General features: G+C 44.6%; 91 protein-coding genes and 2 riboswitches (1 of these 93 only partly in view). Of the genes, 31 read left to right on the forward strand and 60 right to left on the reverse strand.

What is annotated here, in order from left to right:
- Window positions 1-34: 34 nt before the first annotated feature.
- From ABDV94_RS13575 to ABDV94_RS13585, 3 genes are read right to left on the reverse strand one after another with little or no spacing between them, the layout of a single operon-like run.
- Entirely contained in the window at window positions 35-484 is a 450-nt protein-coding gene (locus ABDV94_RS13575; RefSeq protein WP_343747739.1) for a DUF2141 domain-containing protein, read from the reverse strand.
- A 56-nt stretch (window positions 485-540) separates the two neighbouring features.
- Window positions 541-1,299 carry a helical backbone metal receptor gene (locus tag ABDV94_RS13580; RefSeq protein ID WP_343747740.1) on the reverse strand — a complete coding sequence of 253 codons (759 nt, stop codon included), beginning with the start codon at window positions 1,297-1,299 and terminating at the stop codon, window positions 541-543.
- Window positions 1,300-1,325: 26 nt separating this feature from the next.
- Window positions 1,326-2,687: a pyridoxal-phosphate dependent enzyme gene (locus ABDV94_RS13585; RefSeq protein ID WP_343747741.1), complete on the reverse strand. Its 1,362-nt coding sequence runs from the start codon at window positions 2,685-2,687 to the stop codon at window positions 1,326-1,328.
- 125 nt (window positions 2,688-2,812) lie between these two features.
- Between ABDV94_RS13585 and ABDV94_RS13590 the strand changes: the two genes are divergently transcribed.
- The 6 genes from ABDV94_RS13590 (at window position 2,813) to ABDV94_RS13615 (ending at window position 7,737) form a co-directional block, all read left to right on the forward strand.
- A complete protein-coding gene (locus ABDV94_RS13590) occupies window positions 2,813-3,835 on the forward strand; it encodes a DUF6340 family protein (RefSeq protein WP_343747742.1) in 1,023 nt (340 codons plus the stop codon).
- A 144-nt stretch (window positions 3,836-3,979) separates the two neighbouring features.
- On the forward strand, window positions 3,980-5,095 hold the full coding sequence (gene dnaX, locus ABDV94_RS13595; protein WP_343747743.1) for a DNA polymerase III subunit gamma/tau: 1,116 nt from the start codon (window positions 3,980-3,982) through the stop codon (window positions 5,093-5,095).
- Between the two features lie 272 nt (window positions 5,096-5,367).
- Window positions 5,368-5,697, forward strand: coding sequence for a hypothetical protein (locus ABDV94_RS13600; protein WP_343747744.1), 330 nt, complete (start codon window positions 5,368-5,370; stop codon window positions 5,695-5,697).
- A gap of 5 nt (window positions 5,698-5,702) precedes the next feature.
- Entirely contained in the window at window positions 5,703-6,506 is an 804-nt protein-coding gene (locus tag ABDV94_RS13605) for a hypothetical protein (protein ID WP_343747745.1), read from the forward strand.
- Complete coding sequence (locus ABDV94_RS13610; protein ID WP_343747746.1) at window positions 6,503-7,129, forward strand: hypothetical protein; 627 nt, start codon at window positions 6,503-6,505, stop codon at window positions 7,127-7,129. Before ABDV94_RS13605 ends, ABDV94_RS13610 begins: the two co-directional genes overlap by 4 nt.
- Window positions 7,126-7,737, forward strand: coding sequence for a hypothetical protein (locus ABDV94_RS13615; protein WP_343747747.1), 612 nt, complete (start codon window positions 7,126-7,128; stop codon window positions 7,735-7,737). The genes ABDV94_RS13610 and ABDV94_RS13615 overlap by 4 nt, the downstream gene beginning before the upstream one ends.
- A gap of 115 nt (window positions 7,738-7,852) precedes the next feature.
- Here ABDV94_RS13615 and ABDV94_RS13620 read toward each other — a convergent pair whose 3' ends face one another.
- From ABDV94_RS13620 to lhgO, 14 genes are all read right to left on the reverse strand, one after another.
- Window positions 7,853-8,776: an FKBP-type peptidyl-prolyl cis-trans isomerase gene (locus ABDV94_RS13620; protein WP_343747748.1), complete on the reverse strand. Its 924-nt coding sequence runs from the start codon at window positions 8,774-8,776 to the stop codon at window positions 7,853-7,855.
- A gap of 1 nt (window position 8,777) precedes the next feature.
- Window positions 8,778-9,380 carry an FKBP-type peptidyl-prolyl cis-trans isomerase gene (locus ABDV94_RS13625; protein ID WP_343747749.1) on the reverse strand — a complete coding sequence of 201 codons (603 nt, stop codon included), beginning with the start codon at window positions 9,378-9,380 and terminating at the stop codon, window positions 8,778-8,780.
- A gap of 150 nt (window positions 9,381-9,530) precedes the next feature.
- Window positions 9,531-10,949, reverse strand: a complete 1,419-nt coding sequence (locus ABDV94_RS13630) for a serine hydrolase domain-containing protein (RefSeq protein WP_343747750.1) — start codon at window positions 10,947-10,949, stop codon at window positions 9,531-9,533.
- Window positions 10,950-11,056: 107 nt separating this feature from the next.
- Window positions 11,057-12,058 carry a DUF6624 domain-containing protein gene (locus tag ABDV94_RS13635; RefSeq protein WP_343747751.1) on the reverse strand — a complete coding sequence of 334 codons (1,002 nt, stop codon included), beginning with the start codon at window positions 12,056-12,058 and terminating at the stop codon, window positions 11,057-11,059.
- 72 nt (window positions 12,059-12,130) lie between these two features.
- Window positions 12,131-12,922 carry an AraC family transcriptional regulator gene (locus ABDV94_RS13640; protein ID WP_343747752.1) on the reverse strand — a complete coding sequence of 264 codons (792 nt, stop codon included), beginning with the start codon at window positions 12,920-12,922 and terminating at the stop codon, window positions 12,131-12,133.
- A gap of 207 nt (window positions 12,923-13,129) precedes the next feature.
- Window positions 13,130-14,302 carry an O-succinylhomoserine sulfhydrylase gene (locus ABDV94_RS13645; protein ID WP_343747753.1) on the reverse strand — a complete coding sequence of 391 codons (1,173 nt, stop codon included), beginning with the start codon at window positions 14,300-14,302 and terminating at the stop codon, window positions 13,130-13,132.
- On the reverse strand, window positions 14,299-14,712 hold the full coding sequence (locus ABDV94_RS13650) for an OsmC family protein (protein WP_343747754.1): 414 nt from the start codon (window positions 14,710-14,712) through the stop codon (window positions 14,299-14,301). Before ABDV94_RS13650 ends, ABDV94_RS13645 begins: the two co-directional genes overlap by 4 nt.
- Entirely contained in the window at window positions 14,709-15,959 is a 1,251-nt protein-coding gene (locus tag ABDV94_RS13655) for a homoserine dehydrogenase (RefSeq protein ID WP_343747755.1), read from the reverse strand. The genes ABDV94_RS13650 and ABDV94_RS13655 overlap by 4 nt, the downstream gene beginning before the upstream one ends.
- Window position 15,960: 1 nt before the next feature.
- Window positions 15,961-17,016 carry a homoserine O-acetyltransferase gene (gene metX / locus ABDV94_RS13660; protein ID WP_343747756.1) on the reverse strand — a complete coding sequence of 352 codons (1,056 nt, stop codon included), beginning with the start codon at window positions 17,014-17,016 and terminating at the stop codon, window positions 15,961-15,963.
- 145 nt (window positions 17,017-17,161) lie between these two features.
- Window positions 17,162-17,299: riboswitch (SAM riboswitch) on the reverse strand.
- A 256-nt stretch (window positions 17,300-17,555) separates the two neighbouring features.
- Complete coding sequence (locus ABDV94_RS13665; protein WP_343747757.1) at window positions 17,556-18,980, reverse strand: L-serine ammonia-lyase; 1,425 nt, start codon at window positions 18,978-18,980, stop codon at window positions 17,556-17,558.
- Window positions 18,981-19,124: 144 nt separating this feature from the next.
- The gene (yaaA, locus tag ABDV94_RS13670; RefSeq protein ID WP_343747758.1) at window positions 19,125-19,889 is read right to left on the reverse strand and encodes a peroxide stress protein YaaA; all 765 of its coding nucleotides are present in this window, start codon (window positions 19,887-19,889) and stop codon (window positions 19,125-19,127) included.
- Window positions 19,890-19,989: 100 nt separating this feature from the next.
- Window positions 19,990-23,346 (reverse strand): PKD domain-containing protein, encoded by a 3,357-nt coding sequence (locus ABDV94_RS13675; protein ID WP_343747759.1) that lies wholly within the window; start codon window positions 23,344-23,346, stop codon window positions 19,990-19,992.
- A 60-nt stretch (window positions 23,347-23,406) separates the two neighbouring features.
- On the reverse strand, window positions 23,407-23,823 hold the full coding sequence (locus ABDV94_RS13680; protein WP_343747760.1) for a hypothetical protein: 417 nt from the start codon (window positions 23,821-23,823) through the stop codon (window positions 23,407-23,409).
- Between the two features lie 594 nt (window positions 23,824-24,417).
- Complete coding sequence (gene lhgO / locus ABDV94_RS13685; RefSeq protein ID WP_343747761.1) at window positions 24,418-25,629, reverse strand: L-2-hydroxyglutarate oxidase; 1,212 nt, start codon at window positions 25,627-25,629, stop codon at window positions 24,418-24,420.
- A gap of 154 nt (window positions 25,630-25,783) precedes the next feature.
- On the opposite strand from lhgO, the gene ABDV94_RS13690 reads away from it, so the two are divergent.
- Together ABDV94_RS13690 and ABDV94_RS13695 are read left to right on the forward strand one after the other, a co-directional pair.
- Window positions 25,784-26,899: an acyltransferase gene (locus ABDV94_RS13690; protein ID WP_343747762.1), complete on the forward strand. Its 1,116-nt coding sequence runs from the start codon at window positions 25,784-25,786 to the stop codon at window positions 26,897-26,899.
- The gene (locus tag ABDV94_RS13695) at window positions 26,896-27,381 is read left to right on the forward strand and encodes a GNAT family N-acetyltransferase (protein WP_343747763.1); all 486 of its coding nucleotides are present in this window, start codon (window positions 26,896-26,898) and stop codon (window positions 27,379-27,381) included. The genes ABDV94_RS13690 and ABDV94_RS13695 overlap by 4 nt, the downstream gene beginning before the upstream one ends.
- Before the next feature lie 135 nt (window positions 27,382-27,516).
- Here the strand turns inward: ABDV94_RS13695 and ABDV94_RS13700 are convergent, their stop codons facing one another.
- Window positions 27,517-27,774 (reverse strand): hypothetical protein, encoded by a 258-nt coding sequence (locus tag ABDV94_RS13700; protein WP_343747764.1) that lies wholly within the window; start codon window positions 27,772-27,774, stop codon window positions 27,517-27,519.
- Between the two features lie 112 nt (window positions 27,775-27,886).
- On the opposite strand from ABDV94_RS13700, the gene ABDV94_RS13705 reads away from it, so the two are divergent.
- A complete protein-coding gene (locus ABDV94_RS13705; protein WP_343747765.1) occupies window positions 27,887-29,263 on the forward strand; it encodes an exonuclease domain-containing protein in 1,377 nt (458 codons plus the stop codon).
- 199 nt (window positions 29,264-29,462) lie between these two features.
- Here ABDV94_RS13705 and secD read toward each other — a convergent pair whose 3' ends face one another.
- The 5 genes from secD to ABDV94_RS13730 form a co-directional block, all read right to left on the reverse strand.
- Window positions 29,463-32,474, reverse strand: coding sequence for a protein translocase subunit SecD (gene secD / locus ABDV94_RS13710; protein WP_343747766.1), 3,012 nt, complete (start codon window positions 32,472-32,474; stop codon window positions 29,463-29,465).
- 576 nt (window positions 32,475-33,050) lie between these two features.
- Window positions 33,051-33,737 carry a hypothetical protein gene (locus ABDV94_RS13715; RefSeq protein WP_343747767.1) on the reverse strand — a complete coding sequence of 229 codons (687 nt, stop codon included), beginning with the start codon at window positions 33,735-33,737 and terminating at the stop codon, window positions 33,051-33,053.
- Window positions 33,738-33,807: 70 nt separating this feature from the next.
- Entirely contained in the window at window positions 33,808-34,566 is a 759-nt protein-coding gene (locus tag ABDV94_RS13720; RefSeq protein WP_343747768.1) for a toxin-antitoxin system YwqK family antitoxin, read from the reverse strand.
- Window positions 34,556-35,107 (reverse strand): HAD-IIIA family hydrolase, encoded by a 552-nt coding sequence (locus tag ABDV94_RS13725; RefSeq protein ID WP_343747769.1) that lies wholly within the window; start codon window positions 35,105-35,107, stop codon window positions 34,556-34,558. The genes ABDV94_RS13720 and ABDV94_RS13725 overlap by 11 nt, the downstream gene beginning before the upstream one ends.
- Before the next feature lie 8 nt (window positions 35,108-35,115).
- The gene (locus ABDV94_RS13730) at window positions 35,116-36,066 is read right to left on the reverse strand and encodes a glycosyltransferase family 2 protein (protein ID WP_343747770.1); all 951 of its coding nucleotides are present in this window, start codon (window positions 36,064-36,066) and stop codon (window positions 35,116-35,118) included.
- 360 nt (window positions 36,067-36,426) lie between these two features.
- On the opposite strand from ABDV94_RS13730, the gene clpB reads away from it, so the two are divergent.
- Together clpB and ABDV94_RS13740 are read left to right on the forward strand one after the other, a co-directional pair.
- A complete protein-coding gene (gene clpB, locus ABDV94_RS13735; RefSeq protein WP_343747771.1) occupies window positions 36,427-39,051 on the forward strand; it encodes an ATP-dependent chaperone ClpB in 2,625 nt (874 codons plus the stop codon).
- A 318-nt stretch (window positions 39,052-39,369) separates the two neighbouring features.
- Window positions 39,370-40,023, forward strand: a complete 654-nt coding sequence (locus ABDV94_RS13740; RefSeq protein WP_343747772.1) for an ElyC/SanA/YdcF family protein — start codon at window positions 39,370-39,372, stop codon at window positions 40,021-40,023.
- A gap of 184 nt (window positions 40,024-40,207) precedes the next feature.
- Here ABDV94_RS13740 and ABDV94_RS13745 read toward each other — a convergent pair whose 3' ends face one another.
- The 8 genes from ABDV94_RS13745 to ABDV94_RS13780 all read right to left on the reverse strand — a co-directional run bounded on the left by ABDV94_RS13745 (window position 40,208) and on the right by ABDV94_RS13780 (window position 49,772).
- Entirely contained in the window at window positions 40,208-41,611 is a 1,404-nt protein-coding gene (locus ABDV94_RS13745; RefSeq protein ID WP_343747773.1) for a radical SAM protein, read from the reverse strand.
- Window positions 41,601-42,365, reverse strand: coding sequence for a prolipoprotein diacylglyceryl transferase family protein (locus ABDV94_RS13750; RefSeq protein ID WP_343747774.1), 765 nt, complete (start codon window positions 42,363-42,365; stop codon window positions 41,601-41,603). Before ABDV94_RS13750 ends, ABDV94_RS13745 begins: the two co-directional genes overlap by 11 nt.
- Before the next feature lie 52 nt (window positions 42,366-42,417).
- The gene (locus ABDV94_RS13755; RefSeq protein ID WP_343747775.1) at window positions 42,418-42,918 is read right to left on the reverse strand and encodes a hypothetical protein; all 501 of its coding nucleotides are present in this window, start codon (window positions 42,916-42,918) and stop codon (window positions 42,418-42,420) included.
- A gap of 230 nt (window positions 42,919-43,148) precedes the next feature.
- A complete protein-coding gene (locus tag ABDV94_RS13760; protein ID WP_343747776.1) occupies window positions 43,149-44,225 on the reverse strand; it encodes a lipase family protein in 1,077 nt (358 codons plus the stop codon).
- Between the two features lie 4 nt (window positions 44,226-44,229).
- On the reverse strand, window positions 44,230-44,778 hold the full coding sequence (locus ABDV94_RS13765; RefSeq protein ID WP_343747777.1) for a lysozyme inhibitor LprI family protein: 549 nt from the start codon (window positions 44,776-44,778) through the stop codon (window positions 44,230-44,232).
- 77 nt (window positions 44,779-44,855) lie between these two features.
- A complete protein-coding gene (locus ABDV94_RS13770; RefSeq protein ID WP_343747778.1) occupies window positions 44,856-46,937 on the reverse strand; it encodes a TonB-dependent receptor in 2,082 nt (693 codons plus the stop codon).
- Window positions 46,938-47,314: 377 nt separating this feature from the next.
- On the reverse strand, window positions 47,315-49,186 hold the full coding sequence (locus ABDV94_RS13775; protein WP_343747779.1) for an ABC-F family ATP-binding cassette domain-containing protein: 1,872 nt from the start codon (window positions 49,184-49,186) through the stop codon (window positions 47,315-47,317).
- Window positions 49,187-49,307: 121 nt separating this feature from the next.
- A complete protein-coding gene (locus ABDV94_RS13780; RefSeq protein ID WP_343747780.1) occupies window positions 49,308-49,772 on the reverse strand; it encodes a DUF4293 domain-containing protein in 465 nt (154 codons plus the stop codon).
- 169 nt (window positions 49,773-49,941) lie between these two features.
- On the opposite strand from ABDV94_RS13780, the gene ABDV94_RS13785 reads away from it, so the two are divergent.
- Window positions 49,942-50,841 carry a T9SS type A sorting domain-containing protein gene (locus tag ABDV94_RS13785; RefSeq protein ID WP_343747781.1) on the forward strand — a complete coding sequence of 300 codons (900 nt, stop codon included), beginning with the start codon at window positions 49,942-49,944 and terminating at the stop codon, window positions 50,839-50,841.
- 255 nt (window positions 50,842-51,096) lie between these two features.
- On the opposite strand, the gene ABDV94_RS13790 is transcribed toward ABDV94_RS13785, so the two are convergent.
- The 6 genes from ABDV94_RS13790 to aroC form a co-directional block, all read right to left on the reverse strand.
- A complete protein-coding gene (locus tag ABDV94_RS13790; RefSeq protein WP_343747782.1) occupies window positions 51,097-52,233 on the reverse strand; it encodes a hypothetical protein in 1,137 nt (378 codons plus the stop codon).
- Between the two features lie 194 nt (window positions 52,234-52,427).
- Window positions 52,428-53,048, reverse strand: a complete 621-nt coding sequence (locus ABDV94_RS13795; protein ID WP_343747783.1) for a response regulator transcription factor — start codon at window positions 53,046-53,048, stop codon at window positions 52,428-52,430.
- 57 nt (window positions 53,049-53,105) lie between these two features.
- Window positions 53,106-56,123, reverse strand: coding sequence for a two-component regulator propeller domain-containing protein (locus ABDV94_RS13800; RefSeq protein WP_343747784.1), 3,018 nt, complete (start codon window positions 56,121-56,123; stop codon window positions 53,106-53,108).
- Window positions 56,124-56,322: 199 nt separating this feature from the next.
- Window positions 56,323-57,597, reverse strand: coding sequence for an NAD(P)/FAD-dependent oxidoreductase (locus ABDV94_RS13805; protein ID WP_343747785.1), 1,275 nt, complete (start codon window positions 57,595-57,597; stop codon window positions 56,323-56,325).
- A 95-nt stretch (window positions 57,598-57,692) separates the two neighbouring features.
- The gene (locus tag ABDV94_RS13810) at window positions 57,693-59,498 is read right to left on the reverse strand and encodes a hypothetical protein (RefSeq protein WP_343747786.1); all 1,806 of its coding nucleotides are present in this window, start codon (window positions 59,496-59,498) and stop codon (window positions 57,693-57,695) included.
- Window positions 59,495-60,565: a chorismate synthase gene (aroC, locus tag ABDV94_RS13815; protein WP_343747870.1), complete on the reverse strand. Its 1,071-nt coding sequence runs from the start codon at window positions 60,563-60,565 to the stop codon at window positions 59,495-59,497. The genes ABDV94_RS13810 and aroC overlap by 4 nt, the downstream gene beginning before the upstream one ends.
- 250 nt (window positions 60,566-60,815) lie before the next feature.
- Here aroC and ABDV94_RS13820 point away from each other — a divergent pair, with 250 nt between their 5' ends.
- Window positions 60,816-61,391 carry a hypothetical protein gene (locus ABDV94_RS13820; RefSeq protein ID WP_343747787.1) on the forward strand — a complete coding sequence of 192 codons (576 nt, stop codon included), beginning with the start codon at window positions 60,816-60,818 and terminating at the stop codon, window positions 61,389-61,391.
- Between the two features lie 129 nt (window positions 61,392-61,520).
- Here the strand turns inward: ABDV94_RS13820 and ABDV94_RS13825 are convergent, their stop codons facing one another.
- The 3 genes from ABDV94_RS13825 to ABDV94_RS13835 form a co-directional block, all read right to left on the reverse strand.
- Window positions 61,521-62,930, reverse strand: coding sequence for a phosphoglucomutase/phosphomannomutase family protein (locus tag ABDV94_RS13825; protein WP_343747788.1), 1,410 nt, complete (start codon window positions 62,928-62,930; stop codon window positions 61,521-61,523).
- 96 nt (window positions 62,931-63,026) lie between these two features.
- The gene (locus ABDV94_RS13830) at window positions 63,027-64,004 is read right to left on the reverse strand and encodes a DUF3137 domain-containing protein (protein ID WP_343747789.1); all 978 of its coding nucleotides are present in this window, start codon (window positions 64,002-64,004) and stop codon (window positions 63,027-63,029) included.
- A gap of 4 nt (window positions 64,005-64,008) precedes the next feature.
- Window positions 64,009-64,521, reverse strand: coding sequence for a LemA family protein (locus tag ABDV94_RS13835; RefSeq protein WP_343747790.1), 513 nt, complete (start codon window positions 64,519-64,521; stop codon window positions 64,009-64,011).
- Window positions 64,522-64,750: 229 nt separating this feature from the next.
- Here ABDV94_RS13835 and ABDV94_RS13840 point away from each other — a divergent pair, with 229 nt between their 5' ends.
- Complete coding sequence (locus ABDV94_RS13840; RefSeq protein ID WP_343747791.1) at window positions 64,751-65,701, forward strand: alpha/beta fold hydrolase; 951 nt, start codon at window positions 64,751-64,753, stop codon at window positions 65,699-65,701.
- 53 nt (window positions 65,702-65,754) lie between these two features.
- On the opposite strand, the gene ABDV94_RS13845 is transcribed toward ABDV94_RS13840, so the two are convergent.
- The 3 genes from ABDV94_RS13845 to rocD all read right to left on the reverse strand — a co-directional run bounded on the left by ABDV94_RS13845 (window position 65,755) and on the right by rocD (window position 69,930).
- On the reverse strand, window positions 65,755-68,001 hold the full coding sequence (locus ABDV94_RS13845) for a carbohydrate-binding domain-containing protein (RefSeq protein WP_343747792.1): 2,247 nt from the start codon (window positions 67,999-68,001) through the stop codon (window positions 65,755-65,757).
- Window positions 67,998-68,486 (reverse strand): T9SS type A sorting domain-containing protein, encoded by a 489-nt coding sequence (locus ABDV94_RS13850; RefSeq protein WP_343747793.1) that lies wholly within the window; start codon window positions 68,484-68,486, stop codon window positions 67,998-68,000. The genes ABDV94_RS13845 and ABDV94_RS13850 overlap by 4 nt, the downstream gene beginning before the upstream one ends.
- Before the next feature lie 202 nt (window positions 68,487-68,688).
- Window positions 68,689-69,930 (reverse strand): ornithine--oxo-acid transaminase, encoded by a 1,242-nt coding sequence (gene rocD, locus ABDV94_RS13855; RefSeq protein ID WP_343747794.1) that lies wholly within the window; start codon window positions 69,928-69,930, stop codon window positions 68,689-68,691.
- Between the two features lie 257 nt (window positions 69,931-70,187).
- Here rocD and ABDV94_RS13860 point away from each other — a divergent pair, with 257 nt between their 5' ends.
- Window positions 70,188-71,255, forward strand: coding sequence for an acyl-CoA desaturase (locus tag ABDV94_RS13860; protein WP_343747795.1), 1,068 nt, complete (start codon window positions 70,188-70,190; stop codon window positions 71,253-71,255).
- 79 nt (window positions 71,256-71,334) lie between these two features.
- On the opposite strand, the gene ABDV94_RS13865 is transcribed toward ABDV94_RS13860, so the two are convergent.
- The 3 genes from ABDV94_RS13865 to ABDV94_RS13875 form a co-directional block, all read right to left on the reverse strand.
- Window positions 71,335-72,513, reverse strand: coding sequence for an ATP-binding protein (locus tag ABDV94_RS13865; protein WP_343747796.1), 1,179 nt, complete (start codon window positions 72,511-72,513; stop codon window positions 71,335-71,337).
- Between the two features lie 397 nt (window positions 72,514-72,910).
- Window positions 72,911-75,649, reverse strand: a complete 2,739-nt coding sequence (locus tag ABDV94_RS13870; protein ID WP_343747797.1) for a DNA gyrase/topoisomerase IV subunit A — start codon at window positions 75,647-75,649, stop codon at window positions 72,911-72,913.
- Between the two features lie 261 nt (window positions 75,650-75,910).
- Window positions 75,911-77,803, reverse strand: a complete 1,893-nt coding sequence (locus tag ABDV94_RS13875) for a DNA topoisomerase IV subunit B (RefSeq protein ID WP_343747798.1) — start codon at window positions 77,801-77,803, stop codon at window positions 75,911-75,913.
- Between the two features lie 170 nt (window positions 77,804-77,973).
- Between ABDV94_RS13875 and ABDV94_RS13880 the strand changes: the two genes are divergently transcribed.
- The gene (locus ABDV94_RS13880) at window positions 77,974-78,294 is read left to right on the forward strand and encodes a DUF6686 family protein (RefSeq protein ID WP_343747799.1); all 321 of its coding nucleotides are present in this window, start codon (window positions 77,974-77,976) and stop codon (window positions 78,292-78,294) included.
- Here ABDV94_RS13880 and corA read toward each other — a convergent pair.
- Window positions 78,291-79,301, reverse strand: a complete 1,011-nt coding sequence (gene corA, locus ABDV94_RS13885) for a magnesium/cobalt transporter CorA (RefSeq protein WP_343747800.1) — start codon at window positions 79,299-79,301, stop codon at window positions 78,291-78,293. The genes ABDV94_RS13880 and corA overlap by 4 nt on opposite strands.
- Before the next feature lie 350 nt (window positions 79,302-79,651).
- Here corA and ABDV94_RS13890 point away from each other — a divergent pair, with 350 nt between their 5' ends.
- Window positions 79,652-80,242, forward strand: coding sequence for a hypothetical protein (locus ABDV94_RS13890; RefSeq protein ID WP_343747801.1), 591 nt, complete (start codon window positions 79,652-79,654; stop codon window positions 80,240-80,242).
- 42 nt (window positions 80,243-80,284) lie between these two features.
- On the opposite strand, the gene ABDV94_RS13895 is transcribed toward ABDV94_RS13890, so the two are convergent.
- Genes ABDV94_RS13895 through ABDV94_RS13905 form a run of 3 tightly spaced genes read right to left on the reverse strand, consistent with a single transcriptional unit; the run spans window position 80,285 to window position 83,949 of the window.
- On the reverse strand, window positions 80,285-82,540 hold the full coding sequence (locus ABDV94_RS13895) for a hypothetical protein (RefSeq protein ID WP_343747802.1): 2,256 nt from the start codon (window positions 82,538-82,540) through the stop codon (window positions 80,285-80,287).
- A 16-nt stretch (window positions 82,541-82,556) separates the two neighbouring features.
- A complete protein-coding gene (locus ABDV94_RS13900) occupies window positions 82,557-83,540 on the reverse strand; it encodes an arginase family protein (protein WP_343747803.1) in 984 nt (327 codons plus the stop codon).
- Window positions 83,533-83,949, reverse strand: a complete 417-nt coding sequence (locus ABDV94_RS13905) for a thioesterase family protein (RefSeq protein WP_343747804.1) — start codon at window positions 83,947-83,949, stop codon at window positions 83,533-83,535. Before ABDV94_RS13905 ends, ABDV94_RS13900 begins: the two co-directional genes overlap by 8 nt.
- Window positions 83,950-84,387: 438 nt before the next feature.
- Between ABDV94_RS13905 and dnaA the strand changes: the two genes are divergently transcribed.
- From dnaA to ABDV94_RS13920, 3 genes are all read left to right on the forward strand, one after another.
- Window positions 84,388-85,818 carry a chromosomal replication initiator protein DnaA gene (gene dnaA / locus ABDV94_RS13910; protein ID WP_343747805.1) on the forward strand — a complete coding sequence of 477 codons (1,431 nt, stop codon included), beginning with the start codon at window positions 84,388-84,390 and terminating at the stop codon, window positions 85,816-85,818.
- Window positions 85,819-86,031: 213 nt separating this feature from the next.
- A complete protein-coding gene (locus tag ABDV94_RS13915; RefSeq protein ID WP_343747806.1) occupies window positions 86,032-86,664 on the forward strand; it encodes a YigZ family protein in 633 nt (210 codons plus the stop codon).
- On the forward strand, window positions 86,648-87,586 hold the full coding sequence (locus tag ABDV94_RS13920; protein ID WP_343747807.1) for a M20/M25/M40 family metallo-hydrolase: 939 nt from the start codon (window positions 86,648-86,650) through the stop codon (window positions 87,584-87,586). The genes ABDV94_RS13915 and ABDV94_RS13920 overlap by 17 nt, the downstream gene beginning before the upstream one ends.
- On the opposite strand, the gene ABDV94_RS13925 is transcribed toward ABDV94_RS13920, so the two are convergent.
- The 3 genes from ABDV94_RS13925 to ABDV94_RS13935 all read right to left on the reverse strand — a co-directional run bounded on the left by ABDV94_RS13925 (window position 87,587) and on the right by ABDV94_RS13935 (window position 91,513).
- Complete coding sequence (locus ABDV94_RS13925; RefSeq protein ID WP_343747808.1) at window positions 87,587-87,973, reverse strand: hypothetical protein; 387 nt, start codon at window positions 87,971-87,973, stop codon at window positions 87,587-87,589.
- A 4-nt stretch (window positions 87,974-87,977) separates the two neighbouring features.
- Window positions 87,978-89,201: an NAD(P)/FAD-dependent oxidoreductase gene (locus ABDV94_RS13930; protein WP_343747809.1), complete on the reverse strand. Its 1,224-nt coding sequence runs from the start codon at window positions 89,199-89,201 to the stop codon at window positions 87,978-87,980.
- A 92-nt stretch (window positions 89,202-89,293) separates the two neighbouring features.
- Complete coding sequence (locus tag ABDV94_RS13935) at window positions 89,294-91,513, reverse strand: C25 family cysteine peptidase (RefSeq protein ID WP_343747810.1); 2,220 nt, start codon at window positions 91,511-91,513, stop codon at window positions 89,294-89,296.
- Window positions 91,514-91,909: 396 nt separating this feature from the next.
- On the opposite strand from ABDV94_RS13935, the gene ABDV94_RS13940 reads away from it, so the two are divergent.
- Entirely contained in the window at window positions 91,910-92,320 is a 411-nt protein-coding gene (locus tag ABDV94_RS13940; RefSeq protein WP_343747811.1) for a DUF983 domain-containing protein, read from the forward strand.
- A gap of 133 nt (window positions 92,321-92,453) precedes the next feature.
- On the opposite strand, the gene ABDV94_RS13945 is transcribed toward ABDV94_RS13940, so the two are convergent.
- From ABDV94_RS13945 to ABDV94_RS13965, 5 genes are all read right to left on the reverse strand, one after another.
- Window positions 92,454-94,130 carry a DUF4139 domain-containing protein gene (locus ABDV94_RS13945; protein WP_343747812.1) on the reverse strand — a complete coding sequence of 559 codons (1,677 nt, stop codon included), beginning with the start codon at window positions 94,128-94,130 and terminating at the stop codon, window positions 92,454-92,456.
- 363 nt (window positions 94,131-94,493) lie between these two features.
- Window positions 94,494-95,453: a hypothetical protein gene (locus ABDV94_RS13950; protein ID WP_343747813.1), complete on the reverse strand. Its 960-nt coding sequence runs from the start codon at window positions 95,451-95,453 to the stop codon at window positions 94,494-94,496.
- A 111-nt stretch (window positions 95,454-95,564) separates the two neighbouring features.
- Complete coding sequence (gene glmM, locus ABDV94_RS13955; protein WP_343747814.1) at window positions 95,565-96,950, reverse strand: phosphoglucosamine mutase; 1,386 nt, start codon at window positions 96,948-96,950, stop codon at window positions 95,565-95,567.
- A gap of 59 nt (window positions 96,951-97,009) precedes the next feature.
- Window positions 97,010-97,501, reverse strand: coding sequence for a 6,7-dimethyl-8-ribityllumazine synthase (gene ribH / locus ABDV94_RS13960; RefSeq protein WP_343747815.1), 492 nt, complete (start codon window positions 97,499-97,501; stop codon window positions 97,010-97,012).
- 10 nt (window positions 97,502-97,511) lie between these two features.
- On the reverse strand, window positions 97,512-98,144 hold the full coding sequence (locus ABDV94_RS13965) for a tetratricopeptide repeat protein (RefSeq protein WP_343747816.1): 633 nt from the start codon (window positions 98,142-98,144) through the stop codon (window positions 97,512-97,514).
- A gap of 386 nt (window positions 98,145-98,530) precedes the next feature.
- On the opposite strand from ABDV94_RS13965, the gene ABDV94_RS13970 reads away from it, so the two are divergent.
- The gene (locus tag ABDV94_RS13970; RefSeq protein WP_343747817.1) at window positions 98,531-101,500 is read left to right on the forward strand and encodes a two-component regulator propeller domain-containing protein; all 2,970 of its coding nucleotides are present in this window, start codon (window positions 98,531-98,533) and stop codon (window positions 101,498-101,500) included.
- A 12-nt stretch (window positions 101,501-101,512) separates the two neighbouring features.
- Complete coding sequence (locus ABDV94_RS13975) at window positions 101,513-102,151, forward strand: response regulator transcription factor (protein ID WP_343747818.1); 639 nt, start codon at window positions 101,513-101,515, stop codon at window positions 102,149-102,151.
- A 61-nt stretch (window positions 102,152-102,212) separates the two neighbouring features.
- On the opposite strand, the gene ABDV94_RS13980 is transcribed toward ABDV94_RS13975, so the two are convergent.
- Together ABDV94_RS13980 and ABDV94_RS13985 are read right to left on the reverse strand one after the other, a co-directional pair.
- Window positions 102,213-104,975 carry a T9SS type A sorting domain-containing protein gene (locus ABDV94_RS13980; protein WP_343747819.1) on the reverse strand — a complete coding sequence of 921 codons (2,763 nt, stop codon included), beginning with the start codon at window positions 104,973-104,975 and terminating at the stop codon, window positions 102,213-102,215.
- A gap of 266 nt (window positions 104,976-105,241) precedes the next feature.
- On the reverse strand, window positions 105,242-107,209 hold the full coding sequence (locus tag ABDV94_RS13985) for a T9SS type A sorting domain-containing protein (protein ID WP_343747820.1): 1,968 nt from the start codon (window positions 107,207-107,209) through the stop codon (window positions 105,242-105,244).
- A 216-nt stretch (window positions 107,210-107,425) separates the two neighbouring features.
- Here ABDV94_RS13985 and ABDV94_RS13990 point away from each other — a divergent pair, with 216 nt between their 5' ends.
- The 8 genes from ABDV94_RS13990 to ABDV94_RS14025 all read left to right on the forward strand — a co-directional run.
- Complete coding sequence (locus ABDV94_RS13990; protein WP_343747821.1) at window positions 107,426-107,989, forward strand: metallophosphoesterase family protein; 564 nt, start codon at window positions 107,426-107,428, stop codon at window positions 107,987-107,989.
- Window positions 107,990-108,180: 191 nt separating this feature from the next.
- A riboswitch (cobalamin riboswitch) is annotated at window positions 108,181-108,379 on the forward strand.
- 131 nt (window positions 108,380-108,510) lie between these two features.
- On the forward strand, window positions 108,511-109,470 hold the full coding sequence (locus ABDV94_RS13995) for a DUF4465 domain-containing protein (protein WP_343747822.1): 960 nt from the start codon (window positions 108,511-108,513) through the stop codon (window positions 109,468-109,470).
- Window positions 109,471-111,405, forward strand: a complete 1,935-nt coding sequence (locus tag ABDV94_RS14000; RefSeq protein WP_343747823.1) for a TonB-dependent receptor plug domain-containing protein — start codon at window positions 109,471-109,473, stop codon at window positions 111,403-111,405.
- Window positions 111,395-112,453 carry a YncE family protein gene (locus ABDV94_RS14005; protein WP_343747824.1) on the forward strand — a complete coding sequence of 353 codons (1,059 nt, stop codon included), beginning with the start codon at window positions 111,395-111,397 and terminating at the stop codon, window positions 112,451-112,453. Before ABDV94_RS14000 ends, ABDV94_RS14005 begins: the two co-directional genes overlap by 11 nt.
- Complete coding sequence (locus ABDV94_RS14010) at window positions 112,446-113,429, forward strand: T9SS type A sorting domain-containing protein (protein ID WP_343747825.1); 984 nt, start codon at window positions 112,446-112,448, stop codon at window positions 113,427-113,429. The genes ABDV94_RS14005 and ABDV94_RS14010 overlap by 8 nt, the downstream gene beginning before the upstream one ends.
- A gap of 236 nt (window positions 113,430-113,665) precedes the next feature.
- Window positions 113,666-114,163: a transcriptional regulator gene (locus ABDV94_RS14015; RefSeq protein WP_343747826.1), complete on the forward strand. Its 498-nt coding sequence runs from the start codon at window positions 113,666-113,668 to the stop codon at window positions 114,161-114,163.
- Window positions 114,164-114,232: 69 nt separating this feature from the next.
- Window positions 114,233-115,060 carry a hypothetical protein gene (locus ABDV94_RS14020; protein WP_343747827.1) on the forward strand — a complete coding sequence of 276 codons (828 nt, stop codon included), beginning with the start codon at window positions 114,233-114,235 and terminating at the stop codon, window positions 115,058-115,060.
- A gap of 9 nt (window positions 115,061-115,069) precedes the next feature.
- Window positions 115,070-115,343 carry the beginning of a TIGR01777 family oxidoreductase gene (locus ABDV94_RS14025; protein ID WP_343747828.1) on the forward strand. 647 nt of this gene lie beyond the right edge of the window, so the window shows 274 of its 921 coding nt (coding positions 1-274); it begins with the start codon at window positions 115,070-115,072; its stop codon lies off the right edge, out of view.

Genomic DNA, 115,343 nt, shown 5'->3' on the forward strand with positions numbered 1-115,343 from the left:
CACGACGAAGTCTGAGGGCTAAAATTGGCTTGGATTAAACGTAGCGTACTTTAATCGTAACGGTTTTGTCTTCTTTCAGCTGGAATTTGAAGCTCTCGAATTTCGGTTTGCTCCATGCCGTGTGGTAGTAGTCTGAGAAGCCGAAGCCTTCATCCGGAACAAACATGCTGTAGTCCATTTCCTTATTTGCGTTTTCGTCATCGAGCAGTGCGACACCGTATTCTCCGGGTTCAATTCCGGTAATGACACAAGTCATCGTGTTATTCTTCACCGCATCCTTTTCAAACAAACGTACTTTCCACGGAATCTCTTTCTTAAAGTTCTCCGCCGTACGGTAGATCTGCAATTGAAGTTTACCCGAGTTGTTGCGGATATTGGTTACTTTGACCGTAATGGAGTAGTAACTCGTTGAAGGTGATGTAAACGAAAGCGACACCAGGCAGACAAAAGCAAACAGGATAAAAGGAAAAACGAATCTTTTCATGGTAAGTACAAAATAGATATGCTCGCATAAAACTAACTGATTCCCTTCAAATTCTTTCAGTTGTGAAGCAGATTTAACAATTTCAAAAAGTAGGCCGGTGCACCGAGCAGACGCGAACCATACCATGAGAAATATTCTCCGTCCACCAGGATGATTTTACTCGCAGGAAACTGCTCCTGCAACGCTTCCAGGTGTTTTTCCTTAAACGGATAAGGTTCTGAACTCAGGAATATATAATCGGGAACGAGCGTTTCCAGTACCGCTTCCGGGTAACGTTCTTCCGATACCGCATTTTCAAATCCCAGTGTTTTCAGCATGGAATCAATAAAGGTGTTTTTCCCTGCGGCGATGTACGGATCTTTCCAAATCAGGTAGAGCACACTCTTACCGGTCGATTTCAAAGTTTTGAGTTGGTCGAAGTTTTGGATAATCGATTCCTTCAATTCAAGAGCCTTTGCTTCTGTTCCGGTCAGCTCCCCGATTCTCATCAGCATATCGAGGGCGTCTTCCAGGTTGAAAACATCACTCATCCACACCGGGAATTCTTTTTCCAGTGCTTCGATATCAGCCCGGTTATTTTCTTCCTTGTTTCCGATAATCAAATCCGGTTTCAGGGAACGAATCCGATCAATTTTGGCATTTTTGGTTCCTCCGATCTGCTGCACTTCCCGTCGCAGTTCCGTGGGATGAATACAGAATTTGGTCACTCCGACCAGTTTTTCTCTCAACCCCAGGTCAACAAGCAATTCTGTTTGGGAAGGAACCAATGACACTATACGCGAAACGGTGGAATTGACTTCCACCGTTCGCTGCATTTGATCTGTATATCGGATTTTTTTCACTATGCCAACGAAGCAATAATGTCCTGACGAGTTAAAATCTTCTTGTCTCCGTTTGCCCGTTCAACGATTACTGCAGGAGTTTGTTCGTTAATCAATTTCGCCACTTCTTCCATTTTCGCTGTTGAAGCAACAACCGGGAAAGGTTTCTGCATGATTTTTGAAATCGGAGTGTCTCTCAGTGCCGGATTGTCGATCAACAATTGGTATACCTGGGAATCATTCAGGGAACCTACCAGTTCACCGTCTCTCAAAACCGGAATCTGGGAAATATTGTATTTGCGCATTTTCATGATCGCGTGCGATACCAGCTCTTCGGAGTACAAGGTCACCAAAGGCAAATCTGCATGACGCGCGATGACATCTTCTGCTGTTTTAAATTCTTCTTCCAGGAATCCCCGTTCACGCATCCAGTCGTCGTTGAAGATTTTCCCAACGTAACGGCTTCCGTGATCGTGGAACAAGACCACTACGATATCGTCTTCCGTTAACTGATCCTGCAACTGGATTAATCCTCCGATCGCTGCTCCGGCAGAGTTTCCGACGAAAATTCCTTCTTCACGTGCCAAACGGCGTGTGTAGATTGCCGCATCTTTATCTGTTACTTTCTCAAACAAATCGATCACATCGAAATCCACATTTGCAGGAAGAATGTCCTCCCCGATTCCTTCTGTGATGTACGGATAGATCTCGTTTTCGTCAAAAATCCCTGTTTCTTTGTATTTCTTGAAAACAGAACCGTAGGTATCAATTCCCCAGATTTTCACATTCGGATTTTGCTCTTTCAGGTATTTTCCAACTCCTGAAATCGTTCCTCCTGTTCCTACTCCAACGACAAAGTGCGTTACTTTTCCATCTGTTTGTTCCCAGATTTCAGGACCGGTCTGCTCGTAATGTGCTTCGCGGTTCGATAAGTTATCGTATTGGTTTACATACCAGGAGTTCGGGATTTCCTGAGCCAAACGGCGGGAAACCGAATAATAGGAACGTGGATCGGAAGGCTCAACGGCAGTAGGACAAACCACTACTTCAGCTCCAACTGCACGCAGGATATCCATTTTTTCTTTCGACTGTTTGTCGTTCAGTACACAAATCAGTTTATATCCTTTCACAATCGCTCCCAAAGCAAGTCCCATTCCTGTATTTCCGGAAGTTCCTTCGATGATGGTTCCTCCCGGCTTAATCAATCCTGCCTTTTCAGCATCTTCGATCATTTTGACAGCCATTCGGTCTTTCACGGAATTTCCCGGGTTGGTTGTTTCAACCTTCGCCAAAACAGTTGCCTTACAGTTCTTGGTGAGCTTGTTTAATTTCACCAAAGGTGTGTTACCAATGGTCTCCAATATATTGTTATAAACTTTCATGTGCTGAATTTTACGCAAAGATAGAAGACTAATTTGGTTTATCCAGCCCTAAACTTAGAAATTATGAACTGGAATCAACCGAAATTCAAACAATCAAAATATCTTTGCTTTTAAGCGAAAAAACTATGAAAAAAATCCTTACGGTATGCCTCCTTAGCCTCCTGGTTTTCAGTTCTTGCAGAACCACGCAGGGCATGCGCATCCAGGTTCAGAAACCTGCAACGATCAACGTGAGCAGAGACATCCGTTCACTTGCCCTGTTAAATCATTCCATTCCCGGTAAAATGGGGCTCCTGGAAGGATCTTTGACACTCGAAACCCCGAAACAGGACAAAGAACTATCTTCTGAATGCATTCGCGGGATTGACGAATTGCTCCGCACCAGCCAGCGTTTTCAGATTAAACGATGTGACAGTACGATGCTTGCTTCCAAGAGTTCCAGTACGGATTTCGGGACAACTATGAGCTGGGAACAGATCGATAGTATCTGTAAGCGATACGAAACAAATGCTGTGCTTGTCCTGGAGTTTTTCGATACGGATTTCAGTATTATCAACCCGGCAGCAACAGCGGTGAACGCAGTTCAAAACGTATTAAACGGATCACCCCAGGTGGAAGTCACCGGGAAAGCAACAGCAAGAGCAGGTTTCCGGTTGTACGATCCTGCTACCCGGACGATCGTTTACGAGGACCGTTATGCACAAAGTCAGGCATGGATTCAGCGATCAACCAACCCAGTGGAAGCTATCGCCAGGTTAATCAAACGAAACGAAGCGTTGATTTCTGTTAGTTATTTCACCGGAGAATCCTTTGCTCACGATCTGGTTCCGTTGTATTTCTGGGAACAACGCATGATGTATGTCGGTAAAGGCGGTATGAAGATCGGTTCGAGACAAGCTTTGACAAGGGACTGGGAAGGCGCATTGAAAACCTGGCTGAACGAATACGAATCCAATACAAAGTCGAAAATAAGAGCGCGCGCAGCCTATAATGTGGCATTAGCTTATGAAGTTCTGAACGACCTGGACCATGCAAAAGCCTGGATTCAGAAATCCTATGTGGAAGGCGGCAAACGCGAAGCATTGGACTATTCCAATATCCTGGAGAAACGGATTCGTGAACAGGGACGCCTGGAAGGACAACTTTAATGGAGAAGTGAACACTGACCAGTTAAAAGTGGTCAGAACGGACCGCTCATTCTCACCGATTCCAACAGCATATTTTTCATTTTTACCTTTCGATAGTTATTAACAGCATTCAAACTTTGCAAAAGTTTAGCTAATTTTGTTCTCATGTCGGATTTCGTTGTTTCTGCCAGAAAATACAGACCCCAAACCTTTGATACGGTTGTCGGGCAAAAGGCAATTACCAACACACTCAAAAACGCAATTAAGAACCAGCATTTGGCTCAGGCTTTCTTATTCTGTGGTTCACGGGGAGTTGGTAAAACAACTACTGCGCGTATTTTAGCCAAAACAATCAACTGTTTTAACCGCACAGAAACGGTTGAAGCCTGCGATCAGTGTGAAAGTTGTCTTTCGTTCAATGAGGGCGCTTCCCTGAATGTGTATGAGCTGGATGCAGCTTCCAACAACTCAGTGGATGATATCCGCGGCCTGATTGACCAGGTACGCATTGCACCGCAGCTGGGAACACACAAGGTGTATATCATCGATGAGGTTCACATGTTGTCTACAGCGGCATTTAACGCGTTCCTGAAAACATTGGAAGAACCGCCGGCACATGCCATTTTCATTTTGGCGACCACTGAAAAACACAAGATTCTTCCTACGATTCTCTCGCGTTGTCAGATTTTTGACTTCCAGCGAATCAAAGTAAAAGATATTGCGGATCACCTGGCGCACGTTGCGACCCAGGAAGCTATTTCGGCGGATCCGGATGCACTGCATCTCATTGCTCAGAAAGCAGACGGTGCTTTGCGCGATGCGCTTTCCATTTTCGACCAGATCGTAAGCTTCTGCGGAACGACGATTACTCACAAAGCTGTCCTGGAAAACCTCAACGTACTGGATCACGACTACTATTTCAAGGTCGTGGAAAATGCATTAAACGAGGATATTCCTGCTTGTTTGCTGTTGTTTAACGATGTCATGGAAAAAGGGTTCGACGGACATCACTTCCTGGTTGGTCTGGCAGAACATTTCAGAAACCTGCTGATTTGCAAAGATCCGAGAACAGCAAACCTACTGGAGGTCGGTGAATCAACGGAAAAATTATTCGTTGAGCAGGCTAAAAAAGTAGATGCAGCCATGGCACTCCGCTGTCTGGGAGTTCTCAGTAAGGCGGATGTCGATTACAAATCAGCGAAAAATCAGCGCTTACTGGTCGAGTTAACGCTCATGCAGATTTGTTCGGTGAAATCTGAGCTGGAAAAAAAAAATCCTTAACTGATCCTGTTCCCATCATTCCCTTTGCCGGACAGAGCTTACGAAACGAGCCCAGCAAGCCGGTAAACAAGCCGTCAGTAGCTCCTGAACGCGTTGCATTTTCTACCAAACCGGAAGCAAAAGTACTGGCTGCCCCCACAGGAAATCTGAACTCCAACAACTTATCGATCAATCATCTGGTTGAACAGCAAAAAGCGAAAGCGCATGTTGTTCCGAGTGATCTGCCGAAAAAGGAATTCCATAAAGATGACGTGATCCGTTTGTGGAAAACCATGGCGCACACCCAAAAGCTGAACGGACAGGATCAGGTATACCACGTAATGATCAAACGCGAGCCGGTTCAACTGGACGAAACCACTTTCCAGTTCGAAGTAGACAACACCATCCAGCTGACCCGCCTGGAAAGTGCTATCGGTGACGTATTGGCTTACATCCGGAAAGAAATCCAGAATTATGACCTGGTTGTTCAGTTGGAAATGGTGAAAGATGCACCGGAAGAAGTCAAATATTTGAATGGTCCGGATCGATTTGAAAAATTAGCGAAGAAAAACAGCAACCTTTTTGATCTGAAGAATCGTTTTAACTTAGACATTGATTATTAAAACATATGAAATCATTCTCCACCGGGCTGTTTTGCCTGTTACTTATCACCTCTTCCTGCGGAGACGACACGTCTACCGAAATCACAGAAGCTTCTGCTGAAGCGAGCCAAAAGAACAATGAAAGCTTTGATGCCCGTGCAAAACGCGAAATTATGCGTTCACTAGGGATTCCGGTCAACGAAAAATTCAGCATCCGCATCTACAAAGAATTTTTGAATGCCGATACGATTCCGGATGCAATCATTACCGTGAACCGCATGGAATTTGCTATGAATGAAGCGATCAAGAAAGACCGGGAAGCAAAAGCAGCCGAATTAGGCTTTACCGGGAATTACAACTACCTGTTTTATTACGATGGGGCTTTAGACCGCATTTCCAACCCAATTTTTGCACCTTCCAGCCCGGGAAGAGAACTCGACATCGAATTCAAATCCATTATTTCCCCGACCAGAAAAGACGTTATTGTGGGTTACCGCATCCGGAATTCAGGCTGGAAAAGTTATTTCTCCGTGTTTAACGAGCATGATTTCATGATGATTTTCCAATGGAACTGTTTTGACCACGCCGGGGAAGGCCACCCAACTGCATTTCTCCAGGAATATGAAGAAAATCCAAACCAGGTTCCGAAGGATATTGCCATTTACGAAAGTGAACTTGACGGAAACAGTAAAAACATCGGTGATATTTACCAATACGTTCCGTCTATTACCAAAAAGAAGGCCTTGAAATTCAAATTCTTCTTTGATCCGACGGCAAAGAAATACCGCCTGTACCCTGAATTTGCTAAAAACTTACCTCCGCGCTCATGAATTCAATAGAAGCAGTATTGGAAGTTCCTTCTTCCCTGAGATACCGGCTGCTTGTTCCGGAAGGAACAGTGAAATCCATTGTTTACGTGCTACACGGTTACGGGCAACTCGTTGAGTATTTCCACCTCAAATTTAACGGTGTTCATTCTGATGATACCTTGTTTGTTTTCCCGGAAGGAAGACACCGTTTCTACCTGAAAGGAACTTCCGGAAGAGTGGGTGCATCCTGGATGACCCGTGAGTGGCGGGAAGAAGATATCCGTTTGAATGTATTGTCGCTGGATTTGCTCCACCGGGAGATCGTCCAAAAATACCCGGCAGAGAAAATCACTGTTCTCGGATTTTCGCAGGGAGGAGCAACGGCTGCCAGATGGGTGGCGTTTGGAAAAGTACCTTGTGATCACCTCATTTCCTGGGCAAGCGTTTATCCCCCGGATTTAACAACCGAAGCACATGCTACAGTCGCAAAAAAATGTACTTTCGTATTAGGCACGGAAGATGAGTACTTTCCCGTTTCCGAACAGGATGCGCTATTGGCAGCCTATCAGTCGATGGGAATTCACACCGTTCGGTTCGAAGGGAAACACGATATTCACGAAGAAACACTTAAAAGCATCTTATGAAACATTTATTCACTCTTTTATTCCTTATTTGCTGCATTCACAGCGGTTTCAGCCAGGAAGACACGGAACTTTACGTTCACGATGATACGGAAGAAACTTCTCCTTCCGACTTTAAGCCTTACAACGAAATCGGGGCAGACATCCATTTCTCTGCGGGTACCTTAGGCGGGGCCGGTGGTTTGGGATTGAAATTCGGAGTTGTACGCAATCCATATGTTTCCTTTGGGCCTTCCATCCGATACAATTATTCGAAATACAAACAATACGGTATTACCGGGTCTTATTCCGTATACGGAGGCGGGGCATTCATCCACGGCCGTTTCTTCAATTACCTGTTTGTTGGATTTGAATTTGAAATGCTTTCCACTCCCTACAACTATACCAACGGAATCATTTCGGCAAAAAGAACCTGGGCTCCAACCGGCTTACTCGGATTCGGATTTTCACACGCATTCGGAGAAGAACAGAATTTCCGTTTAAATACCGGAATCATGTACGACATCATCAACAGTCCGAATAGTCCGTTCAGACCAGGATATTTCATGAGAAGAGAAAACGGAACGTATATTCCATTGATTTACCGCATTGCGTTTTTCTTCAAGTTGTAATGTAGACTTCGACTCAGCTCAGTCTGCCGAAACGAATGAGTTAGCAAAAACAGATTAGCACCAAACAAAAAATCCTCCGTTTTCACAGAGGATTTTTTTACGATTTTATTTTTTCTTATTTCAATGTCCCCATCGGGCCGAAATCAACCAGGTCTACGTAGAAAACCAATGTTGCAAACGGCGGAATGGTATTCGGATCGGGAGATTGACGTCCGTATGCCATATTTTGTGGGACATACAGTTTATACTTCCCTCCTTTTTTCATTGCCGGAATACCGATTGTCCATCCCGGAATCACCGATCCCAGGTTGAATACCGGAATATTTGGATTGTTCAGGGAAGACTGCAGGGTATCTCCTTCTGTGTTCATCAAGACATAATGTGCTCTCACATCACTTGCTGCAGTTGGGCTAGCGCCTGTTCCTGCCTGAAGAGTTTCCAGGTAAATGCCGTTTTGCAATTCCTTGATTCCTTTGAATCCTTTCACTTTTGCAAAATACGCTTCTTCTCTTTTCGTAACTTCTGCCATGACGCGATTGTTGATTTTAGTCATAAAATCCTTCATCATCACATCTTTTACGTCTTTCTTGATTAGTGTATCTGCTTTGTTCAGTCCCAGTTCAAAACCGTAGATCAGGTATTTTTTGTCGAATTCATTGAACGATTTCGCCTGTTCCCAGCTTGTTTTGAACATTCCTCCCAGGAATTTCCCGATACACAACGAAGCTTCTTTCGCGTATTTCTCGTTAAATTCCTGCTGGCTTGGACCCAACAAATTTTGGATCGACTGCTGACAAGCCGCATCAAACGATTTTTCATCGTCCAATCCTGCTTTGAATCCTTTCAGGATTTCAGCTTTGTCGTATTTGGTAAAATTCGGATCCTGGAGAACCTGCCCGGCGTTATCTGCCCCCATCAGGTATGAAATCTGCTGTTTCGGGGAGTTCAACGGCAAGGCTTCCACTCCCGAATCACCGGAATCATTACTACATGCAAAGTTCAATGCAATCAGCAAAGATGCTGCAATCACTTTCTTCATCTTAGTTCTCAATTCCTAATAATTCAACATCAAAAATCAAAGCCATGAACGGTTTGATTGCTCCTCCCGGGTGTGGTTGTGCTCCGTATGCCAATTCCTGTGGAATGTACAAACGGTATTTCGATCCAACCGGCATCAATTGCAATGCTTCTGTCCATCCTTTAATCACCTGGTGTACTCCGAACGTTGCCGGAATTCCACGTGAAATAGAACTATCGAAAACGGTTCCGTCAATCAGCGTTCCGTGGTAATGTACATTCACTGTATCGGAACTGGAAGGCTTGCTCCCCGATCCCTCTGCGATCACTTCGTACTGCAAACCGGAAGCAGTTGTTGTAACTCCTTCTTTTTTCGCATTTTCAGCAAGAAATTCTTCTCCTTCTGTTTTGTATACTTCGAACTTGGAAGTCATTACTTCCTGAAGGTATTTCTGGATAATCTCATTTGCCTGATCCGGAGAGTATTTCATGGTTTTACCACTGAAAACATCTGAAATAGCTTCTGCCATCACAGCCGGATCAATTCCTCCCAAATCTTGTTGTAAAAGGCTATCAGCAACGCTTAAGCCGATGCAGTAACTAACTGCCTGAATATCTTGTGACATGCTTTTTATTTTGAAACAAAGATAGTCCTTAATTACGAATTACGTGTCAGCCTCTGCCGACCTGTCCGCAAAAAGAAGGAACCAGGATCCAAAATGCAAATCACCGTGTTTGTAAAACAGCCGCGATTTAGCACTTCCGGGAATACCTGATTAGTTTCGGACTCCTTTTCCGATCACGCGTCCATACATCAACATTTCCAGCTTCATCGTTCCGTCTTCCTGTGGCGAAAATTGAATCACTCCGTTTGTCCCACCCTGGCGAATTGCCTGGAAAACACCCTCCGATGAAGGAAAGAAACGCATATCCCAGTTTGCTTTATCGGTGTTATAAATCAAATGTCCGTCCAGGTAAGTAATCACGTGCTTTTCATCCGGATTTTCCGGATCTGCGTATTCACCTGTATATTGTTTGATCACTTCTTCTTTCTGATCAACTTTCTTTACAAACTCATTGGAGCATGGTTTATTATCCATGATTTCGCTAATCGTTTGATACGGAAGTACACCATTTTTGAAATTATTCAGGATGATAATTGTGCGGTCGTTTTGGGAACTGTAATGGATCAGTGTAATGTAGCCATCCCAGCTTCCGGTATGTCCGTAAGAGATCGTATTGTCTTTTTTACGTACCTCGAATCCAAAACCATAAAGCACATCTTCATTCGTCGAAGTTTTGGTAGTTTCCATGACTTCTTCAAATTCACGTTGTGTCAGAAGTTGATTATTCTTGATTGCATTGATCCATTTATACAGATCTTCCACCGTAGAATTTACTTTAGCAGTTCCATAAATCCCATCCATATAATAAACGGTCATGTACCCGATTTTCGGATCATCCTGAGTCACTTTTTCAAAGGAATTATCGACCCAATCGTATCCATAAGCATAATTCTTTATTTTTTGGGGTTCATATCTTCTATTGTAAACGAACGTTCGGTTCATTTTCAATGGTTTGAAGATGTTCTGGGCCAGGTAATCGCCCCATTTTTGACCGGAAACTTTTTCTACAATGCTTGCCAGAAGCACATAATTGGTATTGATGTATTCATACTTTGATCGGGGTACAAATTTCAATGTGTCGTTCGATTCTGCCAGGTAGTTGATCAAATCCTGATTGGTTGCAATCCGCTCATTCTTCCAGCGTTCACTAAAAGATCCTGCAAATAAATAATCGGGAATGCCACTTGTGTGATGCAACAGGTCGTAAATTTTCACTCCTTTGAAGTTGGAGAGTTCCGGAAAGTATTCCGTAATATCATCCGTGTAATCCAACTTCTTTGCACGGTGAAGCAATGCAATTGCAACGCCCGTAAACTGTTTGCTGCAGGACGCCAGTTCAAAAACAGTTTGTGTATTGTTCAACTCTTTTGAAAGCTCGTTGCTGTAACCTTTTCCGCCTTTGTAGAGGATTTTTCCTTTTTCTGCGATCAATACGCTCCCGTTAAATTGATTTTGTGCCGCAAGCGTTGTAAATAAAGAGTCCAGTCGTTTTTCCGTGTTGTTTTTTTGTCCGAAAGACCATGTGCCGACTAATAGCAGAGCTGACGTTAAAGCTGTTTGAATGTTCATATTGGTTCATGATTTTAGTATGTCTTACAAAGGTAAGAAACTTTTCGTACGAAACAATTATTAGAACATTTTTAACCACAGCGCTGATTTCTATCCCGCAACAATGGTTAGTCCCGGTGGAATTTCTTCTGTTGTTCTTCGTAACGGGGAAGGTTCAGTTTGTATTCTTCTACATTCCAGGTCAGTCCCCAATACTTTACGTAGTCCGCGAGTTTGTTCAATCCCACTGCAGCCCGGCGTTTTTCCACATTGTCCGGATCTTCCAGTGGCAAGACATAACTCTCCCCTGTTTCGGCAAACATCCCTATCTGGCTTCCATAAATTTGCTTTTTCCCCTGTCCGAGTGCTACGCGGTCTTCCAGTAAAGCAAGGTTTGCAGGGAGTGCGTTTCCTTTTGCAACCGCATCCCGCATAACCGGCAAATACTGTTCCTGCGTTTTTTGATCGGCATGCTGGATCACCAGGAAAATGGTTGAGTTTCCATTCCGGCCTACTACATCTGCTCCCAGCCAGCCGCGCGTATCGATCAGGTGTTTGATTTTAATGAGGTTGATGGAATCTGCAACCCCGATTACTTTCCAGATCGAATCCATTTGAGGCGATTTCCACCCGTATTTCTCCTGGATTTCATTGATCCTGATCCGGTGTCCCTGATCTTCCCGGTAAACCGAATCGAGCATGGCCACTAAGGTTTTGTCGTAATGCGCCTCTTCTTTTTCCTTGTTTTTGGTAACCTGCTGAATGATTTTCTTCCAGCGTTTGTCCTGGTGTAACGAATGGAGATCCGGATCGGAAGAAATGTGTTCGAGGTTGGTGTATTGTCCGCTCTGCGTGATTTTGAACAACTGGTTGAAAGCAGCATCGGTACCTCCCGCCAATGCCCAGGAACAAGCGGCATTGTACCGGTCTTCCATGTAACTCTTCGCCCCTAAAACGACAAAAGCTTCCGCAAATTTCTCTGCGGAAGCTTTGTACTCTTTACTTTCGTAAAGCTTGAATGCCTGTGTCACCAATGAGTCATATGCTTGTTCTGACTGAGCATGCGCACGGCGCGCCCAGAAGAAGCACAAGAAAATCAATGCGCTGAGCAAAGAAGTGGTTCTGATCATTTGGTATGCTTTTGGGTTTTGATGAGTGCAAAGCTAGCAAGCTCTCACTTCAAAAACTTGTAGAATTGGGACTCAGTCTTCAAACTTCCAAAAAATATCTTCTTCTCCCATCTGGCTGATCGATGCAAAAAAAGTTCCCGGGCTTTGTCCGGTTAGTTCTTTGAACCGGTTTGTGAAATCCGACTGATCGTAATACAGGCTGTAGAGTGAAACTTCCGTGAGGTTTTTCAACCCGGAGTTACTTGCCGCCCGGATGCTCGTGCGGAATTTGACCACCTTCTTGTATTCTTCGATGGAACAGCACAAATGCTTTTTAAAATGCCGTAACAGCGTTTTTCGACTGCCCCCAATCTCTGAAGCCAGCTCGTCGACCTGGATGGTTCCGAACGAATCGAAAATCAGTTTTACGGCCTGCTGCACCACTTTCAAATCCGGATTGGGGCGTAAACGCTTTTCAAAAAGCGCATCCAGCAAGTCTCTTTTGTGATGAAGGTCCTGTGAATCATATACTTTTTCCAATTCGGGAAAAATATCCGGGTTCCAATGCGAAAACTGAAATGTCTGCGAGTCGTATAAACCGGTCAATGATCCGGAAATAAAATGATTGATTCCCAACGGATTGAATGCGATTCCGATTTTATGAAATTCGCCTTTTAATTCCACCGAAAGCTGCCGGTCATAATTCATCGTGAATAACGTACGGAAAGTATCTTCTTCCCGGTAAACCGTAAAACCGTGCTTGAAGTGCGGATAAAACACAAATGTGCGCTCAAAATCCGAATCGTCCGAATCGTGAAAATAGTAATACGAAATGTAGTTTGAAATCCGTTCATTTTCGGGACGGATGGTCACAAAACGCTCCATAAACCAAAGTTAGTGTTTTGGAAAAGGTTCGCCCAGCGGAAGAATGTTAAGAACTACTAAAATCAAGGAACCGACGCACGGATCGGAATCCAATTTTCCACGCGAGTTCGCGAATTTGCCATATCGCCATATTACGATTGGACTTCAAGTTTTACATTACAAAAAATAATTCAAACCATTCATTATCAATGTCTTTTAAAGACATCTCTACTCTCCCTTCAACGCAGCCTCCAAATCTTCCCAAATATCCTCAATATGCTCCAAACCAATGCTCAAGCGTACCAATCCATCCGAGATTCCAACCGCTTCGCGCTCTTCTGGCTTCAATTTGCTATGCGTCGTAGAAGCCGGGTGCGTCGCAATACTGCGGCTGTCTCCCAAATTCGGAGTGAGTGAAAACAATTGCAAACTATCGAGGAATTTTCTTCCGGCCTGCAATCCACCTTTGACCTGGAAAGTCACAATCCCACCACCATAACTCATTTGTTCGCGGGCAATATCGTGTTGTGGATGCGAACCCAGGAACGGATATTTCACCCAATCCACGAATTCACTTTTTTCCAGTCTTTTCGCAATTTCAAAGGCTTGTGAGCAATGCTTTTCCATTCTCAAATGCAAGGTTTCAAGCGATTTGGAAAGTACCCAGGCATTGAACGGAGACAAAGCCGGGCCGCTATGACGTGCAAATGCCTGAATCCGGTCGATGATTTCTTTAGTAGAAACGATCAATCCGCCAAGTACTCTTCCCTGCCCGTCCATGTATTTCGTTGCGGAATGAATCACGATATCGGCTCCCAGAGTCAGAGGACGTTGCAAAACAGGTGTCGCGAAACAATTATCGACCACCAGCAGTACATTTTTAGCCTTGCAGATTTTCGCCAGGCGTTTGATATCGATGATGTCCAGTCCTGGATTCGATGGCGTTTCAATGTAAACAATTTTGGTTTCCGGACGGATTTCCTGCTCGTAGCCTTCGTAGTCGATGGAATCAACGTAAGTCGTAGTAATTCCCCATTTCGGAAGAATGTTTACAAAGAGCTGGTGCGTTGAACCGAAAACGGATTTGGATGAAACGATGTGATCTCCATTTTGAAGCAATGCCGCAAAAGTGGTGAAAACCGCCGCCATTCCCGTAGCTGTTCCCCAGGCTGCTTCTCCTTCTTCCAAGCGTGAAACTTTTTCCAGTAATTCATCTACGTTCGGGTTGGAATACCGCGAGTAAATATTCGCTTCGATTTCATCTGAAAATGCTGCCCGCATCTGTTCTGCATCCTCAAAAACATAACTGGATGTTAAGTACAACGGAACGCTGTGTTCGGCTTCACCGGAACGTTCGTTTTGAATGCGGATGGCTAATGTTTCGCTTCTGTATTTACTCATGATTGATGTTTGACTGCTGTTTGAATATGAATTTGTGGATTTAAGGACGCTGAAACCGAGCAGTATTTTTCATGACTCAATTTGACTGCTGCCGCTGCTTTTTCTAAATCCACTTCCCGGTTAAAGGAAAAAATTAAATGAATGGTTTCAAATGCCGCCGGAACTGAATCTCTCCGGTTCGCATCGATGTTTACTTCGTAAAAAGTCACTTCCTGACGTTGTTTTTGCAGAATCAGCAAAATATCAATCGACATACAACCGGCCAGTGACCCGGCAAGTACTTCCATCGGGCGCATTCCCTTGTTTTTTCCACCGATCTTTTCGGTAGCATCCATTTTGATTGAAACTCCTGATTCATTGGTTACTTCCAATACAAATGGCGACTCTACCAGTTTTAAATCCAATTTCATGACAATTTCTCTTCTATTAAATGTGTTCTGTTTTCCTGTTCAAGTTCGGATTTTTTTATCAATTGAACACTATCCGGAATCACTGCCAGGAAATAATCGGACGCATCGTTCCAGTTTTGCTTTTGGATTTCTTCGTATGAAATCACCCCGATTTTGTAGCTGTGAGACTGTCCTGCGTAGGTTTCATGTGTTTCCAGGAATTCGATCTGATCCAGCTTTTCCTGTGAAGTAGCACTCAGGTAAACTTTCACCGAAAAACCGGTTTCGAAGTTCAGCGTATCTTCCGAAGCAGATTTTTTATACTCATAAGCATAATCAAACTGCAAAGCAGAAATGTCGGAAAGTACCGCGCTGGCTGTCGGGTGACTTCCTGCTCCTTTTCCCAAAAACAGCTGTTTGTCAGAGAATAATGCTTCCACGACCACCGCGTTGAATTCATTTTCTACGTTGAATGCAAAGTGATTCGCCGGAATCAGGTGTGGTGCTACAAAACCAACAATCTGGTTGTCAATGCGTGTTCCGAAAGCCAGCAATTTGATTTTCAAGCTCTTTTCACGGGCATACGTCGCATCCCAATCCTTCAACTGGCGGATTCCGTAGTTCCAAACCTGGTCTTGTCTTGCAGTGAAGCCAAACGCGTGTTTGAGCAATAAAACGAGTTTGTATTTCGCATCGAATCCATCCACGTCCGAAGTCGGATCCAGCTCTGCGAATCCCAATTCCTGTGCGGTTTTCAAGGCCGTATCAAACGATTGTCCTTCGCTGGTTTTCGTCAGGATATAGTTCGTGGTTCCGTTGACAATTCCATTGATATTCGAAAGGGAATCGTTGTTGTAGTATTCCTCCAGGTTGCGGATGATCGGAATAGATCCTCCGACAGAAGCTTCATACAGGAACGAAACCTGGTTTTCTTTCGCCAGGGAAAGCAGTTCGTCCAGGTAATATGCGATCAGTTTTTTGTTTGCTGAAACTACGTGTTTTCCGGCTTTCAAGGCGCGGGTCACGATTTCATAAGCTGCTTCGTAATCGTTGATCAATTCGACCACTACATTGATTTCTCCGTCTTCCAGAATCCGGTTTGCATCCGTACTGAAATAGCTCGCATCGATGATTCGTTTCTTGCTTAGATCTTTGATCACAATGTGTTTGATCGACGCCTGGAGAAGCGTTGTTTTGTTTAATACTTCATACAATCCGGTTCCGACACATCCGAAACCGAATAATCCTATGGTGAGTTGCTTTTTCATCTTAGTTGTTCTTTAAAAATTGTTTGATGCGGCCGGCCAGCTCTTCTGTTTCGACCAAAAATCCGTCGTGTCCGAAATCGGACTGTAAGCGGACCAGTTCTGCACGCGGCAGATGCCTGGCGATTTCTTCCTGTTCCGTAATCGGGAACAACAGGTCTGAATCGATTCCGATTACCAATGCCGGCATGCGGCACCGTTCCAGCACGTCTTCAGCTCTGTCGCGGAATACATTGTGTGAATCCATCGCTTTCGACAAATACCAGTAACTGAATGCATTGAAACGTCCTGCCAGTTTTTCGCCCTGGTAACGCTGATAAGAACTCGCACGAAAATCGTCGAACCCGGCATGGCTTGTTTCACTTTGCGTGATCCGGTAACCGTCATATGTTCGGTAGCTCAGCATTCCAACCGCTCTTGCCGCTTTCAACCCGTTTCTTCCACCCTCAGCGGTTTTGGAAAAGAAAGTCGCATCGGCTTCAATCGCCATGCGCTGTGTTTCGTTGAATGCAATTCCGAAAGGGGAATGCTTCAGATTCGTCGCAATGGGAATCAGATGATCGATTTTATCGGGAATCAGCAATGCCCATTCCAGTGCCTGCTGTCCGCCCAAAGATGCCCCGATGAGCGTATGAATCCGCTCGATTCCCAGCTCTTTCCGAACCAGTTCCAATCCATTTACCATATCCCGGATTGTCAGTATCGGGAAGGAATCAAACCGTTCTTCGGAAGTCAATTCTTCACTCAAAGGCCCGGTTGAGCCGTAAGCACTTCCGGGAACATTAACAGCAACGATGAAGTGTCTTTCCGGGTCGAAACACTTGCCTGCTCCGAAAAGTCCGTCCCACCATTCCTGAACGCGGTGATTCCCCGTCAGGGCATGGCACACCCAAACCACATTCGCGTGATCCTCATGGAGTTTTCCCCAGGTTTGATAGGCCAGAGAAAGGCTTGAAAGTTGTTTTCCGGACTCCAAAAGAAAGGGTTCATTCTGTGAAAAAACGTGTTGTACCGGCTGTAAAAGTAATCCGCCCCCGCGGATTGAATACGATGTTGACATGATCTGTGTTGTAAATGTGAAACGGATGAACTGAAAAAACTAACAGCAACAACAACACATGTGGTCAGAACAGGTAAAAGGGGAATTTATCCGAAGGTTCGGATGAAGATTTTGAGTAAGATTTGTTGCACTTTTCATAAACACAATTTTATATTCGCCTGATACGTACTGCATCAAACTCGGAAGTTGGCACCGGTTTTCCAATCCTGACAGCAATCGTCAGCACTTAAAGTTGGTTGCCAGAGGTTCATCGAGTCCGTCTCTCACCTCTTCTGTATAAACTACGTGTATTTCTCGCTTAGAATTACAGTGCAAAGATTCTTAAAAGAAATCCATAAATGCAAATTTCCGTCAAAAGAAAAATATAAAAAGACTTCATTTGGAAGGAAAAGGAAAAAAATCAGGTGGGGATTTGGGGTTGTTGGAGTCTGTTGAAAAATGGTATCAATCCTTTACTCTCACTGGGCAAATAGACACATGTCTATTCGTCTTTTTATGACAATCCGGGATCTGTTTCCACTAAAGTACTCCAACTCTCCCTAACACTCCGAAATATTCACCGGAATGTTGGTAGCAAGTCCACCGTCGGAAGTTTCCTTGTATTTTTCATTCATATCCAAAGCAGTTTCCCACATGGTTTTAATCACGCCATCCAGCGACACTTTTGCTGTGTCCGGATTTCCCTGCAATGCCAGCTGACAAGCGGTAATCGCTTTAATCGCCCCCATCGTATTGCGTTCGATACATGGAATTTGTACCAAACCGCCGATCGGATCGCAAGTCAATCCCAGGTGATGTTCCATCGCAATTTCTGCTGCCATCATGGCCTGGTTCGGATTTCCTCCCAAACATTCCGTCAGTGCCGCTGCCGCCATTGCGGAAGAAACACCGATTTCTGCCTGACAACCACCCATCGCAGCCGAAATCGTAGAACGTTTTTTGAAAATACTTCCGATTTCCGCCGCAACAGTCATGAACCGAATGATGTCTTTGTCTTCCGTACCTCCAGCAAAACAAACGTAGTACATCAAAACGGCAGGAATCACTCCTGAAGCGCCGTTAGTAGGTGCGGTAACCACCCTTCCGAATGCTGCGTTTTCTTCGTTTACCGAAAGGGCAAAACAACTCACCCAGTTCAAAGTATTCTGAAAAATATTACTCGTCGACTGAATCTGCCGGATAAAATCTTTGGAATCCTTACAGGCAATTCCGTTCAACAAACGACGACTCATTTCATACGCTCTGCGCTTCACGTTCAATCCTCCCGGAAGTATTCCCTGTGTATTCACGCCACGGTATACGCATTCCCGCATCACATCCCAGATTGCAAGACAACCTGCACTGGTTTCTTCCTGCGATCTCCAGGCCAGCTCATTGCGCATCACAATCTCCGAAATCCCAACCTTTTGTTCTTCACAATAGTGTTTCAGATCCGCCGCTGTTTCAATCGGGAATGGAAGCTGTACGGAACCAGCCGCATTGGTTTCATCCGCGCCTTCTTTTACTACAAATCCACCTCCTACGGAATAATACGTATGTGCTTCCTGGAATCCGTCCATCATCGTTACGGTCAGCGTAAGTGCATTCGGGTGTCCGGGAAGTGATTTATCAAAATGGAAAATCAGATCCGTTTCCGGGTCGAACGTAATGACCTGCTCACCGCAGATTTCCAGCGTCTTTGTTTGATGAATCCGATCAAATTTCGGGTTAATCGTGTTCACCTCAATGGTAACCGGGTCTTCTCCCATTAAGCCTAGCAGCACGGCGATATCTGTTCCGTGTCCCTTACCGGTTTTCGCCAATGATCCGTACAGATCCACATGAATTCGCTTGATTTCTTTGATTCCGGGATTGACTTTGTAGCCATCGATGAACTGTTGTGCAGCTCTCCACGGTCCCATCGTATGCGAGCTCGAGGGCCCGACTCCGATTTTGAAAATATCAAAGACGCTAATTTGTTCCATTGGGGTGAGTTTTAAAGACGCAAGATTACGCAAAGTAAACGCATTCTTACCTATTTCAAAGGTAAGTTTTCATCAGGAAAATGTTAAGAATTATTGGACGGCTGACTAAAATAACACAGCCTGTTTATTTGCCTGTTCCAAGATTTATCGTGTAAATACCCACTCCTGATCTGAAGACAACCTTTCGTCAAAAGCATAACCGTCTACGTTGTATGCTTTCAGCTCTTCCGGATTTTGAATTTCGTTCCGGATGATGTATCTGGCCATTGCACCTCTCGCATGCTTGGCAAACACCATCACTATTTTGTATTCCCCGTTTTTAAATTCTTTGAAAACAGGTGTCACAACCGGGTTTTTAACCGATTTCCAGTTGATTGCTTTATTGTATTCGTTGGATGCCAGGTTGATGATCGCTTCCCCTTTATCGGTTTCCTTCAGCAAGGATTTGGTTAGCTTGTCGCCCCAAAACTGGTACAGGTTACTAACATTTTCTTTGATATCCCATCGGGTTCCCATTTCCAGACGGTAAGGGTGAATCAAATCCATCGGTTTTAAAAGTCCGTACATTCCTGACAAAATGCGCAGGTTTTTCTGAGCTTTTTCCAATTCGGCTGCGGAAAGCGTTTCCACACTCAATCCCCGGTATACTTCCCCGGTAAACAGAAATGCAGCAGGTCTTACTTCTTCTGTTGGCTCAGCAGACAAGTACCATTTTTTATTCCGGTTCACATTCAGTTCTGCAATATCTTTTGAAACATGCATCAACTCCATGATGTCTTTTGCTTTCAGCTTTTTCAGCTTTCCTGCCAGTGCTTTTGCTTCTTTGGAAAAAGCGGGCTGGGTAAAACCAAAATCCGGGAACTGGCAGTTTTCATTGATCGACTTTGCCGGGGAAATGAGAATCTTCATAACTGTTTTGCTTTCTCCAAAAGTACGTCGAAAATACCAAACTGGTTTTGGCCTGAAGCCGGAAAAAACGGATCAACAATCCGTTTTTTCCAAACCCCGGCTATTTCAGTAATGTTACGTGGCCTTTAAGCTCTGTTTTTTTGTCTGAAGCTTTACTTTTTACTTTAATCTTCCAGATATACGTTCCGTCGAGTAATACCTCTCCGTGATATGTTCCATCCCACCCCTGTTCGTAATCCAGGGATTCGAAGATGAGCTCTCCCCAACGGTTAAAAATCTGCAGGTGATAGCTACGCGTGTCAAATCCCGCTGTCAAAACCGGCTGGAACACATTATTAAACTCATCTCCGTCAGGTGAGAATGCATTCGGCACGTAATAAATCAGGTCTTCACCCACATGAACGGTTTTTGAAACGGTATCTCTACAGCCGTCACTGCTGATTGCAATCAGATACACATCGTAGTACGCCGCTTCCTGATCCGGGAACACATGTGTCGGGTTTTCCAGCAAACTGGTTCCTCCATCGGAGAAATCCCATTGGTAGTTGACCGCCCCGTAGGAATGATTGAAGAAATTCACGAAGGTATTTGAAATCTCCACCTCCGCCGGATTGATATCGAAATCAGCTATCGGATTCGGGTACACGCATAAAAATGCCGGTTCCGTTCCCGTATTCGTACATCCTTCCGGAGTTGAAACCGTCAGAGTCACATCATAACATCCCGGATTTGTCAGAGTGACATCTACCGAACCACAACCGTTGTACACCGAACCATCAGATAGTGTCCACTGGCAGTTGGTCAGGTTTCCCGTAGATTCATTCGTCAGCCTGGTCACCAAAGGGGAACATCCTGCCGTAATATCTGCCGCAAAATCAATCTGAGGAATCGGAACCACTGTCACATGCACCGTATCGGTGTTCTTACATCCGTTTTGGTCGGTTCCTTCCACAATGTAATCCAATGATGTTTGAGGAACGAAAGCAACCCCGTCTATTCCATTGTTGTTCCAAATATAACTCACCGCTCCCTGACCAAATAAAGTAGTAGAAAATCCATCACAAACTGAGAAGTCCGGCCCGGCAGATACATTCGGCAAATCCCACACTTCGACCTCAATAGTGTTTCCGATTGCATTGGAACACGTCGAAACAGAACTTTCCTGCACGGAAATCAGTTCGTAGCTGTAAATTCCGGGAACGTTCGTTGGTGCCGAAATGGTTGCCGTTCCTGTCGGAGAGGAAATCGTCTGTGATGTACCTCCATTCAGTGAATACGTAAATATGAACGGTGAAACGCCATTACTTGCCTGGAAGGTAACCACCGGCATGTTCTCGTTCAAACACAAACTGGTATCCCCGGCGATCGTCGCATTCGGAAGCGGATTGATGCTGATCACCGCCGAATCAACCGGGTTGGAAGCACATACCGGCGAAGCACCATCCTGCACACCTGTCAGCTGGTACACGAAGTTTCCAACAACCGTTGTCGGCACATTGATCGTAGCTGTATTCAAGTTCCCGGATGTCGTAATCGTCTGCTGTGCCCCATTGTTGAGCACATAGGTAAACGTATACGGCCCCGAGGTATTTCCGCCTGTAAATGTTACCTGCGGCTGATTCGAAAACTGGCAGATGGTAATATCTCCGGCGATGGAAGCCGTAGGAAGCGCACTGACATTCACCGTAACCACTCCCTGCTGCGGATTCTGACAAGCAGTCGAACTCGCATCCTGCACGCTGATCAAACTATACTGATTCGATCCTGCGGCTGTGGTCGGAACAGAAATGGTTGCCACTCCCGCCGGATTCGAAACCAATTGTATTGCAGGCCCTCCGTTGTATGAATAACTGAAGGTGTACGGAGCTGTTCCGCTGGAACCTGTAAATGTAACCGTTGGTTGCGCGGCATTCATACATACCGTTGTACTTCCCGCAATGGTTGCTGTCGGCAACGGGTTCACCGTGACCACTCTGCTGTCTGTGTTCACACATCCCGCCGCACTGGTTCCTGTAACCGTATACGTGGTGGTTGATGTCGGTGTGACATTCGTTCCATTGGCAAGAATTCCGTTGTCCCAGGCATATGAACTTGCTGTTCCCGTTGCCTGGATCAAAACCGGGCTTCCGTCACAAATCGTGGTATCGTTTCCGGCATTTACTACGGGTAGTGCGTTAATTGTCAGCTGTGTTGTAACGGGCTGATAACACGGGGCAGTCGGTGTAAATGTAATGGTATACAACTGGCTGGTTGTCGTCGTACTGGTCGATAAATCCAATACCCCGGTAGCAGCATGAATGGTCACCGTAGCTGGAGCAACGCTGTATGAACCTGCAACAGGAGTTGACAGTGTTGGAGTAGGATCTGCCGCATCGATACAGTATTCCGGGTTCGGATAAGAAACAGTGTACACATTGGAAGGATTAACCGTAACCAGCACCTGGTCGGTAGCAGCACAGCCATTCAGGTCGATTCCGTTTACTGTATAGGTCTGCGTAGTTGCGGGAGCAAAAGGAACATTGTTTGTAACCCCATTGTCCCAAACAAAATTGGTTCCGCTGGAAGCCGCCAGTGTGACGCTTTGTCCTTCGCAAATCGACTGATCCGGCCCACCATTGATGAACGGGATAAAAACCGTTACCGGAAACGGATCCGATTGACACAACAAGTTTCCGTTATCATCATACAACCCGGCTACAATCACCGTATCACTGTAAATCGGGATGGTTGTTGTATTGGATGATGGTGTATTGCTTCCCGGAATGTCCCAACCGATATTGGTTGTTAAACATGGTCCTGCGTTGATAAAAATGTTATCCAATCCCCAGTTATCACAACATCCTCCGGATGAATTCACCTGGATCCATCGGAACATGGTGTTGGTTGTTGCTGCGGCTGCGGGAATCGGAATGGAGAAATTGCTCCAGTTGGTATACGCAGTAGGCCCATTGATGGAGGCATTCCCTCCCGGGTTTGCAGGAAGCTGGAATCCCCACGGACTGAAATACACGAATTCAATCCAGGTCACTCCGCCATCGGTACTGTACTGAATCGAAACTCCTTCATCCTGCTCATCCGGTCCTTCACATGGAACTGCTCCACCCTGGATAGCATACTTCATTTCAAAATCGATGGTTCCACCTGAACAAACATCAAAAATGTCTGTCGTGATCTGTGGCGTTCCAGTGGAGGTTGATGCCCAAAAATAGGGGGTGTTGTCCAGTGAATTTCCACACAAAACCCCGTAGCTCGCCGTTCCGGAAGTGCTCCATCCTGCAGGAAGCAGGTTGTTGTTGAAATTAAACGACTGATTTGACTGGGTCACCTCTCCCACTCCCGTAAATGTAACGGGAACCCCGGGACAAACCTGTGAAGGTCCTGTGACCGTGACTGAGCAGGTCTGTGAATATCCGGCAATCCAGCCGAATAAGCACATGGTGAATAATGTTGCTTTCATAGTAGTAATGTAATTTTTGTAAAATCCTCGTCAACTAATCCTCTCACAGCTTACGCGTGATTACTCGACTACTAAATTTTCAATTCGCAATTCTTGAAAATTCCACGATCCCGAAAAATTAGGGTTGCGCAGGTAAACTTTAGATCGGTCATCGGAACTGCAACTCGCAGTATAGACCTGGCTTGGTGCCAATGTAATGTAGTAGAGATTTTCGTCGTTACTACTTCCTCCTCCTTCCTGGAATTGAACGACAATGTTAAATCCTGCGTGCAGCTCTGTACCAGTCAGATTCTCAACCTTTAAAAAGGCAAACTGATAGGGCTGTTTCCCGGTTTCAACATCACAAGTTCCTTCTACGTAAGAAATTTTTAATTGCGGAGTGGTAATAAGCGGGCGCTCCTCCTGTGAAAATGCAGTTGAACAAAAAATCATCCAAACGGTAACACTTTTCACCACATTCAACAAATCCTTTTTCATCTTTGTCCAGTGTTAATTAATAGATGTGTTTGTTTATATCAACATGTGAAAAAACACATTGTTCATATATTCTAACAAACGAATTTTTAATCTAAAAATCTGTCTGTTTTATCAAAAACGATTTTGGAGTGATAATTTATGCATTCCTAATGAATATTTCGAGGCTTTTATTTTAATGACAAATGGAGTCATGAATTTGAAAAACAAGACATTACAGCGAATTCAGATTGGATTAATCCGTAGAAAAAGATTCTGAACAGCGCGTTATTCGTACGATTCCGTTGGCTTAACGTGCGGATGATTGAAGGGAAATTGATCCGGAACCACATGAACCCATAGAGCACATAAATTGCCCGACTTGAATGAAATTACAAAGACGCGAGTATACAAAACTTCTCATTCATTTGTGTACCCCGTTCGACTGTGGTCACGCCGATACCGAAAGCTATCCGGTACTACGGAAATAAAAAGGGTGCTGTAATCCGTGTGAAAAGAACAACTATTTCTGCATGCAATGTTCACTAAAGTACATAGCACAAACGATCCTTTCCCGTACCGGAAGAAAGTACCTGTAAAAATGAATGAACCGGAAATTTATTTCAATCCGAAATGTTTCTCTGCTTCGTCTGCGATCTGACCACCGATAGCCAGTGATGCCGTAGCTGCCGGTGACGGAGCATTCAATACGTGGATTGAATTATCGTGGAATTCAAAACGGAAATCATCGCGGGTGTCACCATCTTCTGCCAAAAGCAACGCACGTACTCCTGCTCTTCCCGGATGAATGTCTTCCATCGTCAGGCTCGGGATCATACGCTGCAGTGTTTTCAGGAACAAACGCTTGGAGAATGCACGTCGGTACTCATCAATTCCGAATTTCATGTTGTTGAAGAACAACTTCCACGTTCCTTTGTAGGAAAGCGCGTCGTAGGTGTCTTTCATGGAGAAGTCGGTTTTTCCGTATCCTTCGCGCTTAAATGTAAACACAGCATTCGGACCGCATTCGATCTCCCCGTTCGTCATACGCGTAAAGTGTACACCCAGGAATGGGAAATCCGGGTTGGGAACCGGGTAGATCAGGTTTTTCACCTTGTGTTTTGCTTCTTCGGTCAATTCGTAGTAATCGCCGCGGAAACCAACTACTTTTTCTTTCAGTTTCACACCGTCTTTCTTCGCCAAACGATCTGCCTGAAGACCTCCACAGAAAATCAGGTATTTTGCCTCGATATTTCCCTGTTTGGTCACCACGGTTGTTTTTTCAGCTGAACGCTCAATTCCGATGACTTCGTGATTTAATTTCATGGCACTCTTCGGCTGCATGGAAAGGGCAATTTCTGCCATTTTCTCTGTTGCACCCCGGAAATCGATGATTCCGGTACACGGAACCCAGATTCCTCCGATACTTTCAACGTAAGGTTCGATTTCCTTCACGCGTTTCGCATCGATCATCTCAATTCCTTCCGTATTGTTAGCCAAACCGTTCTGGAAAATCTTGTCCATGTGCGGAAGTTCGGCAGGATCGGTAGCAACCACTACTTTTCCGCAAACATCGTGTGCAATCTTGTGCTCTTTGGCAAACGCCACCAATTCATGTCTTCCCGCAACACAGTTCTTTGCCTTCAACGATCCCGGTTTGTAGTACAATCCGCTGTGAATCACCCCGGAATTATTTCCCGTTTGATGATCTGCCAGTTTTCCTTCTTTCTCGATCAGTACGATAGCCAGGTCCGGGTATCTTGTCTGCAATTTGTAGAATGTTGCCGCTCCAACGATTCCTCCTCCTATAATTGCTATGTCGAATGCCATGAATGAGTCAATTTTCTGCAAATGTACCAGAAAAAACAATAGCTCCTTTCGATCAAAACGTTCTGTTGCCGAAAAACACCCTGCGGAATGCCTCTCGTTGGATTCAATAAAATCGAAATGACTACATTTGGATCACTTCAGCAGAAAGAGAACGATGCAGCAAGAGAAAATTCATTTTGAGAACCTGAACGGATTGAGATTCATCGGTGCTTTGATGGTTTTCCTGTTTCATGCGTTTACGATCAACCGCGAAGTTTGGGGATCTTTTTTCGAAAGTACTCCGATGCTTGCCATCCGGAAACTGACTTCTATCGGGCATTACGGAGTGAACCTGTTTTTTGTCCTGAGCGGATTCCTGATTACGTACCTCTTGCTGAAAGAACTGAAAGTCAAAGGACGCATCCACGTCGGTTTCTTCCTCGTCAGACGGATTCTCCGCCTCTGGCCTTTGTATTTCGTTGTGGTCCTGTTCGGTTTCTTTGTGTTTCCGCATTTGCCCTTCGGAACGCATACCGTGCATGAGTTCTGGCGTTATGCCCTGTTTCTCTCCAATTTCGATGAGATTATCAATGGAAGCCGCGACAGCATCAATTTCCTCACTGCCACCTGGAGCGTGAGTATCGAAGAACAATTCTATATCGGCTGGGCGGCGGTCATCGGACTTTTCAAATGGAAGTCGATCCGGGCATTTCAGTTATTTTTTCTCCTGGTTATTCTCAGTTCGGTAGTCTTCCGCTTGTTGAATGCAACAGACGGAAGCATCTTGTATTATCACTCCTTAAGTGTCATTTCCGACATGGCCATCGGCGGTTTGCTGGCTACCCGGGTCTTTGAAAAAACGACGCTTTCGTTTGTAACTGATTTGAAGAAATGGCAGATTGCTGGAATTTACCTGGCAGGAATCGGTTTTTTATTCCTTGCTCCACGCCTGCTTCCCGGAAAATTGATCGCCTTTGAGCGGGTTATTTCCGGAGCGTTTTTCGCTTTTGTATTGGTAGAACAAGTACAAGCGAACCATTCTTTTTTTAAGGCCGACCGGATTCCATTCTTTGAAAATGCGGGAAAACTGACCTACGGATTCTACCTCTTCCACTGTATCGTGATTTTCTATCTGTGCAAGACGTTCGAACACCTCCATATCAATCAGCATGTGATTTGGTTCGTCGTTTACTTTTTTACGCTCGTATTTTTAAATACATTACTTTCGGTTCTTTCCTACCGCTACTTTGAAAAACCTTTACTGGATTTGAAAAAATATTTCAGAGCATGATTTCCATTGAAACAATACAAGCCGGTGATAATTCACCATTAGCGCAGCTGATCCGTGATGTACTGACTGAGTTCGGCGCGAACAAACCCGGAACTGTTTTTACGGATCCGACAACGGATCATTTGTACGAACTCTTCCAGGTTCCACAGGCATATTATTTCGTGGCGAAGGAAAATGACAGGATTGCAGGCGGCTGCGGCATCTTTCCAACAGAAGGATTACCAGACGGGTGTGTCGAATTGGTCAAACTTTATTTATCGGCGGATTACCGGGGTCAGGGATTGGGAAAGAAATTGATCGAACACTGCATCGAAAAGGCCGAAGCTGAAGGATTCTCGGAACTTTATCTCGAAACACTTCCGGAACTTCATACCGCTGTAGGTTTGTACGAACGTCTCGGGTTTGAATACCTGGATGCTCCGTACGGAAATTCAGGCCATTTTGCCTGTGATTTGTGGATGCGGAAAAAGTTGAAAAGTTGAATTGTTCAAAGGTTCAAATCAGACTTTCGTTTAACCCTTTGAACTATTTGAACCTTTTGCCCCCTCCTATCCCTCCAGAAACAACAAAACCCGGACATGACATCCAGGTTTTGTTCAATATTTGCTTATTTAATCTTATTGTAAACCGTTCAATTCTTCGATGAAATAAACACCTTTATCTTCCATCATTTGACGAATAGCAGGGAAATCTTTTTTGGATTTAGCTTCGTGGATTTTTGCCAAAACATCATCTCCAAAATTCAACGCTTCATCGATTAATTTATCGGTTGCTTCTGTTTTAGACTCGTTATACAATTGGATTGAAAAACACTCATCCAATACGTCGATGATCATTCCGTTCAACTGTTTTTTGATTAATCTCTTATTTGCCATTTTGATTCGATTTTGGCCAAAGTTAAGGAATATTCTCCACTCGTTTAAGTTATTTAACGTTCCATTGGTTCCGGAAGCAATCGTCCCATCAAAAATTCCGTAAATTTGCCTGATGAATTATGCCATTGTCGATATTGAAACTACGGGAGGCTCCACAAAGTCCTCCAAGATCACGGAAATCGCGATCTACAAGCACAATGGCGCTCAGATCATCGATTCCTTTTCGACGCTGGTCAACCCGGAAATGCCGATTCCTGATTTCATTGCGCGGCTTACCGGAATCCACGACAAAATGGTGGAAGGCGCTCCCAAATTCTACGAGATTGCCAAACAGATTATTGAATTTACGGAAGACTGTATTTTCGTAGCCCACAACGTCGGTTTCGACTACGGGATCATCCGTCATGAATTCAAATTACTGGGCTACGATTACCGCAAAGCTCATTTGTGTACGGTGAGGGCCTCGAGGTATGTCCTTCCGGGACATGAATCTTACAGTTTGGGGAAGTTATCCCGGGCACTTGGAATCGAACTCACCAACCGCCACCGCGCAATCGGTGATGCGGAGGCAACAGCTCATTTATTTACGCGCCTATTCGAAACAGATTCCAAAGGACTGGAAACGTTTATCCAGGAAGATGTAAACCCGAAAATCCTGAATCCGAACCTGGATCTTGAAATCTTGGAAGAGATTCCGAATAAACCCGGAGTTTACCGCTTCTATAACGACACCAATCAGCTGATCTATATCGGCAAGAGCAAACACATCCGCAAACGGGTCGAACAACACCTGAAGAACGTCAAAACGCTCAAAGGCTCTGTGATGCGGCAAGAAATTGCCCGGATCGAATTTGAACTGACCGGTTCCGAATTGATTGCATTGCTCTACGAATCCGAGCTGATTAAAATCCATAAACCGCTTTACAACCGCGCACTCCGCAAGAACACCTATGCATACGGCTTGTTCCATTTCGAAGATCAAAGAGGATACCTGCAATTGTATGTCGATAAGATCAGTAAATCGTCCAGCGTTCCGCTGACCACGTTTACGACCAAGAAAGAAGCAACCGATTACATCTTCATGCTGGCGGAAACGCACCAGTTGTGCCAGAAACTATCCGGGGTAGAAAAAAGCAGTTCCAGCTGTTTTGGCTACCAGGTCAAAAAGTGCCACGGAGCATGTGTTGGTGCCGAAACGCCTGAATCGTACAACGAGCGTGTATTGCAGCTGATCAACCTGCTCACCTTTGACGACGATAGCTTCTTCATTGTTGAAAATGGGAAAGACAAGCGCGAAAAAAGTGTGATCTGGATCGAAAACGGTTCATTCCGCGGATTTGGCTACATTCCGTATTATACCTTCAAACAACCTCACCGAAACTGGCTCCGCTACATTGATCTGCATCCGGAAGACAAAGACGCCAGAACGATCCTGAGGTATTACCTCCGGAAGAACCCGGAACTTTCCAAAATTCCATTCAGGGGTTAGTACGCTGATCCACTCTTTTCAGTCTTTGCGCTGCATCAGGATATTCCCGACAAGAAGCGCCAACACGAGTGATACGATGACAATCATGGGATACATTTTTCTATTTTGATGTTTCCCACAATCAAAAGGTTGTAAAAATGCCTGCACAAAAAAAGCGGTCCGTTTGCACGAACCGCTTTTCGATATCTCTAATCGTGGATTATTTCTTCTTTTCTTTGATCTTGAAATTCTTCGTAAAGTCAATCAGGATCGGTGTTGCAACACACAAGGAAGAGTATGTTCCGATGACTACCCCGATCAACAATGCGAACAAGAATCCTTTGATTGCAGGTCCACCGAAGATGAACATCACTAACAATACCACGAATAAGATCATGGATGTGTTGAATGTACGGCTCAGGGTTCTGTTCAATGCCTCATTGATCACTTGTTTGTGCTCGTGCTGATTCTTGTCAAAATTCAAGCTTTCACGAATCCGGTCGAATACAATCACGGTATCGTTCATCGAGTAACCGATAACGGTCAGAACGGCCGCGATAAACGCCTGGTTCACATCCAAACTGAATGGCAGGAATCCGTGAAGTAAGGAGAAGACGGAAAGAACGAACAATACGTCGTGCGCCAACCCGATGATTGCTCCCAGTGAGTACTGCCACTGACCGAATCGGATGAAGATGTACGCAAAGATTGCAATCAAAGCCAGTGTAATCGAAAGGGAAGCCGAAGACCACATTTCTTCCGAAACGGAAGCTGAGATCGAACGGATATCCGTTACCTGAACTTCACCTGATTTATCTTTGATCTTTTCAAATCCTTCTTTCATTTTCTGTTCTACTGCAGATGTTGCAGATGCATCAGCCAACAAATAGTTCGTTGTGATCTCTACGTTGAATGAATTGGATTTCGTTTTGATTTCTACGTTGGATTTCTCCCCGTTTTTCTCAACGAAAACAGATTCCATTGCATTTCTGATCGTTTCGATATCTGCTGCTTTCTCCATTTTCACCCCGAAAGTACGCCCTCCGGTAAACTCAACACTCTGCTTCAATCCTCTGGATGCCATTGCAACAACTCCCAAAATAGAAACGGTGATGGAGAAAATGTAGAAGTACTTTCTCTTACCAATCCAGTCGAAGTGGAAATTGCTGAACATGTGGTGTGTATACTTCGTACTGAAAGAAACTTTTTTGCCTTTTTCGATAGACGAAGTAATGATCAGTTTGGAGATGATAATCGCAGAGAACACTGACGTGAAGATCCCCACGATCAGGGTTGTTGCGAACGATTCGATCTCACCGCGTCCGAAAATTTTCAAGATGATCGCAACCAATAAGTGTGTTACGTTCGCATCGATAATTGAAGGCAAAGCTTTGATGAAACCGATGTTCACCGCCTCTTCAGATGTTTTTCCAAGTGCATTTTCTTCTTTGATACGTTCAAAGATCAGGATGTTCGCATCGACCGCCGTACCGATTGTCAATACGATACCTGCGATACCTGCCAATGTCAATACTGCTCCGAAAGAAGCCAGACATCCGAAGATCAGAATCACGTTTACAGCCAAAGCGATGTTTGCGATCAAACCTCCTTTACCGTAGTAGAAGTACATGTAGATGAATACTGCCAGGAATGCAAAAGCAAACGATACCAATCCGGACTCGGAGTTTTCCTTACCGATTGTAGGTCCAACTTTTGTTTGTTCTTTGATCACACATGGTGCAGGAAGTGCTCCACCGTTCAACAATCCAGCCAAATCATCTGCTTCAGCGATGCTGAAATCTCCGGAAATCTCTGTAGAACCTCCACGGATTGCATCACGTACAACCGGTGCGGAGTAAACAACATCATCCATTGTGATTGCTACCGAACGTCCAACGTTTTTCTCTGTCATTGCTCCCCATTTCTGAGAACCATCAGCAGACATTGTCAAACTTACAGTCGTCTGCAAACTCTGTTGGTTGTATGAACGAACCGCAGATTTAATATCTCCGCCACCAACAAGTGCTTTTCCTCCATCCGGAACTTTTACCGCGTACAATACATATGCTTTTGAACCGTTTTGAGCATCTTCCAGGTCAGCAGACCACATGAATTTCAAATCTTCAGGGAATTTAGCGATGACATCAGAACGCTTCAGGATTTCGTTTACGCTTTCAACATCTTCTGCTGTTGCCGTACCGATTCCCATTCCCGGCTGCACTTTCAGGTAGTCGAACAATGGTTTTTTGTTCCCTGCATTTGCAGTCAAAGAAAGCGGTTTTACAGGAGCAGTTTTTGCTTTCGCGCTATCAACACCTGTAGTATCAGTTGTAGAAGTTGTATCGATTTCTGCTTTTTTGATCTCAGGAGATCTGGAAACGATGTTTGCATCATTCAAATATGATTGAATTTCAGCCAACGCATATGTTTCGTAGAACTGCAGGTTTGCCGTAGATTGTAATTTTTTCGCTACTGTTACTTCATCCTGAACTCCGGGAAGTTCGATATACAAGCGGTTCTTGCGGGATTCTTTCTGAATATTCGGCTGCGCCACACCAAACTGGTTGATACGACGGCTCATGATCTGCTCCACTCCATCCATTGAGCTGGCAATCTTATCGTGGAAATAACTTGCTACTTCAGCATTGGAAGAGTTGTAGGACAATTCCTTTACTTCGGAAAGCGCCAGCATACGTGCTACTTTATCTCCTTTGTTTTTCTTTTCGAACTGATCAATAAATAAATCAATGAAGTCACCTCCCTGCGTAGTATGAATCGCGTATGCTGCTTCAAACGGTTTTTTGAACTTCAGATCGCGTGGGTTGCGTGCATAGGATTGTACGAACGCCGGAACGTCGATTTCCATCGTGACACTCATACCACCTACCAGGTCCAAACCGAACGCCAAAGAGCGAGCTTTTACATCCTTGAATTTCGTACCAATTACCGGGTAAACAGCTTTTTCAGCTTTTTCGGACAAAACCTGGTTGATCATCGCAGCTTTCGCCAATTCGAATGATTCAGGTTTTTTGAAATTGATAGTAGTTCCGTTGGATAATTTGATCGAATCACCGGTCTCTGCCGCCTTTTTCTTTAAATCTTCAACTCTCAGTAGTGCTTCACGTTCAGCATCGTTTTCAACGTTGATGGCAACCCATGTAAATGACAATTGATAGACACATACAGCGGTCAACAAAATCGTTAAAAACCAGAAAAATCCTTTATTACGCATTTTGATTGATATATTTTAAGCCCGCAAATATATCATTTAAGGTTATCAAATTCAACTTATGTGTAAAACCTTTTGAAAAAAATGCATTTGAGCAGAAAGCGTGAGGTAACCGTTCCAAACAAATTGTTATGAAGCGTTATCTGCACCTAAGTTCCCCGCTCACATGAAACAAACTCATTGTAAATTACTTACATGTTCAAAACCTGTCGTTTACAGGGATTAAACCACACAGATCACATAGCGCACATAGATTTACAAATCAAAACACATCGTATTCAGCTGCGGAAACCGATACAATCTGCGTGAAACAAGGTGCAAGGGCACACAAGGATTATTGTTTAAAACTACATACGAAAAAGTATAACCTGATAAAGTTGTTCTATCGTGATTCGGAATACAATAACAATTTATCTGTGTTCTTCTGCGATCTCGTTCGACTGAGCTCACGCCGAAGTCTGCCGGAAAAACAAACCACATAGGTACATAGAATACATAGTATCTTTTTAGGTAAAGCGTGTCGTAAATAAATGATAAATCTGCGGAATCAGCGAAATTCGCGGGAGAATAAATCCAATGCTATTCCTGACCGTAGGAAACGGCACTCATGATCATCAGGCGGCCTTTATAGATGTTGTTCGGATTTCCGTTATTAATCACAAAGTCGCGGTAGTATTTGTAGATCATCCCTACTCCTCTTGAATAGATTTCATACTTTTTGCGGGAGTCGATATACGAAGAGAAATCTTCCTGGTCCACCGTAACTGTTGACGAGAAATCCATTCCGTTCAGCGAGTAAGGTTCATGAATATTGGAATAAGTGCATTCCAGCGCATCCAGGGTGTTGTAAGCGTTCATGTTCCATTCGTCGTCTTCGCTCGGTGCAAAAACCAGTTTAATGGTGCGGTTGTTTTCTTCTACCAGTTCGGCACGCGGCCCGTCAATGACACAGGTCCAGACATCTTTAATCGTCCACGGACCGGTAGCACTGGAACTTTTGTAGCGCTCAAACTCGTGTACTGTTCGCCCCTGGTTGTCGATAATCGGTTCTCCGATAACGGTCTTGATGAAGTAGTCAAACGTATCGCGCTGATTGATCTGCTGATCGACAACCACTTCATGTACGGAATAAACGACATAGCGACCTTCGGTTTGCGGAAAATAATCGTAATACATTTCCACTGTCTCTTCTTTCTTTTTGCACGATTGAATGGCAACAAGGAAAAGACAAAGGCCTGTTATGGTGATGAGTCGAAGTTTATTCACAATCCGAAAATACAACATTTTGGGTTTGGGTACATACAAAAATATGCAGAACCCGGATTTTGATGAAGAATCAGCCGTTTGGATTGATTCCTTTTTCTTTCAGCTGTTTCAGGTATTTTTCGAGTTCTTTTCCTTCGATGCGTTTTCCATAGCGGTAATACTGCTTCCCGGTTTCTTTCCCGGTTTGGTCATGTGCCGACTGCCAGCCGTGCTGAATCCCGCCTTTGAAACGCTCGGTGATCATCACTTTTCCGTTCGGATGGTTCGTAATCGCAACGCCTTCTTTCTTTCCTTTTACAAAAGTCACTTTGCTCTTCACCACTCCGGTATCAAAGTATTCGATCACTTCTCCGTCAATCACTCCCATTTTATACGGAACCACTTTTGCCACGATCACCCGTTTGTCGTTCGGATCTTCGAAGACATAATAAACGGTTTGATTTCCGTTCAGTTTTCCTTGAGAATACGTTTCTTTTGTACTCAGTCTCCCTGACGGGCCGTAATATTCCCAAATACTGTCTTTTTCCTGGTTCTTGAAAATACCTCTGGCCATCACGATGCCATTTTCATGATACATTACGGCAGTTGAACGCCCCGTTTTTTCATCGTGCTTGATTACCGCTTTGATCTTGGTAGAAGGATAATAGTAGTTGAACGTACCGACAGGTTTGTCGTCTTTAAATTGTCCTTTGTATTCAAAAGCGCGGGATTTCGGATAGGTTTTCTGCCAGGCTCCCTGTTTTCTGCCTTGAGTGTCTTTCTGGTTTACCTGCTGCCCCAAAACTGAAAAAGAAGCAAGCATCGAAATAAGAATAATCCTAAATATCATCGTTCAATAAGTTTATACATGATTCCAACGAATCACAGGTTAAGTCTGCATCGGGATGGTCCGTTGTTCCCGCATGGCGGATAAACACCGTTTTCATTCCAAGTTTCCTGCCAAATTCGATATCCGAGTCAGAGTCGCCCACCATCACCGACCGTTGAAAGTCGATCTCCGGAAAATCCGCTTGTGCAAGCAGTGCCATTCCCGATCCGGGTTTCCGCAGCGATGAGTTCTCTGACGCCAGGTTCGGTGCAAAATAATACGCGTCGATTACCGCACCTTCCGCCTTCAACAGTTCACTACAATAATGATGAACATCCAAAAGGTTACGTTCGGTCATCAATCCTTTTCCGATTCCCTGCTGATTGGTGACAACGACCACGTGCGAAAACAGGTCGTTTGCCTTTGAAATTGCACGGGCAACACCCGGAAGCAATACAAATTCGGCGCGCTGCTTCACATAATCATCCATGATCCGCTGGTTGATTACGCCGTCTCTGTCCAGAAATAAAGTCCAGGATTTATCCAGGTTCCAGTCTTTCATAGAACTATTTAAATTTCTGTTTCTATCAGGTAATGATTTCGGGTGGATGAATTACGACCGACCAATTCTGCCAGGAATCCGGCTAAAAAGAATTGAACTCCCATGATCATTGCTGCTAAAGCAATAAAAAATTCGGTGCGGTCTGCTAATTTCTTTGCCGTAGAGTGGATGAACAATTTATCGATCGCCAGGTAAAAAGTGATCCCGAACCCGATGATGAACAACAGCGATCCCATTGCTCCGAAGAAATGCATCGGTTTTTTTCCGAATTTCCCCATGAACACCACGGTCATCAAATCCAGCGGACCGTTCAAAAAGCGGTTCAACCCGAACTTTGTGGTTCCGTATTTTCGTGCCTGGTGGATCACCACCTTCTCCCCGATCTTATTGAATCCGGCAAATTTGGCCAATGCGGGAATGTAGCGGTGCATGTCTCCATAAAGCTCGATGCTCTTCACCACGACATTCTTGTAGGCTTTGAGTCCACAATTGAAATCGTGCAGGTAAATCCCGGTCATTCTGCGTGCGGCCCAGTTGTATAGTTTTGTTGGAATGGTTTTACTGATCGGATCGTAGCGTTTCTTTTTCCACCCGGAAACCACGTCAAAATCCTCTTCAACGATCATCCGGTACAATTCCGGAAGTTCATCCGGTGAATCCTGCAAATCGGCATCCATTGTGACCACTACTCTTCCCTGAGCAGCCTGGAAACCGGTATGCAGTGCGGCGGATTTACCGTAATTACGTTGGAATTTAATCCCTCTCACATTCGAATCCTGCAGATTCAATGATTCGATCACATTCCAGGATCCGTCCTTGCTTCCGTCATCCACGAAAATAACCTCGTATGAAAGGTTGTGTTCATTGACCACGCGCTTGATCCAGGCATGCAATTCCGGCAGTGATTCTACCTCATTGAATAAGGGAACGACGATAGATAATTGAAGTTGATTTTCCAACGTTTAAAACTTTTTGAACAAAAATAAGGATTCTAATGAATTTGCAATGGATCAAACCAATTCATTCGAACCTGTCAGCTTTACAAAATAAAAATTGCTGCAATAATGAAGATCAGAATGATTACAATGTATTGCCACACGTCCACAAAGTATGGGAAGAGCTTTTTGTAAGTGTCTTTGAGTTTAGACATCCGGATGAAATTTTCGGCTAATTTACAACTAAATTCCGTCCGAAAAACCTACTTACAAATGCCATTTTGTCTGTTTATTTTGATTCAAACTGTCTTTTTGTCCTGAAATAGCCCGTGCAGTTGTTTTGGTTCGTGATTTGACAACAAAAAGGAAACAAATCAAACTAAAATGGATAGCAATCAATTTACCATAAAAACCCAGGAAGTGATTCAGGCGGCTCAGGAGTATGCTCAAACGGAAGGGCATCAGGCTATCGAGAACGCGCACTTACTGAAAGGAATCTTTTTAAAGGACCAGGATGTGGTTCCTTATTTATTGCAGCAATCGCAGGTGAATCCCCAAACGATTCAACTGGCATTGGATCGTATGCTGGAAAGCCAGAGCAAAGTTTCCGGCGGACAGTTGTATCTTTCACCGAAAGCACAGGAAACATTGCAGCAGGCGATGAAATTGTCTCAGCAACAAGGCGATGAATACGTGACCGTGGAAATGCTTTTCCTGGCATTAATCGACGCGAAAGACCAAACCGGTCAATTGCTCAGAGATGCAAAACTCAACAAATCAACAGTACTTAAAAATATTATGGATTTACGAAACGGAGAAAAAATCACTTCCAACCAACAGGAAGGCACTTACAAATCGTTGGAAAAATATGCCAAGAACCTGAATGACCTGGCAAAGCAGGGAAAACTGGATCCGGTAATCGGGCGCGATGATGAAATTCGACGCGTACTGCAAATCCTGACCAGAAGAACCAAAAACAACCCGATCCTGATTGGTGAGCCCGGAGTGGGTAAAACAGCCATTGCAGAAGGAATTGCACACCGGATTATTGACGGTGACGTTCCGGAAAACCTGAAGTCTAAGGTGGTTTACAGCCTGGACATGGGGGCGCTGGTTGCAGGAGCCAAATACAAGGGAGAATTTGAAGAGCGTTTGAAAGCGGTGGTGAAAGAAGTAACCAGCGCAGACGGTGAAATTATCCTGTTCATCGACGAGATTCACACCCTGGTTGGAGCAGGAGGCGGTGAAGGTGCGATGGATGCTGCAAACATTCTGAAACCGGCACTTGCAAGAGGAGAGCTGCGTGCAGTAGGTGCTACCACGCTGAACGAGTACCAGAAATACTTCGAAAAAGACAAAGCGTTGGTACGTCGTTTCCAGCCTGTACTGGTCGATGAGCCGGATACGGAAGATGCGATTTCGATCCTGCGTGGTATCAAAGAAAAATACGAAAATCACCACAAGGTTCTGATCAAGGATGCTGCGATTATTGCCGCGGTAGAATTGTCTCAGCGCTACATCACAGAACGTCATTTGCCGGATAAGGCGATTGACCTGATCGATGAAGCAGCTTCCAAATTGCGTATGGAAATCAATTCCAAGCCGGAAGAACTGGATGAACTCGACAGACGAATTATGCAATTGGAAATTGAGCGTGAAGCGATCAAGCGCGAAAACGACACCAAGAAGCTGGAAGCTTTAGGAAAAGAACTGGCAACACTGGAAGAACAACGCAATGCATTCAATGCGAAATGGCAGGCGGAACGCGACATCGTGGATGGTGTACAGAAAAACAAGGAGCTGATTGAAAGTCTGAAACTGGAAGCAGACCAGGCAGAACGCGCCGGAGATTACGGAAAAGTAGCTGAAATCCGCTACGGACGAATCAAAGAAGCGGAAAATCAGCTGGAAGAAGCGAAACAGAAACTCATCGAACTGCAGGCGAATTCCAAACTCATCAAAGAAGAGGTAGATGCAGAAGAAATTGCAGATGTGGTTTCCAAATGGACGGGAATCCCGGTTTCCAAAATGATCGAAAGCGAGGTTTCCAAACTCCTTCGACTGGAAGACGAGCTTGGAAAACGCGTAGTGGGTCAGGAAGAAGCAATTGAAGCGTTATCTGATGCGGTGCGAAGAAGCCGCGCAGGATTACAGGATATGCGCAGACCGATCGGTTCGTTCATTTTCTTAGGTCCTACCGGAGTCGGTAAAACCGAATTGGCAAAAGCACTGGCAGATTTCCTTTTCAACGACGAAAACGCCATGACGCGAATCGATATGTCGGAATACCAGGAGAAACACAGTGTAAGCCGCTTGGTGGGAGCGCCTCCGGGATACGTTGGGTACGATGAAGGTGGTCAGTTGACCGAAGCAGTTCGCAGAAGACCTTATTCCATCGTATTGCTGGATGAGATTGAAAAAGCGCACCCGGACGTGTTTAACATTCTGCTTCAGGTACTGGACGACGGACGTTTGACGGATAACAAGGGGCGTACGGTGAACTTCAAGAATACGATCATCATCATGACTTCCAACATGGGTTCTCATTTGATCCAGGAAAGTTTCGAAGGTGTGAAGGAAGAAGATTTGCACGAAGCAATGGACAAAGCGAAGTTCAAAGTATTGGAATTGCTGAAACAAACCATTCGTCCGGAGTTTTTGAACCGGATTGATGAAACGATCATCTTCACACCGTTGAACAAGCGTTATGTGAGACAAATCGTTCAGCTGCAATTGGATCAATTGAAAGGAATGCTGCAGGAAAAAGGGATCAAAATGCATATGACCGAAGAAGCAAAAGATCACCTGGTTGAAGCCGGTTATGATCCGCATTTCGGTGCCAGACCAGTGAAACGTGTTATTCAGAAACAAGTGCTGAATGAGCTTTCCAAAGCCCTTCTTGCAGGAACGCTGGACACATCTCTGACGGTAGTTATGGATATTTTCGACGGAAAAATCGTGTTCCGGAAACCGATTTCCCAGGAAGAAGAAATCCTGATTAATTTATAAAGTAGTAGTCCTTTAGATAATGTGTAAAGGCGAGGCAGGATTCTGTCTCGCTTTTTTGGTTTCCGGGGCGGGATTGGTGCATACTGTTTTTGCTACTTCGGGGAACTTGAGCTGACATCTCAAATGAAGAAAAAAACACCTCAAAAGATGAATAGACATCCATCTATTCCCCCAGTGGGAATGGGGATTCCACACCATATTACAAATTTGTAAAATGATGCTTCAAAACACCTTCCGAATCACTTTTCAAAAAAAATACAAGTACCCGTCCAACACGCTTGTTTTCCATTACTTTTACGGCAAAATCCTGCATGTTGTATGAAACTCAAATCAAGCCGATCTAAACTCCTGAAACGCGTCTTCCTTTTCACCTTTCTGTTATTGCTCTGCTGGTTTTTCGGGGCAAACTGGGCTATTCGTTCCAATGCAGAAGGAAAGGTTTTTGACCAGGTAAGTCAATGCCCGAAAGTGAAGACTGCCCTGGTATTGGGAACTTCCAGAACCAACAAGCGTGGAAACGAGAACCTCTATTTCTCTTACCGTATCAAAGCAGCCGTAGAACTGTACCGCGCCGGAAAAGTTCGATTCATCCTGGTAAGTGGCGATAACAGCATCAAAACCTACGATGAGCCTACCGACATGAAAAACGCATTGGTTGCAGCAGGAATTCCAGCCAGCAGGATTTATTTGGATTATGCCGGATTCCGCACCCTGGATTCCATGGAGCGCGCTCTGAAAGTATTCGGACAGAAAGAAGTGATCGTTGTTTCACAGCGGTTTCACAACGAACGGGCGATTTACCTCGGTGAACATTTCGGAATGACCGTTTACGGCTACAACGCCCGGGATGTTGCAAAAATGGGCGGTTTCAAAACCAAAGTACGCGAACGTTTTGCCCGCATGAAAGTATTTTGGGATATCCTGTTCGGAATCGATTCCAAATTTCTGGGAGAACAGGTTGAAATCTCTTGACTCGGGTCAATGTAACCGAAATGGAAAAGCCGAACAGATGGAATACCCAATAATACAGGATACAACGGCACAAAGCATCACGATCAATCCTGCTCGTTGGGTAGATTGAATACAAGCCATTATTAACCCGATCAAAAATGCCAAGGCACTAAAAACAATGAGTAATAAACCCAAATTTCCCATACTACAATTTTAAAGGTTGTGAAACCAGGTGATCAAATTTTTCCTTGAACTCATCCCTGTAAAACAGGTTCATCGTTTCAAAGGGAATGATTCTTCCATCGCGATGTACAATATGAACGCAGGATTTTTTGATTGCACGAACGTCAAAGTCATAAGCATCCATGAAATTCATAATGATGATCCGGAACAAGTTCGCATAAGTTAATCCCGGAGCTTCTACAACAGGCAGGCAGCATAACAACTGATGCATTTCATCTTGTACTTTTTCTACGGAAGGAGCCGTTGAGAAAATATTCAATAAATGATTATGCAAACGCTGATCTTGCTCATAAACAATCGTATTTTTCGAATTATTCAGTAAATCCTCCGGGTTGATCAATCGTGTCAAAGGAAATACCTGATCATTCATTTTTAAGGCATATCCCATAATCAGTGCATCGGGATTACACGGAACGGGAACCAAATCTGAAGGTTCGAACAATGGAGACTGTTCCAGGATCAGTCTTCTCACTTCCGAATTCGTCAAACGATCTGTTGCAGGATTAAAGTTTTCCAGTCTTCCGGAGGAACTCGTGGGCTGAAAAGTGACTCCGCGAACACATGGTTGTTTCAGTGCATAGGTGATCATTTCTCCTATCTCAGAATCATTCAATCCTTTTTGAAGGGTTACAACCAGCGTTGTACTCAAATTCAATTCGTTCAATTTTTTCAGAGCCTTAGTCCTGATTTCTCTCAGGTCACGTCCGCGAAGGGATTCTAATACTTCTTTCTCAAAAGAATCAAATTGCAGGTAAATTTCAAAATCAGGCTGGTAAGCAGCCAGTTTTTCAGCAAAACCTTCGTCGTTCGCAATCCGGATTCCATTCGTGTTTACCATCAGGTGTTTGATCGGCTGTGTCTTACAATAATCCAGTATTTCAAAAAAATCAGGATGAATGGTCGGCTCTCCTCCTGATAACTGTACAACATCCGGTTCTCCTTCCGATTCAACGATCACATCCACCATACGTTTGATTTCTTCGAGCGTACGATGCTTTCCATGTGTCGGCGAAGAAGATGCATAACAAGTCGGACAAGTCAGATTACAGCGGTCGGTTACTTCGATCAAAGTCAAGCAGGAATGCTGTTCATGATCCGCGCAAATACCGCAATCCATCGGACATCCGTAATCGGTATGTGTATGGGGTTCTTTCGGGTACTCCGAAGCTTTGTTGTAGTTCCGTATATTTTTATAGAACGCGATATCATCCGAAATAATGCTCTTCTGAAAACCATGATCCGGACAACGCTTCAGCATAAATACTTTGTGATCCTCAAAAACGATCTTTGCCGAAACCCGCCTGTGGCACTCATGACACAAACTGATCGTGTGATCATAATAAACATAAGGGCTTTCAGCTGGCATAAAGGCTTCTTTTAGGGATGGTAATCAGATTCACAATGGTTCGAAGATACAACAAATAACAGATTATGATTGCAATCTGAATGCTTGTCAATCCAAAAAACAAGGGGAATCTCGGTTTCATCCATTCTGCAACAAAGCGATAGAAAAGATACAAGAACATCATGAGCTTGAACTGCATTCCATCTGTCAGTTTCCGTTCACGCTGTAAAACAAGCAACAACAAGGTAATCAGGATCAGGACACACATTTCATAAAGAGCCAAAGGATGTCTCAGAATCCCGTCTCCCAAATCCATTCCTGTTGCCCAATCCGTTGCATTTCCGTAGGTCATTTCTCCTATTCCTTGTGAAAAACAACCCATTCTTCCGATAAACAAAGCCAGTAATATCGGGTAAGTCATGACATCTCCGGAAGAAGCCTTTTGCCTCATCAAATACTTGGCAATTTCAACAAACAACCAACCTCCCAACAACCCTCCCACAACCGTTTTGGAAGCATACAGATAAAGCCAGAAATCAGGTCTGCTCTTCCACTCTTCTATGTTTTCCAACGCACCGATAATACGGGAAAACACCAATGCTCCCAGAGCTGCAGCAATCAGTATAATCATTCGTTGTTCCCATGAAAACGGATCTGCACTGTGTTTTTTACGGAACACATAAAACCGGAAACCAACGAAAAAAGCGGCAATTTCGGTAACTAAATGGGTATTGATCTCTAATCCGAAAAGGTGGAGGTTTATCGGGAATTCCATATTCTCAGCACAGATATGTTAAACATGAATCAGGTTGGTAAAGTTAGCATTTTTATCTCCCCATTACCGACAATACCTGCATCATGTCTTCTGCTTTGTTAGTTCCGATCAATACTTTTCGTCCGTCTTTAAAAACCAACTGAAGCCCGGTTCTGCCGGACACATTGAACGCCTTTCCACTTCCAGAAAAACTGTAGCGGATCCCCCAGCCGCCGTATTCGGCAATCGGCGAATATTCACGCAGGTAAACCTGATCAAGGTCTTCCCATTTGTAATGCCTGTATTTCAATTGAAGCGGGAAAAAGCGTACGAAAATACCGTTGTCTGAAATTTTGGTTTCCAGGCGGAGAATGAAAAACAGCATGGAAATAACGAGCATAATGAAAAAACCGATGAGTAAGCTGATGTTTTCCCATTTACTTTCGCCAAAAGGTTTCCCATACATCGCTTGTGTTACGATTAAAAAGCCCATCAAGCCCTTTGTTCCTGCAAGGATAAACCACAACCACCACTGTCTGAATTTTTGAGTTTCTGAAAATCGGCTTTTTTCCATTATTCCGTTGTTATTTGTAAGTATATACGCAACTGCTCCTTTCAGCCAGTAAGCCAAAAATGCTACACTACGTGAAACTATTTGCCGGAAGCAATCGGCCACAAGCACTATGCCGTTCTTAATCTTCGCAAGAAAAATTGATTCGTACCCCAACTTTGGAAAAAGCCGGGTTAAGCGGTATTGTGAATAGTATCAAGTGTGTCAAAAAACAGTGTGACCCAAATATACAATTATTTTGAGTATTTATCCAACAACAACAAATAAGGTTCCAGCATGTGATTCATGAATTTTTCTTTCGGATCCTGAGGAAACTTTTGATAATATTCCACATCCGGGTAAAGGATGATGAAGTTGCCACAACGTGTAAACCCGGAAGAATGTGCCAGTTGAGGCGGTTCGAAACCATTCAGCTTTTTCTTCATGAGTTTTCCCAGTTTCTTACCGAGGTATTTTTCAAAACGCTTCTGGGATTTTTTGGTCGGTCGATCCATCTTGTTGTACATGTGCTTCACTACCAACCTCGGGAGCAACGGTAATTGCCTGATGGCTTTTTTGGCGTCCTGGAAAGGATTGATTGCATTGAAATCATTGACCGTCTGAATCGAAAACGGTGATTCGGGAACCCAATCCAGGGCATTGACCGTGTTGTATGCCCAGCCAGACTGTGTCATTTTCTCATAATAATAGGCAAAGTAGAGGTTTCCGGGTTTCGGAGCTGCACTACAGTAGGTTTTGAACTGAACATCTGCCGGGATGATCCCGTTTTCCTTCATGATCAATAAATGAGCAGTAAGCAGGTAGGCCAAAGCGCCTCCCTGACTGTGTCCGGTGATATAGAATTCCTTTTTTCCCTGGTCAATCTGCGCAAAAAGCACCGAATCCATGTCTTTCCACAAACAGCCCAAAGCCGTTGTCCATCCCACGTGTACCAACGCTTTCGGGTCTTTCGACAATTCGTAGTAGAAGGTGTCTTTCTCACTGATCTTGATCCAGCCTTTTGCCGGAACCATTCCTGCATAGAAATTCGCTCCCCAGCTGGTGAACGAACTGGTTGTTCCGCGAAGCGAGATCACTCCTACTCCATGGTTGTCTTCCCAATAATCCCATTTGTTGTCGAAACCCAGCGTTTTTGAGCGGTATTTCAGAGAGAAACGTTCTGGCCCCGGAACCGAATCCCAGCGAGTTGAGTCGATGAAGCGGAAGTTAACTTTGATTAATTCGATCGCTTCAGTTTTATCGTATCCTGGTTTCATTTGTGACCAGGATGTGAGCGAAATCAGGGAAAGGAGCAACAAGATCTTTTTCATAAGCTTAAATCATGTGAGTCAGGTAATCGATAATGGTCAGGAGCCGGTTTTTATTCTGGTTCATCAGTCGTGCCGTGTATACGAGCGAATGAATGCTTCCGCCTCCGCTGTACGGTTCCTGCATGAGTCTTCCGACCAATAGTTTTTCGGTATTCATGAGTGTTCTCCACTCTTTTTGCCAGGAGACCAGCAGTTCTGCATCTTCTTTTTTCATTTTCGACTGCAGAATGGCAAAATACTTGTCGACTAGTTGATCATATTCCGAAGCGCAAAACAATTGGGCTTTGTTGATTCCCAAAGTGGATGGTTCCTTCGCCGATTGACGCCGCAGGATATTTTCCACTAAAAAGGTATCGCGGACAAACAGGCGCTGAATGGAATCCGAAAATTCCGGCATGCCTTCTTTCTTCGGCATTCTCAGAATCTTTTGATGCGCTATTTCTGACAATTCCTCCCGCCAGTTTGCTCTCAACGCATCCATTTCGGCGTCTGAAACCTGGGCAGAAGATGAAAAGTGCAGTGTCAAACACACAACGATGATGATCCGGAACATTGTTTTTAGCTTAAAAATAATCAATCCGCTTTATTCCCCTGCACCCGAAATAAAATTAATCACCGGCGAAACGGCATTCAATGGTTTGATCCCAGCATCCACTTCAAATCCACGAAGAAAGTTCTGGGTCTTGGCGGACCGTAGATGAAATTGCTGTCGCGGAATTTGGTCGTATCAAAATCGCTTTGGTAACTATCAAGCACATTCTGAATTCCAGCTCCAATGCGGATTGTCTGCTCCGAACGATGTAAATGAATGCTTCTTTCCACTTTCAATCCCAAATCCCAGAATGACCTGGCTTGAAGCAGTTCGTCCTGTGTAAGTTCCGGTGCTCCGCCGAAATGAGGAACCAACATGCTTCCCGTGTAGACGCAACTCAGTGATCCCGACCAGGAACCTTCCGGAAAAATGGAAACCGTAGCTGAACCATAGGTATTCGGTGTTCTTAGAAAACGCTTTTCCGGCTCCACTTCCAACGACCATTGCTGCGCTTCCGTATAGCGTGATTCCTGGATGGTCATGTTCAGGTCGGTCTGAACAAAGCGGTGCCAGCGCATACGAAACGATCCGCTGATTCCGCTCACTTCCGCATTGGATCCATTGGTTCGAAAAAGCAGGGTTTTCGACGGATCATTACTTTGGATTTCGTTCAATACAAATGCGTGAAGCAGTTGGGTGTGGAACAAGGTCAATTCCGAAGTATACAGCATTTTCTTGCGTCTGCGATTCCAATTTACCTGGGCGGAATATGCATGGGAAATTTCACTTTTCAGGTTCGGATCAACTTGGATTTGGGAAATCCCCCCGTTTGCAAATGCTATGTGCATATCCGTTTCAAAAACCTGCGGTGCTTTGAATCCGTTTCCGTACGACACGCGAAACTGCCACTGTCCGTTTACCTTAAACAACAAAGCTGCCCGCGGAGTCACTACCGGATGGTTCAATTTGGAGTGTTTGGTGACCCGCAATCCTGCAACAAGCGACCATTTCTCACCCAAATCCAGCTGATCCTGCAAAAAAGCTGCAAGTTGTGTGATTTGTTGGTTGATGAAATAGTCGTAGCCCCGGATGGTGTCCTGGATTTCGTCGTAGTAATGTTCCAAACCTGCAACCAATACGGTTTTCATTTTCTCACCGAGTTTGTGGTTCCAGCTTGTCTGAATTCCCGACTGCCAGGTCAGGTTGTTTGTTTTTCCCCAGGCATCCACGTGATCAATCCCGGTATAATGGTGGCGGTTTGTTTTCTGATATCCCGTATACACCTGGATGTTCCAAAACTTGTTCTGTGATTTCCAGTTTCCGGAAAATTGCCCGATGGTTGAAAGCTGGTTTCTGAATTCGCTTTGTGCGGCCTGCTGCGGATCTCCGTTCCAGAACTGTCCGCCTTGTCGTTGTTCATGCAACGTCCAGAAATCTGCCCGTAGTTCGATCGATTTTCCGATGGTTTGGAACGCATTGAGTGCAAGCAGCGTATTATTTACCCGCGGAATTTCCGTAAAACCATCACCGTTCCGGTCATATCCTCCACGAAGCCTGTTCATCCCGGAAAACAGGATGCCGCTTTTTTTGTTTTTCGAAAGCAGTGCCCCGTTCAATTGCACCACTTGTTCCAGCGGCCCTTTCTCCAGGAGCGATTCTTTGACCGAAACTTCTACAAACTCGTTGGCCGGTTGTTTGGTAATGATGTTAATCGTTCCCGCAATGGCATTTGATCCGTACAAGACCGAACCGCCTCCATTCACAATTTCAATACGATCAACCACCGTCGTTGGAATTTGTTCCAGTCCATACAATCCCATCAAGGACGAGAACAGTGGTTTTCCGTTAATAAGAATCTGGGAATAAGCCCCGCCCAAACCGTTCATCCGCACTTGTGTGTAGTTACATGTTTGGCAATTGGTTTCCATCCGGATTCCGGGAGAGAATTTCAATGCATCGGAAACGGATGTTGCGGAAACGGTGCGAAACAGTTTTTGATCCAGCACAGCAACCGGAATCACACTGTTTCTTTTCAACTCAGCAATACGACTTCCCGTAATGGTCACTTCTTCAATTTCTTTCAGAGTATCCGCAGTGTGCTTTAACGAATCAATGGTCTGAACCTGGGCTTGTGATGACCACGAAACCACACCAAAAAGAAGAATAACAATACGATGCATAAAAATATATTTTACACAAAAGTAAAAATATATTTTTAGACAAATCTAAATTATTGACTAGTAAAATCTAAAAATACTTTTTTTATAAAGGTATACCAGTGTGTAAAATCCTTGCTATCACTGGGCTAACAGACACATGTCTATTCATAAAACAACACAGATTTCCATCACCGGAAAAACACCTCTTTGATTCAACCCAGTGTTTAACAACTCCGGATTTACAATTGAAATTTTGAAAAATAGCAGATTCTACCTCAAAGCAGATCACTTTGAAGCAGCATTTGAAATCTGAACATTCAGACCATTGTAAAATAACGTAAAACCCTCGCTGTATCGGGGCTAATTCCGCACATGCGGATCTGTATTTTATAAGCAGCTTATGCGAACTCGGACAACTCAATCCACCGCTCCGTCTTCTGATCAATCTCCGCCACAATCACCGACAGCTTTGATCCGGCATCCATCAGCTGTTCATTCGTTGCATTGGAATCAGAAAGTACCTGCGTAAGATTCACCTTTTCTTCTTCCAGGCGCTCCAAATCCTTTTCGATCTGATCAAATTCCTGCTTTTCCTTGAAAGAAAGCTTCCGCTTCTCCTTCGGAGTTTCTGTGGCGATTTGTTTCACTTTCACCACTTCGGCAGGTTTCTCCTCACTCTTGTCCTTTTTGTAATCAGCAGCAGTTTGTTTACGGTATTCGGTGTAATTTCCGATAATGTCCTTTATTGCTCCCTGACCTTCAAATACAAACAGGTGATCCACCATTTTGTCCATGAAATAACGGTCGTGTGAAACCACAATCAAACAACCTTCGAATGTGCGCAAGTAATCTTCCAGGACACTCATTACAAAGATATCCAGGTCGTTGGTAGGCTCATCGAGAATCAGGAAATTCGGGTTTGCCATCAAAACTGTCATGAGTTTCAGACGTCTTTTTTCACCACCGCTCAATTTGTGAACGAAATTGTAGTGCATGTGGCGCGGAAACAGAAACTTCTCCAAAAACTGGGCAGCGGAAAGCTGGCGGCCTTTTTCCAAAGGAATGAACTCGGCGATATCGCGAATCACGTCAATCACTTTCTTGTCCTCATCTACTTTGATCAGCTCCTGGCTGTAATAACCGAAAACGACCGTTTCACCGGTAACCACTTTTCCTTTGTCGACCTCTTCGCGGCCCTGGATCATATTCAGGAACGTCGATTTTCCGGTTCCATTATTTCCAACGATTCCCAAACGCTCTTTACGCTGGAAATTGTAGGAAAAATTCTCCAGGATCACTTTACTTCCATATGATTTCCCGATTTTATGCAGTTCCAGGATTTTGGACCCCAAACGCTCCATTTTCACCGGGATATCGATTTCGTCTTCGTCAATGCGCTGACCTGCCACTTTTTTGACATCCTGGAAATTCTCGATACGGGCTTTCTGCTTCGTGCCACGTGCCTTTGGCTGACGGCGAATCCATTCCAATTCCTTTTTGAAGGTATTTCGCGCCTTGTCAATCGTTGATTGCAGTTGCTCCTGGCGTTCCGCTTTTTTCTCCAGGTAATACGAGAAATTTCCCTTGTATTTATAGATTGTGCGGTCTTCCAGTTCGAAGATTGTATCACAAACTACTTCCAGGAAGTAGCGGTCGTGCGTCACCATCAAAATAGTCGATTTTGATTTCGAAAGGTATTCTTCCAGCCATTCGATCATGTCCAGATCCAAATGGTTGGTAGGCTCATCGAGAATCAGGAAGTCTGCTTCGGCAACCAACACCTGGGCCAGTGCCACCCGTTTTTTCTGTCCTCCGGAAAGACTTCCGACCAGCAAACTCGTATCGTCCAGTTTCAGAACCGACAAAATCTGGTTTACCTTCACTTCCATATCCCAGGCATTCAGCTCTGTCAGTTCTTCATAACAGGCGTGAATCGCCTCCTCGTTCCCTTCACGCAGCGCCTGGTTGTATTTCTTCACAATCTGCAATTCCGGCAGGTCATGCGAGAAAACCGCTTCCAAAATCGTATGTGAGTCATCCAATGTTTCACTTTGCTGCATGAACGCTACGCGGATGTCATTCCGGTAAACTACACGCCCAGAGTCAATCTGCTCCAGGTTCATCAAACTACGGAGCAAGGTCGTTTTCCCGTTTCCGTTTTTAGCGACGATCGCCACTTTATCTCCCTGATCGATTCCAAAGGTAACATCTGAAAAGATTACACGATCCCCAAAGGATTTTGTCAGGTTTTCAACGGAAAGAAAATTCATGCTGTGAAGTATTTTTGAAGGTGCAAAGGTACGAAGTTAATTACGAATTATGAATGACTAATGACGAATGAATACACCCGTAATTCTTTTCAATTCTCAATTCTACATTCTCAATTAGGAGTTATCTCAATCTGTTCAACGAATCAACCAGCTTCCGGTCTTTTCGAACTGCGCGGATTCCCAGGAATACGAAGATAAATGCCGCTGCGTGTACATAAAATGCAAATCCGAATGACAAACCTTCAGATGGTTTCACGTTTTTGGCAACTTCAATCATTTTGACATTTGCTCCCAAAACCATCCACGCGGAACTCAGGATATTCAGTAAAAACAGAATCCAACCCAGGAAAATCTGGCGGTGACGCATTTTAAACGAAAAGATGATCATCAGCGCAAAAATGATCTGAATTGCGGAAAGCATCCAGAAATCCATTTTTGTTAACGCTTCTGTTCCCTTGAAAAAGTGATACGCTGTGGAATGGTACGCATCTACCTGCACAAAAGAGAACACATCGGTTCCGAATAATGTTACCGACACCAAAAGAGCCGCTACCGCAAAATATACTGTTTGAATTCGTTGAATCATGTTTCTATCATTTTCCTCCAAAGTTACCATTTTAGCAAGTATCTGCTTCCCGGAAGCCGCATTTTAATCCATGAGAAGGGAACTTTCCTTTTTTTTCATCCTGATTTATGGAAAAATGATTTAGCTTGCATCTTAACCTAAAACGAATGTAAACCAAACGAAACAACTCATGAAACACGTTGGAATTCAGGAGGCTTGTTCCGAGGACTGGAGCAAGATGACCCCCACCGAAAAAGGCGCATTCTGCCAGCAGTGTGCCAAACAGGTGCTTGATTTTAGCAATCGATCTACAGATGAAATCAAACGCACGTTACTGGAAACAAAAGGCCAATCAGTCTGCATCCGGATGACTCTTTCGCAGGAACAGGCACTGAATGCGGAATTCGAAGCCTGGGCCGCCCGGAATAAAAACCAGTTTCAACACCTTTTCTTTGCGGCACTGCTGATCGTATTCGGATTGAGTCTCTTCAGCTGTGAAGATGAACGAGACCGCAAACAAATCAGTGATACACAAGTGGCACTTGCACGCGTCATCGAAGACAAACAGCCGGAAGAAGCACCGAAAGAAGAAACGACATTTATCCCACCCCACCCGGTTGAAGTAGAAGTCGTAAATGCCGACCCGATCTATGAAATAGTTCAATACGTGGAACAAGCTCCGCAGGAACTGGCAGAAGTGGAAGTATTACCTTATGAAGGTCGCACTTATATTATGGGCGGAGGCTACGGAAGTGTCACTTACATCAATTACCTGGAAAATACGGTTCCGCAGGCTGAAGTCGAGCTGGATGAAAACGGTGTTCCTTATCCTACGGAATACAAAGCATCTGTGTTCCCGAATCCGGCAGTGGAGCAAACCACCCTGGAAGTCCTTTCCCCGAAGAAAGGATTGACTGAAATCGATCTGTACGATCTAAGCGGAAAACACATCCAGCATCTTTATTCGGGAGAAATGCCCCGGGGAACTTTCCGGAACCCGATTGATCTGAATGGTCTCGCAACGGGAATTTACCTCGTGGTCATTCGATCCGCGGATTTCAGAGAAACGGTGCGTATCCTGAAAAACTAACAGCATTTGAGTCAATAAAACGGAAACGGCCAGACTCCTTGACAGTCTGACCGCTTCTTGTGGGTGTATTCGGGTCACTAGTGTGCAGCAATACAATCTATCGGCGCCTGAAACATACGCATTGGTTTTCGTTATTTAAAAAGCTGTTCCGATCACCCACCAGGGAAAGTTGGCGCTATCATCGCCGTCGGTGTCTCTCCCGTTAAACATCGCTTCTATACGATGTGGCATCCATGGATTTAATCTTTTCCGGAATTAGTGCGTACTGTAGAAAACATTGGTTGTATACCAGCCGGCAGTAGTTCCCATGTTGATTCCATTCCAGTCGCCCGTCGCAGGAACAGATGCGCTTCCGTCTCCATTCGTATCTCCTCCATGCGCATCATCCCTGAGAGAGGTAAATACAGCCGTCGGGCTGAAGTTAAAGTTGCTTGTATTCCATCCGGAAATTCCTCCTGAGGAACTGAATTTTACAATCACACCAGGGCCTACAACGAGTAATTCGCTGCCGGTTGAACTCAGGCTGTTGTTTCCACCAACGTTCAACACATACGGAACCTCTGTTTCATTGTAAATAACAGTCGTGTTTTTCATTCCCGAACCATACACCGCAATCCCGTTATATTTATTCGTTTGACTTGCGTCGTCCGGATTGTGGTAACTGTTGCTTGCATCCAACCCGAAGTAACCCATGACAAGAATCGGAATGGAGTTATCATAGAAAATATTGTTGGTAACGATGCTCACGGAAGGATCTTTCATTTCAGCTCCGTCAAAAGCAGCAGTGCTATAACTTGTACCGCCATACGTATGTGCAAATGTACAATGGTCAAATGTGAAATCATGGATGTTCCCGGTACCGGAATCCGCTACCACCACGCGGCCTCCGCCTTCTCCTCCACCATACAGAAACTTACAATATCTGAAAACGGAACCGTGTTGATCACCACGCATTTTAACATAGCCCCAATCCCCTTTCGACGGTGTGGAAGCAGTTCCGTCTCCGTTACTGTCTCCACAGTAATTATCGTCTTTGAATGAGGTGAAAATGATCGGATTATTAGCCGTAGCATCTGCCGTGACTTTGGCATAAACCTGCAATCCGGCTACACTTTTAAACTTCACAATTACTCCCGGCTCGATTACCAGCGGCGCATCGATATCGATCCATGTGGTGATCACGTATACGTTCCCGGCAGTCCAGGTAGTTGGGCTGCTGATGGTACTGCTCACTTCCACTACGTTACAATTTGTGGGCGTCGGGTTAACCGGCGTTACCTGTTGCGGTGCCGGATTGTTCTTTTTACAGGATGTCAAAGCCACCAAAGCGGTGACCGACAAATAAGCAAAGGACTTTAAACAGTTTCCCGCTACACGATCATTTCTCTTCATAATTTGTTTATTTACTTATTTCCAACAAATTTATTGAGAGAAGAAAAGCGTGTCAATCAACCATTCGGTTCATTTCTATAATTACGAATGCCTAATGCCTAATGCCTAATGCCTAATGCCTAATGCCTAATGCCTAATGCCTAATGCAAAAATAAATTGTCCGCCATTCGGAATTCGGAATTAATCATCCGTAGTTATTTCCCGTAAAGCTTATTCACCGCTTCCGTTTTGTTTTGTACCTGGAGTTTTTCATAGATGTGGTTCAGATGTCGTTTTACCGTACTTAGCGTAATGTCCAGCCGGTCGGCAATTTCCTTGTATAAATAGCCTTTACTCAGGAGTTCCAGTACTTCGCGTTCCCGGTTCGAGAGCAGTTGAATCACCGGGTTTTCCTTCGTCATGTTAAACGACTGCAATACTTTCCGTGCAATTTTGGGCGACATCGGGCTGCCCCCTTCGTATAATTCCACTACGGCTTCAATGATTTTATCCGGTGAGGTGTTTTTTAGAATGTAGCCGGTTGCTCCCGACTTCAGCGCTTCAAAAACCTGGTCGTTGTCTTCATAGATTGTAAACATCATGAACTGAATTTTCGGATCTTTGTTTTTCAGTTCGAAAACACATTCAATTCCGTTTTTCCCGGGAAGATTAATATCTGTAATCACGACATCGGGTTTCAGCTCCGGAATCTTCTCAATAGCCGATTCCGCCGTGTCGAAAGATTCAATCCACTGCAGCCGCTCATCGCTTTCAATCACAGACCTCAATCCGTTTTGGATATCAGCAATGTCTTCTATGATACAGATTCCAATCATGGTATTTACAAATTAAACTGTTTGTGTGTTTTAAAACAATGAACCTAACGGTTGATTTTAGCTGAGCGGAAATTCAAAATCGAGTCTTACTCCTGGTTCTGCACAACCGATTTCCATTTTTCCGTGCAATTGATCTGTGCGCTTCTGCATGGTTTTCATTCCGTTGCGGAATTTCTTCGTGTGTTCTTCCCCGTTCATTCCTTTCCCGAAATCACGGATTCGAATACACAAGCGTTCTTCGACTATACTGACGGTTATTTCGACTTTTTCTGTTTCAGCGTGTTTGACAATGTTGTGCAACGCTTCCTTGAAAATCAGAAAGATGTGGCGGCGTGTTTCCCCGGAAATAATCGTTTCGGTTTCCACCTCATCCAGGTCGATATAAACCGAAATGCGGTTTGTTTCGAGGTATTCCACCGCATAATGACGCAGGTAGGCCAGTAAATCACTCAAGGTGTCGTTTTCCATTTTCATGGCCCAGATCAACTCGCTCATGTTTTCAACCAGTTCCAGCGATGCCGAATTGATGCGCTCCAGTTCCTGCTGGTTGTCGGGCTTTTTTAATGCTTCCTTACTCAGGTAGGAAATCCGCGTGAGTCCACTTCCCAGATCGTCGTGCATGTCATAGGCAATGCGGTCGCGTTCGTTTTGAACCGCCCGTTGTTTTTCCAGAACGGCCCGCTGTTTTTCGATCTTGCTCAAAAAATACATCCGTGTCACGAAGAATATCAATCCGGCACTAGCCAGGAATACCAACACGTTGAACCACCAGCTGCGATACCACGGCGTACCGATCACAAAATGCAAGGGTTCTTTGAGATACACCCAGTTTTTCGTTCCCTGAATGCGCGCCCGGAGCTGGAAAACATAGGTTCCCGATCCCAAAGAAGGGAAATTGACACTGGAATTGGTTCCGAGCGAAACCCAGGTTGCCGAAGCACCTTCCAGCCAGTAACTGTATTCAATCCGGCTTCTTCCCAGTGAGTTAATGGATGAAAAATTCAATTGTACGGTGTTTTGGTTCGGCAATAAGGAATAAATTTTTCCTCTTCCAAGTGTTTGTTTGCGGTTTGAAACCAGGAATTCGTCGATGAAGATTTCGAGGTGTTGTTTTTCAACTTTCAGCAATTTATCCGGAAAGAAACGCAGCAGGTAATTGTCACAGGCAATCCAGATCATCCCGGTTTGGCGGTCGAAATAGGAGCTTTGATCAAAATGTTCCGAAGGAAAGCCGTTTTCCACACCGAACGACTGCACTTTTTTCAAATCGGCACTGATACAGGCCAATCCTTTCCGCGTTCCCACCCACAAGCGGTTCCGGTCGTCAAAAACCAGGTTGCTGATAAAACTGGACGGAATGCCTTCCCGTTTCCCGAAAAAGAGCATGTTCTTCGTCTCAGGTTCATAGCGGATCAATCCCCCACCTTCGAACCCTACCCATACATTTCCCTTTGGATCCGTCACCATGCACAAAGCCACACTTTGATGCGCTGTTTTCAGCAGATGCTCAAAATTTACTTCTTCGAACCGGTCTTCTTCCCGGATCCAATGCGTGAGTACCTGCGTTTTATTACTTGCAAACCACAGATCGCCGTTCGGGGTTTCCGAATAATGTGTGAAATAAGATCCGGAAAACGATTGCTTGTCGCGGCAAAAGTGGGCTGCTTTCTTCGTATTCGGGTCGAAACGCACCAAACCGCCTCCCATATTTCCACTGAACCACCAATCGCCGGAACTGTGTCGGAATCCGATCACAACCAATTCCGATTTTTTAAAATACTCTTTCAGGAAATTCAGCTCCGTTACGCGATTTGTTTTCAGATCGACCTGCCGGAGGACAACGCCTTCTCCACCGTGAATCAACTTCGACCCGTCTTTAAAAATGAACCACGATTTCTTCAGGCGATCGGGTTGAACCAGCTCGACTTGCCGATTTTCCTCGTTGATTTTAAACACCCCGGAAAAGTATTTTGCGACCAGTAATTCGTGCGGAGAAATGCGGCAGATATTCATGACAGGTTCATCCGCGCTGATCGGTAAGGCCCAGGATTCCATCAAAGTCGCGTTTTTATTGAGCAAACTCATTCCTTTGGTACTCGTGATCCACAGATTGTGGTAGCGATCCATGAATAAATTGCTGATCTGGTCGCTTCCCAATGAAAACGGAATCAGCGGATCGTGCTGATACCGGATTCCCTTTCGTGTCAGCAGGTTCAGATGTGCAATGCCGTGATCTCCGCCAACCCACACCATCTCCGGGTTGCTTTTATCGACGATCATGACCCACGGAAGACCGGGAAGTTCGTTATCTGCTCCTTCCTGCCGCCAGGAATACAGGACTTTACCGGAATAATCGAGCTGGAATAAACCGCTGAAATAATTCATGAAGTAAATCCGCTGACGCTTCTGGTCTGCATACAGCAATCCATATCCGGTATTGGAGACTCCTTCAAGTGGTAATCCGGATTTGAACGGAAGGAAGCGTTTTGAATCCAGATCGAATACAAAAAACTCTTTGGGTGAGCCGATCAAACACGTGGATTTACTCAGCAACTTCATCTGCAAGCCAAAAGGCGTCTGCTTCTTCAAGGGCGGCACAATGATTTGAAGCAGTTTCATCCGGTTGTTCACAATGAAAACGGTATCAAAGCTCGGAACGGCAATCCGGTTTTGATCGATCCGGATAAAATCCAGTGCACAGCGGTTTTTAAAACAGGAAATCGGTTTAAACTCCTGTGAAATACAATCCAGGATGTATGCCTGCGAGTTTCCAAGTGTCACAATCAGCTGATCGGGAGCAATTTCGAAATATACCCGCGAATTATCAAGCAGTTGCTTTTCGCCCAGCATGTCACTTGGAAAATACGTTTTGAAGTTCGTTCCGTCGAAGCGGTTGATTCCCCCCTGCGTTGAAATCCAGTAGAACCCGCGGCTATCCTGCGCAACAGCAGAGCAATACGCTTCGCTTAAACCATCCTTTCCGGTGTAGTTTACAAACTGTCCTGTATTCGTCTGGGCACTGACAACAGCACTCACCAACAGGAACAAAAGCAGAATCTTATTTTTAAACAGCAAACCGCAGCCTTGATTGAGTTTGGATCAAAACTACGGTTTTACGTGTTTATATTCAATGGTTTCGAAAAAAGAGTCAAGACAGAAGATGGATAGAGACATGAGCCAGGAAACGGGAATCAAGAGACAAGCCCCTACAAACGAGAAGTCGGACGAATGATCAATTAGCCTGGCGTCTTGTCTCCATAAATCCTGACTCTAATTAATCGTTCCGTCTCATCACATCCCGGTCCACCTCGTCTCTCAGGATTAATCTCAAAGAAGTATCTCCGGTAATATAACGCCACGCCCAGTTAAAGAAAACGGCAATTTTATTCCGAACGCTCAAAATCAGCATTAAGTGCAGCGCCATCCAAACCATCCAGGCAAAATATCCCTGGAATTTGAAATTAGGCAATTCTACTACTGCTTTGTGTTTTCCTACCGTAGCCATGGTTCCCTTATCCTTATACTCAAACTTTTGCTGGGATTTTCCGGACCATTTTGCTCTGAAGTTATGTGCCAGCGTACGCCCCTGGTTGATCGCCACGTTTGCCAACTGTGGATGCCCTTGTGGATATTTCTCCGTTTCCATGTAGGAAATATCTCCAATAGCATAAATGTTGTTGTAGCCTTTCACCAACGAATGTCTGTCGACCGTATAACGTGCTCTGACCATTTCAGCCTGTTCGAGTCCCGGGATGACATTTCCCTGTACTCCAGCCGCCCAGATGACGGTTTGTGTCGGAATCACTTCGCCGCTTTTGAGTTCCAGTTTATGACCGTCATACCCGGAAACGACCGTTGAAGTGCGGACTTCTACGCCCATTTTTTCCAGGTATCTGCGCGACCACATGCGGGATTTTTCGCTCATGGCATTGAGTGTATTCGGACTTCCTTCCAGCAAAATGATCTTCAGCTGGGAAAAATCGTAGTGCGGGTAATCTTTCGGAAGGACTTTTGTTTTCATTTCCACAAACGCGCCGGAAAGTTCCACTCCGGTAGGCCCGGCACCAACAATGACCAGGTTCATCAGTTCTTCCTGCTCCTGTTTATTATCAACGAACATGATTTTTTCAAACTTTGTCAGGATTGTGTTGCGGATATGAATCGTCTGCTGGGTCGATTTCATGGCCATGGTGTGTTTTTCCAGATCCGGATTTCCAAAGAAATTGGTGCGACACCCGGTTGCAATCACCAGTTCGTCGTAGGAGATTTCTCCCATGGAGGTTTCGATGACATTATCTGCCGTACGAATGCGTTCTACGGTTGCATACCGGAATTCTACGTTTTGCCTGCGCCTGAAAATTGCACGGAAAGGAAATGAAATACTCGAAGGCTCCAGGCGCGCACTTGCCACCTGATAAAAAAGCGGTTGAAACATGTGGTGGTTCTGTTTGTCCACCAGGATAATTTCACAATCAGCCTTCGCTAATTTACGGGCGAGATTCAATCCCGCAAAGCCACCACCTATGATGACGATCTTCTTACGTTTCATGCCCATGAATGTAATCATTTTCCATGGTAAGCATTCACTAAAATAACAGAAATTAGCTATTTATTTTAAATTTTAAACCGCTTGAAACGACGTACTTATTTGATCTGAAATAACTGAAGCTTTGCATTGCGAAACTGCATGGCTTTTTCTCCCATCAACAGACTGCATTTCACAGAGTCTGCATCCTTCCAGCGGAAATCCGGAGTGACATCCACTACGATGTGTTCCCACTTATTCTCCTGATCGAAACGCGGGCCTACGAGCATGTCTTTTCTGCCGATCCAGTTACCCCCTTTGTAATATTCGGTCATCAGGGATGGATTTTCTTCCGGCGAATACAAATAACCATCCAGGGTCACACGCAATCCGATAAACGAATCAGGGTTCTTCACCTTCACGATTTTTCCCGAATACACAACACTTCTGAATGGCTTCTGTCCATCATATCCGGCCAGTTCTCCCGGTTTCAGCAAGTGATCATCGATTGAAAAACCAAGAGGAGCACCGATTTTCTGACTGTTGTCCGGAAGTGTATCCATATCGGAATAGTACATGAATGAAAAACGGGGTTCTTCCCGCATGAATACTTTTTTCCACATCGGGTAATTCATGTAATCGTAGTGCAAGATGTGTTTCTTCTGCTGAAATTCATAAGTCTGGTAAATCCAGGCTGTGCAAAAGACTGCTGACAAAAGGACGATTCTCCCGATCACTTTTGCATACTGAACCAGGTAAGCCAAAGGAAGAATCCACAGGCCATAAAAATCGACCATCGGGCGGAACCCCAACGATCCACCATACCACCAGCACCACCAGGAAGCAAGTACATAGGTTGAAAGCAGCATAAAAAGGAGAATTCCTGCAAACATCCGCTTCTTTTTGAAAAATAGCACGATCAGTCCGGGAATGATCAATAACAAAACGGGGGCGTAAACAAATACCCCTTTGCGGAAACCAAACAACACTTCCCACATGTAGGGATTTTTCCAAAGGGTAAATCCTTCATCGGCAGAATAACTGTTCATGCGGATTTCTCCCATTTGCAGGTAAAAGAAATACACCTGGATGAATACCGGGATTCCGGATAGAATGACTCCGAGCAGCAAGGCTTTCCATTGTTCCCGGAACATTTTCCGGATGCGCGATACCAACTCCTTATTCGTATCGAATAAGAATGGAACAAAAGCCATGATCAGGATATTGGTTGGCCGGATCACAAAAGCCAGACCGAGGAAGAACAGGAAAAACACCAAACTCCGCGCTTTGTTTTCCTGAATCCACTTGATTCCAGTGAGCAAACACAAATTCACGATCGCAAAACAAAACACGTGTGAATATGGAATATCTATGTAAACATAATAACTCAGGTTGGTTCCCAAAGCCAGGGCAAGCACTGCTACGTAACAAGCCAGGTAATCTATTTTCAAGCGGCGGAGAAACAGGAACAAGGCGATGAGTCCGGTCATGGCATAGAAAATCATGCCTGCGTGGAGCCAAAGCAAATAAGGCCAGGTGTAGCCGTCGGTGTCTTCTCCAACAATTTTAGCGTGCATGTGCCCAATCAGGAAAAAAGGTGTGAGACACTGGGCTGTTCCTGTAAAATATTTGTTGTATTTCTTCCCGGTTTCGGTTTTGGATAAATTGTCTTCAAAACCGGCATCGGGGTATTTTTGGGCAATACTGTCTGAGTATGAAAAATTGGAGCCTTCGTAGATAAACCATTCAGGCATGTAGGTATAATATCCTGCCGCGTCGGAACGGATCGGTGTTATTTGCTTATCACCAGGATTTGTCCACCGGTAAAGCCGGTCGGTTTTAGTTGCGAACAAGTAGGTTAACGATGCAAACAGCAGGAAAATCATCCATTTTTTTGCCAGGAAGCGCTCCATGTGCTGTTTCATTGCTGATAGGCGTTTTGAATCAGGTAATAGTCGAGGATCACCAACGCTGCCATGGCTTCTACAATCGGAACGGCTCGCGGCACGACACATGGATCGTGGCGACCTTTTGCTTTCAATGAAACAGGCTCAAACGATTCATTGATTGTTTCCTGTTCCTGTATAAGTGTTGCAACCGGTTTAAAGGCTACCCGGAAATCAATCGGCATCCCGTTGGAAATTCCTCCCTGGATTCCGCCTGAATAGTTGGTTTTTGTTTTTCCGTCTGGTGTAAACAAGTCGTTGTGTTCGGATCCGCGCATCGAAATGGCATCGAATCCGGAACCGATTTCAAATCCTTTTACGGCATTGATCGAAAGCATGGCTTTCCCCAATTCAGCATGCAGCTTGTCAAAAACCGGTTCGCCCAAACCAGCAGGCACACCAGAAATCGCGCACCGGACAGCTCCGCCGATCGTATCTCCTTCTTTTCGCACTTCCCGGATCAGTGTCTCCATTTGTGAAGCCAGCTCTTCCGAAGGAACGCGCACACTATTCGACTCGCTGATTGTTTTCAATTCAGTTGTCCACTCACCTTCCCATTTCAGCGAACCTACCTGGTCTACAAATGCATCAATCCGGATGCCTTTTGTTTCCAGAATTTGCCGGGCAATGGATCCTGCCACCACTCTCGAAACGGTTTCTCTTGCGGAGGAACGTCCTCCTCCCCTGTAATCGCGGATTCCATATTTCTGCTGATAGGTGAAATCGGCATGTGACGGACGAAATGCATGCTGCATCTCGTCGTAATCTTTCGATTTCTGATCTTCGTTTTCGACCAAAAAACCGATCGGTGTTCCCAATGTTTTCCCATCAAAAATTCCGGATAACAACTGCACCCGGTCAGATTCTTTCCGCTGGGTTACAATGGCTGATTGTCCGGGTCTTCTACGATCCAGATCTTTCTGAATTTCTTCAACATTGATCGAAAAACCTGCCGGAATTCCTTCCAGGATTCCTCCAACCGCCTTTCCATGAGATTCTCCGAAAGTCGTTAACCGAACCAAAACACCAAAAACAGAACCTGCCATATTGTTTGTAAGAATGAACTTACCAAAAATACTCAAATCGCCGACACACACTCCCAATTTATCACTTTCATTTTGAAAACAATTCATTCATTTTGAATTTAGTTTTCATTTTGAAGAGATCGCGTGTTTCATCCTGAGAAACGATCTAAAACCCTGTTTTTAAAGAATCTAATACGATTTTACATTCCGCTTGTATCATTTTGGCAAAGCAATTGAGTAGCGATTCGTACAAACACAAATTTTAAGAATCATGAAAACTTCAAGCTTTTACCGGGTATTCCTCCTGCTATTTTGTTTTTCAACCGGTCTTGCAGGATTTGTGAGTGCAAAACAAGACCAAAGGCCTTATCATCTGCAACGACAAGCTGTCAAGAAAAACAGATATTATTATTATCCCAGACAAAACGTCTATTTCGATCCGGCGCACCAGGTTTATTTCGTTTGGGAAAGAACCTATTGGAGACCTGTAACGCAGCTTCCTCCACGATACGTTTCAGTTGCGTATTCCAGTTCACCGCGTTTTGAAATGTGGATTGCATCAACACATCCGTATTATTACAACCCGGAGCACCGGAAAACATATTATGAGTACCGCGTTTTCAAACCGGTCCCTCCCCCTGTTCAGAGAGTCCGTGTAGAAAGCAGACCAAAACCGCGTGTCAATTTCAGCCTGGAGATTCATCCGGTGGTCGTTGAACCGCAGCCGGTTTACGTGGAAGAACGCGTGATCATGCATCATCCTCATCCACCGGTTTATCATCACCCTCCGGGGCATGGACGTGGACACGGGCACGGTCATGGACATGGGCACGGTCGTCATCATTAAAATACGAATAGACATCCATCTATTTGCCCAGCTGTATCAAGGGATGCAGCAAATTTCCAAACCTTATCAGTCACTATAAAAAAAGCGATCCGTCAATGACAGATCGCTTTTTCTATTTCGTGCTTGTAATTACTTACAGATTGTTTCTTCTGTTGCCTTCAGGATTTCTCTGACTTCTTCCAGCGTCGGAGCTTCCGCATAGGTTCTCAGAACGGGCTCCGTTCCGGATGCGCGGATCATTACCCAGCGGTTATCGTCGATGAAGAATTTCCATCCGTCAATCGTTCCGACATCACGTACGGTATATTTTCCGAAGCTTTTGTATTCTCCGGCTGTACATTTCGCTACGATTGCCTGTTTCAGGTCTTCCGTAATATGCAGGTCATTGCGCTCAAATTTAAACGCCCCCACGATTTCGTATACTTCATCGATCAGCTGATCCAGTGTTTTACCGGATTTCGCCATGTATTCCCAAATGATCAATCCCATCCAGATTCCATCGCGCTCCGGAATGTGTCCTTTCACAGCAATTCCTCCGGATTCTTCTCCTCCGATCAATACATCTTCTTCCACCATGATTCCGGCAATGTACTTAAATCCGATTTTCACCACCTGGTATTCCAGTCCGTAGTGCTCCGCAAGGGTTTTCACACGTGGTGTGGTACTGAATGCCGTTACCACTTTACCAGACATTCCTTTGTTTGAAAACAGGTAATGCAGCAACAATAAAATGATGTGGTGCGAATCGATGAACTCTCCCTTTCCGTTGTATAACCCAATACGGTCTGCGTCACCATCCGTTGCCAGGGCACAATCAATGTTTCCTTTTTCGATGATGAAGCGCTCCAGTTCCTGCAGGTTTTTCTGAATCGGCTCAGGAGCTTGTCCGTGGAATGACGGGTTGTGCTCGCAATGCAATAACTGAACATCCGGCAAAATACGGCGGATTACATTCTGACCTGCACCGTACATCGCATCATACACCAGGTTCAACCCGGATTTACGGATCGCTTCCAGGTCGAAATTTTTCTCAATATGTTGTACGTAACGCGTTTCGAAATCCACGATTTCCAGTTTCCCGGATTGTTCGAACGTGCTCAAATCAACTGTTGTATAATCAAACGGAACGGAATCCGGGATAATGTCTTCGATTTCCTGAACCAAATCCGGAGTCAAAGGTCCGCCGTAATGTGCTTTCAGCTTGAATCCGTTGTAAGAAGGCGGGTTGTGACTCGCTGTCAGGATGATTCCCAATCCGCAGCTCAGCTGGTTTGCAGCCAGTGAAATCATCGGAGTGGATACGAATCCTTTCGACATCTTCACTTCAATTCCTTCGTGCAAGAGCACTTTCGCAACCGTTTCGGCAAATAGTTCTCCCGCAAATCTGCAGTCGTGACCTAACGCAATTTTAGAGTTCCAGTCCGACTTTTTCAACCACTGAGCAGTTGCATATGCTACTCTGGCTACATTTTCTACTGTAAACTCCTCTGCGATGATTGCTCTCCAACCATCTGTTCCAAATTTTATTTTTGTTGCCAAATCGATTCCATTTTTTAAGTGTCCAAATATAGTTAATGCGCATTACAGAAAACGGTATTCTGATGTTAGAATTCGATTAAATGAATACTAAATCGATTATTCCTTTGTCCAGATTCGCGTGTTCAGGTTCAAATCTTCGATCACACCAGTCATCAGGCGAAGCATCGAAATAATGATCTTGTAGTCTTCTTCCTTCAATAAACTTCCGAAAACAGAAGGCTCGAATAAATCCATGTTGTTGAAAACGGCCAGGTAAACCTGATTATTGCGGAAAGAAAGTGAAATCTGGAAATTGATTTTCTTACTCATTTCCACCAGGCGCTCCATCATGGAAAGGCTCAGAATATAGCGGCATTCCTGCTCATCCGTACTGTAAACGGCAAAACGCTTTTCAAATTCCGGGTTTTCCAGCTGTACCAATTTTCCTGCCCGACTCGGGTTCCATTTCTGAAAATTGCGGCCGAATTTTCCGAAAAACCGCTCCATCGAATCTGCGTCGATGATTGTTTCACCTTCAAAATTCTTGTGGAAATCACTCACGAAAAACATGCCTTTGAAGATCGTGTGCCACGACTCCTGGCGATTTCCATTCTTGTCAGTCGACACGGTTTTGTATTCCGTATGAATCTCCCCGAAGGAAAAGCTCGTCGAATCAAATGTACCTGAAATGGTGTCTTCTGCCTTGTGGCGATCATAACGCTGGTTGAAAATCCTGCTTTCCGTATACTCGTTAATCAGGCTTCGGGTCGGATCGTAATCCAATCGTTCATCAACATATTTCACCACCGTTGGAATGACTTTCCCTTTAAACTGCGCTTTGAAGTTTTTGTAGAATTTATTGTACGAGATGATCAGGAAAGAACTTGCAGCGAAAAAGATAATTCCTCCCACGAGGAGTCTCGAAAAACCGGTCGATCCGCTTACTGTAAACAAAACAATTACCCCGATCAAAACACCTGTACAGATTAAAACCTGTTTCAGGAATTTTTTCACGAAGGCTTTTCGCTCGGCTTCCAAAACGCCCAGGTTACTGGCGATCATGGCAGCCTGCAATTGTGCAAAACTCTGTTCCATCCGCTTAGTCGTTAAATTTCAGGTATTCTTTCTTCTCCATGTTATTACGCTTCGCGATGACCGAAGACGGAAACTGCATCACGGCATTGTTGAAGATCTCGATAGACATGTTGTACGTTCTTCTCGCTGCTGACAATTGCTCTTCCATTTCGTTCATACTACGCTGCAACATCATAAACTGGTCGCTGGCTTTCAAATCCGGGTACGCCTCAGCCTTGATCAAAAACTGGTTGAACTGGTCTTTCAAATCATGATTTCCCTGTGCCAGTGCTTCCGCATCTCTCGAACCGGAACGTAAAGCAGTGAGCTTTTGCAGCAATTCACTTTCGTGTTCCATGTAGCCTTTCACACAAGCCGTGAGCTGGGGAATCAGGTCAAAGCGTTTCTTCAACATCACATCCAAAGAGGCAAAGGTATTTTCAACCTGGTTTTCTTTGGCAATCAATCCGTTTTTGATGACAACAACGGCAATTAGAAAAACCAGGATTAAAGCCAACGGAATAATTATTAATAGCATATCAGGTATTTTTTGCCGAAGATAAGCAGAGTCCAAAAAATTCGCTGAAAATTTCAGGGTGATTTTTAATTTGGGAGTATTTCGGGACGTTGTGGGTGGTTTTGAAAGATACCAATTCCCAGTAAAATCAGAAGTGAAAAACCAATAAAAACACTCTCCATTACTTTCATCCGAATCTTATCATTATCTTCCCGTTTCAGGAACAATCCGTTACAAAACACAAAACAAGATGGTCAAACAAACAGAAGGATTTACCGCTAAAATACCCGGTGCAGGAACGGAACAAGCTATTTATTACACCTTGTTTCAACCCGATGGAAAACCGGCAAAAGCAACAATCCTCATCCTGCACGGAATGCAGGAACACAGTGGACGTTATGCCGAATTTGCTCGTTTTTTGGCAGAAAATGGGTATGCAGTTCTGACCTATGACCATGCAGGACACGGAAAAACGGCGGCTTCCAAAGCGCATCACGGCTATTTTCATCCGGACAGGGCAGCCAAGCGCGTAGTGGATGATGCTGAAAAAATGGCTGATTTATTAGAGAAAGACTTTCCGGAGATTCCGCATTTTGTACTGGGGCATTCGATGGGTTCGTTTATCACCCGCTGTCTGCTTCAGCAAGCACATCACCGGTTCAACGGAGCTGTTATTACCGGAACGGGCGGAAAACAAGCCATCGCTCCGATCGCAAAGTTTGTCTTTTCCATCATGAATAAACTGGCGTCGCAAAAAAGAAGTATCGGACTGAACCGTTTTTTCAACAACCTGAACAACAAACGCTTCAAAGGCGATCCGGATGCATCCGAAACGAGCTGGCTGAGTGTCAATCAAGAAAACCGAACGGCTTTTGTGAAAGACGCATTGTGCGGGATTCCGTTTACCAATAACGGGTTTCACACCCTACTCACTTTAAACATTCAATCAACGAAAACAAACTGGGCAAACAACATCCGGAAAGACCTTCCTTTCCTATTCGTGAGCGGCGCCGAAGATCCGATCGGGGATTTCGGAAAAGGAGTCACACAAACCGTTAATCACATGAAACAGGATGGTTTTTCAGATGTCAACCTGATCCTCTATCCCGGAATGCGGCACGAAATCCTGAATGAAAACGTGAAACAGGAGGTCTTCGTTGAGATTCAAAACTGGCTGGATCAACACCATTCCGGGAACTAAAAATCCCCGCTCAGCAGCTTACCGAACGGGGACTTAAAATCATTTATGGAAATTTAGAACGTGACCGTTGTGACCGTATTGGTTGCAGTAAACGTTGATTTCAAAGTTCCGGGAGTGTACGTTCCTCCCGTATACAAGCCATTTGCTTCTGTTCCGGAATCAGAACCGGTCGTATAAATTTTGTACTGCGTTCCGTTTGTAATGTTCGGAGAAGAGAATACCATCGTTTGATAACCTCTTACCGGTTTAAACGTAAACAACTTATTACCTGACGCATCCATCACGTGGAACAGCGTATTTGCTGCAATGGTAGAACTCGTCTTCAGAATAAAGCTTCGTTGCGTTGAAGTCGTATTGAATCCCTGGAGCATTTGTTGTCCCGGGCCGGAAATCACTACAAATCCACCGGAAACAGTTGACGTTCCATTGTAATCCATTCCCAATTCGGGGGATGATTGCGGACCGTGAACGATCACTGTACCTCCTGAAATTTGAATACTTCCGTTACTATCAATCCCGTCACCACCGGTTGTACTTACCACGACATATCCTCCGGTAATTTTCAGTAAACTTCCATCGTTTGATTCGGTTCCTCCTGAAACAGTTCCATGAGTCGCATTAAATCCGTCGTCTGTAGCAACAAGTGAGACATTTCCTCCATTTACCGTAATGAACGGCGCTTCAATCGCTTCTTTTGAATTGGTAATCAACAATTCTCCGGCATTAATCGTCACTGTTCCCCCGGATTTCACTCCATCGTCAGCGGATGTAATGTGCCACGCACCACTGTTCAATGTTACGTTTCCATCAGCCTTCATTGCTTTTGCTTCATCGTATGTTCCTGAAGTTCCACCACCCGGGCCGCCTCCGCCACCGGAAGTAACCGTGATAGATGTTCCCGTAGTTGTGATGTTTAAAACAGGATTACTTGTTCCGTCTCCGACAACCATTGCTCCGTCCACGTCGATTCCTTTTCCTCCTTTTCCGGAATTGGATAAATTGGTTGTTCCTCCCGACACGGTCAAATCTCCGTTGACGCGTACACAAGCGCCATGATATGAATCCGTTACTCCTGTTGAATTCGTATACGTTGCTCCGTTCCCACTGCTGGTAATGGTAATACTTCCGTCAGTGATGGTCACATTTCCATCGCAGGAAATTCCCCTGGAACCCTGTCCCGTGGTTGTTAACGTGATTTCCGTTCCGTTGAAAAACATTGCACTATCGCCAGACAGCAAGGAACTGTAGGACGGTTCTGTTCCGGAGCCGGAAGCTGACAAAACTGCCGCACCGGAAGTATTTGCCGTAATTTGCCCACCATTGAAATACATGCGGCTTCCGCACTTGATTCCTTTCGACTGGTCTCCGGCAACTGAAACGGTCAGATTTCCACCATTCATAACGAAAATCGAGTCACATTTCAGGGCTTTCACATCGGCCGAAGTACTGACAATGTTGATCGATCCGCAATTCAGTTCGATGTTCTCCGATTCGGCATCAATTCCATCTCCGGACGAATGAACCGTCAGGTTTCCGCCGTTCATGTAAAATCCTTCCGAAGCGTGTAAACCGTCTTTCACCGCACTTGCGATGGTGAGCGTTCCTTCGAGCATTTCAAAATCTTCGTCTGAAGCAATCGCATGCTGATCAGCTCCGATTCCGGTTACCGTCCATTGTCCGCCACCGATCAGATCAACCTTTCCTTCTGAAAAAACAGAACCTTTCTGATCTTCCCCTGTCGCAGTCACATAATTCAATCCGTCGGAGGTACTGTTGGTTCCTCCGCTCAGCATATGAATGGTCATCTTCTTCTTCGACTGGTTGTTAATCGCTGCACCGGAAGGATTCGTCAGACTCAGATCATCCAGGATCAGGTTGAAACGGTACTCCGAATAAATCTTGAATTCGCCGTTGGCTGAAGTTCCGGAACAAATAAAGTTAACGTCTTTATCTGCAATAATGGAATTCACGGTGACGTGTGCTCCGCTGACAGTGACTTCCACCCCATTTCCAGCCAACGGATTCGAAACAGTAGCTGTGTTGCCGTTGTAGACGATGTACACGTTGTGATCATTCACCGTGGTGAAGTCCATGTTGATGACATCCGAAACCGGGAAAGAAGTCACCGTTCCGCTATGGTTCAGATACATATTGGTATGACCGGCATCGAAATAGATACTATCATCATCAGCAAGCGTAAACGACTGCGTTCCGCTTCCGGTATGAATATTTAATTGGTTTTGCGCAGCAGCGAAATAGCCCACGAAACCGACAATCAGTGTTAAGACGTACTTTTTCATTGCTTTACAAATTTGATACATTGTTGATCTACTTTCAGGAAATAAACTCCCGGAGTCATTCCGGAAAGTGAGGTCGAAACAGACTGATCCGACACGTCAAACGCACTTACTTTTTCACCAAGCAGTGTTGTAATTTCCACGGTTGCTTTCCCGGATTGGTTTCTGACGATCGTCATTTGATCCGCAACCGGGTTCGGATAAACGTTGATTCCCGATGCCGCAGCAAATTCGTTCAAACCGGCGGTAGCACCGATATTAATGGTCGTCACAAAAAACTGGCTGAAATAGCGATCGCCGCAATCTGCGTCTTTCACGATCATATTCCCGTTTTTGAAAACCATGCTCTCAATGGTCGTCAGGTCTATCACCTGATTCGTACCATTGGAAGAAACAATGTTCATGTTCTGTGCATTCGCGGCAAACGAAAACGTGGTCGAGGCAACGACCAGCAGGATTCGCATGCTTTTGGGTACTGGAGAGTTCATAGCATTAAATTAACATTGGATTAAAACTACATTAACATACCATGAACTCGTTTTGAGTTGCGGTAAAGGAGTAAAATGTTGCGGTAAATAATGCCTTTACGCACCTAAAAACAAAAAACCGTCCTGAAAATCAAGACGGTTCCGATTATTTTAGTGTGTTGTTCTGAAAACCGGTGATCAATCTCCCGGTTTAGATCAATGCTTATTTTTTAAATTCCAGGATGGTTTTCTCGATGATTGCCACACATTCCAGCAACTGCTCTTCAGTCATCACCAACGGCGGAGCAAAACGAATGATATTTCCGTGTGTCGGCTTGGCAAGCAATCCGTTGTTTTTCAATTCCACGCACAAATTCCACGCTGTTTTACTTTGTTCCGTATCGTTTACGATGATCGCATTCAACAATCCCTTTCCGCGTACTTTTACGATCAGGTCTGTTTTCCCGATGATTTCGTTCATTTTTTCGCGGAACAAGTTCCCTAAGCGTTCTGCATTTTCAGCCAGTTTTTCGTCCTGAACCACTTCCAGTGCTGCCATAGCCACTTTCGCCGCCAGCGGGTTTCCACCAAACGTAGAGCCGTGTTGTCCCGGTTTGATCACCATCATGATTTCATCGTTTGCAAATACTGCAGAAACCGGGTAAACCCCTCCTGAAATCGCTTTTCCGAGAATCAAAATATCCGGTTTTACGTTTTCGTGGTCTACTGCCAGTAATTTTCCGGTACGCGCAATTCCTGTCTGAACTTCATCCGCAATGAACAAAATCCCGTTCTTTTCACAAATTGCTTTTGCTCCGCTCAGGTAGCCGTCATTCGGAACATACACTCCTGCTTCTCCCTGGATCGGCTCCACCAAAAACCCGATTACATTCGGTTGTTTGGCTGCTGCTTCCAATGCTTCCAGGTCGTTATACGGAATGCGGATAAATCCGGGAGTAAACGGCCCGAAGTTCGTGTTTGCATCCGGATCACTGGAAAAAGAGATGATCGTGGTTGTTCTTCCATGGAAATTTTGCTCACACACAATGATCTGAGCCTGGTTTTCCGCCACACCTTTCTTTTCGTATCCCCATTTACGGGCCACTTTGATCGCTGTTTCAACCGCTTCAGCTCCGGTGTTCATCGGAAGCACTTTATCGAAACCGAAGTACTCCGCAACGAATTTTTCGTACACTCCCAACGTGTCGTTATAAAACGCGCGGGATGTCAATGTAAGGGTTTGTGCCTGATCCGTCAACGCTTTCACGATTTTCGGGTGGCAGTGTCCCTGGTTCACAGCAGAATATGCCGAAAGAAAATCAAAATACTTTTTCCCTTCCACGTCCCACACATACACTCCTTCTCCTTTTGAAAGCACGACAGGCAGCGGATGGTAATTATGCGCTCCATAACGGTCTTCCAATTGCATCAAATCTTCCGATGACAATTTGTCTAATGTTACCATAATATTACTTTTTAAAGCTTATTATTACTCGTCACGGAGAGCAATCATCCTTTCCTCCTTCGCGGTCGCGGGAGAGAAATCATCCCTGGGAGCAGCAAAGATATAGAAAAAATCAGGTTTTTAAAACCCGGCAATCAATCTAAAATTTGTTTGTTCCGGACAATATAAGCGTTTCTATATCGTTGACTTATCAATCAATTAATCTCCTTCCGAATCATTATTTTTTTAGCTTTGCACAACGATAAAATTCAAAACATTTGAAAAAAGTTCAATTTTCCAAGCCGCAGGGCGAGTTTTTTTCCACGCTGCGCAAGTCTGTTCAAGCCTATTTTGATGAAAACCAATTAGAGACTTCCGGAAACTGGAAATTGTATTTGAAAACCGCCATCATCATCACGACCTATATTGCCATTTATTTAACGATCATGCTTCTTCCGATTCCGGGATATGTCGCATTATTGCTGGCTTCTCTGCTTGGTTTTGTTCAGGCTTTGGTAGGTTTTAACATCATGCACGATGCCTGTCACGAGGCATTTTCCAAAAAGAAAAATGTGAATTACTTTTTCGGTTTGTCGATGAATGCGCTTGGAAGTGATGCTTTCATGTGGCGTCAAAAACACAACCTGGTTCACCATACCTATACCAATGTAGATGGAATCGATGATGACATTGCCAAGACACCGTTTTTGCGCATGTGCGAATCCCAACCGCGCTACAAAGCACACCGTTTTCAGCATATTTATCTGCCATTCTTATATGGTATTTCAACCATTTACTGGGTATTGGTAAAAGATTTCGAAGATTATATCCTGGGTTCACGCTTCAACATTGAAGTAGGAAAAATGAAACCAATAGATCACGTCATGTTCTGGGTAACACGCATCATTTATTTCGGATTGTATCTCGTACTCCCCGCTTTTGTATGGGGAATTGGCTGGACCATTCTTGGATTTGTTTTGATGCACATGATGCTCGGATTAACCATGTCTTTCGTGTTCCAATTGGCTCACGTGGTTGAGAATGTTGAATTCGAACACTGCCACTGTAAAGAGCTGACCGTAGAAAACGAGTGGGCGGTTCACCAGCTGGCAACTACCAGTGATTTCGCTGTCGACAACAAAGTGGTGAGCTGGTTCGTGGGTGGTCTGAACTACCAGGTAGAACACCACTTATTCCCGCGTATTTCTCACGTTCACTATCCTGCGATTCAAAAAATCGTAGCTAAAACCTGTGAAGAATATGGTGTGGATTATTTCTCTTATCCAAGCACCCGCAAGGCTTTGGCTTCTCATTTCAGACACATGAAGCGTTTGGGACAAGCGTGAGATTAATTCAAAAGGGAAAAGTTAAAAGGGAAAATTGATGCTTCGACTCCGCTCAGCATTCATAATTCGGCATTCGTAATTAATCTCCCAATAAGGTTTTCACGTCCCATAAAACGCCGAAATATTGCTTTCTGAACCAGATCTCGAAGGCCGGATCGAGGAATTCATACAACCCGTTTTCGTTTTTCTGAATCATGTCTCTTCCCTCCAGGATGGCGCGGTTTTTCGACACGTTTCGCGGCGTTCCGAGTGTGTAATTCCGCATGACGCTTACGGATGTGAGTTGCTTTTCCTGCTGGATAATGGCTTTCAGCAGATTGACCTGCGTAGTACTCATTCCTTCTATTTCGCGCTGATAAAGCGGCTGGTTGGCAAACACCAACTCACTCAGGGCATTTTGCACCACATCGATCGAAGCTTCTGTCTGACTTTGGTTCCAGACGTAATGCGACAACTGCTGCACGTACCAGGAATGATTCTTCATCAAACGCGGAATGGTCCGGGCAAGGTTTTTAGTAATCTGCTTGCCGCTTTTCCGGAAACTTGCCTGAATGAATTTCACCCAGGATTCTTCTGAGATCTTCGGCAGAATCATCAAATCACCGAAACGGTAAAAAGGCTTGGAAGCATTGTTGAAGATGTCTTCCAGCATGTGCTTTTTGCTTCCATACAGGCAATAGGAAACATGTTTCTGACGCTGCCAAACCGCCCGCATTTTCTTCTCCAGCTGTTCGTAATTGGACATGTTCGACAGGTTCTGAAATTCATCCAGGCAGATGATGATCCGGATTCCTTTCTCAAGGGCAATCCGCTCCGGAAGATTCAAAATTTCGTCGGCAAATTCCTTCACCTTCTCTGCTTCCAGTTTGATGTTGAAATCCAGGTGTGGATTCACCCCCACATGAATGGTAGGAACCAGTTGTCCGAGGAATTTTTTGGCATCGTGCATCCAGTCTTCCCATTTCGTGGAGGTCGATTTGATGATTTCACGGGTGTAGACTTCGAAAAATTCCAGGTCGCTGTTTACCGTGAACAAATCAAGCAGTACTGTTTTTGCACGTTTTTCATGTTTGTTGATTTCCAGTACCACCCGTTCTACCAACGAGGATTTCCCCCAGCGGCGCGGCGAGATGATGATGGTATTGATTCCTCCCAGTAAATTTTGTTTGAGTTTGAGGGCTTCATTTTCCCGGTTGGTATACGCATTATCGCTTACCGTATTTCCGAAGATGAAAGGTGAATATTTCTCGTGGTTCATGTTGGATTTTTACCTTAAGATACAACTTTTCGGGCATATAACCTTATACTTCACGGTAAAAAATAAAGAAAATAACTGACTGAAAAACAATACCTGTATTTACGCTACATGAAGCATTCTGAAAGCAAAAGAGCTGAGTTGGAGACTCATCAATAAACGATTCATGAAACAACAAAAATTCATCTCATCACTTCTACAGAAAAGTATTATACCTTTTAGTATAATACCCCTTAGTATAACCTTATTTATTTCCCTGCTATACCGAATTCTTCACCTGTTTCCGGATGAACTTCGCCGCAAATTCCGGGCTTAAACAGAACTAAAACTCATCTGCTGCACATCTCCTTCGATCGGAAAAAAGGTATAAAAAAGGCAGCATAAATCTGCCTTTTCCTGATTAAAACAATTTCGGTTGATCCGGGTCATCATCTGAATCACCGGTCATATCCCATTCGATTGTCGGGCTTCCATCCGAATGATCAGTTGTGTCGGAATCTGCTTCGTCGTGCTCGTCCTCCGGGTGATCCAATTCCAGTTCCAGCGGCGTTTCATCCGGCCAAGGTTCTGCACCTTCAATGGCGTGTGTAAGCACAATTTCTTTCACTTTCAGCTTCGTGAGCTGGTTTCCTTGCGCTTTCATTCCCTTCACATCGATGAAATCTGCCAGTGACACTTCGTTGTCCGGAAGGTTTTTCGTTTCCTTCAGCAATTTGTTGTATACGATGCGGATCACCGGTTTGTAAGCCGTTGAAACACAATCCAGGTAGGATCCTTCACCTTCTGAAATGTAGGAAACGCGCTTATCACTCGTGATCTCACAGGTAAAGCGCTTCACGTAATGCAAGTCTTTCTCGCTGTCGTAGTAAACCGCAGAAATCGGTCTGTCCGGAACCCATTTTTCAATATGAATCATGTCTTCATCGAAGTGGTTTGCCAGGTCGAATGTCGACAAACGGTATTCCCCGTTTTTATACAAGGTCAGAATGCGGTCTTCTCCTTTGAAGGAACCAAGGAATTTTCCACGACCTTCGTCGTTCAAACGACCAACCACTGTATCGTACCAGATCTTACGCGCAGCCAGTGTAGATCCTCCCACTTCTTTCTGCGTGATTTTCTGTACAATCTCCTTCGTTACGCGGTTGCCGGCTGATTGACGTCCTTTGATGAGCAAGTCTCCCAGATCGATATCGAAACGCAGACGTTTCAAATGCGGACGTGGACGCAGCATCACAGTTACCACTTCCCGCTCTCCGTTCGGGTGCACGGAGAAGTACAGCAATTTGGAGCCTTTGATTCCACGTGTCAGATCGTATTCCGTATCGCGCGTCACTGAGTTCACAAAGAAGCGCTTCATCATGGTTGCTCCTCCTGCTCCATCCTGGTACATCACGTGGTAAATGGTTCGTTTATCGCCTTTTTTCCAAACGTCTGCATGCACAATTCCCTTCCCGACGAATTTCTTCTCGGACACTTTTGTCACGATGAACTTCCCGGTATTGAAGAAAATGATGATATCGTCGATTTCAGAACAATCATTCACCGCTTCGGTCTTTTTCAATCCCCAGCCGATGAATCCTTCTTCCACATCCACATACAACTTGCGGTTGGCAATAATTACCTTCGTTGCGGCGATGTTGTCAAATACCTTCATTTCGGTTTTGCGTTCTCTTCCCGCTCCGAAGCGTTTTTTCAGGTCTTTGTAATACTCAATGGCATATTCGATGAGGTTCTCGAGATTTTTCTTCACCTCTTCCATTTCTGCTTCCAGTTTCGCAATGAACTCGTCTGCTTTGTCGGAGTCAAAACGCGTAATCCGGATCATCGGAATTTGTGTCAGACGCTGTAAATCTTCATCTACGATCTCGCGGATAAACTGTTTTTTGAACGGTTTAAAGCGGTCGTACATGTATTTATAAAGTCCCTCTTTATCGGAATAGAGCTTAAAGTCGATGTACATTTCTTCCCGGATAAAGATTTTTTCCAGGGTTGAAAAGTGCCACTGAGCCTGTAATTCTGCCAAACGAATCTCCAATTCCAGTTTCAATAACTGAACGGTATTGTCGGTATTCGCTTTCAGGATTTCGGAAACACCCATAAAGCGCGGTGTATTTCCATCAATAATCGACGCATTCGGAGAAATCGACACTTCGCAATCGGTAAACGCGTAGAGCGCATCAATGGTTTTATCCGGAGAAACTCCCGGTGCGAGGTGAATCACAATTTCAGCTTCAGAAGCGGTATTGTCTTCAATTTTTTTGACTTTGATTTTTCCTTTATCGTTTGCTTTGATAATGGATTCAATCAAGGAAGAGGTCGTACATCCGAAGGGAATTTCATTGATGATCAACGTTTTGTTGTCAACCTTTTTGATCTTCGCCCGAACGCGTACTTTTCCACCACGCAAACCATCGTTGTAATTGGTAAAATCTGCCATCCCTCCGTTCAGGAAGTCCGGGAAAATTTCCACTTTCTTTCCTCTCAGGTGGTTAATCGACTGATCAATCAATTCGATGAAGTTGTGCGGCAGGATTTTACAGGCCATCCCCACGGCAATTCCTTCTGCTCCCTGTGCCAGCAAAATCGGGAATTTCACCGGAAGATCTTCCGGTTCCTTGTTCCGTCCGTCGTAGCTCAACAACCATTTGGTCGTTTTCGGGTTAAAGACTACGTGACTTGCAAACTTAGACAAACGTGCTTCGATGTAACGCGGAGCAGCCGCACCGTCACCGGTCAGCGTATTTCCCCAGTTTCCCTGGCAATCGATCAATAAATCTTTTTGTCCGAGCTGTACCAAAGCATCTCCGATGGAAGCATCTCCGTGCGGGTGATACTTCATCGTGTTCCCGATGATATTTGCGACCTTGTTGTAGCGTCCGTCGTCCAGTTCTTTCATGGAATGGAGAATCCGCCGCTGTACGGGTTTAAATCCGTCAAACAACGAAGGAACAGCCCGCTCCAGGATTACATACGAAGCATAGTCCAGGAACCAGTTTTCATACAAACCACCCAGCGGAATAATGTTTTCGTCTGTGTGTTTGAAATCATCCTGTCCGAAAGAAGATTCATCTCCTCCTCCGTTTCCCGTTTCCTCCTGTCCGTTTTCCGGATCTACCGGTCCAATTTCGTCTTCACTCATTGCCGTTCTTAATTATTTAGTTTGAACTTCAATTTTTCTCTTTCGATTTCTTCGATCAGTTCTTCTTCCGTAGGTAAATAAGGAAGGTATTTTGCTGAAAACCAGCTAAAAATGCGACCAATTCAATTTGGCAGACAGTGTTTGCCAGTATGCCTCCACCATTGCAGTATTAATAGCCTGATAAGCATGCTTTCGTGCATGATATACTACTTGCTCTATTTCAGCTATTATCAACTCCATTCAGTTCCAGTTCCGGATTTATCAGGATGCCTTTTCGATCAGTTCTTCGTCTTCTTCTCCGGAATCTTTCAAATCGCCTTCCGCATCTTTTTCCACACGCAGGTTTTCGATGATGAAATCCTGGCGTTCCGGGGTGTTTTTCCCCATGAAATAAGACAAAATGGAATCAATCGAAGCATCTTTCGTGAGCAATACCGGTTCCAGGCGGATATCGTCACCGATAAAGTATTTGAACTCATCCGGAGAGATTTCTCCCAATCCCTTAAACCGGGTGATTTCCGGATTTTTACCCAATTCCGCAATTGCGTTACGGCGTTCTTCTTCGGAGTAACAATAAATTGTTTTCTTCTTGTTGCGCACACGGAACAAAGGCGTCTGCAACACATACACGTGATTGCGTTTCACCAGATCGGGGAAGAACTGCAGGAAGAAGGTCAGCAAAAGCATCCGGATGTGCATTCCGTCGACATCGGCATCGGTTGCGATCACAATGTTGTTGTAACGCAGGTTGTCCATATCCTCTTCGATATCGAGCGCAGCCTGAATCAGGTTGAATTCTTCGTTTTCGTACACGACTTTTTTCGTCAGACCGTAGCAATTCAACGGCTTACCACGCAGCGAGAAAACAGCTTGTGTATTTACATCGCGTGATTTTGTGATCGATCCGCTCGCCGAGTCTCCCTCGGTAATGAACAGTGTCGTCATTTCGCGTTTATCGTCTTTCTGATCTGTCAGGTGAACCCGGCAGTCGCGCAGTTTTTTGTTATGTAAACTTGCTTTTTTAGCACGATCACGCGCCAGTTTGCGAATTCCGGAAAGTTCCTTGCGTTCACGCTCCGACTGCTTGATCTTTTTCTCCAGCGTATCGGCAATTTCCGGGTGACGGTGCAGGTAATTATCCAATTTGTCTTTCAGGAAATCGTTTACGAAAGCACGCATGGATTTTCCTCCCGGCTCAATTTCCAACGATCCGAGTTTGGTTTTGGTCTGCGATTCAAACACCGGCTCGATGACCTTCACGGAAACGGCTGCCACAATCGACTGACGGATATCCGAAGCATCGTAGTCTTTTTTGTAAAAATCGCGGATTACTTTCGCTACTGCTTCCCGGAAAGCACTCTGATGCGTTCCTCCCTGGGTAGTATGCTGCCCGTTCACAAATGAATAATAATCTTCTCCGTATGTTTTCCCGTGCGTAAATGCCACTTCGATATCTTCGCCTTCCAAGTGGATAATCGGGTACAGCGGATCACCGTCCATGTTGTCTTCGAGCAAGTCTTTCAATCCGTCTTTCGACTGGAAGCGTTCCCCGTTGAAGTGAATCACCAACCCGCGGTTCAGGTAGCAGTAATTCCACATCATTTTCACCAGGTAAGGCATCCGGAAACCGAATTTCTTGAAGATGGTATCATCCGGGGTAAACTCAAAGTACGTTCCGTTTGGTTCAGTTGTTGGTTCCAACGGTTTATCCTCAACGATTTCACCCCGCGAAAAAACAGCTTCTTTTTTCTGTCCGTCGCGAACAGAATACACCATGAAATAATCCGAAAGTGCATTCACTGCTTTGGTTCCGACTCCATTCAACCCTACTGATTTCTTGAAGGCTTTGGAATCGTATTTTCCTCCTGTATTGATCTGAGAAACACAGTCGATCACTTTCCCGAGCGGAATTCCACGCCCGTAATCCCGGACGGAAACTTTCCCTTCTTTCACTTTGATTTCGATCCGTTTCCCGTTCCCCATCACAAATTCATCGATGGAATTATCGACAATTTCCTTCACCAGGATGTAAATCCCATCATCAGCTGCAGATCCATCTCCCAATTTCCCGATATACATACCAGGACGGAGGCGAATATGCTCTTTCCAGTCGAGTGATCGGATGTTGTCTTCAGTATATTGATTTTCAGCCATAATAACGGATTCTGTGCAATGAACAAATTTAGCAAGGATTCTCCTTTATCCAACGCTGTTTTTCAGGAGTTATGAACGTTTTAAGGTTAATTAAGTTATTCGGATTATACCTTTTTTCCGGTATTGTTTAGAATTGTTCTAAATAATACTTTTACCTCAAAACAAACAATATGTGTCATTACAAAACAATCAGCAATAATTCCTTCGGATGCCTCATTCAATGCAAAAACTGCGAACAGTTCCACCTCGGCTTCGGAAGCGTGGTGCTCATTCTTTCCTACGATGAATTTATCCGTTTTTCAGACCAGGTTCACAACATCCACCTGATGCACTATGAGGAGAAAAAGGAAAACAATGAAAAAATCTACATGCACACCGACAACACCAAAATGATTTTAGCCTTCTCCCACCGGGAATGGATCAAATTATACCAACTATTGGAGGAGTCGCGCTTTATGCTATACGCAAACGAACTGATTGATCACGATTAATTATTCCGCTTCAGCCAGCCTCTTTTCCAAAAAATAAAAATCAGGACGGCTGAAATGAAAATCATGATTCCCCAAATGACATAATAGCCATAATCCCAGGACAACTCCGGCATGTGTTCGAAGTTCATTCCGTAAACTCCCACCACAAAGGTCAATGGAATAAAAATTGCACTGGTAACGGTTAAAACCTTCATGATTTCATTCATGCGCTGTCCCTGGATGGCATAATACAGATTCGCAACTCCATCCAGCATCTGTTTTTTCGCTTCAATTTCTTCGATCAATCCGTAGCAAATATCTTTCAGCTCACGGAAATAATGAATATTGTCTTCAATGATTAATTCATTTTCCACCCGGTCTAACTGCCCCATCAGATCCTTCATCGGAAAAACGATTTTTCTCAGATCCAGCAGTTTTCGCTTCTCCCATTCCACCTGTCGGAGCACTTCACTTTTCGGATTCCGGAGTACCAATTTATCCAGACGCTCAATATTTCCCCCGATCTCCTCTACCACTTCCGAATAATTGTCGATAATCGCTTCCAGCATGCGGAACAACAAAAAATCAGGACCTTTGTAGCGAATTTTCCCTCTTTTCAACTCAATCCGTTCGCGCACATTCGGAAAATGATCCGAGGCTTTTTCCTGGAACGAAATGAGGTAATTGTCCCCGATCACAAAACTGATCCGTTCTTTTTTCAAATCATAGGTATTCAGGCCTTCTTTCGGCAAAGCCGACACAATGCTAAAGAACACATATTCAGAATACTCTTCCAGTCGAGCACGCTTGCTTTGCGCAAACAAATCTTCCTGCAACAACCTGTCAACACACAACTTATCACAAAGCTGGTGAATGGCTTCACGATCTTTCATGGAATGAAAATTCAACCAATACGTTGAACTCATATCCTCGAAGGGATTGAATGTTTCCGCAAAATATGCCTCCGTGTTCTTTTCCAGGGAAAAAGTATCCGGATTATACTTGTAAAGCTGTGCTAATTCCGACATACAACGAAAATAGCATTTTTCAGATTATGAAGTATTACTGCAGGAGTTAATAGATGTTACACGTTTAAGCACTTCCCGTTTTTCAAGCGATTGATCGATTTCCGTGTAAATAGTTTACAACCAGTAAATTGACCCATAATTCATAATCCAACACTTGAACCGGATTCGTAATATTGCGAAATCGCGAATTTGCGTCTCGCCATGAAGAAAACCTCTTTTCAAAAAATCAGGAGACAAACCTCATTTCACTCAATCCAAAATTCCCACAGCTCAATCAAGCACCCCACCTCTTCAAAAACTAGTTTGAACTCATTCCAACAAGAATTGTATTATTATCCAAAAAGACCTTCATGAAACTCATCTTCCTAAGCCTTTTACTCTTACCCATTCCCGCTTTCAGTCAAAAAGACACACTCGTTGTTGAAGTCATCTACGGCTCCAAACCACTCTCAAAAGAAGAATCCCACTGGTTCGGCGGGAAGCTCGGAGGACACATCGGCTTGCGGATCGGACAAGACAGCGTACTTCATTTTCTGCCGGGGAGAAGAGTAAATGCCACCAATGCCAATTCAGACATTGGGCGCTACGTTATTTCGTCCGAAAAACAATTTTACCATACATTCTATTGCGACACTTTGAAAACCATGCAGATTTTCATCCCGGTAGATCACAAGCAAAAACTGGAGCTTCTTCAATCTTCAGCCCCCTTCATTCAAAAAGGCCCTTACCCCTATGCTTTCTTCGGAATGCGTTGCGCCGCTGCATGCTACCACCTACTTTCCCTGGCAGATGTGACCGAAAAACATTCCAAAAGCAAGATGACCTGGAAATTCTTTTACCCACGAAAACTGCGGAAATTCCTTCTCAAAAAAGCTACAGAAAATCATTGGATTGTCAAACAGACAGCAGGTTCCCGCAAACGAAAATGGGACCACGACTGATTTATAAGTGAGAAGTGACAAGTCAAAAACAGCTCACTCTTTTCAATTCCCCATTTTAACTTTCAAAAGTTGCTGGTATCTTCCGAATTCTTTCACATTCGAAGAACGACTGATCGCCGCCAGTACTTTTAATTTTTCATGCTTGGTTAAGTGCCACGACAAACTGATGCGGTCTTTTTGTAGTTCACGCAGGTTAAGATTGACGATTTGAACCGGAACATTGTATTTCCCCACTGTCATATCCAGCAAAGCCCCCTGGTCGTAATCCTGGATTCGCGGAAAGTTGGTAAATACATTCGTCAGCGGAGCCGTGAACTTATCAAACAAACCGAATGAAGGCGTTTGTTCCTGGTACATAATCCGTTTGTTATCGCGGATTTGCAAAATCACTACACCGCTCGTATTTTTTGCAATCCAGGATTCCAGTTTCATGAGCCAGCGCACCGTGATTTTCGTACCGAAATTATCCCGCGCTCCGGCATCCATCAATTCAATTTCCGGCGACGTGGGTAAACTCGTCATTGGGAGCACATACGGAAATGTCGCATTCATCCGCAATGCTGAAGAAAGCCGCAAACTCATCGCATCCTGGCTTTTCAACAACGCACGGAGATCTACATTTTCCTGAATCCTGTTCGTTTCAGGCGCAGGAGCAGCAGAATCCATCAAAAAACTTAACCCCAGGGAAGAAATCATAATTCTGCGACCGTCATTCACAACCGACGGGGTCAGGATCACGTTCGGGATTACTCCTTTCTGCTCATAGTTCCCGAAATACGAAAGCGGTTTATTCAATCGCTGTCCGGTATTTTCATTCAAATCAGCTTCAAAAGCCATCGCCCGATCGTAGCTGTAAACCGAATTCTCAAAGCTCGACTGATAGCGAAAAAACAAATCGTTGGTCGATGCCGCGAACGACAGTTTGTTCAATAAATCCTGCGCGATTTCTTCAAAGTATTTCGGGTCGTTGAAATTCACTTTCCCGGTTTGGTGATTCTCTAACAGCAACGAACGGTAATAGGACGCACCGACCGTTCCACCGGAAGCACCGGTAATCATTGCAATGTGCCGGGAAGACTTAAAGTTGGTCAACGAATCACACACCCGAAGCACCTGATACACCCAGGAAGCACTCCTGGAACCTCCACCGGAAGTATTCACCACCACCAGCAAAGGCTTCTCTTCCCCGGTCTGTTTTTTCCAATTTTCCAGGTAAGCCAGGTATTTTTTGTAATCATCGTTTCGCAATTCCGAGTCTTTACTCAAAGTATAGATCACCGAATCCGAATACAGGTCTTTTTTGAAATAACTCAATCCGTATGCCTGTGTCTGGAACTGGAAGATTTCACCGCCCTTGGAGAAAAAGTTCATCACCAGGAAAACCAGGATAATTACCGGGTAAGCCCACACCCGCAGCCAGGTCATAAGCGCACTGAGCAGCATCAGGACAATCGTCATCAACAACACCACACTCATCCCGGCAGGCACATCCAGGAAAGCCTTCCCTCCAAACAAACCAATCAGGATAAACGTCAGGATTGTTGCAATTTCAAAAACAGTGGTCGAAATGCGGTTTTGATCAAACACAGACTGTAAGAGCGACTGTGCATAATGCTTCGTAGACCGGCACTGCTGCACACGAAGCCCTCTTCCCACATAGAAATACAAGCGCTGACGGTTTGCACTTTTCACCTTGATGCGATATCCTTTCCCAAAACGCAGCCAGCGGTCTCCCCGTGTAGTCGCGTCTTCCCGGAAGCGGTTCAACTCAAACAAGTTCTTATTGATCGGAAAGAAATACAGCAGGGAAATTCCTACAAACAGAAAAAAACCAATCAAAATTCCGGAACCGAAGAAAAATACATTCGTCCAGGATTCAAATTCTTCCATCCGCTGGAAACGAATGATCCGGATCAGGAAGTACACAATGAAAATAACCGGGATAATGCTGTTGTTAATACAAAACCGGACAAAAGGCTTGTTCACCATTGCCAGGAAGGGGAAACGCGATGCCAAACGCATGTAGGAATACGAATGAAAAGCCATCGTGAGCCCACCGAAAGAGAAACCAATCAGCAAAAATGAAAAGAAACTGGTATTTCCTTCGTATTCCGGCGACAAAAACAAGTAGGATAACCCAAATCCCACACCAATTTTATCCGAAATCAGCAAGAAGAAAAGCACCCAGTAAAAAAGCCCCAGCAGGTTGTGCTTCAAATGATGAACCAGCAAAACGAAAGGAAAGAACACCCGGATAAACCGGAATGCCTTATAGGTTATGTCCCGAAATGCAGCCACAAATTGAAGATACGAATTATATATGATGTTTTTGATACTCTTTGACAAAATCCGTCACCAGGTAGGTCAATGTTTTTCCAACGATGATTTCCTCTGTTTCGGTTCGCGGCGCTGCTTCCGGCAGATGCAGGTAGCACACTTTTTCCAGGGAAGCCATTTTCCGGATGTAAATCCGCGCCTGGTCTACCGTAATTCCCGACGGCGTATAAGCACTTGAAGGCATCCATGCAATGGAATCCATATCCAGCTCAATTCCCATCGGATTTTGAAAATGCGAATCATACACCTTGTCGATGTCCGCCTGGAATTTGAACGGTTTTTCGAGCCACGATTCATAAAACGTAAAAAAAGCCTTCATCTCCTTCAAATGATCCAGGATAAACTGGTTGTTGTATGATTCATGCAGGCCGATCACGGAATAGTGACTCAGGAAACCGTATTCAAACGCATAGGAAAAGGGATTCCCGGAATGACGCCCTTCCATCGCACGCGTATCAGCATGCGGATCCAGGTTTACCACCGAAACCGGGCGACTGATCGATTCCGAAACACCTTTGATAAGCGGATACGCATTATTATGTCCACCGCCAATCACAACCGGAATTCCACCCGCATCTGCCACTTCCTTCACCCAGGCCGAAACCAGGAAATCCAGGTCGTCGACATGTTTATTGGACAAATCCCCGATGGCTTCTAGCGGTTCAATAAATCCATGAACGCAAATCGTATTTCCGGTCAGAAACTGGTTGGATTGAACAGCCAGGAAACGGGGAATGAATGTTGCGAACGCACGATCAGAACCTCCGCGACCTCCGTTCAAGCGCGGACCAACATCTTCTTTGATCCCCAGCACATGAAAACGCTTTTCCTTCCATTGATCCGACTTTCCGCGAAACAACACATTCTGCCCGATCCGGATTTCACCGTCCCGCTCCGTGATCCACTGCTTCACATGCGTTTCTTCCGGAAGCTGCAATCTGAAATAAGTTGACTCAAGCATGATGCTTTTCCATTAGTTCTACGAATGCGTTGGGAGGAGCTATCGGCCGCATTGTTTCTTTCGACACAAAGACCAAAGTTGTCTTCGCTTTACTGATGCACTCCTGTTTTTCGTTGTACAACGTATATTCGAAGAATAAACGCGGACCTTTTAATTCAGTAATCGCCGTTACCACCGTTAGTTCGTCGTCATACAAAGCCGGCTTGAAGTAATCGACCTCGAAATGGCTCACCGGCAGCATCACGCCGCTTTCTTCCAGTTCCCGGTAACTCATTCCAAGCGAGCGCATCGCCTCTACTCTTCCCACTTCAAAATAGGCTGCATAATTTCCATAATAACAATAGCCCATTTGATCCGTTTCGCCATATCTCACACGCACTTTTGCAGGAAATTCAAAGGATGTCTTCATGGTATTTCTTCGTTCTTGAAAATAAATTTTGCTAAATGTCGTAACTTTTTTTAAATAGTTCAGTAGAAAAAAATCCACGCTTTTTTCGTATATTTTGAAAACATTAAATGAATGTAAAATCGGCCCGGATTTTGTACCTTTGATTAAGGGAATTTTATTTTGTTGGAATACCAATTTTTAACATTTAGCTATGAAATTCACTTATTCATCGAACTATCAGCTGGTTTTAAGAAAATTGAAAGATGATATTAAAGGATTACTTCAATACAATGCAAAACTTTTCAAATAATCAACCCCTAAACAACTTTTTTTTTCACTTTTTTATGTAAATATTTGCTCACTCAAATAATTCAACGGCTTAACACTTGAGCTATGAATCTATTACGCTGATTATTTTTTTATTAACAATTTATTATAAACTTTTAAATACCCTGCTAAATGAGTGCCAACCATGAAGCTATTTGGAATTCTTGTCTGAAAGTTATTAAGGACAATTTGCCAATCCAGGCCTACAAAACCTGGTTTGAGCCGATTGTTCCTGTAAAGCTAGAAAACAACGTTCTGACAATACAAGTTCCGTCTCACTTTTTTTACGAATGGTTGGAAGAGCATTACATCACTTTATTGAAGAAAGTGATCAAAAAAGAGCTGGGTCAGGAAGGGCACTTGGAGTACAGCATTGTGATGGAAAATTCTGCCAGCAATTCAAATCCTTATACGGTAAAGCTTCCGGCTTCAAACAAGAAAGCTGTGAAAAATGCCCCCGTGAACATGCCTTTGAATATCAGCGACAACCCGATTAAAAACCCGTTCATTATCCCGGGGTTAAAAAAGGTCAATGTGGATTCAAACCTGAATCCTGCATACTCTTTTGAAAACTTCGTTGAGGGAGACTGCAACCGTTTGGCACGTTCTGCAGGATACGCAGTGGCGAATAAACCAGGAGGTACTGCCTTCAACCCGCTTTTGATCTACGGTGGCGTCGGATTAGGAAAAACGCATTTGGCTCATTCCATCGGAATCGGTGTGAAAAACCAATTCCCGAACAAAACGGTTCTTTACGTAAGCTCTGAAAAATTCGCGCACCAGTTTATCGATGCGGTTCGCAACCAGACAACGAACGATTTTATCCACTTCTACCAGATGATCGACGTACTGATCATTGATGACGTACAGTTTTTCTCCGGAAAGGAAAAAACACAGGATGTATTCTTCCATATCTTCAACCATTTGCACCAAAACGGAAAACAGATTATCCTGACTTCCGACAAACCGCCGGTTGAAATGCAGGGAATGGAGCAGCGTTTGCTGTCCCGTTTCAAATGGGGATTATCTGCTGACCTTTCAACTCCGGATCTGGAAACGCGTATCGCCATCATGGAAAAGAAGATGTACGGAAGCGGTATCGAGTTACCACGTGAAGTAGTAGAATACCTTGCATACAGCATCAACACAAACATCCGTGAGATGGAAGGCGCTATGACTTCCCTCCTTGCTCAGGCTTCCCTGAACAAAAAAGCAATCACGCTGGATCTGGCGAAGCAGATGATCGACAAGTTTGTGAAGAACACTGCCCGCGAAGTATCTATCGACTACATCCAAAAAGTGGTTTGTGATTACTTCGACTTGCCCATTGAAATGCTGAAATCCAAAACGCGTAAGCGCGAGGTGGTTCAGGCACGCCAGATTTCGATGTATTTCTCCAAGAAGATGACCAAATCTTCTCTGGCGAGCATCGGGGCACACTGCGGAGGAAAAGACCACGCAACGGTTCTTCACGCCTGCAGAACGGTTCTCAATCTTTCAGAAACGGACAAGCAGTTCCGGGTATACCTGGAAGACCTGGAAAAGAAATTAACGATTCAATAATAAAAATGGCTTCCGTTTTGGAAGCCATTTTTGTTTTGGATAATCGGTTGTTTTTGAGGTCTGTCCCAATATTGGGAAATTGGGTTTTTGGGAATTCCCGAAACCCCAATCAAATACAAAAACACGCTAAAAACCAATAAAATAGCCAGAAACAGGTAATTCCTGTTTCATTATCCGGACACTTCATTTACATTCTTTGTATTTTTGAGGCTCATGCAGGAAAGTAAGTTTAAAACCATAACAGCAATCAGCGAAGGCTTCTACAAAGAAAAAGGATCCAAGTTCCTGGCCTTTGCCATTCCCTGCAAAACCGAAGAAGAAATCAAGGAGCATATTCAGCGATTGCGGAAAGAGCACTACCAGGCCGTACACGTCTGCTCTGCTTTTCGTTTGGGAAGCGATAAGAAACGTTACCGCGCAAGCGACGACGGAGAACCTTCCAACTCGGCAGGAGCTCCGATCCTGGGACAAATCCAATCGTTTGATCTGACCAATATCCTAATCGCGGTGGTGAGGTATTACGGCGGCGTCAACCTGGGAGTCGGTGGATTAATCAATGCTTACCGGACAGCATCCAAAGAAGCACTGGAAAGCGCTGAAATCATTGAACAGGAAGACGAAGTACTCATCAATTTGAGCTACAGCTACGATGAAATGCAGCAAGTGATGAGCCTTTTGAAAAATAGTCCGGCAAAAATCGTAGAGCAGGATTTCCAGCTTTCCTGTAAATTAGCGGTTCAGGTTCCGGTTTCAGGACTCGGAATACTGGATCAGATTGCAGAATTGAACGTACTTCTGCCGGAAGAAAAACACATTATTATTGAAAATCATGGAATTATCCAATAGCGAATTACTACAGCAATTAATCAGCATCCGGGGCGTGGCCAGCGATGAATCACGGATCAAATTTTTCATCAAGGAATACGTATTGAAAAACGGATCGAACTGGAAAAGCAAACCGCACATTATTGACGGAACCGGCTTCCAGGACGCCATGATTCTTGTTTTCGGAGAACCGAGAACGGCTGTCTATGCGCATATGGACACCATTGGGTATTCTGTGGGATATGAAAACGAATTAATCCGTGTCGGAGGACCGAAGAATATCGACGGAACGATCCTGGTTGGAAACGATTCCCAGGGAGAAGTGGAAGGCGAATTGATGATTTTTGAAAATGAATCCGGGCAACAGCGCATTCAATTACTGAGTAACCGAATCGTTGACCGCGGAACACTGCTTTCTTTCAAACCGAATTTCAAGGAAACAAAAGAATACGTTCAATCTCCGTATCTCGACAATCGTTTGGGAGTGTACATTGCCTTGCAATTGGCTGAAACGATGGAAAACGGGGCCATTGTGTTTTCTACGTATGAAGAACACGGCGGAAATTCTGTCGGGGCCTGTGCCAAATACCTGATGAATAATTACGATGTATTCCAGGCGCTGATTTGTGACATTACCTGGGTAACTCACGGAGTCGTACACAAAGGAGGAGTTGCGGTTTCGATGAGAGACAGCATGCTCCCGAGACGAAAATACCTGAATAAGATTCTAACGATCGCTAAAGAATCGAATGTGAAATACCAGCTCGAAGTAGAATCTGCAGGTGGAAGCGATGGTTCTGTTTTACAAAAATCAGATCTTCCGATCGACTGGTGTTTTATCGGAGCTCCGGAAGACAACGTGCATACACCGAAGGAAAAGGTTTACAAGAAAGACATCCAATCGATGATTGACTTGTACCGCGTGTTACTGGAGCAATTGTAATCAGCGCACAGCAAAGACTTCAACCAGTTCTACTTGTCCGTATCTGGTACACCCCCAGGTTGTTTCTGCTCCCCTTCTGTACTTGATTTTTAGCCGGAGGCCGTCTACTTCAAATTTCGAATCGAGGTTTGTGGGATTGAAGTAAAGGCTCATTCCTTCCTGAACGGTAATATCGACAATGTATCCGCAATCCAGCTTCCGAACCACAGCCAAATGATAGTTTTTGGTAACCGTATCGTTTGCCGGCGGAGCTTTTTCATCCACTACCGTGATTTCTTCCCGGTGTTTGGGTTCAGGCTTCGTAGTCTCCACAGTATGTGTACTGTTCTTTGGCGATTTACATGAAACCGCCAATCCAAGGACAAGAAATAAACCGATTCGAATCATTTTTCTAGTTGTTTTGTAACACATGTTTCCCGGCAATTGCCGCAGTAGTCCAGGCTGCCTGGAAGTTAAATCCTCCCGTCACACCATCGATATCCATGACTTCTCCTGCAAAAAACAGGCCCGGATATTTCTTCGATTCCATGGTCTGTACGTGGATTTCGTTCAGATCAATACCACCTGCAGTCACGAATTCTTCTTTGAAAGTAGTTTTTCCTTCCATGGAATACAAATCATTCATCAACACTTCGAGCAATTTGTTTTGGTGTTTTGCCGTCAGTTCGGAACATTTGAACTGCGCCGGAATTCCTGCTTTTTCCGTCAGGTAGTTCCAAAGGCGGGTTTTGATTTCGTAAAGGGGTGAATTTGCCACCAGTTTATTCGATTGGACAAAATCGCGGATTGTTTCGCGAACCGTTTCCTGGCTTTCCTCCCCCGTCCAGTTCACTGCAATTTTTGAACGGTATTGTTTCTCTTCCAGGATTCTGGCTCCAAATGCAGAACATTTCAAAACTGCCGGACCGCTCATTCCCCAATGCGTAATGAGTAAGGGGCCATTGGAAGACCATTTCTGCCCCACGATCTTTACCGAGGCATTTTCCTGCACAATTCCCATCAATTCCTTAACGGATTCATCCGGCATGTTGAAGGTAAACAGGGACGGAACCGGTGCAACAATTTTCAGATCAAAGCTTTTGAGTAATTCAAACCCCGATATTTTAGGCTGTCCACCGGTCGTTAGAATCACTTTAGCAGCCTGAAAGACCATTTCCGGAGTGGTCACTTCAAACATTCCCGAATCGAGTTTCCGGACAGATTCTACCCGTTGGTTCAACAATAACTCAATCCCGTTTTTCCGGATTTCATTCAAAAAACAATCGATGATGGTTTGGGAATCGTTGCTCACAGGGAAATAACAGCCATCCGGGTACAATTTTAGCGGAATATTGCGTTGTTCCAGCCAGGCTTTCATGTCGTTACTCGAAAACTGGTAAAAGGCTTTTTTCAGAAAGCGCTCTCCACGCGGATAGTGTTTCGACAATTCAGCAGGTTCGGAGATCACATTGGTCACGTTGCATCTTCCACCGCCGGAAATCTTCACTTTAGCCAAAGCTTTGGAGCTTCTTTCCAGGATGGTAATCTTTGCTTCTTTGAATGACTCAGATGCACGAATAGCGGAAAAACATCCCGCAGCTCCCGCACCGATTACCAACACATCCACTTTTTTCATAGGTCAAAAGTACAGACAAAAAAAGACCTGTCAACTGACAGGCCCTTTTGATTTCGTTTGTATGTTCGCAAGATTGCGTACACTCCCTTATTTTAATGGATAATTTGAATCTGTTTACGGATGCTTTGATTCTCCGAATTCATTTCAAGCAGATACGATCCTGCACGCAAAGACGAAGTATTCAACGTGATGTGGTTTCCGCCCATTGCTTGTTCCAGGACTGTTTTTCCATCCAGACTGATCAAACGCACAGTTTGTGCATTTCCGTTCATGACGTTCAAAACAAGTTCTCCGTTTGCCGGATTCGGGTACAAGTCAAATGCCAATTCCTGTTCGTTCAAGCCCAGGGGCCCGTCTGCAACCTGCACGGAGTTCTGGTACGTTGCATAGTTTTGTTTTGTCCCTGTAACGAGTAAATAATCGTTTGATGTAAGGCTTGGAATAGTAATCACAGCCTGTCCGCCGGAAGAAATTGCCGATCCAAGCAGGATGTTGTTTTGTGAAATCGCTACGAGGGCTCCGTCAACACTACAGGAAACAGTCACCGAGGTCGTACTTAAAGGCACATTTCCGGGATGAGTCACCGTCAACGGCAGTGTTTGTTTATTTCTGAACTGAGCGGAAGGATCTCCGAACAACACCCAGGTTTGCATCACTTCTTCCCCACTTCCGGAAGGATATTCTTCCAGCATGGATAACTGCGAGTTATAGAACAAACCTCCCAGGGTTGTTTTGTGGTTTTCCGGGTAAGTCTGACCAATAATTGCAGCCATTTCGTCTTGTGTCTGCATCGGTTCTGCCCACGCCATCAAAATGGATGAACCTGCCGCACCGATTGCCCCGGAAGGCGTACTGTTTTTTGTTGCTCTGAGCCATGCTTCCGAAATACAGGTTCCGGTCATAAACGTTCCGTTATTACAAGCTACCGAGATCACAAACGGGTATTTCCCGTTATTAGTCGCCTGGTTGATGTGTGTGCTTTGGAAGTTTCCGCTCACACACAGGTTTACGTCTCCGTGTCCGGTGTAGTTGAACAACCCAACTCCGGAATTGATTGCAGGAAGAATAATAGTTGAATTCGGATCTCCGCTTGCATCTTCTCCACCGTGCGATCCGTCGTAAAACTCGGAAACACCTGTGTAGCCATAGTTCATCAACACCGTCCGGATGTTGCGCAGGTGCTGCCAATCAGCTTCCCCGTCGTCTCCGTACCCGTTTCCTTCATTCGATCCCAGTCCGATTGCATGTTCCATCCAATCTCCTGCCATCGGGTTTTTCTCATACTCCAGCGTGCGGTTCACCATCGTTGTAATATTGGTTTCCGATCCGGAAAAACGTCCTACGAATACTTCCGGGTAAAAATCAGAGCCGGAAAGCTGTCCGTAATACGAATCCGAATAGAGGTTTTCCCCAGCCGACATTCCATACGTATGCGCAGGCACATCTGCATGATCTCCGACCAACAACACATATGTCAGTTCCGGATGGGATGAATAGTAATTTTGAATATAAGCCAGGATCGTTGCATCTGTTGTTCCGGTTGCTGCCGTTGACACCAGTTCGGTACGAATTCCTTTTTGATTTTTCCAGTTTACCAGCGGCGTCACTTCGTCCATCAGGTTCGGCGCTGAAATGACCAGCATGCTTCCGCTTTCGTCCATCTGGGTATATTTTTGAACAACCGGATTGAGTACCATTTTTTGCTGCACGGATTGCATCACCGGGTCTTTTTGTCCGCTGAGTTCGTTTAATCCTGCTGTTTGTTCGTTATATGTGACGCGAATGTGGATATTTTTATAAACTACCAGTTTCTTCGTTACCGGGTTGTACTGGAAAGGAGAAACTTCCACGACTACTCCGCGCATCGATCTCCAGATAAACGGTTGTTTGATTGTCGCAACTGATGCCGGATAATAAGCATTTTGCTGGTAAGCCGCACCGTATGTATATGCAATGGATGCAGGATCAACATTGCGCTTCAGGCTTCCTTTGGAAGGCACAACCTGTATATTATCTAAAATCTGCATCTCATCAAAAGTCACTTCGATTTGCGGATTTCCTTTTGCGGGAAGCTGAATCGTTTCGTGGAAAACAGGAAGTGCCGGAGCTCCCTTTTCCTGACTCACAATTTTAAAAGATTCAGCAAAATTGATTTGCGTTTCACCGTCGACTGTTTTGATTTTATAGGAGATTTCATCAAAAGAACAGGTCATTTCAAGTGATTCCGGGGTTTGTGAATCGAGGCGAAATTTCTGACCATACGAGGTCAAAGCAGCACCTAATACACAGCAAAAAAGGAGCGTTTTTTTCATTTACATAGTTTTTAGCATCCCAATGTACTGATTCCGATTGAATAAGGAATATTAATTAACAAATGACATCCGGTAAAACGTTCAATTAGGTTCAAAAAAGTTGAACGGATTCAGCGGTTCAGATTCATTATTGAACTATTGAACTATTTCTGTAAACAAAAAGAACACTTTAAAATTGCTTCCAAAAGAAAAGGCCGCCAATCTTTCGACCGACAGCCTCTTCTCCATTCATTAACCTGTAGATGTTAATAATTGATCCGTTATCTGTTCTAACGCAAGAAACAGGGAAAGGTTTCACAAAAAAGGCATTTTCTAAAAAAAAATAAAAACTGATCCAGATCAACTTTTCTTTGGACGGGTGTTCCTACCTTTGTAAAACACTAAAACCAATGAAAAATGTTAGTCGGTAAAGGATCCAGGTTGAACAGCATTTTCAAAATGAGATGTCCGCAGTGCCGGGAAGGCGATTTCTTCCTGTCTCATCCCTACGACATGAAAAACCTGGGTAAAACACACGAGCACTGTCCGAAATGCGGGTTGAAATACGAAAAAGAGGTTGGTTTTTACTACGGAGCGATGTATGTTTCGTACGCACTTGGAGTTGCTTTGTTTGTTACCTGCTGGGTGAGTTTCAACCTCTTTTTCCCGGGAACGGGAACCTGGACTCAAATCGCAATCATTTCCGGTTTGTCTATCGTGGTTAGTCCTTATTTCTACGCTCTTTCCAAAATTATCTGGGCAAATCTCTTTTTCTCGTACGATCCGGAAGCCATCAGTAAACATGAACAAGCCGAAGTTTTGAAGTAACTTTTGGAGTCAAGACTGAATGAGGTAAGATGAAAAGATTGCCTTCGACGTCACTCTGTGATCTTTTGAATAAAGTAAAAACAAAAAATCCCCCAGCCGGCAAACTGAGGGATCATTGTCAAAAACAAAACAACTATTGAAGGATGACATTGCGATCTTTCGGATACTTGATCTTGAACGAGTAGGTCTTTCTATCTGAAACTTTGCTCTTCAAATTAACCGTCCAGATTAATTTTCCTGTCGTTTTATCGTAATCAGCTTTATCCGTGTTGATCGTTTCTATAACGATTTCTCCGTTAGTCGTTACAGGAATCTGGTCTTCAATTACCAGTTCGACGGAATTCGCTTTCAGGTTTTTCACAGAGATTTCATACGCATATGTGCGTTCGATGTCGTTACCGATGATTTTTTCCTTGTAATCTTTCTTCAGCAGAATGCGTTTTGCGATGATATTCGGATCTTTGCCAAGACTCAGTTTCAGGGTGTCGTTCATCGCTGTCGGGTCGATGTATGTTTCACCGATATAGGTTCCGTCGAAGAAGATATTCGCACTTGCCGGAACCAGCTGCAAATCTTCCAGTTTGAGCACTTCCGCAATCAGGAACACTCCCGGATCAAGTTTCGGCACGGTATAGTAGCGGTAATTTGCCACTAAATCTACGTTCCGCACCAATACGAAGTGACTGTCACCATTGCTTTCGATCGTATACGGCAAATCAATTTTGTATTCAGCAGACAATACCCGGTTGATAACCGTTGTGAAATCCGCAGCTGTTTCTGCATTAGCCATTTCAGAATCCACAGCATCTTTTTGGTATCTTTCCTGTTCTGCCAATTTATAGGTAGGCGACGGTGTTACACTCATCGTATTCATTCTTCCGTTTACTGCGCTGAAGTTGTAGTAATCCACATACCATGGATGCAGATCCGGCTTGATTTTATTCTGGTATGGATCGTTGGTAGAAAGTGTCAATTGTACATCATCCCAGGATTCTCCGGTATTTTGCTGCACGCTTGCTTTGTAGGCCAGGTTCACTTTACCGGTTGTGATTTCGCTTCGGATATCGTAGGAAGGAATCCAGGAAGCTCCGGAGGCCAGGTAAGAAACTGCCAGTCTTCCGGCAACCACTTCTTTGGACTGAACGGTAATGATCACACGGTGGATCGGGCCGGTTGGTATTTTCGGCGCATTGGACGACTGGTAATTCTGCAGATCGTTCATCCGCGCATTCATTTCCTGAAGGGTGGTGTTTTTCAAACGCATCCGTTTGTTCAGCTGCTGCAGTTTTTTGTTGATTTCATTCATCTTCAACTGGTAATAGTCCATTGCCTGCTTCAATAACTGGATGGAATCATTCACTTTCCCCTGTCCGCGAATAGCCCCGTTGTTCGACAAGATGTTTTTCGAGGTATTCAGCACATCGATCTCATCCTGGATTTCCTTGATGTCATAACTCACATTATTGATAGAATCCTGCAACAGGTTGATGTCTTTCCGGATTTTCAGCGGAAGCCCTTCCAGTTTTACCGTTTCAGGCTTCGGGTAGTACGCCTGGTACTTGGAATCCAGCAAGACCACGTTTCCGAATGCTTTTACCTGCAAGCTTTTCGGATCGATATTCGGGCTGACACCTTCGATGATCAGTTCCGTAATTCCGGGCTTGACATTGAAGTTTGCTTTGCGGTAGACTTGCGCACCGCTGGTATATACCGTCACTTCACTGATGGTGGATTTAATGATCTCTTTGTCGTTGGCGAACGAATGGAAATTTGGGAGAACCGCCAGCAAGAGCACTGCTATCTTTTTCATAGGAATCAATTTCCTTCATGTACTTCCAAATGCGATTTTCGTTCAAATGAATTTTAACAAAAAAGTAGAAAGCGGGAAATAACAGGTCATAGCGAACTGTTTGTCAATGGATAAACCGGTAAAAAATTAAACGACAAGAAACACAGATGAATTTAATTTTTGCACGCAGATGAGCGCAGATTCACACGGATACATTATCAGACCGCACACTATCATATTATTTGTTTCACGCAGACTTGATAGATTTCCGCAGATGAATGATCTGAGAGTTAAGATCAACAGCTATGTGTTCTATGTAACTATGTGGTTGATTTGCAGGTGGATTTTAACACACGATGTATTCTGTGTCCGATGTGAATTATCTTACATTCCTTCGCGGATCAAACAAGGAGGATATACAGCTGCAAAACGGGATTGCTTTACTGCTTCTGCCAGGCAGTGATTCATCGCATCTCTAAACGGAGCGATTTCGTCTTCTCGTTCACCCTGGATATAGTCATACACTTCGAAGGGGAAATAGATGCCCAGCCTGCGGTATACAAATGCTTCTTTTTCCTTCATGTAGTCTGCGTAATTCCAATCGGTTTCCTTTTGGATGATTTCTCCCTGTGCATCCAGCAAATCCATGTAAATGGAGCCTGAATCATATCCGGGGCGAATCACAACTGCTTTTCCCCGCTTCCTGTTTTCTTCCGACCAAACGGACTGACCTTCATTTTCAAATTGAAAGTCGGAAAAATTCAAAAAGTAACGCTGCGTATCCGATAGTTTATCCTGCATCAGGGACAATAATTCTTCCGTTGAGAGTTTGTCGAAAGCGTAGGTTTTCAATTCCACATGATCGTAGGTTTCACCCGTTGCAATATCCATGAACCGCTCTGAGTCTTCTTCTCTGAAAACAACCGGAAGGTTCGCAGTATTCTCATTAAGGTCAGCAAAAACAGCTTTAAACGTTTCCGCCATCCACTCTTCCACTTCCATGGTGTATTCAATCAACAAATCGTGTTCGTCTTCAGCCAGTGATGCGGGAATGAATCCCTGGTACTTTTCTGCCAGCTCCGGAGCGTATTCCGCCAGGAATTCCGTAAATGAATAGGTCTCGTTTTCGTAAACTTCGTCGATATCGGCATCCAGGTAGTGGAAATACAGTTCATAATCCTGCTGAAAATAATTCAGGTAGATAAAACGTGCTTCCGCCAGACGCTCTTCTTCCCAGTATTGTTCGCCGGAGTTTTCGAGCATCTGTTTGCAATAACGAACAAAGTACGGCATCAACTGTTGATTGCTGTCTGTAATAGCCTGGAAAAGGGATTCTACTGTCATGTGTGTTTCGGGTTGTGTTGAGTGGATTCAAAAAAACTTCCGCAAGTTGATTATCACGGAAGTTTTAGGATCTTTTTATTTCTGACCTCTCATTGAGGTTTGATTTGTTTCTCAGATCAAGGCTTTGATTTCACCGATAATGCGGTCTGCCAAATCTGAAGCGGCTTGTGCATCTTTGCTTTCGGTGTAAACGCGAATGATTGGTTCGGTGTTGCTTTTGCGCAGGTGAACCCATTCTTTCCCGATGTAGATTTTTACTCCGTCAACGGTATCTACTTCTTCATTTTTGTAGTTCTCTGCCATTTTCTCGAGAATCGCATCTACATCGATTCCCGGAGTGAGGTCGATTTTCTTCTTCGCCATTTCGTAGTTCGGGTACGATGCACGCAGTGCGGTCATACTCACCTGCTTGTGCGCCAAATGCGACAGGAACAAGGCGATTCCCACCAATGAGTCTCTTCCGTAGTGTAAGTCCGGGTAAATGATCCCGCCGTTTCCTTCTCCACCGATTACGGCATCGGTTTCTTTCATTTTCACCACGACATTTACTTCTCCTACTGCAGATGCATGGTAGGTGCAACCTGCTTCTTCGGTAATGTCACGCAGTGCCCTGGTAGAACTCAGGTTTGAAACCGTTGCTCCTTTGCGCTTGGAAAGAATGTATTCCGAAACGGCAACGAGTGTGTATTCTTCCCCAAACATGGATCCGTCTTCGTTTACCAACGCCAGGCGATCTACATCCGGATCAACGGTAATTCCCAGATGTGCTTTTTCGGAAACCACACGCGCCGACAATTCCGTCAGGTGTTCTTTCAAGGGTTCCGGATTGTGCGGGAAATGTCCGGTTGGATCGCAGTACATTTCAATGATCTCCGTGACTCCCAGTCTGCGCAGCAATTGCGGAACGGAAATTCCTCCCGTCGAGTTTACGGCATCTACTACGATTCTGAAGTTCGCATTCCGGATTGCGGGAAGATCTACATCCGGAAGGGCACAGATCGCTTCGATGTGGCGTTCGATCGCCTGTTCATCTTTCACGACTTTCCCGATGGCATCGATTTCTGCAAAGACAAAGCTTCCTTCAGTGGCAATTTTCAACAATAACTCGCCTTCTGCACCTGAAATGAATTCTCCTTTGCTATTGAGCAGTTTCAGGGCATTCCATTGTTTCGGGTTGTGAGAAGCTGTAAGGATGATTCCTCCGTTTGCCTGGTGGTACGGAACGGCCATTTCCACCGTCGGGGTGGTCGACAAGCCCAAATCAATGACTTCGACTCCCAAACCTACCAGTGTTTGAATCACCAGTGATGCAATCATTTCACCTGAAAGGCGGGCATCTCTTCCTACGACTACTTTCAATGGACCTGATCCCGAAACCGACCGGAGCCAGGTTCCGTATGCAGCTGCAAATTGTACCGCATCAATCGGAGTTAAATTATCACCGGGAACTCCACCAATTGTTCCCCTGATTCCTGAAATGGATTTGATTAATGTCATGCTAAGTCAAAATGAAAAATTCAAAAGTGTAAAATTGACCCTTTTTTAATTTTGAATTTTTAATTAAATTTTTTCTTTAATTCGATCATCTTCAAAACGGTCACTGCGGCTTCTACACCTTTGTTTCCATGTTTTCCTCCTGCCCGGTCAATGGACTGCTGTTCGGTATTGTCTGTCAGCAAACAGAAACCAACCGGTTTGTTGTATTTCAGCGTCACATCTACGATTCCCTGGGTTGTTCCCGAACAAACGAAGTCAAAATGGCGGGTTTCTCCCTGGATCACCACACCGATTGCAATGATTCCGTCGATTTGATCATCCTGAGCGAACCACTGAGCTCCCAAGGGCAATTCGAATGCTCCCGGAACCTGTTTGATTTTCAGATTGGATTCTTTTACTCCTGCCCCCAGCAAGGTTTCAACAGCGCCCTCCAGTAATTTGGAAGTGATATGACCGTTCCATTCAGAAACAACAATGCCGATTGAAAAATCGGCACCGTTTGGAATAGTATCTTGATCGAACGCTGATAAGTTTTTTAAACTTGTAGCCACGTTTCTTTCGTTATTTATTGGACACTCTGGCAATGTATTTGTCAATCGTTTTCTGTTGACCGAACATGTAGTAATCCGTGTTAATTTTTTCGTATAACTCTTTTGCTTTCGCGTAGTCTTTGATTTCTTCCGCAACCTGACCTGCTTTGAACAGGTAAGTAGGTGTTGTCCATTCGTTCTCGTTTACTTCAGCTGCGTCTTCATACATACTCAATGCATCTTTGTATTTACCCAGCTCGCTGTAGCAATCTCCCTGAAGACCCAAAACCATTGCAGGACCATATGTATCTTTCAACGAAACATCTTCCAGCAATTTCAATGCTTTCTGGAATTCGTTTTTCGCCATGTACTGACGCGCAAGTGTAAACTTCGCTACCTGACCTCCCTGATATCCGTCGTTTTTCTTTACAAAAGGTTCCAACTCAGCGATTGCTGCATCTACTGAATCTTTTGCCGCCAGGTTCAATCCTTTGTAGTAACCTTCATTGGATTTCTGGTTTTTCGGCGCATAAACAAACTGTTTGTAAAGAATATATCCAAGAATTCCTACAATGAGTCCAATCACTACTGCAGTGATGATTCGAAGTTTTTTATTCTGTTGAAATTGACGTTTAATATCGTTAAAACTGGTAGTTCCTGCCATTTGTTTTTCTATTTAAGCGTTGCAAAAATAATCTTTTTTTCGAATCTCGGGTTGAAACTTATCAAAAGGTGCTTGTGGAGAAGCATTTTTTGGTTTTGTTTTCATCTGAATGACAAAGATTTCTGAAGAAAAACGTAGTCTTTCTCCCGCAAATCGCACGGATCACGCTGATTTAAAAATTAGATGGTGAATCTTCAACCACTATAGATCACATAGGTTTATCCTGAACCTTTTTGCAACCTATCTATTTTTGCATTTCGTTAAACACCTGAATTCGCACATAAAAAGACATTTTCGTGAAAACAACTTGATTTTTGGAGGTTTTACTTTTCCCGCAAGCTCCGGAATTTTTATATTGAGCAATTAAATTCACTGAATGACGACTTATGCTCTACCGATTCCTGTTTGTCTTAGCTAGCTTTAACGTATGCTGTGCGGACGCTTTTGCACAAATCAGTTACGACCATTATACCGTTAACGACGGACTCCCCAGTCAAACGGTTTATTTTGCTTTACAGGACAAACAAGGATTTTTATGGATTTCGACCGATGCGGGAGTCAGTCGTTTTGACGGTAAAAAATTCACCAATTTCACCACGGAAGACGGACTAGCCGAAGATGAAGTCCTTTCCATGTATGAAGACAGAAAAGGACGCATCTGGTTTTTTCCGTTCAGTAAAAAGATCAGTTATTATTACAACGGGAAGTTTTATTCGGAAAAAAATGACCCGATGGTCAGGCAACTCCCCGACCAATACCTGGGCAACACCTTTTCGTTTGCGGAAGACACGCGGGGAAATATTTATATTCCTTCGGTTTCAAAGGAACTGATCCGGATTGATCTTCAAAACCGGGTCAGACGGTATAAGCTTCCGGGATATATCGCCTGCATTTATCCGAGTCAAGACCGGAAAAATATCTTCTGTGTTACGGAAGGCAGTGCATATTCCGATGGAGATATTTTTAAAATCCCACCTTCCGGAGCACTCCAAAAAGTTCATGCTCCCGAATTGAAGAAAACCCTTCGGGAAAGAATCTGGTATACCAATGCATCAAGCAGTGCCATTCTTTCCAGCATCAGGGGCAAACTCTACGGGATTGACGGACTAAAAGCCCGCTACCTCATCCCGTTTGACCACATTCCAATGTACAAACTATACTATTGGTTTAACAAAGACCAGCACTCGAATATCTGGCGCTCCGATCTCACCGGGCAGAACCTGTTCTACCAGAAAAAAGGCAGTTATTACCAAAAACCGGCCAACATTCTCCCTAATAAGCCTGCCTTTATTTGTTTTGACAGGGAAAACAATATCTGGTTTCTAACCAAAGCCGAAGGGATTTACAAGATTCCCTATTCCAGGCTGGCCAATCCGTTGGAACTTGAGGTGAATGCACATCCCGAAGGAAAACACCTGCTGAGCACTTGTATTTCGGACGACGGAACGCTTTGGCTCGGATATACCAACGGGTATCTCAGTTCTTTTTCAAAGAAAGGCTCCCGACATTATGATCTGGGAATATATTCTCCGTTGATCAACCGGGTACTGCAAATTAAACAGGACCGGGACGGAAATATCTGGGTGGCAACCGACCGGCTGATTTTGTTTATCCGGAAAAAATCTGCCGGAGTTTTCGATTCTCCGATTGAAATCACCGATCGCAAGGGGAAACATCTTTCTGCCAATAAAGGGATTTACTTCGATCCGCAGGGCAATGTCTACCGGATCAGTCCTAATTCTCCTACCCGAAAACTGAATAAACGGCGTATGATTTTTGATTATCCCGACCTAAAAGCGGCCGGTATGCATGGAAGAATCTTCAGCAATTACATTGATTCAAAAGGCAGAAGCTATCAAAGTACCCTCAAGGGATTCCTGCAACTTCACGATCACAAACAGGAAGATTATACCGATCTGTCTGCCATGGATCACCGGTTGAAAGTACGGGTACAGCATTATGCCGAAAATAGCCACGGTGTGTTGTTCCTCGCAACCTACAGTGATGGCTTGATTGCTTTGAAGGATAACAAATGGATTGCCGGATTCAAATACCGGGATGGATTAGCCGGCTCGGTCTGCAAACGCATCTACTGCCTCCACGACACGATTTATGTTGCCACCAACGGCGGGATTTCCATTCTTTCCTTCCAAAAAGATCAATTCAAACTCCTCCGGAATGTGAAACAGGACAAAGGATTGCTTTCAAATGATGTGAATGATCTGGCGTTTTGGGAAAACTGCCTATATGCCGCTACTTCTGAAGGACTATCGATTCTCCGCCTACCGATCCGGGATTTGGCTTCCGCCAAACCTCCCGTTCTCTGCATTCAGCATCTTCGATCGGGAAAAACGGAATTTGACATCGAAAAGCAGTTCACGCTTCCATACAATCCGGATAAAGGGATTACCATCGGGTATATCGCCCCTGTGATGGATAAACCGCAGCTGGTTCAATACCGCTACCGCTTTGCCGGAGATCAAAAAGAATGGCAGATTACCTCTTCTAATGAAATCGAATTCTCCGGACTTCCATTCGGGAAATATGCGCTCGAAATCCAGGCAAAAAAGTACAACAGCAACTGGAGTCGTTCCAAGATCATCCGGTTTACGATTACACCGCCATTTTATTACAGCACCTGGTTTTTGGTTCTCAGCAGCGCTTTGGGGATTGCGTTACTCATTCTCACCTTCCGGTACATCTTGAAAAGAAAGGTCAAAAACCAATTAATGGTTATGCGGGAGCGTGAAGCCATTGAAAAGGAACGCATGCGGATTTCGGCAGATATCCACGACGATATCGGTTCGGAAATCACCAGCATCATTATTTTGTCGAAAACTTTGCGGAATCAACAATCAACGGGAGCCATGAGTAGTGTACTGGACAAACTGGAAGCGGCTTCGCATGAAGTGATCAACAAAATGAACGAGGTCATCTGGACACTCAACCCTTCGAACGACACGCTGCACAATCTCCTGGCCTACCTGCGGGATTACGTTTACCAGTTTTCAGAGAAATATGCCATTGCTACCACCCTGGAGATTGGCGATTCGCTTTACCGCGATACGCCCATGAGCGCCGAGCAGCGACGAAGTACCTTCCTGCTGGTGAAAGAAATTCTGCACAATGTAGTCAAACATGCTCATGCCAGCCATGTTTCAATCGTTATTTCAGAGTCTTCAAACACTCTGACGATCAACATACAGGATAACGGAACCGGATTTGATCCGGATCTCCGCACCAGCGGCAATGGCTTTCGGAATATGCAGAAACGGATTCAAATGCTGAAAGGTAAATTATCTATTGCAACGACAAGGGGAAAAGGAACGTCTATTCTCATAGAATTACCCATTTGAAAAGAATCACGTATGACTCCACTCATTCACGTTAGTATTATCGAAGATCATTCGGACATGCGCGAAGGCATGATGTTTATCATTCATTCGGAACCGGGCTTTCACTGCACTTCGTTTTCGAATGCGGAAGAAGCCCTGAATGCTTTTCGCGAGTCGAAACCACAGGTTGTACTGATGGATATTAACCTCCCCGGAATAGACGGAATCGAATGTACCCGGGAAATCAAGGAACGCTACCCCGAAATCCTCGTCATGATGTGTACTGTACTGGAAGATTCAGAGAAAATTTTCAATGCGCTGAAAGCCGGAGCCAACGGGTATTTACTGAAACGCTCTGCAGGTCAGACACTCATTCAATCGATCAAAGACCTGGTTAACGGAGGTGCTCCCATGAGCAGTACCATTGCCCGAAAAGTGGTTGATTCCTTCAAACAAACAGCGAGTAAACCATTCCAGGAAAAAGAACCTTTGCTGACCAAACGGGAAAACGAAATCCTGGATTTGGTTGCAAAAGGCTATGCCAATAAGGAAATCGCTACCAGGCTCACGGTTAGCCTGCACACCATCCGCACGCACATTTATCACATCTACGAAAAACTGCATGTCCACAACCGGGTTGAAGCATTGAACAAAACGGGGCGAAATAAATGAGTTTCAAAAGTTATCCAAAGCGCTTCACCTTGTATCATGAAGCGCTTTGAAGTAACCGTTTCTATTTGTCAACGACCACCGTTCCGGATTGAACAATTCCCGTTGATGTACTTATTCGGTAGATATAAATACCTGTAGCCAGGGATTTTACATCCATTTTAGTCGATCGCTGATCTTTCAGTGATTGTTTGGCAACCACCTGTCCTGAAACATCAACAAGTATGATCTCTGCATTTTCCACCACGGAAGGAAGTTCAAAACTCAATGTGGAAGAGGTGGGATTCGGAAATACTTTTACATCCCGTTGATTCTTCACAGCCTGTTCCCCGTTATCCGTTCCTTCGGCACGGTATGCCCCGGAAGGAGCTTCTTCCCCATCATAGGTCACAATAAACTCAAAATTTCCACGCAACTTAGGTCCTTGCTGTGTATTGAAAAACTGCTGAAAATACACGTATTCTGTTCTCATTTCAGTACCGTCTACTCCTGGTTTAAGTGCAAAATCGATCTCCACAGGATATTGAAAATTCGGAGGAAACAAAATTCCATCCAGCCTGATTTCGTTCGTTCCATTGAATGTGACCGTTTTTGCAGCGGGATTGGTTTGCTGATATGTTCCCAAAGAACCGCCAGCTACCCATAAATCATAAATGTCTCCGAGATAAACTGTAATATCGGCATACATACTGAGTGTACTGGCAGTCACATCTTTATTGATAAAACGAATAGAAGATACTTCTGCCACACTTGCTGTACTTCCTGCCAGTACGGTTAACTTTCTCCCCGGGAGGTGATATATTCTTACGACTTTCGAATTCCGCAATACGATATTGTTATTGTATTCCATATTCAGGAACACGTGTTCCGATTCTTCATAGGTCATCCCATCTGTATTAACCGGATGGTGACCATCAACAACGCGTCCCATAAAACAGATTCCCATATTACTGGATCCCGTATAAAGTGACGGATCAGGTGCTGCCCATGCTTGTTTAAATTCCTGCTTTGATCCGGCCGGAATTGACGGAAGGGTGATATCAGCAATTTCCAAACCTTGCGGCTGGGAGGTTCCCGGGTAAATATCTGTTGTCCATTTTCCGGGCCACTGTTGTTCGGTTCCTCCAACTGTCCAGTACATTTTCACTTTTTTCCCCGCAGGAGAAGCAAAACATCCTACATTTCGAACCGTAACATACAGGTGATTATCACACATACTTGAAGCTGTTGAAAAACATACATCCTGATTGATATTCACACGGTCATCCGGAAATACCCGGTTCCAGATATCCGGATCCCACGGTGAATGATCAAAATTCTGAGAATTGGGTTCATCATACATATCAAAGTAAGAATCTCTCATCGCAAGATCGAAATTCGCAATCGAATTCAGTGCAAAACGAACCTGCCGGGTTGCAGCATAAGAGCAGGAAGAGTGATCTTCCGTCATAAAAGTAAATACCCCTTTACCCGGAATTCCGGCTCCTGTAATCGTTGGTGCTAACAGGGTATCATTATTCAGTGTGACATTGTTTTCCGTCATAGATTGCCAGTAGCAGATATAAGGCGGTACTCCGCCAGTCAACTCAGCGGTGAGTTTCGGGGTTACTGTTGCGCCCGGAGTTCCCGGAGCACATAAGGAGTTAATGTCTATGTTTTTCACTTTCAATCCCTCTGATATTTTCCATATAACCGGATGCTCAACATTAAACATGTACACACAATTATCCGGATCAATCGCAACCCGCTTAATATATCCTATCCGGGTCTCTTTTGGTTTTCCGCAAGCGGGAGGAAGTCCCGGGAAAGTACTCATACCATTCCCGGCAACGGTAGAGATGGCTCTTCCCGGCGTTATTTTTCTGACAACAAAATTCTGACAATCTCCGACATACATATTTCCGAAACTGTCAAAAACAAAATCCTGGGGATTGTAAAATTGAGCAGCGGTCGCCGAACCTCCGTCTCCTAAATACCCACCCGGTGCTCCGCGCGTTACAGCCGGTGTTCCTGCAAACAGCGCAATCCCATTACTTACCGGGTCTATTTTCCGGATGATATGCCAGGGGCTTTCCGAAATATAAATGTTGCCATAGGCATCACATTCAATCTGTCCTTCACCGAGATCAAGGTTCGTGGACAATGCTGCTGTTCCCGTTCCTGAAATGGTATACGGACTGGTTCCGCTTCCTGCAATGGTTTGAATGATACCGGTGCTTTGGGGCACTTCTCTGATGTAGAAGGGTTCGGCTATTAACAATTTGCTATTGGGAGCAATGGCAATGGCACGCGCCGAAATATTCGCGGATATTGCTGAAAAGTTATCTCCCGAATGACCGACCGTACCGTTACCAGCTACAGTAGATATTATCCCCGACGCGGTAATTTTCCGAACTCTGGTTCCCGATCCCAAACCTCCGGGACCACCGCTGGTATATTGATCAATAAAATAGATGTCATTTGTTTTCATGTCAACGGTGATATCCAAAATTCCATTGAGTTGTGCTGATATTGCGGGCAATCCATCTCCTGAAAACCCGGCAACACCCGTACCTGCAACCACGGAAGTGACTCCTGTTATAACATCGATTTTAATGATCTGGTGTCCTTCTCCCATATACATGTTTCCATTTCTGTCAACGGTCATCCCTCCGCTCGGATTCACGCTCCGGGAAGTCGCCAAAATTCCTGTATCGGTCACACCACTTCCTCCATTTCCCGCATATCTATAGGTGAAATCGTAGTTCAATTGAGCCATACTATGCTGCAACCCCATTAGATACAGTATCACAAGGGTGAGCATGCTCTTGTAGTTAGTTTGTTTCATATTCGTTCTATTTTAGATTTCCTACTCTGTTGAAGGTTTTTCGGAAGCCACCTGCATGCTTTACGAAAATAGGTCCGACAGAAAAGCCCGTCAATACGTTCTTTGTATGCTTTTTCAGCACTATTTGCGCAGAAACCAGAGGCCTTCTCATACTTTTGTCGTATACGACGGAATATGGATCAATCAACCAACCGAACCTTACCCGGAATAAAAAAGAAGCTGCCCGCCAGTAGACAGACAGCTTCCTATTTAGATCTGATTGGGTTTTATTGTTTTTCGATCAGGATTTTGTCCTTGTACAGGGTTTTGTCCTTACTTCTGATTTCGTAGATGTAAACACCGCTCAGGAATAAACGAACATCAATCTGGAGTTTGCCATTCTGATCGATTGGTTTATTGAGTAATTCACGACCACTCATATCGAAGAGATGAAGTGTCAATCCAGCGGGAGTTTCCTGCTTACCGGATACTGTAAACGCTACATATTCGGAAGCCGGATTCGGTACTGCTGTTGCTGAGATTCCATCATCTATTTTTCCGGAACCGGTTCCCGAAGGAGTTGTCCCTTCGCCTTTCATGGACACAGAAATCGATACTCCGCAGGAACATTTTCTTTCCGAAATTACGGTCTCCAATCCATCCGCCGTTACACCAACTACCGTCCAGCTAAAGCAATCGGCAAAGGATGAAGGAACCGTTACGGTGGTCCCAGTGACTGTCCACTCGGAAACAAATCCGCTTGGGTATAACGGATTCGGAGCGCAACACGCCGGATCGTAAGCATACAAAGCGACTTTGTAGGAAACTGCCATCGGAAGCGGAGACCAGGAAAGTCTGCTGTCTAATCCAACAGGATCACATCTCAATCCGTATGGAGGCGGCCCGCCAGGAGTACATGAACAGAATGGTTCAGAACGGCGCGATAAACCTCCTCCAGGCATTACTGCTACGACCGTCCACGAGAAGCAATGCGGAATGGAATCGATAACTGATGTAAGGGTTGAGGAAGCTGGTATATCATATGTATAACCACCCGGTATTAACGGATCAGGACGACAACACAAGGAATCTTTTTCGTGAATGGTTACAATATAGGAAACTGCTCCCGGAACAGGATCCCATGAAAGATAACTGCCATAATACGGCCCATTGATAACCGGAGTACATCTCAAATTCTCCGGTGCAGGTACGGATGTGGTATTACACACATCGATACAAATATCATCCACATACGCATAGCCGAAATGTCCGCCTGCACCACAATCTGCTACAAAAATTTCCAGTGTGTATGATAGAAATACATTGGCGTCGAATTCCAGAAAAGCACAATCCCAATCCCTGTAAACTCCTGCACTTGTATACCCACACGTTGTTAATGATGTACTGATAAAGAAAGGATCAGATACGTCAGCCACTTTACAAAAACGAGCAATTTCGGATCCGGTATTATCCAACACTCTCGCCAAAAAAAACGGGTTTTGAGGTGGCGAATAATGTGATGGATCTTCCATCACCAGGGCATACGAAAAATTGATCCGGTTTCTTCCTGTTACGGAAGGAGAAAACGTTTTCTGAAGCATATTCACTTCGTTATTGTGCCAGCCACATGGCGTCGGGGCATTGATCCGGATAGCATGAGCAGAGCTATTGTGTGTTTGATTGATAACGGGCACAATCGGATCCGGGACGTTATTCGTTAAGTCAAAATTATCCGGTAATCCGGGTAACGGTCCCAAATAAGTGTAGGCAACGCTTGTTGGCGGAACAAAGCTACAGTCTCCACCATAATAGGTATTGGTAAGGTATCCGTTAAAACTAGCCAGTGAGGGAATACCCGTCTCAAAATCACCATCACTGCAAAGTACTGTTGATGTAGCAGCTTTTGCCGGTACAGGAGCAGAAACCCTTCCCGGGTTATAAATCTTCGCTGCTTCCGGATGCAGTTTCAGGTATTGTTCACGGTAATAGCTTTTCAGGTAATTTTCTGCCATGACTTTTGAATCGACTCCAGCATCTTCATGATGCCTGGCTGCCAGGAAATTTTCCTTGATCCGTTCGTTTTGAGCAGTGTTGAGTAATTGTTCGTTGACATAAGCAGCAATTCGTTGTTCTTCGTTTTCCATTTGTTCCAGCCATTCGTGTCTGCTCACTCCTTCTTTCTGGGCATAAATCACCTGGAAAGAAGCCAGTAAACAGCCAAAAGCCAGTAAGGCTAATTGTTTTCGATTCTTCATAGTGTATAAGTTTATGTTATTTATTAAAGCTTTAAGGGCCAGCGGATTTCGTCGCCCCCTGCATGCTTTACGAAAATAAAACCCCGTGAATTCACTTACAATACGTTGTTTGTATGCTTTTTCTGCTCAATTACCCCGTTAACAGATAGAATCTCATACTTTCGTCGTATATAATCTGCTTATATTTGTAACTCAATCTGAATAGCAATCTATCCTATGGGAAACATCTTCTTTACTTCTGACCATCATTTCGGACACGCCAATATCATTCGTTTCTGTAACCGTCCGTTCGAATCCGTGGAAGAAATGGATCGCGAACTGATCCGTCGCTGGAATGAGAAAATCCAAAAGGGAGATGATGTGTACCATCTGGGCGACCTGGCCTTGAATTCCGCAGAAGCTTTTACGGAGATTATGGATCAACTCAACGGAAATATCCACCTGATCGTTGGAAATCACGATGCAACGGCTCTGAATAAACGCAAGCGCTTTGCCTGGGTGAAGGAATATTACGAGTTGAAGGTAAAAGATGAAACCTGTGCGAACGGTGTTCAGCGTATCGTGTTACTCCATTATGCGATGCGAACCTGGAGAGGTGCTTCACGCGGAACCTGGCATTTGTACGGACATTCGCACAATACACTTCCTGATTGGGAAAACTCCTTGTCGTTCGACATCGGTGTGGACTGCCACGATTTTTATCCGCTGTCCTATGATGAGGTGAAGGCCATTATGAAGCAGAAAACGTGGACACCGCCGTTTGAGGTTGGTGAGCGATGAGAAGTGGTTTTAAAAATACCTTTTTATAAATTCACAATATTGTGTAAAAAGCCCATTCCTGCTGGGCTAATAGACATCCCGCAATGGCGGGACAAGCTATGTCTATACGTATTTTGAACAAATAATAAATCCCATTTATTCTTCCACAATCTCCCATTCCCTCCTCCAAACTCCCATTCAAATAAAAACCGTACCTTTGCACCGTTTTTGGTTCGATTGTAGCAATACAAAAGATAATAGGGAATTCGGTGAGAATCCGAAACTGTATCTGCAGCTGTAACCCTTAGTCAAACGGACTTCATTATTCCACTGTCGCGGCGCCAAGCCAGGACGGGAAGGAGAAGCAACCGGAGGGAAGTCAGAATACCTGCCTTGGACAACTGAATGAAGACTTCAGATTAAAGTCAAGTTCAATTGGAAGCTCCGGCTTTCAGTTCGTTCTTATGCTCTGATTTTTTCATTTGCTTACTTAGACCGAGGGCGCTGCCTTCATTTATTAACTTATTTAAATGCTAAAAGCAATGAAAAAAATGCTACTTGCAGTTAGTGTATTCTGTATCCAATACACACAAGCACAAACAATCGTCGATTTCGAAGACAAAACGCTTCCGGGAGCTGACACGGCATGGTTGGGTTCCGACATGTCGGGAGGATTTACATCCGGTGGAGTTTTCTTTGAAAATACCTACGACAGCCAGTGGGACTACTGGTCCAACGGGTTTATTTATTCCAACTCAACTGACGTAACGACTGCCGGCTACACCAACGATTATTCTGCTTACACGGGAATCGGGGCAAACGGAAGTGCAAACTACGCGGTTAACTACAATGGAAGCATCGACTTCGGAACGGAAAAAGTATTGGAAAGCATCGCCATTACCAACACTACTTACGCCGCTTTGTCTATGTTGAACGGAGATTCTTTCGGAAAACAATTCGGTTCGCCAAACAACGCACAGGGGAATCCGGACGGAACAAACGGTGCTGACTGGTTCCGATTATTGATCATCGGGAAAGATGCACAAAGCAATGTAACGGATACCGTTATTTTCTACCTGGCTGATTACCGTTTTGCAAACAGCAGCGAAGACTACATCGTAGACAGCTGGGAAACAGTAGACCTGACTCCACTTGGAGAAATTCAGTTCCTGGAGTTTGCATTGGAATCATCTGATGTCAGTTCATTCGGAATCAACACCCCGGCATACTTTGCTTTGGATAACCTGAAGTACGGAACAGCTTCTGTGAACTCGTTGAACCTTGCAAGCCAGGAGATTTACCCGAATCCTACAAACGGGAACCTGACTGTTCAATCAGAAGCAGGAACAATCAAAGTATACAGCCTGACAGGTGAACTGATCCTGGAGCAAACAACAAACGGAACGCAGCAAATTGACCTGAGCCGTGCGCATGCAGGAACATACCTGATCGAAACAAGCAGTTCCAAAGGGATCGCAAGAACACGCATCAGCAAAATCTAATTGAATTTTCAGTTAGCTATATTATCCATTGCAGTTTCAACCTCCTGTTCGGTATTCGGGCAGGAGGTTAAACCGCTTGAAGAAGTGGTAATTTCTTCGGGAAATGACAGAAGCAACAGCATGCAGATCGAACTGGACAAAGACCGCATTCAGAATAAATTGGCCAACGACCTGGGACAAATCCTGAGTTTGTTTCCCGGATTACAGATCAAAAGCTACGGAGACGTGGGCGGACTGAAAACCGTTAGTTTCCGAAGTCTGGGAGCCGGACATACGGCACTGGTACAGGATTTCAGTTCGGTTTCAACGACGCAAAGCGGACAAGCAGATTTAAGTGCTTTTCCCGCAGATTTCATCGAACGGCTTGAGTTAATTACTCTTTCTCCTACCCGCACCGCGATTCCCATTCACGCCAAACTGGCCGGAGTCGTCGTAAATGTTGAATCCGTTCACTCCTATTCGGGAAACAATCCGAAAAAAATCATCCTGGGCGCTCAACTCGGATCTTTCGATCAATACGAAGGTTATCTGATGCTCCAAAAACGATCCGTCAAATGGGCTGGTACCATAACGGGAAAAATTCGTTCCTATGGCGGAAACTATCCCTATTCCTACCTGAACGGGAACAATACCATCGAAGAACGCCGCAAGAACAACAGCCTGCTGGAATATTTCGGAACAGCTTCCCTGCAATTCACTCCCAATCAAAACCACCGTTTTCAACTGCGTTTATCCGGAAACGATTACCGCAAGGAACTTGCCGGAGCCGTGATTTTCTACAATAGCAATGCCGCACAATACCTGAACGGCTACGGACTGAATGCTGCACTCAATCATCGTTTCAAAAAGAACCGGTGGGATGTGTTTTCATCCGTGAATTACCAGAAAAACAACCTCCAATATCTCGATTCAAGCTACCTGAATTCACTCGGTTATCTCGACCAGCGTTTTTATTCGGATCAACTCGATTTCCAGTCGCAGGTTTCGTATACACTTACTGAAAACCTCGAATTCCTGGTCGGAAGTTCCCTGATTTCAGAAACCCTGAAGGGGAAATCCCTCGTGGGAAATCCGTATCGAAACACGTCCGAAAGCGTATTCGGACTCGAATGGAAGAAAATCGGGAAAATCCTGCTTCAAATCGGGGCACAGGGAATCTTTGAAAAACGCGATACCGTTCTGAAAAGTCAATGGAACCTGCTTCCGGCACTTTCCTGGGGATTCAACCTCGGGAGTAAGAATAAACTCAGCCTGGTATACCGCTACACCTGCCGGCAACCCACTTTCAGCGAATTGTACTACCAGCAAATCGGGAATACCAAATTACGCACTGAAAAAGCACACATCGCCTCCATCCGCTACGAACTCTCATTGCCATTCAAAAAGGGAATTTCCCAAACGATGATTCAGCCGTTTTATTCGTATGTCTACGATAAAATCCTGGCTATTCCCACTAAGAACTTATTTATCTGGAGCATCCAGAATATCGGGAAATCCGATGCCATCGGTGTTGAATTCACCGAACTCGTTCAGAAAAAAATCCGCAGCCACACCCTGGGAGCGCGAATCAATTATACCTTTCAATACACATCCGATTTAAGCGATCCGAACGGAGCCACTTACCGGGATATTCTCAGCTACTCTCCGCTACACTCCGGAAGTATCGAACTGGATTATTCCTGGAAGAGAATTTCGTTCTTCGTACTGACAAGCTACATGGGCGAACGCTATGCATTGAATCAAAACATTCCGTCCAACCTGCTGGATCCGTACCTGCTGGTCGATCTGGGCGCGTCTTATTCACAGCACCTGAAAAACAACGAGTTTACCCTGCGTTTTTCACTGAATAACATCACAAACAAGCAATACAGCTACATCAATTACTTTGTGATGCCGGGTATTCACTTCAATATCAGACTTCAATATGCGCTCTAATTACTTTTTGATACTGTTGGTTCTTTTTGCAATCGGTTGTAAAAAGAAAAAAGCCCAGGAACCGGATGCACCGAAGACGCTCCAACACGGTATGCTGGTGCTCAATGAAGGACTGTTTCAGCAAAACAATTCCACCCTGGGCTGGTTCGATTTCGATTCGAATTCCTACACCTCCAATTTTTTCGAACAAAAAACAAACCGTTCGTTGGGAGATACCGGGAACGACATGAAAAAATACGGCGGAAAAATCTACGTGATTGTCAATGTTTCCAGTACGGTTGAAATCCTGGATGCAGCAACAGGAAATAGTATCAGCCAGATTTCCATGATTTCCGGCGGAACACCGAAACAACCGCGCTACATTGCTTTTTCGGGTTCGAAAGCCTACATCACCTGTTACGACGGTTTTGTAGATGTTCTCGACACAGCTTCCTTAACGATTACCAACCGCATTCCCGTGGGAGCAAACCCGGAAGGACTGGCGGTGAGTAACGGAAAACTATTTGTAGCCAATTCCGGCGGACTCAATTTCCCGAATGTTGACAGCACCGTTTCAGTGATTGATTTGGGAAGTTTACAGGAAATTACCCGCATTTCCGTTGGAAAAAACCCGGGAGCCGTTCAAACAGATCCGAGCGGAGAAGTCTACGTGATTACACGCGGTGATTACGCCTCCATTCCGTCGCGCATGCACCGGATCAACCCCAATACGCTTTCGGTAGTACAATCCTTCAATTTCGACGCCGGGGGCATTTCGCCCTTCAACAATCAATTCCTGATCTCCTACCACGATTTCAGTTCCGGGGATAAACGCATTGCACTTTTCGATCCCGGATCCGAAACGATGATTAATACGGCTTACGTTCCGACAAGCGGCATCCAGACGCTTTACGGAGTGAGTTATTCCTCCGTCACCAATAAAATTTACTGCCTCGATGCAAAGAACTACACCGTTACCGGACAGGTTCATGTATTTTCCAGCACCGGCACGTTCGAAACGAGTTATCATGTGGGGTTGAATCCCTGTAAAATTCTGATTTATGAATAAATTATTCCTTTTCCTGTTCTTAATCCCGGCGTATTCACATGCGCAAAGTTTTCACCCTTCTCCGGGAGATCCGAATTCAAACGCGATTAAAAAAGACAGTTCCTGTTTTGTTTCCTGGGCTACCGGTGGAACAATCACACGGGGTTATATCAACATTTCCGACACAACTGCTGAAGCAAGCGGAACCAACCGGGCAAGTTTTGGAAACCTGAACCTGGCATTGGGTCCGGCAACCGGGAGTACTGTCGACGTTGTTTCGTTGGGCGACAGCGGCGTAGCAACCCTTTCGTTCGATCAATTCATTATGGATGGACCGGGCTACGATTTTGCGGTGTTCGAAAACGGATTTACAGACAATTACATCGAACTGGCTCACGTGGAAGTGAGTTCGGACGGCGTTCATTTTTTCCGTTTCCCATCCACCACGGAAGTTCCGCTGGATTCCCAACTGGGAAATGCTTCTTTTTCCGACTGCCGGATGGTGAATAACCTGGCCGGAAAATACCGCGTAGGTTACGGAACACCATTCGATTTGAGCGAACTTCCAAACGATCCTAACCTCGATAAAAATGCAGTTCAATATGTCCGTATTATTGATGCGATCGGGGCAATTTCCGGAAGTCACTACACAACAGACCAATACGGAACGATTATCAACGATCCTTTCCCAACTCCGTTCGAATCGGGAGGATTTGACCTGGAAGCAATCGGGGTGATCAACGGAACGCTTGGCTTAAAAGAACAGCAGTTACTCAACGTATCCGCTTATCCGAATCCGGCGAAAGAAACGATCCGCATCGATTTGCAGGGGCCGGCGGTTCTGCGTCTTTACACCGCAGACGGGCGCTTGCTGGAAACCTATTCTCACCTGGATCAATCCACAATTTCATTACAGGACATTGCTCCGGGGATGTACAATATGCTCATTTCCCAGGGAGAAAAAACACACGTTGTGAGCGTGATGCGTGTTTATTGATCCAAGTTGAAACGTACAAAGGGTTCAAAAGTGAAAGTATTCCATTTTAGTATTGAATTTTTGAACCCTTTGAACCTTCTCACAGACTTACCAAAGCAGATCCATCGCACTGCTTAAAAACGGCATACCTCGGCAGCATTTTCCTGAAATATCCAAAAACACACGAACTTAATCCCCTTGAAATAAATTTATTACAGTTTTCAATTATTATTGAAAATATTGTATATATTTGATTCATGGAATTAGAACAAGCCAAACAGCAATTCATTCAAACCTGGGGAAACTTCGGTACACAATGGGGGATCAATCGCTCGATGGCACAGGTTCATGCCCTGTTGATCGTTAGCGACAATTCGTTGTGTACGGAGGACATCATGGACAAACTCTCTATTTCACGCGGAAATGCCAATATGAACATCCGGGAGCTGACCAACTGGAACCTGATTTACAAAGAAAGTATTCCCGGTGACCGCAAAGAGTATTTCCGGGCTGAAAAAGACATGTGGGAAGTTGCCAAACGCATTGTGAAGGAACGCAAGCGCAGGGAACTCGAACCGCTGCAGCAGCACCTGGCTGAATTGAAAAAGGTGGAACAGTCCTACGAATCCATTTCCTTTGTTGCAACCATTGAAAACATTGAACGTTTGGTGACACGACTGGATTCGCTTTCAAGTACCCTGATGAAAGCAGATGAACACGTTTTCTTCGGACGTATTTTGAACCTGTTCAAGTGATTGCTATTTTTTTGATCTTTATTTTCAAAAAATATTGAAAGTTTTGAATTAATAGAAAAATATAGAATTATGGAAACTCAACTCTCACTTTTGTATGACGAAGATTGTCCTTTATGCCGCTGGTACACAGCTAAATTCGTTCAATATGGTTTTCTGAATCCAGAAGGACGCATCTCCTACTCTACCCACATCGATCGATTGAAACAGGTGGTCGACCCGGAACTGGCACAAAACAAAATTGCCTGCATCGACCACCGAACCAACCAGGTTAGTTACGGAATTGACAGCCTGTTACTCATTCTCGGACAGCGTTTTAAACTGATTCCGATCATTGGGAGATTCAAACCGGTCAACTACCTCCTGCGGCTTCTCTACCAGCTCATTACCTACAACCGAAAAATTGTAGCTCCTGCTCCCAAACAAGCCATTGCCTGTGCCTGCGAACCTTCCCGATCTATTTTATGGCGTTTTCTGTTCATCGCACTGATTACATGCATCACTTCCCGGATTACTCACTGGTATTTTCCGCTGTTCTTTTCCGGGTATCTGAATGCAACCCCTGTCAGCGACTGGATGCTGCTAATCCTGCAACTGGGCTTTCAAAGTATCTGCTTTTGGTTCTTCAAACAGAAAAACCTGTACGACTATCTCGGACACCTTGCCTTTGTTTCTTTTCTGGGTTCCTTGCTGTTATGGGGATTCGGACTGCTGATCCAGGTATGTAGCATTCCCGGAATTCCAACAGCTCTGCTCAGCGCGGTTAGTTTCGGAATCGTGCTCTGCTTTATGTTTTATGAACACAAAAGAAGGGTTCAGCTCAAAGACTGGTCTCTGAGACTCTGTTTGAGCTGGATCGTTTTCAGAATTCTCATTTATCCCCTCGTATTTCAACTTTAAATTTTTACCATGAAAAAGATTGTCTTATTCGCCGCAAACGGTTTTATCGGGAGAGCACTCATCGATTATGTCGCTAAAAATCACCCGGATTATCAACTGACTGCTGTTTCCAGATCACCGATTAAAGATCTTCCCGCCACATTCAAACACGTTCAATGGGATGGAAAAACGCTTGGTTTGTGGACGGAAGAATTGGAAGATGCCGAACTGGTTGTCAATCTCGCCGGAAAATCTGTCAACTGCCGTTACAACCAGCAAAATAAAGCAGCCATCTTTTCATCCC

This window comes from Fluviicola sp., assembly GCF_039596355.1.
In the GTDB taxonomy this organism is placed as follows: Bacteria; Bacteroidota; Bacteroidia; order Flavobacteriales_D; family Crocinitomicaceae; genus Fluviicola.

Coding starts and splice junctions, on each gene's coding strand:
- ABDV94_RS13925 (WP_343747808.1), bottom strand. CDS start 87,973: ATGATTCGAATCGGTTTATTTCTTGTCCTTGGATTGGCGGTTTCATGT.
- ABDV94_RS13980 (WP_343747819.1), bottom strand. CDS start 104,975: ATGAAACAAACTAACTACAAGAGCATGCTCACCCTTGTGATACTGTAT.
- ABDV94_RS13970 (WP_343747817.1), top strand. CDS start 98,531: ATGCTCTACCGATTCCTGTTTGTCTTAGCTAGCTTTAACGTATGCTGT.
- ABDV94_RS13590 (WP_343747742.1), top strand. CDS start 2,813: ATGAAAAAAATCCTTACGGTATGCCTCCTTAGCCTCCTGGTTTTCAGT.
- ABDV94_RS13850 (WP_343747793.1), bottom strand. CDS start 68,486: ATGAACTCTCCAGTACCCAAAAGCATGCGAATCCTGCTGGTCGTTGCC.
- ABDV94_RS13820 (WP_343747787.1), top strand. CDS start 60,816: ATGAAAACTTCAAGCTTTTACCGGGTATTCCTCCTGCTATTTTGTTTT.
- ABDV94_RS13600 (WP_343747744.1), top strand. CDS start 5,368: ATGGCGCACACCCAAAAGCTGAACGGACAGGATCAGGTATACCACGTA.
- glmM (WP_343747814.1), bottom strand. CDS start 96,950: ATGACATTAATCAAATCCATTTCAGGAATCAGGGGAACAATTGGTGGA.
- ABDV94_RS13930 (WP_343747809.1), bottom strand. CDS start 89,201: ATGAAAAAAGTGGATGTGTTGGTAATCGGTGCGGGAGCTGCGGGATGT.
- ABDV94_RS13680 (WP_343747760.1), bottom strand. CDS start 23,823: ATGAAAAAGGATTTGTTGAATGTGGTGAAAAGTGTTACCGTTTGGATG.
- ABDV94_RS13965 (WP_343747816.1), bottom strand. CDS start 98,144: ATGGCAGGAACTACCAGTTTTAACGATATTAAACGTCAATTTCAACAG.
- secD (WP_343747766.1), bottom strand. CDS start 32,474: ATGCGTAATAAAGGATTTTTCTGGTTTTTAACGATTTTGTTGACCGCT.
- ABDV94_RS13805 (WP_343747785.1), bottom strand. CDS start 57,597: ATGAAACGTAAGAAGATCGTCATCATAGGTGGTGGCTTTGCGGGATTG.
- ABDV94_RS13900 (WP_343747803.1), bottom strand. CDS start 83,540: ATGCTTGAGTCAACTTATTTCAGATTGCAGCTTCCGGAAGAAACGCAT.
- yaaA (WP_343747758.1), bottom strand. CDS start 19,889: ATGAAGATTCTCATTTCCCCGGCAAAGTCGATCAATGAAAACTGCCAG.
- ABDV94_RS13610 (WP_343747746.1), top strand. CDS start 6,503: ATGAATTCAATAGAAGCAGTATTGGAAGTTCCTTCTTCCCTGAGATAC.
- ABDV94_RS13700 (WP_343747764.1), bottom strand. CDS start 27,774: ATGGCAAATAAGAGATTAATCAAAAAACAGTTGAACGGAATGATCATC.
- ABDV94_RS13830 (WP_343747789.1), bottom strand. CDS start 64,004: ATGGAACAGAGTTTTGCACAATTGCAGGCTGCCATGATCGCCAGTAAC.
- ABDV94_RS13650 (WP_343747754.1), bottom strand. CDS start 14,712: ATGAAATTGGATTTAAAACTGGTAGAGTCGCCATTTGTATTGGAAGTA.
- ABDV94_RS14020 (WP_343747827.1), top strand. CDS start 114,233: ATGGAAACTCAACTCTCACTTTTGTATGACGAAGATTGTCCTTTATGC.
- ABDV94_RS13870 (WP_343747797.1), bottom strand. CDS start 75,649: ATGAGTGAAGACGAAATTGGACCGGTAGATCCGGAAAACGGACAGGAG.
- ABDV94_RS13640 (WP_343747752.1), bottom strand. CDS start 12,922: ATGGAGCGTTTTGTGACCATCCGTCCCGAAAATGAACGGATTTCAAAC.
- ABDV94_RS13750 (WP_343747774.1), bottom strand. CDS start 42,365: ATGGAATTCCCGATAAACCTCCACCTTTTCGGATTAGAGATCAATACC.
- ABDV94_RS13785 (WP_343747781.1), top strand. CDS start 49,942: ATGAAACACGTTGGAATTCAGGAGGCTTGTTCCGAGGACTGGAGCAAG.
- ABDV94_RS13765 (WP_343747777.1), bottom strand. CDS start 44,778: ATGTTCCGGATCATCATCGTTGTGTGTTTGACACTGCACTTTTCATCT.
- ABDV94_RS13665 (WP_343747757.1), bottom strand. CDS start 18,980: ATGGAACAAATTAGCGTCTTTGATATTTTCAAAATCGGAGTCGGGCCC.
- ABDV94_RS14010 (WP_343747825.1), top strand. CDS start 112,446: ATGAATAAATTATTCCTTTTCCTGTTCTTAATCCCGGCGTATTCACAT.
- ABDV94_RS13945 (WP_343747812.1), bottom strand. CDS start 94,130: ATGAAAAAGATAGCAGTGCTCTTGCTGGCGGTTCTCCCAAATTTCCAT.
- ABDV94_RS13585 (WP_343747741.1), bottom strand. CDS start 2,687: ATGAAAGTTTATAACAATATATTGGAGACCATTGGTAACACACCTTTG.
- ABDV94_RS13875 (WP_343747798.1), bottom strand. CDS start 77,803: ATGGCTGAAAATCAATATACTGAAGACAACATCCGATCACTCGACTGG.
- ABDV94_RS13950 (WP_343747813.1), bottom strand. CDS start 95,453: ATGACAGTAGAATCCCTTTTCCAGGCTATTACAGACAGCAATCAACAG.
- ABDV94_RS13725 (WP_343747769.1), bottom strand. CDS start 35,107: ATGAAAGACTGGAACCTGGATAAATCCTGGACTTTATTTCTGGACAGA.
- ABDV94_RS13810 (WP_343747786.1), bottom strand. CDS start 59,498: ATGAAACAGCACATGGAGCGCTTCCTGGCAAAAAAATGGATGATTTTC.
- ABDV94_RS13865 (WP_343747796.1), bottom strand. CDS start 72,513: ATGAACCACGAGAAATATTCACCTTTCATCTTCGGAAATACGGTAAGC.
- ABDV94_RS13940 (WP_343747811.1), top strand. CDS start 91,910: ATGTTAGTCGGTAAAGGATCCAGGTTGAACAGCATTTTCAAAATGAGA.
- clpB (WP_343747771.1), top strand. CDS start 36,427: ATGGATAGCAATCAATTTACCATAAAAACCCAGGAAGTGATTCAGGCG.
- ABDV94_RS13840 (WP_343747791.1), top strand. CDS start 64,751: ATGGTCAAACAAACAGAAGGATTTACCGCTAAAATACCCGGTGCAGGA.
- ABDV94_RS13995 (WP_343747822.1), top strand. CDS start 108,511: ATGAAAAAAATGCTACTTGCAGTTAGTGTATTCTGTATCCAATACACA.
- ABDV94_RS13915 (WP_343747806.1), top strand. CDS start 86,032: ATGCAGGAAAGTAAGTTTAAAACCATAACAGCAATCAGCGAAGGCTTC.
- ABDV94_RS13745 (WP_343747773.1), bottom strand. CDS start 41,611: ATGCCAGCTGAAAGCCCTTATGTTTATTATGATCACACGATCAGTTTG.
- rocD (WP_343747794.1), bottom strand. CDS start 69,930: ATGGTAACATTAGACAAATTGTCATCGGAAGATTTGATGCAATTGGAA.
- ABDV94_RS13890 (WP_343747801.1), top strand. CDS start 79,652: ATGAAACTCATCTTCCTAAGCCTTTTACTCTTACCCATTCCCGCTTTC.
- ABDV94_RS13720 (WP_343747768.1), bottom strand. CDS start 34,566: ATGATATTTAGGATTATTCTTATTTCGATGCTTGCTTCTTTTTCAGTT.
- ABDV94_RS13605 (WP_343747745.1), top strand. CDS start 5,703: ATGAAATCATTCTCCACCGGGCTGTTTTGCCTGTTACTTATCACCTCT.
- ABDV94_RS13695 (WP_343747763.1), top strand. CDS start 26,896: ATGATTTCCATTGAAACAATACAAGCCGGTGATAATTCACCATTAGCG.
- lhgO (WP_343747761.1), bottom strand. CDS start 25,629: ATGGCATTCGACATAGCAATTATAGGAGGAGGAATCGTTGGAGCGGCA.
- ABDV94_RS13985 (WP_343747820.1), bottom strand. CDS start 107,209: ATGAAGAATCGAAAACAATTAGCCTTACTGGCTTTTGGCTGTTTACTG.
- ABDV94_RS13635 (WP_343747751.1), bottom strand. CDS start 12,058: ATGATCAGAACCACTTCTTTGCTCAGCGCATTGATTTTCTTGTGCTTC.
- ABDV94_RS13625 (WP_343747749.1), bottom strand. CDS start 9,380: ATGTCACAAGATATTCAGGCAGTTAGTTACTGCATCGGCTTAAGCGTT.
- ABDV94_RS13880 (WP_343747799.1), top strand. CDS start 77,974: ATGTGTCATTACAAAACAATCAGCAATAATTCCTTCGGATGCCTCATT.
- aroC (WP_343747870.1), bottom strand. CDS start 60,565: ATGGCAGGTTCTGTTTTTGGTGTTTTGGTTCGGTTAACGACTTTCGGA.
- ABDV94_RS13630 (WP_343747750.1), bottom strand. CDS start 10,949: ATGAACATTCAAACAGCTTTAACGTCAGCTCTGCTATTAGTCGGCACA.
- ABDV94_RS13795 (WP_343747783.1), bottom strand. CDS start 53,048: ATGATTGGAATCTGTATCATAGAAGACATTGCTGATATCCAAAACGGA.
- ABDV94_RS13655 (WP_343747755.1), bottom strand. CDS start 15,959: ATGAAAAAGCAACTCACCATAGGATTATTCGGTTTCGGATGTGTCGGA.
- ABDV94_RS13920 (WP_343747807.1), top strand. CDS start 86,648: ATGGAATTATCCAATAGCGAATTACTACAGCAATTAATCAGCATCCGG.
- ABDV94_RS13690 (WP_343747762.1), top strand. CDS start 25,784: ATGCAGCAAGAGAAAATTCATTTTGAGAACCTGAACGGATTGAGATTC.
- ABDV94_RS13775 (WP_343747779.1), bottom strand. CDS start 49,186: ATGAATTTTCTTTCCGTTGAAAACCTGACAAAATCCTTTGGGGATCGT.
- ABDV94_RS13770 (WP_343747778.1), bottom strand. CDS start 46,937: ATGCATCGTATTGTTATTCTTCTTTTTGGTGTGGTTTCGTGGTCATCA.
- ABDV94_RS13835 (WP_343747790.1), bottom strand. CDS start 64,521: ATGCTATTAATAATTATTCCGTTGGCTTTAATCCTGGTTTTTCTAATT.
- ABDV94_RS13615 (WP_343747747.1), top strand. CDS start 7,126: ATGAAACATTTATTCACTCTTTTATTCCTTATTTGCTGCATTCACAGC.
- ABDV94_RS13790 (WP_343747782.1), bottom strand. CDS start 52,233: ATGAAGAGAAATGATCGTGTAGCGGGAAACTGTTTAAAGTCCTTTGCT.
- ABDV94_RS13755 (WP_343747775.1), bottom strand. CDS start 42,918: ATGGAAAAAAGCCGATTTTCAGAAACTCAAAAATTCAGACAGTGGTGG.
- ABDV94_RS14015 (WP_343747826.1), top strand. CDS start 113,666: ATGGAATTAGAACAAGCCAAACAGCAATTCATTCAAACCTGGGGAAAC.
- metX (WP_343747756.1), bottom strand. CDS start 17,016: ATGTCAACATCGTATTCAATCCGCGGGGGCGGATTACTTTTACAGCCG.
- ABDV94_RS13575 (WP_343747739.1), bottom strand. CDS start 484: ATGAAAAGATTCGTTTTTCCTTTTATCCTGTTTGCTTTTGTCTGCCTG.
- ABDV94_RS13675 (WP_343747759.1), bottom strand. CDS start 23,346: ATGAAAGCAACATTATTCACCATGTGCTTATTCGGCTGGATTGCCGGA.
- ABDV94_RS13780 (WP_343747780.1), bottom strand. CDS start 49,772: ATGATTCAACGAATTCAAACAGTATATTTTGCGGTAGCGGCTCTTTTG.
- dnaX (WP_343747743.1), top strand. CDS start 3,980: ATGTCGGATTTCGTTGTTTCTGCCAGAAAATACAGACCCCAAACCTTT.
- ABDV94_RS13580 (WP_343747740.1), bottom strand. CDS start 1,299: ATGCAGCGAACGGTGGAAGTCAATTCCACCGTTTCGCGTATAGTGTCA.
- ABDV94_RS13935 (WP_343747810.1), bottom strand. CDS start 91,513: ATGAAAAAAACGCTCCTTTTTTGCTGTGTATTAGGTGCTGCTTTGACC.
- ABDV94_RS13905 (WP_343747804.1), bottom strand. CDS start 83,949: ATGAAGACATCCTTTGAATTTCCTGCAAAAGTGCGTGTGAGATATGGC.
- corA (WP_343747800.1), bottom strand. CDS start 79,301: ATGTCGGAATTAGCACAGCTTTACAAGTATAATCCGGATACTTTTTCC.
- ABDV94_RS13845 (WP_343747792.1), bottom strand. CDS start 68,001: ATGAAAAAGTACGTCTTAACACTGATTGTCGGTTTCGTGGGCTATTTC.
- ABDV94_RS13620 (WP_343747748.1), bottom strand. CDS start 8,776: ATGAAGAAAGTGATTGCAGCATCTTTGCTGATTGCATTGAACTTTGCA.
- dnaA (WP_343747805.1), top strand. CDS start 84,388: ATGAGTGCCAACCATGAAGCTATTTGGAATTCTTGTCTGAAAGTTATT.
- ABDV94_RS13975 (WP_343747818.1), top strand. CDS start 101,513: ATGACTCCACTCATTCACGTTAGTATTATCGAAGATCATTCGGACATG.
- ABDV94_RS13990 (WP_343747821.1), top strand. CDS start 107,426: ATGGGAAACATCTTCTTTACTTCTGACCATCATTTCGGACACGCCAAT.
- ABDV94_RS13740 (WP_343747772.1), top strand. CDS start 39,370: ATGAAACTCAAATCAAGCCGATCTAAACTCCTGAAACGCGTCTTCCTT.
- ABDV94_RS13760 (WP_343747776.1), bottom strand. CDS start 44,225: ATGAAAAAGATCTTGTTGCTCCTTTCCCTGATTTCGCTCACATCCTGG.
- ABDV94_RS14005 (WP_343747824.1), top strand. CDS start 111,395: ATGCGCTCTAATTACTTTTTGATACTGTTGGTTCTTTTTGCAATCGGT.
- ABDV94_RS13645 (WP_343747753.1), bottom strand. CDS start 14,302: ATGAGTAAATACAGAAGCGAAACATTAGCCATCCGCATTCAAAACGAA.
- ABDV94_RS13705 (WP_343747765.1), top strand. CDS start 27,887: ATGAATTATGCCATTGTCGATATTGAAACTACGGGAGGCTCCACAAAG.